The organism is Gelidibacter pelagius (genome assembly GCF_017581925.1).
In the GTDB taxonomy this organism is placed as follows: Bacteria; Bacteroidota; Bacteroidia; order Flavobacteriales; family Flavobacteriaceae; genus Gelidibacter; species Gelidibacter pelagius.
The window spans coordinates 173,015-288,357 of record NZ_JAGEVG010000002.1 but is presented as its reverse complement, the minus strand read 5'-3'; the positions used below and the strand labels follow the sequence as shown (position 1 = coordinate 288,357).

98 protein-coding genes and 2 tRNA genes (2 of these 100 running past the window's edge) are annotated in these 115,343 nt (G+C 37.9%); 37 read left to right on the top strand and 63 right to left on the bottom strand.

All coding sequences use genetic code 11. The features are described from left to right. Together J4051_RS02840 and J4051_RS02835 are read right to left on the bottom strand one after the other, a co-directional pair. On the bottom strand, positions 1 to 1,469 hold the 5' portion of the coding sequence (locus J4051_RS02840; RefSeq protein WP_208232235.1) for a TonB-dependent receptor. The gene continues 1,288 nt to the left of window position 1, outside the view; only the first 1,469 of its 2,757 coding nucleotides appear in the window; its start codon is at positions 1,467 to 1,469; the stop codon falls past the left edge of the window. A 43-nt stretch (positions 1,470 to 1,512) separates the two neighbouring features. After that, positions 1,513 to 2,388, bottom strand: a complete 876-nt coding sequence (locus tag J4051_RS02835) for a GLPGLI family protein (protein WP_208232234.1) — start codon at positions 2,386 to 2,388, stop codon at positions 1,513 to 1,515. A 221-nt stretch (positions 2,389 to 2,609) separates the two neighbouring features. Between J4051_RS02835 and J4051_RS02830 the strand changes: the two genes are divergently transcribed. The 3 genes from J4051_RS02830 to ppk1 all read left to right on the top strand — a co-directional run bounded on the left by J4051_RS02830 (position 2,610) and on the right by ppk1 (position 6,197). Next, positions 2,610 to 3,389: a hypothetical protein gene (locus tag J4051_RS02830; protein WP_208232233.1), complete on the top strand. Its 780-nt coding sequence runs from the start codon at positions 2,610 to 2,612 to the stop codon at positions 3,387 to 3,389. A gap of 2 nt (positions 3,390 to 3,391) precedes the next feature. Continuing rightward, entirely contained in the window at positions 3,392 to 4,006 is a 615-nt protein-coding gene (locus tag J4051_RS02825) for a deoxynucleoside kinase (protein ID WP_208232232.1), read from the top strand. A gap of 118 nt (positions 4,007 to 4,124) precedes the next feature. Further along, complete coding sequence (ppk1, locus tag J4051_RS02820) at positions 4,125 to 6,197, top strand: polyphosphate kinase 1 (protein ID WP_208232231.1); 2,073 nt, start codon at positions 4,125 to 4,127, stop codon at positions 6,195 to 6,197. 257 nt (positions 6,198 to 6,454) lie between these two features. Here ppk1 and J4051_RS02815 read toward each other — a convergent pair whose 3' ends face one another. From J4051_RS02815 to J4051_RS02800, 4 genes are all read right to left on the bottom strand, one after another. Then, complete coding sequence (locus J4051_RS02815; protein ID WP_208232230.1) at positions 6,455 to 7,492, bottom strand: App1 family protein; 1,038 nt, start codon at positions 7,490 to 7,492, stop codon at positions 6,455 to 6,457. A gap of 1 nt (position 7,493) precedes the next feature. Continuing rightward, the gene (locus J4051_RS02810; RefSeq protein ID WP_208232229.1) at positions 7,494 to 8,759 is read right to left on the bottom strand and encodes an MgtC/SapB family protein; all 1,266 of its coding nucleotides are present in this window, start codon (positions 8,757 to 8,759) and stop codon (positions 7,494 to 7,496) included. Between the two features lie 78 nt (positions 8,760 to 8,837). Next, entirely contained in the window at positions 8,838 to 11,234 is a 2,397-nt protein-coding gene (locus tag J4051_RS02805) for a sodium-translocating pyrophosphatase (RefSeq protein WP_208232228.1), read from the bottom strand. A gap of 117 nt (positions 11,235 to 11,351) precedes the next feature. Beyond that, complete coding sequence (locus J4051_RS02800) at positions 11,352 to 11,879, bottom strand: inorganic diphosphatase (protein ID WP_208232227.1); 528 nt, start codon at positions 11,877 to 11,879, stop codon at positions 11,352 to 11,354. 440 nt (positions 11,880 to 12,319) lie between these two features. On the opposite strand from J4051_RS02800, the gene J4051_RS02795 reads away from it, so the two are divergent. Then, complete coding sequence (locus J4051_RS02795) at positions 12,320 to 12,841, top strand: hypothetical protein (protein WP_208232226.1); 522 nt, start codon at positions 12,320 to 12,322, stop codon at positions 12,839 to 12,841. A gap of 26 nt (positions 12,842 to 12,867) precedes the next feature. Here the strand turns inward: J4051_RS02795 and J4051_RS02790 are convergent, their stop codons facing one another. Both J4051_RS02790 and J4051_RS02785 read right to left on the bottom strand, forming a co-directional pair. After that, a complete protein-coding gene (locus tag J4051_RS02790) occupies positions 12,868 to 15,366 on the bottom strand; it encodes a DUF5686 and carboxypeptidase-like regulatory domain-containing protein (protein WP_208232225.1) in 2,499 nt (832 codons plus the stop codon). 74 nt (positions 15,367 to 15,440) lie between these two features. Continuing rightward, positions 15,441 to 16,418 (bottom strand): pyruvate dehydrogenase complex E1 component subunit beta, encoded by a 978-nt coding sequence (locus J4051_RS02785; RefSeq protein ID WP_208232224.1) that lies wholly within the window; start codon positions 16,416 to 16,418, stop codon positions 15,441 to 15,443. A 618-nt stretch (positions 16,419 to 17,036) separates the two neighbouring features. Between J4051_RS02785 and J4051_RS02780 the strand changes: the two genes are divergently transcribed. From J4051_RS02780 to J4051_RS02760, 5 genes are all read left to right on the top strand, one after another. After that, positions 17,037 to 17,783 (top strand): electron transfer flavoprotein subunit beta/FixA family protein, encoded by a 747-nt coding sequence (locus J4051_RS02780; RefSeq protein WP_208232223.1) that lies wholly within the window; start codon positions 17,037 to 17,039, stop codon positions 17,781 to 17,783. Positions 17,784 to 17,898: 115 nt separating this feature from the next. Beyond that, positions 17,899 to 18,861: an electron transfer flavoprotein subunit alpha/FixB family protein gene (locus tag J4051_RS02775; protein ID WP_208232222.1), complete on the top strand. Its 963-nt coding sequence runs from the start codon at positions 17,899 to 17,901 to the stop codon at positions 18,859 to 18,861. Between the two features lie 197 nt (positions 18,862 to 19,058). Beyond that, complete coding sequence (locus J4051_RS02770) at positions 19,059 to 19,667, top strand: bifunctional nuclease family protein (RefSeq protein WP_208232221.1); 609 nt, start codon at positions 19,059 to 19,061, stop codon at positions 19,665 to 19,667. 12 nt (positions 19,668 to 19,679) lie between these two features. Next, positions 19,680 to 21,386: a nucleoside transporter C-terminal domain-containing protein gene (locus J4051_RS02765; protein WP_208232220.1), complete on the top strand. Its 1,707-nt coding sequence runs from the start codon at positions 19,680 to 19,682 to the stop codon at positions 21,384 to 21,386. 419 nt (positions 21,387 to 21,805) lie between these two features. Further along, entirely contained in the window at positions 21,806 to 22,630 is an 825-nt protein-coding gene (locus J4051_RS02760) for a thymidylate synthase (protein ID WP_208232219.1), read from the top strand. A 172-nt stretch (positions 22,631 to 22,802) separates the two neighbouring features. Here J4051_RS02760 and J4051_RS02755 read toward each other — a convergent pair whose 3' ends face one another. Further along, the gene (locus J4051_RS02755; RefSeq protein ID WP_208232218.1) at positions 22,803 to 23,099 is read right to left on the bottom strand and encodes an isoamylase early set domain-containing protein; all 297 of its coding nucleotides are present in this window, start codon (positions 23,097 to 23,099) and stop codon (positions 22,803 to 22,805) included. A gap of 295 nt (positions 23,100 to 23,394) precedes the next feature. Between J4051_RS02755 and J4051_RS02750 the strand changes: the two genes are divergently transcribed. The 5 genes from J4051_RS02750 to lspA all read left to right on the top strand — a co-directional run bounded on the left by J4051_RS02750 (position 23,395) and on the right by lspA (position 28,850). Further along, positions 23,395 to 24,309, top strand: a complete 915-nt coding sequence (locus J4051_RS02750; protein WP_208232217.1) for a dihydrofolate reductase — start codon at positions 23,395 to 23,397, stop codon at positions 24,307 to 24,309. Between the two features lie 10 nt (positions 24,310 to 24,319). Beyond that, complete coding sequence (locus tag J4051_RS02745; RefSeq protein ID WP_208232216.1) at positions 24,320 to 25,594, top strand: chloride channel protein; 1,275 nt, start codon at positions 24,320 to 24,322, stop codon at positions 25,592 to 25,594. 65 nt (positions 25,595 to 25,659) lie between these two features. Next, entirely contained in the window at positions 25,660 to 27,219 is a 1,560-nt protein-coding gene (locus tag J4051_RS02740) for an NAD(P)/FAD-dependent oxidoreductase (RefSeq protein WP_208232215.1), read from the top strand. A gap of 233 nt (positions 27,220 to 27,452) precedes the next feature. Next, a complete protein-coding gene (gene fabD, locus J4051_RS02735; protein ID WP_208232214.1) occupies positions 27,453 to 28,346 on the top strand; it encodes an ACP S-malonyltransferase in 894 nt (297 codons plus the stop codon). A gap of 3 nt (positions 28,347 to 28,349) precedes the next feature. Beyond that, positions 28,350 to 28,850 (top strand): signal peptidase II, encoded by a 501-nt coding sequence (lspA, locus tag J4051_RS02730; RefSeq protein WP_208232213.1) that lies wholly within the window; start codon positions 28,350 to 28,352, stop codon positions 28,848 to 28,850. A gap of 45 nt (positions 28,851 to 28,895) precedes the next feature. On the opposite strand, the gene J4051_RS02725 is transcribed toward lspA, so the two are convergent. From J4051_RS02725 to J4051_RS02710, 4 genes are all read right to left on the bottom strand, one after another. After that, a complete protein-coding gene (locus tag J4051_RS02725; protein ID WP_208232212.1) occupies positions 28,896 to 29,087 on the bottom strand; it encodes a hypothetical protein in 192 nt (63 codons plus the stop codon). Positions 29,088 to 29,349: 262 nt separating this feature from the next. Beyond that, positions 29,350 to 30,627 (bottom strand): metal-dependent hydrolase family protein, encoded by a 1,278-nt coding sequence (locus J4051_RS02720; RefSeq protein ID WP_208232211.1) that lies wholly within the window; start codon positions 30,625 to 30,627, stop codon positions 29,350 to 29,352. A gap of 10 nt (positions 30,628 to 30,637) precedes the next feature. Then, complete coding sequence (gene galE / locus J4051_RS02715) at positions 30,638 to 31,660, bottom strand: UDP-glucose 4-epimerase GalE (protein WP_208232210.1); 1,023 nt, start codon at positions 31,658 to 31,660, stop codon at positions 30,638 to 30,640. Continuing rightward, on the bottom strand, positions 31,661 to 32,800 hold the full coding sequence (locus tag J4051_RS02710) for a DegT/DnrJ/EryC1/StrS family aminotransferase (protein WP_208232209.1): 1,140 nt from the start codon (positions 32,798 to 32,800) through the stop codon (positions 31,661 to 31,663). It lies immediately after the preceding gene. A 213-nt stretch (positions 32,801 to 33,013) separates the two neighbouring features. Here J4051_RS02710 and J4051_RS02705 point away from each other — a divergent pair, with 213 nt between their 5' ends. The 4 genes from J4051_RS02705 (at position 33,014) to J4051_RS02690 (ending at position 35,365) form a co-directional block, all read left to right on the top strand. Continuing rightward, positions 33,014 to 34,249: a 3-deoxy-D-manno-octulosonic acid transferase gene (locus J4051_RS02705; RefSeq protein ID WP_208232208.1), complete on the top strand. Its 1,236-nt coding sequence runs from the start codon at positions 33,014 to 33,016 to the stop codon at positions 34,247 to 34,249. A 102-nt stretch (positions 34,250 to 34,351) separates the two neighbouring features. Then, positions 34,352 to 34,591 (top strand): hypothetical protein, encoded by a 240-nt coding sequence (locus J4051_RS02700; RefSeq protein WP_208232207.1) that lies wholly within the window; start codon positions 34,352 to 34,354, stop codon positions 34,589 to 34,591. 137 nt (positions 34,592 to 34,728) lie between these two features. After that, complete coding sequence (locus tag J4051_RS02695; protein ID WP_208232206.1) at positions 34,729 to 34,911, top strand: type II toxin-antitoxin system HicA family toxin; 183 nt, start codon at positions 34,729 to 34,731, stop codon at positions 34,909 to 34,911. A gap of 49 nt (positions 34,912 to 34,960) precedes the next feature. Then, positions 34,961 to 35,365: a type II toxin-antitoxin system HicB family antitoxin gene (locus J4051_RS02690; RefSeq protein ID WP_208232205.1), complete on the top strand. Its 405-nt coding sequence runs from the start codon at positions 34,961 to 34,963 to the stop codon at positions 35,363 to 35,365. A gap of 159 nt (positions 35,366 to 35,524) precedes the next feature. Here J4051_RS02690 and J4051_RS02685 read toward each other — a convergent pair. The 3 genes from J4051_RS02685 to mutS all read right to left on the bottom strand — a co-directional run bounded on the left by J4051_RS02685 (position 35,525) and on the right by mutS (position 38,480). Continuing rightward, positions 35,525 to 35,608, bottom strand: a tRNA-Leu gene (locus J4051_RS02685). Positions 35,609 to 35,680: 72 nt separating this feature from the next. Beyond that, a tRNA-Gly gene (locus tag J4051_RS02680) sits at positions 35,681 to 35,756 on the bottom strand. A gap of 111 nt (positions 35,757 to 35,867) precedes the next feature. Then, a complete protein-coding gene (gene mutS, locus J4051_RS02675; protein ID WP_208232204.1) occupies positions 35,868 to 38,480 on the bottom strand; it encodes a DNA mismatch repair protein MutS in 2,613 nt (870 codons plus the stop codon). A gap of 349 nt (positions 38,481 to 38,829) precedes the next feature. On the opposite strand from mutS, the gene J4051_RS02670 reads away from it, so the two are divergent. Beyond that, entirely contained in the window at positions 38,830 to 39,369 is a 540-nt protein-coding gene (locus tag J4051_RS02670; RefSeq protein ID WP_208232203.1) for an RNA methyltransferase, read from the top strand. A gap of 121 nt (positions 39,370 to 39,490) precedes the next feature. Here the strand turns inward: J4051_RS02670 and folK are convergent, their stop codons facing one another. Then, positions 39,491 to 40,642 carry a 2-amino-4-hydroxy-6-hydroxymethyldihydropteridine diphosphokinase gene (gene folK, locus J4051_RS02665; RefSeq protein ID WP_208232202.1) on the bottom strand — a complete coding sequence of 384 codons (1,152 nt, stop codon included), beginning with the start codon at positions 40,640 to 40,642 and terminating at the stop codon, positions 39,491 to 39,493. 291 nt (positions 40,643 to 40,933) lie between these two features. Here folK and J4051_RS02660 point away from each other — a divergent pair, with 291 nt between their 5' ends. The 3 genes from J4051_RS02660 to rpsU all read left to right on the top strand — a co-directional run bounded on the left by J4051_RS02660 (position 40,934) and on the right by rpsU (position 44,880). Next, on the top strand, positions 40,934 to 43,609 hold the full coding sequence (locus J4051_RS02660; RefSeq protein WP_208232201.1) for an AsmA-like C-terminal region-containing protein: 2,676 nt from the start codon (positions 40,934 to 40,936) through the stop codon (positions 43,607 to 43,609). Between the two features lie 179 nt (positions 43,610 to 43,788). Further along, positions 43,789 to 44,652: a sigma-70 family RNA polymerase sigma factor gene (locus J4051_RS02655; protein WP_208232200.1), complete on the top strand. Its 864-nt coding sequence runs from the start codon at positions 43,789 to 43,791 to the stop codon at positions 44,650 to 44,652. 33 nt (positions 44,653 to 44,685) lie between these two features. Then, positions 44,686 to 44,880: a 30S ribosomal protein S21 gene (rpsU, locus tag J4051_RS02650; protein WP_129015972.1), complete on the top strand. Its 195-nt coding sequence runs from the start codon at positions 44,686 to 44,688 to the stop codon at positions 44,878 to 44,880. 53 nt (positions 44,881 to 44,933) lie between these two features. Here rpsU and J4051_RS02645 read toward each other — a convergent pair whose 3' ends face one another. After that, positions 44,934 to 45,167: a DUF2101 family protein gene (locus J4051_RS02645; protein WP_208232199.1), complete on the bottom strand. Its 234-nt coding sequence runs from the start codon at positions 45,165 to 45,167 to the stop codon at positions 44,934 to 44,936. A gap of 207 nt (positions 45,168 to 45,374) precedes the next feature. Continuing rightward, positions 45,375 to 46,169 carry a DUF2797 domain-containing protein gene (locus J4051_RS02640; RefSeq protein ID WP_208232198.1) on the bottom strand — a complete coding sequence of 265 codons (795 nt, stop codon included), beginning with the start codon at positions 46,167 to 46,169 and terminating at the stop codon, positions 45,375 to 45,377. 73 nt (positions 46,170 to 46,242) lie between these two features. Here J4051_RS02640 and J4051_RS02635 point away from each other — a divergent pair, with 73 nt between their 5' ends. Beyond that, on the top strand, positions 46,243 to 47,757 hold the full coding sequence (locus J4051_RS02635; protein WP_208232197.1) for a GH3 auxin-responsive promoter family protein: 1,515 nt from the start codon (positions 46,243 to 46,245) through the stop codon (positions 47,755 to 47,757). 296 nt (positions 47,758 to 48,053) lie between these two features. Here J4051_RS02635 and clpX read toward each other — a convergent pair whose 3' ends face one another. The 7 genes from clpX to J4051_RS02600 form a co-directional block, all read right to left on the bottom strand. Beyond that, the gene (gene clpX / locus J4051_RS02630; protein WP_208232196.1) at positions 48,054 to 49,286 is read right to left on the bottom strand and encodes an ATP-dependent Clp protease ATP-binding subunit ClpX; all 1,233 of its coding nucleotides are present in this window, start codon (positions 49,284 to 49,286) and stop codon (positions 48,054 to 48,056) included. A gap of 59 nt (positions 49,287 to 49,345) precedes the next feature. Then, positions 49,346 to 50,029, bottom strand: a complete 684-nt coding sequence (gene clpP, locus J4051_RS02625; protein ID WP_208232195.1) for an ATP-dependent Clp endopeptidase proteolytic subunit ClpP — start codon at positions 50,027 to 50,029, stop codon at positions 49,346 to 49,348. Positions 50,030 to 50,160: 131 nt separating this feature from the next. Further along, complete coding sequence (gene tig, locus J4051_RS02620) at positions 50,161 to 51,483, bottom strand: trigger factor (RefSeq protein ID WP_208232194.1); 1,323 nt, start codon at positions 51,481 to 51,483, stop codon at positions 50,161 to 50,163. Between the two features lie 211 nt (positions 51,484 to 51,694). Continuing rightward, positions 51,695 to 52,042 (bottom strand): phage holin family protein, encoded by a 348-nt coding sequence (locus J4051_RS02615; RefSeq protein ID WP_208232193.1) that lies wholly within the window; start codon positions 52,040 to 52,042, stop codon positions 51,695 to 51,697. A gap of 23 nt (positions 52,043 to 52,065) precedes the next feature. Beyond that, complete coding sequence (locus J4051_RS02610; RefSeq protein WP_208232192.1) at positions 52,066 to 53,169, bottom strand: energy transducer TonB; 1,104 nt, start codon at positions 53,167 to 53,169, stop codon at positions 52,066 to 52,068. Between the two features lie 139 nt (positions 53,170 to 53,308). After that, on the bottom strand, positions 53,309 to 54,073 hold the full coding sequence (locus J4051_RS02605; protein ID WP_208232191.1) for an alpha/beta fold hydrolase: 765 nt from the start codon (positions 54,071 to 54,073) through the stop codon (positions 53,309 to 53,311). Positions 54,074 to 54,218: 145 nt separating this feature from the next. Further along, positions 54,219 to 54,932, bottom strand: a complete 714-nt coding sequence (locus tag J4051_RS02600; protein ID WP_208232190.1) for a pyridoxine 5'-phosphate synthase — start codon at positions 54,930 to 54,932, stop codon at positions 54,219 to 54,221. 87 nt (positions 54,933 to 55,019) lie between these two features. On the opposite strand from J4051_RS02600, the gene J4051_RS02595 reads away from it, so the two are divergent. From J4051_RS02595 to murI, 8 genes are all read left to right on the top strand, one after another. Beyond that, complete coding sequence (locus J4051_RS02595) at positions 55,020 to 55,676, top strand: CBS domain-containing protein (protein ID WP_208232189.1); 657 nt, start codon at positions 55,020 to 55,022, stop codon at positions 55,674 to 55,676. Positions 55,677 to 55,680: 4 nt separating this feature from the next. Further along, positions 55,681 to 56,562, top strand: coding sequence for an NAD kinase (locus J4051_RS02590; protein ID WP_208232188.1), 882 nt, complete (start codon positions 55,681 to 55,683; stop codon positions 56,560 to 56,562). Between the two features lie 99 nt (positions 56,563 to 56,661). Next, positions 56,662 to 57,354 carry a type IX secretion system protein PorG gene (gene porG, locus J4051_RS02585; protein ID WP_208232187.1) on the top strand — a complete coding sequence of 231 codons (693 nt, stop codon included), beginning with the start codon at positions 56,662 to 56,664 and terminating at the stop codon, positions 57,352 to 57,354. Next, positions 57,355 to 58,095, top strand: coding sequence for an isoprenyl transferase (locus tag J4051_RS02580; RefSeq protein ID WP_208232186.1), 741 nt, complete (start codon positions 57,355 to 57,357; stop codon positions 58,093 to 58,095). A gap of 10 nt (positions 58,096 to 58,105) precedes the next feature. After that, a complete protein-coding gene (locus J4051_RS02575) occupies positions 58,106 to 60,649 on the top strand; it encodes a BamA/OMP85 family outer membrane protein (protein WP_236027167.1) in 2,544 nt (847 codons plus the stop codon). Between the two features lie 171 nt (positions 60,650 to 60,820). Then, on the top strand, positions 60,821 to 61,852 hold the full coding sequence (locus J4051_RS02570) for an OmpH family outer membrane protein (RefSeq protein WP_208232184.1): 1,032 nt from the start codon (positions 60,821 to 60,823) through the stop codon (positions 61,850 to 61,852). A gap of 29 nt (positions 61,853 to 61,881) precedes the next feature. Further along, the gene (locus tag J4051_RS02565) at positions 61,882 to 62,391 is read left to right on the top strand and encodes an OmpH family outer membrane protein (RefSeq protein WP_208232183.1); all 510 of its coding nucleotides are present in this window, start codon (positions 61,882 to 61,884) and stop codon (positions 62,389 to 62,391) included. A gap of 72 nt (positions 62,392 to 62,463) precedes the next feature. Beyond that, positions 62,464 to 63,243 (top strand): glutamate racemase, encoded by a 780-nt coding sequence (murI, locus tag J4051_RS02560; RefSeq protein WP_208232182.1) that lies wholly within the window; start codon positions 62,464 to 62,466, stop codon positions 63,241 to 63,243. A gap of 79 nt (positions 63,244 to 63,322) precedes the next feature. Here the strand turns inward: murI and J4051_RS02555 are convergent, their stop codons facing one another. From J4051_RS02555 to J4051_RS02545, 3 genes are all read right to left on the bottom strand, one after another. Continuing rightward, positions 63,323 to 63,841: a gamma carbonic anhydrase family protein gene (locus tag J4051_RS02555; RefSeq protein WP_208232181.1), complete on the bottom strand. Its 519-nt coding sequence runs from the start codon at positions 63,839 to 63,841 to the stop codon at positions 63,323 to 63,325. Positions 63,842 to 63,994: 153 nt separating this feature from the next. Next, positions 63,995 to 64,729 (bottom strand): LytR/AlgR family response regulator transcription factor, encoded by a 735-nt coding sequence (locus tag J4051_RS02550; RefSeq protein ID WP_208232180.1) that lies wholly within the window; start codon positions 64,727 to 64,729, stop codon positions 63,995 to 63,997. A 115-nt stretch (positions 64,730 to 64,844) separates the two neighbouring features. After that, positions 64,845 to 67,004, bottom strand: a complete 2,160-nt coding sequence (locus J4051_RS02545) for a histidine kinase (RefSeq protein WP_208232179.1) — start codon at positions 67,002 to 67,004, stop codon at positions 64,845 to 64,847. Between the two features lie 204 nt (positions 67,005 to 67,208). On the opposite strand from J4051_RS02545, the gene J4051_RS02540 reads away from it, so the two are divergent. Further along, a complete protein-coding gene (locus tag J4051_RS02540) occupies positions 67,209 to 68,375 on the top strand; it encodes a vWA domain-containing protein (RefSeq protein WP_317192690.1) in 1,167 nt (388 codons plus the stop codon). Positions 68,376 to 68,798: 423 nt separating this feature from the next. Here J4051_RS02540 and J4051_RS02535 read toward each other — a convergent pair whose 3' ends face one another. Further along, complete coding sequence (locus J4051_RS02535) at positions 68,799 to 69,809, bottom strand: PorP/SprF family type IX secretion system membrane protein (RefSeq protein WP_208232368.1); 1,011 nt, start codon at positions 69,807 to 69,809, stop codon at positions 68,799 to 68,801. A 385-nt stretch (positions 69,810 to 70,194) separates the two neighbouring features. Between J4051_RS02535 and J4051_RS02530 the strand changes: the two genes are divergently transcribed. The 4 genes from J4051_RS02530 to J4051_RS02515 all read left to right on the top strand — a co-directional run bounded on the left by J4051_RS02530 (position 70,195) and on the right by J4051_RS02515 (position 72,663). After that, positions 70,195 to 71,097, top strand: coding sequence for a NifU family protein (locus J4051_RS02530; protein WP_208232178.1), 903 nt, complete (start codon positions 70,195 to 70,197; stop codon positions 71,095 to 71,097). A gap of 62 nt (positions 71,098 to 71,159) precedes the next feature. Further along, positions 71,160 to 71,360 carry a dodecin family protein gene (locus J4051_RS02525; RefSeq protein WP_208232177.1) on the top strand — a complete coding sequence of 67 codons (201 nt, stop codon included), beginning with the start codon at positions 71,160 to 71,162 and terminating at the stop codon, positions 71,358 to 71,360. Positions 71,361 to 71,470: 110 nt separating this feature from the next. Next, a complete protein-coding gene (locus tag J4051_RS02520; protein ID WP_317192689.1) occupies positions 71,471 to 71,758 on the top strand; it encodes a DUF1304 domain-containing protein in 288 nt (95 codons plus the stop codon). Positions 71,759 to 71,841: 83 nt separating this feature from the next. Further along, complete coding sequence (locus tag J4051_RS02515; RefSeq protein WP_208232176.1) at positions 71,842 to 72,663, top strand: mechanosensitive ion channel family protein; 822 nt, start codon at positions 71,842 to 71,844, stop codon at positions 72,661 to 72,663. Here J4051_RS02515 and tsaB read toward each other — a convergent pair. The 23 genes from tsaB to J4051_RS02400 all read right to left on the bottom strand — a co-directional run bounded on the left by tsaB (position 72,660) and on the right by J4051_RS02400 (position 101,614). Beyond that, a complete protein-coding gene (gene tsaB, locus J4051_RS02510; RefSeq protein ID WP_208232175.1) occupies positions 72,660 to 73,325 on the bottom strand; it encodes a tRNA (adenosine(37)-N6)-threonylcarbamoyltransferase complex dimerization subunit type 1 TsaB in 666 nt (221 codons plus the stop codon). The genes J4051_RS02515 and tsaB overlap by 4 nt on opposite strands. An 18-nt stretch (positions 73,326 to 73,343) precedes the next feature. Next, a complete protein-coding gene (locus J4051_RS02505; RefSeq protein ID WP_208232174.1) occupies positions 73,344 to 74,639 on the bottom strand; it encodes an efflux RND transporter periplasmic adaptor subunit in 1,296 nt (431 codons plus the stop codon). A 49-nt stretch (positions 74,640 to 74,688) separates the two neighbouring features. Then, positions 74,689 to 76,131, bottom strand: coding sequence for a TolC family protein (locus J4051_RS02500; RefSeq protein WP_208232173.1), 1,443 nt, complete (start codon positions 76,129 to 76,131; stop codon positions 74,689 to 74,691). Positions 76,132 to 76,181: 50 nt separating this feature from the next. Then, positions 76,182 to 77,345: an efflux RND transporter periplasmic adaptor subunit gene (locus J4051_RS02495; protein WP_208232172.1), complete on the bottom strand. Its 1,164-nt coding sequence runs from the start codon at positions 77,343 to 77,345 to the stop codon at positions 76,182 to 76,184. 196 nt (positions 77,346 to 77,541) lie between these two features. After that, positions 77,542 to 78,801, bottom strand: a complete 1,260-nt coding sequence (locus tag J4051_RS02490; protein WP_208232171.1) for an ABC transporter permease — start codon at positions 78,799 to 78,801, stop codon at positions 77,542 to 77,544. Position 78,802: 1 nt separating this feature from the next. After that, positions 78,803 to 80,047: an ABC transporter permease gene (locus tag J4051_RS02485; RefSeq protein WP_208232170.1), complete on the bottom strand. Its 1,245-nt coding sequence runs from the start codon at positions 80,045 to 80,047 to the stop codon at positions 78,803 to 78,805. Continuing rightward, the gene (locus J4051_RS02480; RefSeq protein WP_208232169.1) at positions 80,040 to 80,741 is read right to left on the bottom strand and encodes an ABC transporter ATP-binding protein; all 702 of its coding nucleotides are present in this window, start codon (positions 80,739 to 80,741) and stop codon (positions 80,040 to 80,042) included. Before J4051_RS02480 ends, J4051_RS02485 begins: the two co-directional genes overlap by 8 nt. 131 nt (positions 80,742 to 80,872) lie before the next feature. After that, positions 80,873 to 81,094, bottom strand: coding sequence for a hypothetical protein (locus J4051_RS02475; RefSeq protein ID WP_208232168.1), 222 nt, complete (start codon positions 81,092 to 81,094; stop codon positions 80,873 to 80,875). A gap of 1 nt (position 81,095) precedes the next feature. Continuing rightward, positions 81,096 to 81,641 (bottom strand): DUF420 domain-containing protein, encoded by a 546-nt coding sequence (locus J4051_RS02470; protein ID WP_208232167.1) that lies wholly within the window; start codon positions 81,639 to 81,641, stop codon positions 81,096 to 81,098. Beyond that, on the bottom strand, positions 81,641 to 82,399 hold the full coding sequence (locus J4051_RS02465) for an SCO family protein (RefSeq protein WP_208232166.1): 759 nt from the start codon (positions 82,397 to 82,399) through the stop codon (positions 81,641 to 81,643). The genes J4051_RS02470 and J4051_RS02465 overlap by 1 nt, the downstream gene beginning before the upstream one ends. Then, positions 82,383 to 83,096, bottom strand: coding sequence for a hypothetical protein (locus J4051_RS02460; protein ID WP_208232165.1), 714 nt, complete (start codon positions 83,094 to 83,096; stop codon positions 82,383 to 82,385). The genes J4051_RS02465 and J4051_RS02460 overlap by 17 nt, the downstream gene beginning before the upstream one ends. 161 nt (positions 83,097 to 83,257) lie before the next feature. Beyond that, positions 83,258 to 83,650 carry a cytochrome C oxidase subunit IV family protein gene (locus J4051_RS02455; protein ID WP_208232164.1) on the bottom strand — a complete coding sequence of 131 codons (393 nt, stop codon included), beginning with the start codon at positions 83,648 to 83,650 and terminating at the stop codon, positions 83,258 to 83,260. A 22-nt stretch (positions 83,651 to 83,672) separates the two neighbouring features. Beyond that, a complete protein-coding gene (locus tag J4051_RS02450; RefSeq protein ID WP_208232163.1) occupies positions 83,673 to 84,650 on the bottom strand; it encodes a cytochrome c oxidase subunit 3 in 978 nt (325 codons plus the stop codon). A 145-nt stretch (positions 84,651 to 84,795) separates the two neighbouring features. Then, positions 84,796 to 85,377 carry a cytochrome c oxidase subunit 3 gene (locus J4051_RS02445; RefSeq protein ID WP_208232162.1) on the bottom strand — a complete coding sequence of 194 codons (582 nt, stop codon included), beginning with the start codon at positions 85,375 to 85,377 and terminating at the stop codon, positions 84,796 to 84,798. Between the two features lies 1 nt (position 85,378). Next, positions 85,379 to 86,272 (bottom strand): heme o synthase, encoded by an 894-nt coding sequence (gene cyoE / locus J4051_RS02440; RefSeq protein WP_208232161.1) that lies wholly within the window; start codon positions 86,270 to 86,272, stop codon positions 85,379 to 85,381. A 380-nt stretch (positions 86,273 to 86,652) separates the two neighbouring features. Beyond that, complete coding sequence (locus tag J4051_RS02435) at positions 86,653 to 88,764, bottom strand: energy transducer TonB (RefSeq protein ID WP_208232160.1); 2,112 nt, start codon at positions 88,762 to 88,764, stop codon at positions 86,653 to 86,655. Between the two features lie 112 nt (positions 88,765 to 88,876). Next, entirely contained in the window at positions 88,877 to 89,674 is a 798-nt protein-coding gene (locus J4051_RS02430; protein ID WP_208232159.1) for an energy transducer TonB, read from the bottom strand. 207 nt (positions 89,675 to 89,881) lie between these two features. Further along, a complete protein-coding gene (locus tag J4051_RS02425; protein ID WP_208232158.1) occupies positions 89,882 to 90,610 on the bottom strand; it encodes an energy transducer TonB in 729 nt (242 codons plus the stop codon). Between the two features lie 65 nt (positions 90,611 to 90,675). Next, entirely contained in the window at positions 90,676 to 91,038 is a 363-nt protein-coding gene (locus tag J4051_RS18950; RefSeq protein ID WP_208232157.1) for a VanZ family protein, read from the bottom strand. After that, the gene (gene gcvH, locus J4051_RS02415; protein ID WP_208232156.1) at positions 91,031 to 91,411 is read right to left on the bottom strand and encodes a glycine cleavage system protein GcvH; all 381 of its coding nucleotides are present in this window, start codon (positions 91,409 to 91,411) and stop codon (positions 91,031 to 91,033) included. The genes J4051_RS18950 and gcvH overlap by 8 nt, the downstream gene beginning before the upstream one ends. Positions 91,412 to 91,468: 57 nt before the next feature. Continuing rightward, on the bottom strand, positions 91,469 to 98,665 hold the full coding sequence (gene sov / locus J4051_RS02410) for a T9SS outer membrane translocon Sov/SprA (protein ID WP_236027166.1): 7,197 nt from the start codon (positions 98,663 to 98,665) through the stop codon (positions 91,469 to 91,471). A 6-nt stretch (positions 98,666 to 98,671) separates the two neighbouring features. Then, entirely contained in the window at positions 98,672 to 99,253 is a 582-nt protein-coding gene (ruvA, locus tag J4051_RS02405; RefSeq protein WP_208232155.1) for a Holliday junction branch migration protein RuvA, read from the bottom strand. Between the two features lie 45 nt (positions 99,254 to 99,298). Further along, the gene (locus tag J4051_RS02400; RefSeq protein WP_208232154.1) at positions 99,299 to 101,614 is read right to left on the bottom strand and encodes an NADP-dependent malic enzyme; all 2,316 of its coding nucleotides are present in this window, start codon (positions 101,612 to 101,614) and stop codon (positions 99,299 to 99,301) included. 449 nt (positions 101,615 to 102,063) lie between these two features. Here J4051_RS02400 and J4051_RS02395 point away from each other — a divergent pair, with 449 nt between their 5' ends. Next, complete coding sequence (locus J4051_RS02395; RefSeq protein ID WP_208232153.1) at positions 102,064 to 103,842, top strand: hypothetical protein; 1,779 nt, start codon at positions 102,064 to 102,066, stop codon at positions 103,840 to 103,842. A 139-nt stretch (positions 103,843 to 103,981) separates the two neighbouring features. Here the strand turns inward: J4051_RS02395 and queG are convergent, their stop codons facing one another. From queG to nrfD, 10 genes are all read right to left on the bottom strand, one after another. Continuing rightward, the gene (gene queG, locus J4051_RS02390) at positions 103,982 to 104,914 is read right to left on the bottom strand and encodes a tRNA epoxyqueuosine(34) reductase QueG (protein ID WP_208232364.1); all 933 of its coding nucleotides are present in this window, start codon (positions 104,912 to 104,914) and stop codon (positions 103,982 to 103,984) included. Further along, on the bottom strand, positions 104,914 to 106,251 hold the full coding sequence (locus J4051_RS02385; protein WP_208232152.1) for a cytochrome P450: 1,338 nt from the start codon (positions 106,249 to 106,251) through the stop codon (positions 104,914 to 104,916). Before J4051_RS02385 ends, queG begins: the two co-directional genes overlap by 1 nt. A gap of 98 nt (positions 106,252 to 106,349) precedes the next feature. Continuing rightward, a complete protein-coding gene (gene ruvB / locus J4051_RS02380) occupies positions 106,350 to 107,375 on the bottom strand; it encodes a Holliday junction branch migration DNA helicase RuvB (protein WP_208232151.1) in 1,026 nt (341 codons plus the stop codon). A 207-nt stretch (positions 107,376 to 107,582) separates the two neighbouring features. Further along, complete coding sequence (locus tag J4051_RS02375; protein WP_208232150.1) at positions 107,583 to 108,101, bottom strand: hypothetical protein; 519 nt, start codon at positions 108,099 to 108,101, stop codon at positions 107,583 to 107,585. A gap of 472 nt (positions 108,102 to 108,573) precedes the next feature. After that, the gene (locus J4051_RS02370) at positions 108,574 to 110,370 is read right to left on the bottom strand and encodes a cytochrome c oxidase subunit I (protein WP_208232149.1); all 1,797 of its coding nucleotides are present in this window, start codon (positions 110,368 to 110,370) and stop codon (positions 108,574 to 108,576) included. 34 nt (positions 110,371 to 110,404) lie between these two features. Then, entirely contained in the window at positions 110,405 to 111,475 is a 1,071-nt protein-coding gene (locus tag J4051_RS02365; protein ID WP_208232148.1) for a cytochrome c oxidase subunit II, read from the bottom strand. Positions 111,476 to 111,500: 25 nt separating this feature from the next. Next, positions 111,501 to 112,841, bottom strand: coding sequence for a quinol:cytochrome C oxidoreductase (locus J4051_RS02360; protein ID WP_208232147.1), 1,341 nt, complete (start codon positions 112,839 to 112,841; stop codon positions 111,501 to 111,503). Positions 112,842 to 112,843: 2 nt separating this feature from the next. Beyond that, positions 112,844 to 113,425 (bottom strand): c-type cytochrome, encoded by a 582-nt coding sequence (locus tag J4051_RS02355; protein WP_208232146.1) that lies wholly within the window; start codon positions 113,423 to 113,425, stop codon positions 112,844 to 112,846. Positions 113,426 to 113,430: 5 nt separating this feature from the next. Then, the gene (locus tag J4051_RS02350) at positions 113,431 to 113,964 is read right to left on the bottom strand and encodes a DUF3341 domain-containing protein (protein WP_208232145.1); all 534 of its coding nucleotides are present in this window, start codon (positions 113,962 to 113,964) and stop codon (positions 113,431 to 113,433) included. 1 nt (position 113,965) lies between these two features. Next, positions 113,966 to 115,343, bottom strand: the 3' portion of a protein-coding gene (gene nrfD, locus J4051_RS02345) for an NrfD/PsrC family molybdoenzyme membrane anchor subunit (RefSeq protein ID WP_208232144.1). It continues 374 nt past the right edge of the window; only the last 1,378 of its 1,752 coding nucleotides appear in the window; the start codon falls outside the window, past its right edge; its stop codon occupies positions 113,966 to 113,968.

Genomic DNA, 115,343 nt, shown 5'->3' with positions numbered 1-115,343 from the left:
GTGTTGTCAAAAGCATCTCTTTCATTTGGAGGAGCATCGTTGTTCGTGGGATCATTTACCAAAAGCGCATTGTAAAAGGGGTCTTCGTCCTTGAGTAGATGCTGTGCTTCAAAGGCAAAAATATTTTTTTCATTCAACGTGTAGTAGTAATTCACATTTTGATGGATACTAAAAGGTTTAGCTTTATCAAATTGATCGGTATTTCCAACCACTGATGAAAATACATTATTGACTTCAGAGTCGCTCGAAATTCGACCTAAGATATCATAATCCAACTGGTTATTGACGTTGGGCTTGTACCGCGCACTGAATTTAGCCAAACCTTGATTTGTTGCTTCACGACCAGTCTCTACTTTTTCTTCGTCCGGAATCCCCAAATCTGAATCTGTATAGCGGACAAAACTTTCTTGGCGCGTTTTCAATCGATTACTATTGTATATTGCAAATCCACTAATATCCAAGGCTTTGTTGGGTGCATAACTGAAGTTGAGAGCCCCTAATTTCGATTCTATTGCTTGCGCATTTCCAAGATTGGTCAACCCCCCTAAACTGTTATCACCTAGGTTAATACGCGTTCCGCTACCGCTACTTGGACTTCTAAAACCGCCTCCAAAATTTCGAATATCACGTCCTGTAAGTGCAACTTCGCCTATATTATTGATGTCGCCAATAATGTTAATACTGTATTTAGGACTGTAATAGAACAGCTTGGGCTGCACCAAATACAGCTCATCATTTGGCGAAGGCGCAACACCTCCTCCTGCAGTTATATTACCAAACCAAAAATTCTCCTTACCTTCTTTCAATTTAATATTGATTGCGACATTGTCTTGATTGTTTTGCACACCACTTAATTGCCCAACTTCAGAATAATTTCGCAATACCTGTATTTTATCTACAGCACTTGATGGAATGTTTTTAGTAGCCAATTTTGAATCGCCATCAAAGAAATCCTTTCCGTTTACCATTAATTTATTAACAACTTTACCTTCAACTTCAATTTGTCCATCGGCATTAATTTCAACCCCTGGCAAGTTTTTCAGGACATCCTCAAGTTTTCTTTCTGTACCTTTATTAAAAGAATCGGCATTATAAGTCAAAGTGTCCCCTTTTATGGTCACGGGCATTTCATAGGTAAGTTGAATCTCGTCCAGAGTATTATCTTCTTGCATAGTGAAGTTCCTGGTAAGATCAGACTCCTTTACGGCCAAAACATCATCAACGGTTTTCATGCCAATATAACTCACCTGAACCAAGTAGGTTGTGTTTTTTGCAAGTGCCAACTTATATTCCCCCTGATCGTTGGTAATTCCGTAAGACTCCAAAGCTTTGGTCTCTTGATTAATGGCGATAACATTGGCGAGTTCCAGCGGATTACCAATACTATCTTTAACGACGCCTTCTACTTTGATTTGAGCAAATGAATGCCCTACTACTAAAAGCAGTAAAAGCGTGATGAACTTTCTCATTATAATGTATTTGATTGATTAGTTTAGGTTAGCTAATTGTATCTTAACGACGGGAGCCGCGACCTCTGCCACCGTACATTTCTTGCATTTCCTCCATTTTCTCCTTCACGATGTCGTCGTATTCCTTTTTGGTAACTACTTTACCTTTAGAAGGTGCTTTAATCTCCGTCTTGACTGTTGGATTGATTTCAATTTTTGAACACAGAATAGTGGTTCGGCCTGAATTGACTTCTAAAATCAAGCCTGGAAGGCCCCAATATTCGCCTGGACCTTGATTAACGGGAATTTGTGGTGTGTACCAAGCGGTAACAAGAATTTCTTTTGGCACTTCAATTTCATCCATGAGATTGGTTGATTTTGCTGTGTCCTTGGATTTTTCACCCTCTTTTTTCTCGTCATCTCTATTGCGTCGTCTCATATTGGCAAAGTCCAAATCGTCACCTTTTTTCACAGCGGTAGCTTTAAAACATAGGTATTGTCCAATTTGCTTCGACTCACTTTCCATTTTCCATTCCAGTTTCGGAATTGAATCCTTGATCAAAAACTGCTTCCCGAAGAATTCCTGATCCTGGATCAACTGTTGGTCTTTCACATTTTTATATTGGGCACCAGCGGCGAAACTGCCCATCATACCGCCCCATCTACCACCACCCGCGCCTGGTGCTGCCAATTTTTCTTCTTCTTTATAAATCGATTCCGTTCTATTGAAGCTTAGAATAAAAGTTTTTTCCAGCATACTTTTCATACGTTCGGCCATCATTTTCTTCTGCTGTTCGCTCATTTGCTGACCACCAAAATTACTCATATCCATAGTGGTTTTGGATTGGTAATAGGCTTTGCCTTGAAAGTCCTGGGCCATTATTGCCCCAGAAATCAAAAAGATAAAGCTGGAAAGAATTCTAATAGAGAGTGATTTCATCTTATACGTTTTATTAATAGGATGTCGTTTAAGACAACATCATTACAGTTGGACTACATAAACTCCAAATAGTAAAACCAACAAATGTTAAATTTTTCACAAAAATAACTGTAAGCAATATTAACTCCGTTCGCAACTCCTAACGCTTTTGAAGTTTAGAGGCTTTGGTTATAAGTTAATTTGCTAATTTGTGGTTTGATTTTTGTAAATTTCAATCCACAATGAAAAGCCTACTATACATTTCGTTCTTATTTTCGATAGCACTCTTTTCCCAAGAAAGAATCACTACCGAAATCGTAGGCACAATTCCCTTAAAAGCTGATCAAATCATCCATATCGATAACTTCGGAGCACTTTTTCATATCGTTGGCAACACACTCTATAAAAAAGACCCCAACCAGAACTATAGTTACAGCAATGTGCAATTGGGGACAATCACCTCAGCAAACCCCTTCAATACTTTAAAAATCAATTTGTTTTATAAAAATTTCAATACAGTTTTGATTTTGGACAATCGACTCTCTGAAATTTACAAAATCGATTTCAACGCGATCCAACCCTATAAAAACATTACCCACATTGCTACAGGATCGGATAATACCATTTGGATTTTCAATCAGGATACGCAACATTTAGAGCTTTTTGATTATAAAACCAACAAAACAAGAGCCACTACAATGCCTGTTGGGTCAAAAGTGCTGGCGCTTACAAGCAATTACAATTACAGTTGGCTGCTCACCGAAAAATTCTTGTACACCTATAATTATTTTGGAAGTACCATTGCTAAAATAAAAAATGATGGGTATAGTCAAATCGTAGAGGACAACGGCAATTTAATTATCCAACGAGATCAGAAACTTTATTTTTTGGCCAAAGACACCCCCCAACTCATCCCCATCCATCTCCCTGAATTGTTAATAAAACAGTTTTTAGTAACCAATGAAAGCTTGTATATTTACACCGATGAAACGCTTCATCAGTTCCAACTAAAAATCAGATAAATATGCATGTCGCAATCGCCGGAAATATAGGCGCTGGGAAAACCACGCTCACAAAATTATTAGCCAAACATTACAGATGGGAACCTCAATTGGAGGATGTAGTTGACAATCCGTATTTAGATGACTTTTACAATCAAATGGAACGCTGGAGTTTTAACTTGCAAGTGTATTTCTTGAATAGCCGCTTCCGCCAAGTTTTGCAGATCCGCGAAAGTGGAAAGGACATCATTCAGGACAGGACCATCTACGAAGACTCACATATTTTCGCTCCCAATCTACATGCGATGGGACTAATGACCAACAGGGATTTTGAGAATTATCGAGCCCTTTTTGAGTTGATGGAATCTTTTGTTCAAGGACCAGACTTATTAATCTACCTACGCAGCTCTATTCCTAACTTAGTCAAGCAAATCCATAGTCGCGGGAGAGAATACGAAAACTCCATCAGCATTGATTATTTAAGTCGATTGAACGAGCGTTATGAAGCCTGGATCCATGGGTATAACAAAGGAAAACTTTTAATTATTGACGTTGACAATTTAGATTTTGTTTCAAATCCTGAGGATTTAGGGAGTATTATCACTACGATTGATGCGGAAATTCATGGATTATTTTAAGACCTTATCATTTTTCTAACATTTTTTTGCGTTTAAAAGTGTAATTTTCCACCCCTGAAATATTTTAAAACAACTTTCAGGAGCTCCAGAGCGGGAGATAGACTATTGATATTAATTTATGGCCTTACCACTATATAATTCTAAATATTATCATCGTGACCTTTCGTGGTTACGCTTTAACCATCGTGTTTTGCAAGAGGTTGCAGACAAGAGGAATCCACTTTATGAACGCATCAAGTTCATGGCCATCTTTTCATCTAATTTGGATGAATTCTTCAGGGTCAGGGTTTCAGATATCAGACAAGTCAAGGATCTGGACAAGGCCCTTCGTAAAAAACTGGTCATCAAACCCAATCGCGTTCTTGCCGAAATCAAGGTACAAGTGGATTTACTTCAAGAAGAATTTGGACAGATTTTTCAGGACGAAATCATTCCTGACCTAAAGAACGAAGGCATCCATTTGATAAAATATAAAGACTTTTCAGAAGCGCAAAAGAAGGTCGCTGAAGACTATTTCGAATCCACCTTAAAATCTAAAATTGATTTTGGAAGTTCGATTTTTTCGACTAAAGAATCCGTATTTGTAGAGAATGAAAGCTCTTATATCACGGCATCCATCTCTAAAAATAAGTTTCAAGTCGTTCAAATACCAAAAGATGAGCCTCGTTTTTTTGTATTTCCCAATCATTCAGAAAGCAAAACATCACAGTCATCTTCAGAAAAAGGGGACCATTATATCACATTTATTGATGATATCATCAAATACAACCTTTACAGAGCACAACCAGAGCTCGATTTATCCTATTATGCCATAAAAATCTCGAGGGATGCTGAACTCTATATTGAAGACGAGTTTTCGGGCAACCTCATGGAAAAAATCAAGGAATCTCTTCCCATGCGCGAAACAGGTCAGGCCACTCGAGTTTTGATCGATAGACGCATGCCAGAAGATTTTCAAAAGGTTCTAAAAAAAGCATTGGACATCACCAATGTCGATGTGGTTTTAGGAGGCAGCTATCATAATTTTAGAGATTTTTTCAGCTTTCCAAACCCGACAGGTAAGAACCTCTACTTTGAAGAGTTTCCACCACTTGATCATCCAGTGACTTCAAAGTATATGTCCATGTTTGAAGCTATTGACACCAAAGATCAGCTGGTGCATTATCCGTATCAGTCTTTTGAACCTGTTATTAAGCTTTTGGAAGAGGCTGCTGAAGATCCAAAAGTGACGACCATAAAAATGACGCTTTATCGTGTTGCTGAAGAATCACGTTTAAATGATGCCATTGCCAGAGCTGCTAAAAATGGAAAAAGAGTTATAATTTTCATTGAAGTCAAGGCGCGATTTGACGAGCAGAACAATTTGAAATGGGGCGAGATTTTCAAAGAAAACGGTGCTGAAGTGATTTACAGTTACCCAGGAATTAAAGTCCATTCCAAAATAATATATATTGAACGTCAAGTTGGTGACGACGTTAAACATTACTGTTATGTCGGCACGGGGAATTTCAATGAGAATACCGCGACTTTATATACCGACTTTGGCTTGATGACCAACAATAAAAAAATTACCGAGGATCTCAATAAGTTATTCTTGGTTCTGGAAGGTGTTTTTATTGTTCCTAAGGCAAAAAAATTATTGATCTCGCCATTTAACATGCGTAACAAATTTGTGAGCCTTGTTGAAAAGGAAATCCACTTGGCGCAAGCGGGCAAAGAAGCCTATATGATCTTAAAGATGAACAGTCTTGAGGATAAAAAAATGATCAAGTTGCTTTATGAAGCCAGTAATAAGGGTGTTAAAATTAAATTATTGGTTAGAGGCATGTGCAGCTTGGTACCAGGCATAAAAGGTCAAAGCAAAAACATAAAAGTTACCAGTATTTTAGATCGGTTTTTAGAACATGGTCGCATCTATATATTTGGAAATGGCGGTGAGGAAAAAATGTATATCGGTTCTGCTGATTGGATGACACGAAATTTAACCCATCGTATCGAGGTAGTCACACCTGTTTTGGATCCTGATAACTTTAAGATTATTAGGGATGTTATTGATATTGAAATGGCGGATAATGTGAAAGCCCGAATTATTGATGCGGATCAGAAAAATGAATATGCCAAGGTGGGCAAGAAACCGGAAATTCGATCGCAATATGAGATTTATGAATATTTCAAGAGGTTGAAATCTTAGATTTTATGGAACGCTGATCTTAGGGGATTTAAGCGGTTTATTATTTCTCTTCTAATAAGATTTGAAACATGAGATTATCAGTTTAAGCTTCATCGAAATGTAGCCCATATTGAATTCAGAGAGAGTCATAAATAATCAGTGTCACCCGCCCGTGTTTAGCTGGTGACGTTGCAACTTATTCAAACCTTCAATATCAAGATCCCGCTAAGTAGCGAGATTAGTTCAACAAACTATTTTGTCTGCGCACTTCGTGGTTGTCAAAATAGGGTTTCACTAATAAACCCATTCTCCCGAGCATGTTCCATCGCTTGCTTACTACTATCTACCAGAAGCACAGGTGTGGCCTTATAATTCTCATATAAGCCTTTTACCCGAAGCATTTTCTTTTTGTGCTTGACACTTCTTAAATAAATGGCCAGAATCCGATCGGGGTGAAGTTCTGCAATTTCCAAATAGATATCCGCATCATGTTCGCCACTATCGCCAATTAAAATGAGTTTTAATTCTGGATAGGTTTTCAAAATGTTCAAGATTTCGTGTTGCTTCTGAGGCTTTTCTTTGTTTTTCTTCCGATTGAGAAATTTACCAAAATCACGAAGTAGAATTGGACCTTTTGGAAAATCGTTCTTCTTAAGAAAGAATTCAAGGTAGCGATACATATTCCAGGGACTATGGCTGACATAAAATATCGGATTTGCTTCCTCACCCGTTTTTCCTCGGTGCAAAAGATGATAAAATTCCGCAGCACCTTCCAACGGGGATCGTTTTGAAGCACGTTTCAAAAACGTATTGTAGATCACCCGCCATTTCAGTGTTGATACCAATCCTGTATGTAAAATGGTATCATCAATATCGCTCGCCACTCCAAATGAAACGTCTTTTGAATCCTGTCCCTGACTCAAACCTGGAATCAACATTTCTCCAGGAAACCGATTTTCCAATTGAATAATACGCTTGGACGTAAAGTCCTTATAAGCCACTTCAAAAGACAACCACCCTTCTTCATTGGCTAAAGCATCAAGACCTTCCACTTTTTCATCCAAAAGAAAATAGCCTTCATCATCGGTCACCGTTTCGAAAATTTGTCCGTCAGGTAATTTCAACAATAAAGCGGCGTGTCTAACCTCATCAGTTTCAAACCGTTTGTAGGCATTAATCAAAAGTTTTATGGGATGCTTACCTTCCAAATCGATAGATTCGTCTTCAAGGGCCCGACCTCTTACATACAAATGTGATGCGGTGCCATAACTTTGAAAAACGATGACCTGCAGAGGGTCTTTTTTGAATAATCCCATATTAAAAATGCCAAGTTTCAGGCCAGAGCCATAGTATTAATAAACCTCCAAGAATGGCCGCTCCAAAAAAGAGTGCCACCCATTTTGTCAATTGTTTCGTCCCCAAGATGGCGCAAAGTACAATTTTAAATAAAAAATTGGACAAGGAAGCCACTACAATCAAGCGCCAACCGAAGTTTGTATCCAGGCCGCTTCCAATGCTTTGTGAGAGGGACAAGGTTATGGCATCCTTATTTGCCAGGCCGCCTACAAAAGCTGCAATATATAAGCCTTTATCTCCTAATTCCTGTTCGGTAAATGCAACCGCCAAAAGAATAATGGCATAAATTGAACCAAACATCAAAGCACTTTTTATTTGTGCTGGATTTTCTGGTTTTGGCATTTCATCAGAAGCGCTCTGTTTATTGATGAGATAAAAAAGAACGACGGATAGGCCAATCATCAGCAAAAATAAAGCAACGATGGGTAAAACGACTTGAGATAATAGACTTGGAATGACGGCGCCTATTTCTATCATTACACGAATTAAGGACACCGTTGCCGCTGCAAAAATAACAAATGCAGAGGCCTTATGAATGTTTTTACTTTTTTTGGTGAATCTGGCGTAACTGACTGTAGTTGCAGTGCTACTTATAATTCCTCCCAAGATCCCATTGGATAAAATCCCGTATTTCTTGCCGATGAATTTATAGATAAAATATCCAATGACACTGATCCCAACAATCAGTGTCACCATAAGCCAAATATTCCGAAGATTTAACACGTCTAATGGCCCGAAGGTCCTATCTGGTAGAATGGGTAGAATAATTAAACTGATGCCTGCTAAAATCATAATGGCTGACACATCCTTATCTTCCAAATCGCCAATAAACTTGTGAAGATGATCCTTAACATATAATAAAATAGCAATGGCAGCGCCCATGATCACACCTACCACGCGATCTCCAACCACTAAGTACGCACCAATGGCAAACATTAAAAGAGCTGCCATTTCAGTGGTTTGGCCCAATGTCGGATTGTCCTGCTTTTTAAGCTTCATCATATTGGCTGTAATGAGCATCGCAGCCATCGCCAAGCCAATTAAAGGTAACACATAGGGATTGTCATATAACCGTGTCAAAAAACCAGCCACCACACCTAAAACAGATATAAGCGTAAAGGTTCTAACACCAGCAATCTGATCCTTATTATGCTTCTCACGTTGCATCCCGACCAAGAGGCCAAGACCAAAAGCAATTCCTAATGTAGTGAGGTCCTCATAATTCATAAAGACTAAGTTAGTAAAAAAACAAAAGGCTACATCATGGAGATATAGCCTTTTCTTCAGAATTTTATTACAAAAAAATTATTTTTTATTCTCAGCTTGTAATTTTGCTACAGCCGCTTTTACCTCTTCCAAAGTACCTTCCAATACACTCTCTTCTGCCATTACGTTACCATTATCTGTAAATGTCTTTGTGACGATAGCTTTAGCATTTTCAGCATCTAAAGAAATCATATCTACTTCTAAAGCGTCTGTGACGCCGTTGGTCGTTTCAACAAATTGTGTACTTGTCACCGTACTTGTAATAGCATGTCCACCTAAAATAGGGGCAATTACCAATCCGATCAAACAGGTCAACTTAATCAAAATGTTCATAGACGGTCCTGATGTATCTTTAAATGGATCTCCAACTGTATCTCCTGTAACTGCTGCCATATGCGCCTCCGAGCCCTTGTAGGTCATTTCTCCGTTGATCAACACCCCAGCCTCAAATGATTTTTTAGCATTGTCCCAGGCACCACCAGCATTATTTTGGAAAATAGCCCAAAGTACTCCACTCACGGTAACACCGGCCATATACCCACCTAACATTTCCGCAATCGCTAAGTTATTCATTCCAAAAATCATCGGTACAAAAGCAATAAGCAATGGAAAGCCAATAGTCAATAATCCTGGGAGCATCATTTCTCTTAAGGAAGCCTCTGTTGAAATAGCAACACATTTATCATATTCTGGTTTTGCTGTCCCCTCCATAATTCCAGGAATTTCTCTAAACTGACGACGAACCTCTTCTACCATCTGCATGGCTGCTTTACCAACAGCGTTCATTGCAAGAGCAGAAAACACTACGGGCACCATTCCACCAACAAATAGCATTGCTAAAACAGGTGCTTTAAATATATTGATGCCGTCAATCCCTGTAAAGGTTACATAGGCTGCAAATAACGCCAAAGACGTTAAGGCCGCAGAAGCGATAGCAAAGCCTTTTCCAGTTGCTGCTGTTGTATTTCCAACCGCATCCAAGATATCAGTACGCTCTCTTACAATAGGATCCTGTTCACTCATTTCGGCAATACCACCTGCATTATCCGCAATAGGTCCGAAGGCATCAATAGCCAACTGCATCCCTGTAGTTGCCATCATTGCCGAAGCTGCCAAAGCCACTCCATAAAATCCAGCGAAGGCATAAGATGCCCAAATGGCACCCGCAAATAATAATATTGAAGGAAAAGTAGAAATCATCCCTGTTGCCAAACCTGCAATAATGTTGGTTCCTGCACCAGTACTTGATTGTTGTACAATTTTTAAGATTGGTTTTTTACCCAATCCTGTATAAAATTCGGTAATTGATGAAATCATGGCGCCTACAAACAGTCCAACCAAAGTAGCGTAGAAGACACGCATAGAAGAAATATCTTGAAGACCTTCTCCAAAGAAATCCATTTTCATCGTTTCCGGCAACATCCAAATGACCAATACATAACAGGAGATAGCAACCAACGCAATAGACACCCAGTTTCCAAGGTTTAGTGCACCCATAACTTGAGGCTCTTTGGCATCATTGCTCTTAATTTTCACCAACATAGTTCCGATGACAGAGATGATAATACCAACACCTGCAATGGACATTGGCAATAAGATTGGTCCAATCCCACCAAAAGCATCCGTAATAGCGCCGCCCATATCTTTAATCACATAGTTTCCTAAAACCATAGCCGCCAAAACGGTTGCCACGTAGGATCCAAATAAATCGGCACCCATTCCCGCAACATCACCTACGTTATCACCTACGTTGTCCGCAATGGTTGCAGGGTTACGCGGATCATCTTCAGGGATACCAGCTTCAACTTTACCAACCAAATCGGCACCCACATCGGCTGCCTTGGTATAAATCCCACCACCAACACGTGCAAACAATGCGATACATTCTGCTCCAAGAGAGAAACCAGCAAGCGTTTCTAAAACGATGGTCATATCCATGGTGTTGGTCCAAGTGCTATCCATAAAGAACCAAAAGAAGAAAATGAAAAATGATGTCAAGCCTAGGACGGCTAAACCAGCCACTCCAAGTCCCATCACAGTACCTCCACCAAAAGACACTTTCAATGCATCTGGCAAACTTGTTTTCGCGGCTTGTGTAGTTCTAACGTTAGTTTTAGTAGCAATTTTCATCCCAATATTTCCGGCAAAAGCTGAAAATACAGCTCCAAAAATAAAAGCAATGACAATTAACCAATGGGTTGTTGGTACCACAAAAGAAACAATGGCGAGCAAAATACTCACCACGACAACAAAAATAGATAATAAGCGATATTCTGCATTTAAAAATGCGAGTGAACCTTCGTAGATATAATCTGAAATTTCTTTCATTCTACCATCTCCAGCATTCTGTTTCAAGACCCACGATTGCTTAATAAGCATGTAAATTAACCCTAAGGCTGCCATCGCAATTGGCATATAAATCATCATTGATTCCATATTATAGTATTAGATTGATTGGTTTTAAACGGGTGCTAAAGTAATAAAATCAAAGAGAAATAAAAAACCCCTTATGCTTTATAAGAGGTTCTTAAATATTATATGAAGTGAAATGTCCTAAATAGTGAAGTTTCCATTGGTTTTATGCTCACTTGTTTCATAACGGTCAACACATTTATTGACGATGTCATAAGCCACTTCAGCAGTGCCCCAACCTCCAACATCAACTTTTTTCTTTTCCAAATCTTTATAAACTTGAAAGAAATGCTCAATTTCTTTTACTTGATGCTTATTTACATCAGACAAATCGTTAAGCGTATTCCAAATAGGATCAGAAACCGGCACACAGATAATCTTTTCATCATTTCCCATTTCATCCGCCATGTGGAAAACACCAATAGGTTTTACTTCCATAACGCACATTGGAAATGTTGGTTCCGTCCCCAATACCAAAACGTCCAACGGGTCACCGTCCAAGGCTAAGGTTTCTGGAATGAAGCCATAATCGGCAGGATACATCATTGAAGAAAACAACAAACGGTCGAAGCGAATTTTCTTCAATTCAAAATCGTACTCGAATTTGTTACGGCTTCCTTTTGGTATTTCAATCAATACGTCAAATGTTTTTTTTCCTTTAGCACTCATGGTGTTTATTTATTTTAATAGCCTTCTTATTAGTGGCTTATGTTAATTGTTCTTCGATTTTTCAGGCGTGCAAAGATACGGAACGGTTTGTTATTCACAATTGAATATGGCGCTAATTTTCATTCCGAAGGTTAGAAAGCTTAAAATCTGCACATTGAACATTCAGCAAACAAACCTTTTTTAGTAAAAAAGAAGATAAATTCATTTTTTTAAAATACTATAATGAAACCCATACTTTGGCCGACCTATCACATAAACGGCATAGTTTCAGATAGGCTATATACCAATTATTGGAAAATTGAGACCGTATTTTTGTCACTGAAAATAAGGCCAAAAAAAAAAATTCTGTCCTATCGAAAATTTTAAAAACCTTTCACTTTATTTCCTACATTTAACTCAGAAATAACCTAACTCATGTTATGAGGAAAAACCCCAATCTTATGAATAAAAAAGTTTTATTTACACTGTTTTTGATGGTCTCAATGTTCATATCAAGCTGTAGTTCAAAGGATGATGACTGTACAAAAACCTTAGAAATGCCACATTATGCTCTCGAGAACCACAGACTTAACCTTTATTATGTTGCGGAAGAAGTTCCATGTGACTTCGTTGCACATGAAGATAAGGGACCACTTGAATTGAAGAACTTCACTTATAAGGTATTATATTTCACCTTTACTACGGATACCAGCAATAATACTTCTCGTCTGAAATTTGAGATCAAACTTAATAACCCTAATAATTATGCTGTAGAAGGCTTGGCTATATTAACCATACGGCCAGTTGGGGATGGTTTTGAATACACCGGCAATTATTCTAGTTTGGCTTCAGTGCCATGCCATAACATTGCGGCCAATTCCAGTTGTACTTTAACCTTTGACCAAGAATATCCTTTTAATCCAGATTTGGGAGCCCCACAATCTTTGGAATTGGTTTCAGTGAAGTACTATGTAGCGACTTAACTAAGACAGATAGTTACGGTGATGAATTAAAAATTAAATCCAAAACTTCCCGTTACCCCAAAATCACGCGCCTCAGGAGTATCAAGATAGTTGCCTCTAAAGTTAAAGTCGATTCGGAAGACTTTAAAGATATTACCTACTCCGACGCTGTATTCATAATAAATTTTGTCTGTAGGCGCCAGATAGGTTAATCCTGAAGCATTCAAATCTCTGTTGGCTTGCGACACTTCACCCCATACGCCTCTTATTCCCACGATTTCTCGGAGATTCAACTTGCGTAAAAACGGAATTCGCGAGAAAAACCGACCATTGAAGTTGTGCTCCAAATGTAAAGACGTGTAGGTATCGGTTACAAATTCGTAATAATCCAATTGCGAAAAGGTATTGTAAATAGAAAAATAAGATTGGTTACCAGGCACGACATTTAAAAGCCCCAAAGGCACTTCGCCGAAAGTCTTACCAGCTTCAATTGTACTCGTCAATCTTCCGTAAGCACCAATATGCCACGGTTGAATGTAAGAAAACTGAACCTTTGTATAATCAAAATCGCTGTTCAAAATAGACTTATCGCCTCGAGTCACCTGTGCAAACAAACTTGGAAAACCATCATTGGAGATACGGCGTTCCACACCAAACCCAGTCATCTTTCGTCCTGGAAAATAAGAGACAGAAAGGGAATTCTCATACTGATGAATCTCTGATGCAGTAGTAGTTTGTGTTTCGTCTGTGTAAAAGTCCAAGCTAAACGTATCTGAAGCGGAAACTAAAGTCTTATAGGTGCCGCTCAATCTGAACTCAAGATTTCTTACAGGCTCGAGTTCCATGGCCACCGTTGTCAGATTCACGTTGGTCAATTTATCATTGGTACTTGTCCCGAACAACGAAGATGAGGCCAAACTACGTCCTAAAATATCTGTGGATGAGGTTAGGTTAACACCTATTTGCTCCACATCACGTCGATGTCCAGCTGAAATAATAAATCTGTTTCTTTTATCAATCAGCCACTTTCCAGAAATACCATATTTGAATTTATCGTCTTTAAACCCGTAAGCCAAAAACCCTTCCAAACGCCATAAGTCGTTAGGACCAAAATAAGTTCTTCCGCCCGTTCTCACCCGTATGCCCTCAACTTCATTGAAGCCAAAGGTGGAGAAAATAGGACCATAATCAAAGTTGATATCCGTAAATTCCACATAACCTGAGGCCAGAATACTTCCTAAGTTATACAGACGCTTAAACTTTTTTACAGTTTTAAGTGTGTCCAACATTTTATACACGCCTTTTTCATCCTGACTTAAGGATTCCATTCGGTTTTCGTTCCAGAAGTCATCATCCCTATTATAGACATCCTCGTTATAGCTATATACCTCTTTGCTATAAAACTTGTCCTCCTTTGGGATATCAAACATGTAATTATCGTAAAGTGTGGTGCGCTTTCCATAGATACCTCGCGACTTTTCCTTTTTATTAAAGGAAAAATCCGACATGAAATAGTCGCGTTTAATCAAGAATACAGAATCATTAACGACTTCAAATTCCTGTTCGATGTAAATCTCCTTCACCCAGTTGATATTCGCACTTTTTGAAGCTTGCAAATTAATCTCCTTGATGGCGAAAGTGGTGTCATTAACCCAAAAATCGCCTTTAAACGTCAGTTCATTTTTTCGTCGTGGATAATAGATGATGTTATAACACCATTTTCCTTCAATGAAGGTACTATCACGAAGCACATAATTATAGGTATTGATACCTGTTCTCGATAATGGGCTTACGAAGCTCTTATCAAAAAATTTGAGGTAGTTGTCATAAATATCAAAATCAGAATAAAGATCGTCCACAAAGTCGATAATAATCTGATTATTGCTAAACCCTGAGTTTTTATTCCCTTTAAGATCTTCCTTTTCCTTGTTTTTCAAATTATCACCAAACACTTTGCTTCGTGCTTCATTGATAAAGATCGGCAGATAAGTCTTTCCTGTCACTTTACTAGTATCCACTTGGTCAAAGACAAACTCCATCCCTCTAAACAACTTGCTTTTGATTAAGGCGCTGTCAATGGTATTGATATCAAACTCCACTTTCTCGTACTTATCGTACTCATACTGCTTAAATTGACGCAGTCCATTCTGGCGTTTGCGTTCCCAGATTTTCTTTAAGATGGCAATTGCAGGATTTTCACTTTCTTTTTTTGACTGTTTTCCCGTGACAATATAAACTTCGTCCAATTGGCCAGCATCTTCCTTTAAGATGAATCTCAAATCGTAGTTGACTTTCTTGGTCAGTGGAATCTCCAAAGTTTCATAACCAATAAAGGAGATGATGAGTGTATCGTAGGTGTTGCCGGATTCCAAATAGAAACGGCCGTCCTCATTAGTGATGGTGCCTTCTGTCGAACCCTTAAAAAGGACGTTGGCATAGGCAACAGAAACGTTGTTTTCATCAAACACATAACCACTGACTTTGGTTTGAGCAAATGTGGAACACATTCCGAAGAAAAAAAGTAGGACTCTTAGATTTAGGTTCATAAGGCAAAAAACTTCATCAACACTAATGTCAATGAAGTTATGATAACGCATTCCCGATAGCTATCGGGAGCGATTTATTTATACATTACTTTTTTAACCGCTTTAACGACCTCATCGCTATTAGGCAACCACTCTTTAAAAAGCTCTGGTGAGTAAGGTGCAGGTGTATCCGCAGTATTGATTTTTACAACCGGAGCATCCAAATAATCAAAAGCCTCTGATTGCACTATATAGGTTATTTCTGTAGAGATATTTCCAAAAGGCCAAGCCTCTTCCAAAACAACCAATCTATTGGTTTTCTTTACCGATGCTAAGATGGTTTCCTTATCCAAAGGACGCACCGTTCTCAAATCAATGATTTCACATGAAATGCCTTCCTTCTCCAACTCTTCAGCCGCCTTGAAGGCCTCTTTTATAATTTTACCAAAAGAAACGATAGTCACATCTGTACCTTCACGCTTCACTTCCGCAACGCCCAATGGAATGGTATATTCACCTTCTGGCACTTCTCCTTTGTCACCGTACATTTGCTCACTTTCCATAAAAATAACAGGATCGTTATCACGAATGGCAGATTTCAAAAGTCCTTTCGCATCATAAGGTGTTGACGGCACAACTACTTTCAATCCTGGGGTGTTCGCAAACCAATTTTCAAAAGCCTGAGAATGCGTTGCTCCCAACTGTCCTGCAGAAGCCGTTGGACCTCTAAATACAATCGGACATGGGAATTGCCCACCAGACATTTGTCTGATTTTGGCAGCGTTATTTATAATTTGATCAATCCCAACCAAACAGAAGTTAAAGGTCATATATTCCACAATTGGGCGACAACCGGTCATGGTAGAACCAATAGCAATCCCAGCAAAACCAAGTTCTGCAATTGGAGTATCAATAACACGTTTGGCACCAAATTCGTCCAACATTCCTTTTGATGCTTTATAAGCACCATTATATTCTGCAACTTCCTCACCCATCAAATAAATGGTCTCATCACGACGCATTTCTTCGCTCATGGCTTCGCAGATCGCTTCTCTAAATTGAATTGTCTTCATTCACATCTTCGCTTCACTCCAGCTCGCACAGTGCAATTTGCCCAGTCGCCCCAAAGGGAAGAACTTTTTTAGTTAATGTTATAAATCGAGTAGCAAAAGTAACAATTATTGATAATAAAATAACAACATTTTTAAGCGAATAAAACTAAGGCCCCTAAAGTTCTTTATAACCGTGCAAATCAAACATTTAAGTAGGAGTGAAAAATACGTGATTTTCACTTTATTCCCACCATTGGGTCAGAACAACCTAAAGCTTGCCTACCCGTACCAGTTGGATAGACTCGAGGTTCTTGATTGGTATTAGCATTTTCAATCCAGACAAACACAGCGCTTATTGAAAATACATTACATTAAGAAAATCTGCAACTGAGATTTTATTCTCAATTAATTATGGTGTTTTAACTTTTCAAGTGCTCATCCTTAAACTATCAGCATAAATTCATTAAAACTTCATCCCATTGAGAACGAAATCAACAAAAATGATGTTTCTATCAAAATTTATTATGCATGCATAGTAAAAATGTCGTCTAAAATATTTAACTTCGTCTCCAGTATAAATAGACAACAGTTTTAAGTGGCAGTTTCCCACAAAACTATTAATATATAAAATTATAAAACATGAAAATACTTGTATGTATTAGTCACGTACCTGATACGACTTCGAAGATTAATTTCACGGATGGAGACACCAAACTTGACACTAACGGTGTACAATTTGTCATCAATCCGAATGATGAATTTGGCTTGACCCGCGCTATGTGGTTTAAGGAAAAACAAGGCGCTAGTGTGGATGTTATTAACGTTGGTGGTCCAGAGACTGAACCTACTTTACGTAAAGCATTAGCCATTGGAGCTGATAGTGCCATTCGCGTCAATACACCTGCAACAGATGGTTTTGCAGTTGCTAAGCAGTTGGCGAATGTGGTCAAAGATGGTGGTTATGATTTGGTGATTGCTGGCCGTGAATCTATTGATTATAATGGTGCCATGGTCCCAGGTATGTTGGCAGAATTAATTGGTGCCAACTTTGTGACCAACTGTATCAGTCTTGAGGTAGATGGTACAAACGCCAAAGCCGTAAGAGAGATTGATGGTGGAAAAGAAACCGTATCTACATCTTTGCCACTTGTTATTGGTGGTCAAAAAGGATTGGTTGAAGAGAGTGATCTGCGAATCCCAAATATGAGAGGAATTATGCAGGCACGTCAAAAACCTTTGAATGTGGTAGAGCCAGTTGAAGCAACAAAAGAAACAACAACGGTTAAGTTTGAAAAACCAGAGCCAAAAGGTGCTGTAAAAATGGTGTCTCCTGATAACCTCGATGAACTGGTAAGCTTACTTCACAATGAGGCGAAGGTCATATAAAAATCCAAAATTGAATTCCAAAGCAAAACAACAGAACTTGGAGTTTGACCATTGAAAATTTAGAAATTAATCATGAGATTCCCACTTTCGTGGGAATGATAAAAAATAAAAGATTATGTCAGTTTTAGTATATACAGAATCAGAAGAAGGAAAATTTAAGAAAGTTGCTTTTGAAGTGGCTTCCTACGCAAAAGCTGTTGCGGACCAAATGGGAACAACGGTAACTGCCATCACTATCAACGCCGATGATGTTTCAGAATTGGGCACTTACGGGGTTGACAAAGTATTAAAGGTAAAAGATTCAAAATTGGATGCTTTTAATGCTAAAATCTACGCCGATATTATCAAACAATCTGCTGAAAAAGAAGGCACAAAAGTGGTTGTGGTCAGTTCAAGTGCAGACAGTAAATACCTTGCACCATTGTTGGCTGTCGGTTTAGACGCTGGCTATGCCTCTAACGTGGTTGAAGCGCCAACAAGTGCCTCGCCATTTACAGTTAAACGTACCGCTTTCACCAATAAAGCATTTATCTTTTCGACGATCGACACCGATATAAAGATTGTTGGGGTTTCAAAAAATGCCTTCGGATTAAAAGAAAATTCTGCCAGTGCAGCTACAGAAGATTTCTCACCATCCATACCAGAAAATGGTGTTCACGTGGACTCGGTTGACAAGGCTACCAATACAGTAACCATTGCAGATGCTGAAATTGTAGTTTCTGCCGGACGCGGATTGAAAGGCCCTGAAAACTGGGGAATGATTGAAGATTTGGCCGAAGTTTTAGGAGCAGCAACAGCATGTTCTAAACCAGTGTCTGACCTCGGCTGGAGACCTCATGGAGAACACGTAGGCCAAACCGGAAAACCTGTAGCAGCAAACTTATATATTGCCATTGGTATTTCTGGAGCTATCCAACACTTAGCAGGAATCAATGCTTCCAAAGTAAAAGTCGTGATCAATACTGATCCAGAAGCTCCATTTTTCAAGGCCGCAGACTACGGTGTAGTTGGCGATGCTTTTGAAGTGGTTCCAAAACTAACGGAAAAATTAAAGGAATTTAAGGCACAAAACGCTTAAATTTCTTAACTTGTAGCAGCAATGCGACTGGTACAGAAATTAGTTGCCATAAATGCATGACTAAAATCCAAAAAAGGATTCATGTATTTGTGGCAAAAATTTTCATAATCTTTTTTCTCTGGGGATCTTCCCAAAAAAATATGGTGATCACAGTTGGTAAAGTCCTAATTTAAGCAGTTATTTGTTTTTTATTTTATATGAGTTTAGTCCGATTGAACATAAAGGGAATATCCTACAGCCAAACGCAGAATGGTGCGTATGCCTTGATTTTGAATGAAGTAGACGGCGATCGTAAACTCCCAATTGTGATTGGAGCTTTTGAGGCTCAATCAATTGCCATTGCTCTCGAAAAGGAAATTCGCCCACCACGCCCATTAACCCATGATCTTTTTAAAAATTTCGCCGATCGTTTTGATATTATTGTCAAACAGGTCATCATTCATAAATTGGTAGATGGTGTATTTTACTCTAGTTTAATCTGCGAACGCGATAAAATTGAGGAAATCATAGACGCACGAACCAGTGACGCCATTGCTTTAGCTCTACGTTTTCAAGCACCAATTTTCACTTATAAGAACATTTTGGACAAAGCGGGGATCTACCTCAAGGTCAATCCTCAAAAAGATGAGGAACAACAGGATAGTATTCTTCTGGATGATCTGGTCGCGGAAGAAATAGAATCCACCATTCAAGATGATTTGAAAAACAAAACCATTGCTGAACTTCATTCCTTATTGGAGCAAGCAGTCTTAAGCGAAGACTATGAGCTGGCCGCAAAACTTAGGGATGAAATCTCCAAACGCTAAACGATCTATCAGATGAAACATTTCTTTTTAGCTTTTACAGCTATTTTTTTTGGAGTAACAACAACATTAGCACAAAGCATAGAAAAGAAATGGCAATTTGAAGCCGTCCAAGACAATCAAGGTGTCAATCTTTATAACATTGATTCGGAAACTGACGTTTTAAACTTAACTGATGGCGACTTTGTTTTCTATTTAAAGTCAAAAGACAGTAGTGTTTCCAAAGGCAATTACATTACGCAAAATAAATTGCTGGTTTTATATTACGATAATGCATCTGAAGATATTGAGCGATTTAAAATTAAAAACGTAACGGATTCAACATTAGTTCTTCATAAAGAAGATGTCAATTATGTTTTCTCAACGCCACAAGACACATTAATTGTCACTGAAGCGGCTACAAGTAGTATTATACCTAGTCAGGGCTTTACAATGTCCAGTTTGCTCCGTGGTGCTTTAGGCATGTTTGTTTTGCTATTGTTATCGTTTATTTTGAGCCAAAACAGAAAAGCTATCAACTGGAAAACAATTGGTTTCGGATTGGCAGCACAATTACTATTGGCTATTGGTGTTTTAAAAGTTCCATTCGTACAAAAGGGATTCGAGATTGTCGGAAAGATGTTCGTGAAAGTTTTGGAGTTTACTCAGGCAGGAAGTGAGTTTCTACTCGGGGGTATGATGGACATCAGCAGTTTTGGGTTCATCTTTTTATTTCAGGTTCTACCTACCATCATCTTCTTTTCGGCTTTAACTTCCGTGTTATTTTATTTAGGAATCATTCAAAAAGTAGTGGCAGGCATGGCTTGGATATTGACCAAGCTCTTAAAGATCTCTGGTGCAGAAAGCTTAAGTGTCGCCGGGAATATATTCTTAGGTCAAACAGAAGCGCCACTAATGATCAAGGCCTATCTGGAAAAAATGACCAAATCTGAAATTCTTTTGGTCATGATTGGAGGTATGGCCACGGTTGCTGGCGGTGTATTGGCAGCATATATCGGGTTTTTAGGAGGCGAAGATGAAGCTCTTAAATTGTTTTATGCAAAACATTTATTGACAGCCTCCGTTATGGCAGCCCCTGGTGCAATTGTGATTTCAAAAATGCTATATCCACAACAAAAACCGATCAATACGGAGATTGAGGTTTCACAAGAAAATATTGGCTCCAATATTTTAGATGCCATTGCCAATGGGACCACTGAAGGCTTGAAATTAGCCGCCAACGTTGGTGCTATGCTTCTAGTTTTTATCGCTTTCATTGCGATGATCAACTACGGGTTTGGCAAACTCGGAAACGTGACGGGCCTAAATACATTAATAGCCAATAATACGCCCTACGTTGCCCTCTCATTAGAATTTATATTAGGTTATATTTTTTCTCCTTTAATGTGGCTCATTGGTGTTGCAAAGGAAGACATGGCACTTATGGGACAATTGCTGGGCATCAAATTAGTGGCGAGCGAATTTGTTGGCTATATCCAATTGGCAGAACTTAAAAATGTCGCAAGCGTGACCCACTTGAAGTTTGAAAAATCAATTATAATGGCCACCTATATGTTATGCGGATTTGCAAATTTTGCATCCATCGGGATTCAAATTGGTGGCATTGGCTCTTTGGCTCCAGGACAACGAAAGACCTTATCCGAATTTGGAATGAAAGCGCTTATCGGTGGAACTATCGCATCATTACTGTCTGCTACTATTGCAGGAATGATTATTGGGTAACCAATTCCTGCGAAGGCAGAAATCTTAAAGTTTTAAGTTCGTAACATCATTGCATCGTCAAACTTAATATCACACTATAGTACTGACACGTTAATTTATAAAATTTCATTTTTAATCTAATAGGTTTTTGAAATGACATTTCAACTGCTTGATATATAGATAATTAAACATTCCCGAATTAGCTTTAGATCTATATATGACTTATAAATCTCAAAACCTTCTACCCCTTTTTTAACCATTACAGCGAATAGATCAGAACATTCCTTAATGCATTAGTAGTAATCCTACAACTGAAGCCTCGTAACTTATAACTTTAACACACATATCACTTCGAGAAGTTCTTAACTTTCTTTAATTTTGGCTTCTAAGTAAAAAGAAAGTTTAATTTAATGAGATTTCCACTTTCGTGGGAAATAAATATGAAACAATATCACGACCTCGTAAAGCATGTATTAGAAAGCGGCACCCAAAAAGGAGACCGTACCGGAACTGGAACCAAAAGTGTATTTGGATATCAAATGCGTTTTGATCTAAGCCAAGGTTTTCCGATGGTGACAACTAAAAAACTCCACTTAAAATCCATTATTTATGAGTTGCTCTGGTTTTTAAAAGGGGATAGCAATATTAATTACCTAAACGACAATGGCGTTAGAATCTGGAACGAGTGGGCGGACTCCGATGGCGACTTAGGCCCTGTGTACGGACACCAATGGCGCAATTGGAACAATGATGAGATCGATCAGATAAAAGACGTTGTAGACACGCTTAAAAACAATCCCAATAGTCGCCGAATGTTGGTTTCTGCTTGGAATCCTTCGGTATTACCTGACACATCGAAATCATTTTCAGAAAATGTTGCCAATGGTAAAGCAGCACTCCCTCCTTGTCATGCTTTTTTTCAATTTTACGTTGCCGATGGGAAACTATCCTGCCAACTCTATCAGCGAAGTGCGGATATCTTTTTAGGGGTTCCTTTTAATATTGGTTCCTATGCACTTTTCACGATGATGATGGCACAAGTATGTGGTTACGAAGCAGGCGATTTTATCCACACGTTTGGCGACGCTCATATTTACAACAATCATATAGAACAGTTGGAACTGCAATTGTCCCGCGAAATCAGACCACTTCCAAAAATGATTCTAAATCCTGAAGTCAAGGATATTTTCGACTTTAAATTTGAAGATTTCACTTTAGAAGATTACAATCCACATCCACATATTAAAGGGGTTGTGGCGGTTTAAAGCAACCATTAATATAAAGGATTCCGAACAGATGGACCATCGCATTGAAAGCCCAAAAATCATAGATAGTATATAACACCAAAACCTAAGGGCACTAAAACCCGTTGGTGGGAATAAAAAAGAGCGTTCTTCAATTGAAAAACGCTCTTTTTTATTTTACTTAAAGAATCTGTTAGAGATTTAAAACTGCATTTTCTCCTCCAAATTCATTTGTTTTGTAAGCATCAGCTTCCTCCTCGTTGATAAAAGTACCATCTACAAGATATTTGAACTCATAAGAGTTGTCCTTTTCTAAATCTATAGTGCCTTTAAATGTTCCGTTCTTTAATTTCTTAAGCTGTAGAGCTTTTTTCTCATTCCATTCATTAAAAGTCCCTAAAACACTTACTTTTTTAGCGTCTTCAGCAGGTACTGTAAAAGTAACTTTGCAAACCGGTTTACTTTTTAAGTATTGTTTTGTAATTGCCATAATTCAAATTAATTGATTTTGCGGCAAATATAAACATAATTCAATAATTTAAAACATTTAACCATCGCAATACCAAAGATTTATCAATTTGATAAGAATGTGTTTCAAAATATTTCAACTTAGTAATAAAACTTACATTATGTTATTGTATTGTTAGTAATTTGAATTTTCTTCTACACTGATTATCAATGCTTTTGCTTTAAATTCGAAATATTTCATGACTTATTTCAAAGATCGAGAGTTTGAATTAATCATTTCATCAAAAAAAACTAACTTTACATAAAATTTTAACATCATGTTCGGCAAGAAAAGACCTGTAGAAAAAATAGATAAAGAGCAACTGGAGCTCATTGAAACGTCACAACGCAGAATCAAGCAGAAAAAGCGCTTGTACTACCATTTTGTGATCTTTTTAATTGGTGCACTTTTCCTCATCTTTTTAAACACCGTTATAGGCTTAGGAGAGCAAACCAAAATATGGGGATTGGATTGGTTCGTATTTGCCATTTTAGCTTGGTTATTTCTTTTTGTTTTCCATCTTTTCAACGTGTTTATCACCCATAAATTTATGGGCAAGGCATGGGAAGATGCGCAATTGACTAAGTTGGTTGCCAAACAAAAAGAACGAATTTCGAAACTTCAGGCGGAGGTTGATAAAAAATATCCTTTAGAGACTAATGCGCCAACAACTCCAGTGATTGAAAAAAAAACGAAAGTCCATAAAAATTTAACCCTAATCGCAGCCGCTGCCGAAAATGATACCATTGGTAAAGACAACCAATTGATTTGGCATTTGAGTGACGATTTAAAACGTTTTAAAAATCTGACCTCAAATCACTGCATCATCATGGGTCGGAAAACTTTTGAGAGTTTCGGTAAGCCGCTTCCCAATAGAACACACATTGTTATTACACGTCAACAGAATTATCAAGTTCCTACTGGTGTCATTGTAGTCCATAACATGGAAGATGCTTTGGATGCCGCTAAAAATGATCTGCAACCGTTTATTATTGGTGGTGGCGAAATTTACCAACAAGCTATGCCTTATGCCGATAAAATAGAATTGACCAGAGTTCATGAACGTTTTGATGGGGATGCTTTTTTTCCAAAAATAGACCCTTCAGTTTGGACAGAAACCGAAAACATCTCACATCAAAAAGATGAGCACCACAAGTATTCTTTTTCATTCATTACTTACCAGAGAAGATAAAAACTAAAAAGTGAAGCTTAAAAGAAGAAGGCAGTTAGTCACCTACCTTAATATTCTCGATCAGCCCATTCGGTTCAACCCGTTTTTATTCAGTCGAAAATTTATATTATGGGCGTTCTTAGGTCTTTTTGGCGGGGTCATTGCTGGAATATATTGGTTAGTTCTTGAGTTTTTCACACATCAGTTAGCCTATTTTGATGGCTGGCTCGTCATTCCGACGATGGCCATCTGTGGCTTGTTGGCGGGTTTGATCATTCATTTTATTGGAGACCCTGGCGAAATCCATCTTATTGTCAACAATATCCGATTTAACAAAGGAAAGCTTGACCCCAAGAACAATCCTTCCATGATTTTATCATCTTTACTTTGTATTGCGTCGGGTGGTAGTCTTGGCCCGGAAGCACCGTTAGTTCAAGTGGTCGGCTCTACCGGCACCTGGCTTGGAAAGTTATTCCGCCTAAAAGGTGAAGACCTGAGATCCATGAGTATTGCCGGGATGGCATCTGGTTTTACCGCCATGTTTGGCGCTCCTTTAGGTGGTAGTTTGTTCGCTCTTGAAATTCTGCACCATAAACATGCGGTCGAATATTACAAGGCCATCATGCCAGCTTTTGTAGCAAGTTGCTTTAGTTATTTAGTATTCGCATTGATTACGCAATTGAGTGTGGGAGCACTCTGGAATTTACCAACTTACGAAATGTTGAGCAAATTCGATTTTTTATACGCCGTACTCTTCGCGATTATCGCTACTTGTTTTGGTTGGTTTTTTATTTTTTGCACTAAAATGTTTAAACAGCTGTTTTCAAAATTAGTGGTCCCAATTTATATCAAGACACTCATCGGCGGTATCTCGTTGGGTATTATAGCATACTATCTGCCATTAACGCGATACTTTAGCCATTACGAACTGAACACACTTTTGATCAGCGATTTTTCGTTAAAAATGCTTATCGCCATTCTAATATTCAAAATTATAGCTATTGCAATAACGGTGACTTCAGGATGGCGAGGCGGTTTTATCATTCCCCTGTTCTTTTGCGGCGCCACATTAGGTTTGATCATTCATCAATTTATCCCTTCCATTAGTTTGTCGCTAACTATTGTGAGTTGTATGGCGGCCATAAATGCATGTGTTACGCGAACACCTATGAGTACTACGATTTTATTAGCCACACTAACAGGATTCACCTATTTTATTCCCATCTTGTTTGCGAGTCTGACCGGGTACTTTTTAGCGCCGAGAATTCCTTTTATTTCTTCTCAAATGGAGAATAAGGAAGCATGAATACGGATCAAAGAATATAATTCTCTTCACACTTATCCTAATTGCTTTTTAATTAATTTTGCGTCATGATAAAAGACATTCAGCTTCGTGTAACCCTCTTGGAGGAAAAGCACCCTAATATCTTAACTCGAAAAAGTGCTAAAGTTCTTGGTATTCCAGAAGCTAAGATTTCGGGGGTTAAAGTACTCCGCAAATCCATCGATGCCAGAAAGAAGCAGATTATTTTCAATTATAAAGTGGCTGTCTACATCAACGAACCTGTTCCTGAAACTTCTGATTATCACTTTGATTATCGCGATGTATCCAAAGCAAAACCCGTTCACATCATCGGTTTTGGACCTGCGGGAATGTATGCGGCACTGCGGTGTGTAGAATTGGGTTTTAAACCGATTGTTCTGGAACGCGGCAAAAATGTTCAGGACCGACGGCGCGATTTGAAAGCCATCAATCAGGATCATTATGTGAATGAAGATTCCAATTATTGTTTTGGAGAAGGTGGCGCTGGTACTTATAGCGATGGTAAATTATACACCAGAAGCTTAAAAAGAGGCGATGTCCGTCGCATATTTGAAAATCTCGTCTTTCATGGTGCTACCGATCAGATTCTAATAGATGCCCATCCTCATATTGGAACTAACAAACTACCGAAAGTGGTTCAAAATGTTCGTGAAACCATCACAAATCATGGCGGCGAAGTCCACTTTAACACCAAGGTCACCGACTTTATTATAAAAGACAATAATATTAAGACGCTTGTACTTCAAAATGGCGAAGCCATGGACGTCAATAAGGTCATTTTAGCCACAGGACATTCTGCAAGAGATATTTATTATCTGCTCAACGATAAAAATATTGCGTTAGAAGCCAAGTCCTTTGCCATGGGGGTTCGTGTGGAACATCCACAGCACATCATTGATTCCATTCAATATAGTTGCAGTGGCGATCGTGATGCCTTATTACCAGCCGCCTCTTACAGTATTGTGGAACAAGTGAACGGTAGAGGGGTTTATTCTTTTTGTATGTGTCCTGGCGGATTTATTGTGCCTTCTGCCACAGCAAATGGTGAGGTAGTCGTTAATGGCATGTCACCGTCCAAACGAAACAACCAATTTGCCAATTCAGGTATCGTGGTTGAAATTAACGCCCATAAAGATTTATATAAATACGAACATTTTGGAGTTTTTAAAGCTTTGGAATATCAAAAGGATTTAGAGCAGTTGGCTTATACCGCCGGTGGAAGAAGTCAAACTGCGCCAGCGCAACGTTTAACAGATTTTGTGGAAGGTAAACTTTCTGCAGACCTCAACCCGAGTTCCTATCAACCTGGACTGAAATCGGCACCCTTACATTCCTTATTACCCAAACTTATTGGCGGTAGCCTACGGAACGGATTCAAAATTTTTGGTGAAAAAATGAAAGGTTATTACACAGAAGAAGCCAACATTATAGGGGTAGAATCACGGACCTCGTCTCCCGTGAGTATTCCCAGAAATGATCGATTTGAGCATCCTCAAATTTCAAATCTCTTCCCTTGCGGCGAAGGTGGCGGTTATGCAGGTGGTATCGTTTCAGCGGCGATGGATGGTGAACGTTGCGCGGAAGCTGCTTGTGGGATTATTGATTGACGATTTTCGATTGACGATTGACAAATTCACGAAAAATAGTTATTACACAAAGGAGACACGAAGGTTCAACAAAGAAAGAAATTAAAAGGTTCGGTGATTAGTAATTAGAGATTCTTGAAACTTTGAACATTGAACTCGAAACATAAACTTTTGAACTTTGAATTCTCTCCTAATGAAGTATGACCGCCTCTAAAAAAATATTCCTATTTTTGCACATCTAAAAACTGACAATAATGAACGCATACATATTTCCAGGTCAAGGTGCCCAATTCACAGGAATGGGATTGGACCTTTACGAAAAATCAGCTTTAGCTCAAGAACTTTTCGAAAAAGCCAATGATATCTTAGGGTTTCATATTACTGACATCATGTTTGAAGGCTCTGCCGAAGATCTTAAAGAAACCAAAGTAACCCAACCTGCTATTTTTTTACACTCGGTAATTTTAGCAAAAACCTTAGGTGATAAATTCAAACCTGATATGGTTGCGGGACATTCCTTGGGCGAATTTTCAGCTTTGGTTGCCAATGGCGCTTTATCTTTTGAAGACGGATTGAAATTGGTCTCGCAACGTGCTTTGGCCATGCAAAGAGCCTGCGAACTCACACCAAGTACTATGGCAGCAGTTTTAGGCTTAGAAGATGCTATTGTGGAAGATATATGTGCTAAAACAGAAGGTATCGTTGTGGCTGCAAACTACAATTGCCCTGGTCAATTGGTTATTTCTGGTGAGGTAGATGCGATCAACCGTGCCTGTGAAGCCCTGAAAGAAGCCGGCGCAAGACGTGCCTTGGTATTGCCAGTTGGAGGTGCATTTCATTCTCCTTTGATGGAACCTGCAAGAGAAGAGTTGGCAGCGGCCATTGAAAACACACCGTTCAGCAAACCTAATTGCCCAATCTATCAAAACGTTACCGCAAGTGCCGTCATCAATGAAAATGACATCAAAGCTAACTTAATCTCTCAATTGACTGCACCGGTACGCTGGACACAATCTGTACAGCAAATGATTACAGATGGCGCTGTTTTATTCACTGAAGTGGGTCCAGGAAATGTTTTGCAAGGTTTGGTCAAAAAAATAAACCGAGAGGCACAAACGGCTGCAGCTACGTTCACTCCTAATTCATAATCCATGAAGTTATCAAGAACCTTAAGCATCATCGTATTGATTGTTGCCAATATTGCTATAGATCAAATTTCAAAAGTCATTGTTAGGGGAAAAATTGCAACCAATGAAGTTATTGAAGTCATCGGCGACACCTTTATCATGACCAAAGTCGAAAACTCTGGCGCATTTTTAGGCATGGGTAGTGAGTTGAGCCCAACTTTAAAATGGATCCTATTATTGATTTTGCCGGTCATTGTATTAGGTGGCGTGTTGTATTATATCATCACCAACAAAACCTTGGATAGATTAAGCCTGATTGCATTTTGTTGCATTGTAGGTGGTGGGATTGCCAACGTTTTTGATCGATTTATGTACGGATCAGTCACCGATTTTTTTCATATCGATTTAGGTGGCGTATTCAGAACCGGCATTTTTAACGTTGCCGATATGTCCGTAAGCTTTGGAATGATCTTGTTGGTTATTGCAAGCTTTAAACAGAAGAAACAAGAAAAAGTAAACACATAAAAAAAGCCTCATTTTCATGAGGCTTCTTCTTTTTTTAATCTTTATCTAATTTGCAAGGTTGCAATCTTCACAATCCTTGACTTCTCCATAATAGGTTTCTCTATACTTATGAAGTGTTTTGTATGGAATACTTAAAAATTGCTTTTTAATGTAAGTAACTCTCGTTACTAATGCACCCATCTTTGGTGTAAATCGTCCTTCAGCTTTTGTTTCTCTCTTAATACTAAACAGTTTCATTTGTTTTTTTCTTTTGTTTTTAACGGTCAAATCCATTCGCCATTTCAATGCTATTTGATAGAATTTTTCAGGCTCATTTCATCATTTATCCAGTGAACATTAACTACAAAGAAACGAATTGATAGGGAAACATCCAAATCAATCCTGTTAAAACCATGTTTATCAACATGTTAATTATGACACCAATAATTATCAAGCACTATTATTGCCATATTAACAATTGAAACCATACATGGTTAGGAGATATTTAATGCTAAAACAGCTATTTTTTGTATATTTTACCTTCTTTCATCACAAATACAACATTGGTCATGGTATCAATATGCTCGGTTGGATCCTCATTTGTGGCGACAATATCCGCTATGAACCCATCTTTTAATTGTCCAATTTCATTTTCCATTTTCAACAACATGGCATTGGTAACTGTGGCACTTTGGAGTGCTTTCATTGGAGGCATTCCTGCTTCTACCATATATCCAAATTCTTTGGCATTTTCACCATGAGCAAAAACACCAGCGTCTGTTCCAAACCCAATTCCGACGCCTTTTTTATAAGCTCTTGCAAACATGGCTTGCATTCTTGGACCAATATCCAAAGCTTTACCAACGATCACCTCAGGATAATAATTAGGAATTTTAGCTTTTTCAGTAACTGATTTTCCAGCAATAATTGTCGGCACCAAATACACATCGTGTTTTTTCATGAGTTCCATAGTTTCATCACTCATAAATGTACCGTGTTCAATGGTTTTGACCCCTCCAAGGATAGCGCGCTGCATGCCTTCATCGCCATGCGCATGGGCAGCGACGTTCATATCGTAGTCCTTTGCCGCATCACAAATAGCTTTTATTTCTTCTACGGTAAATTGTGGATTCTGTCCACTTTTTGCAACACTCAAGACACCACCAGTAGCTGTAATTTTTATCCAATCTGCACCATTTTTATAACGCTGACGTACTGCTTTTTTGGCGTCTTCAACACTATTGACCACGCCTTCTTTGGGTCCGGGATCGCCCATTAATTCCTTTTTGGAACCGTTTGTAGGATCAGCATGACCTCCTGTGGTCGCCAAGGATTTTTCGGCAGTAAAAATTCTTGGGCCGTCAACCTTTCCTGTATTGATAGCATTCCGCAAAGCCACATTAACGCCTGAGCCACCCAAATCCCTCACGGTTGTAAATCCCGACATCAAGGTCACATTGGCAAGCTTTTGTGCATTAAAGGCAACATCCGCCTCATTGAGTGTGTACTTCTGTAGATATGATGCAGGATTGCTTTCACCCTCAATATGAACGTGCATATCAATCAGTCCAGGCATAACCGTTTTTGATTTCAAATCAATGACAGTATCGTCAGCAGATTTAGGTGTCGAAAAGCCGTTTTCAATAGCGATGATCTTCTTTCCTGAAACAACAATCGTTTTATTGGTCAAAACTTTGCCTTCCTTGGTATCAATCAATTTTCCGCAATGTAAATACGTGTTTTGGCCAATTAATAGCGTACTGACTAAAAGGCCGCAAAAAAGAAGTGCTTTTTTCATGGTTGTGGTTTTATATATTTCTGAGATGTTTTTCCCATTTCCAAGCGGATAGCAAGGCTTCGTCCAAATTGCTTTCTGCTTTCCAGCCCAATTCGGTGTTCGCTTTCGTCGTATCGGCATAGGCCTGAATGACATCACCTTCTCGCCGTGGAGCAATCTTGTAATTTAGTTTCTGACTTGAGGCTTTTTCAAAAGACTGTATGACTTCCAAAACAGAGCTCCCCTTCCCTGTTCCCAAATTAAAAATCTCATAATTTGAGGTGTTATTCTTTCCAACTAATCTTTCCAGAGCCACCACATGGGCCTTTGCCAAATCGACTACGTGAATATAATCCCTGATACAAGTACCATCTGGCGTTGGATAATCATCCCCAAAAACGGAAAGTTCCTTGCGCAATCCTGCAGCAGTTTGGGTGATAAATGGTACCAAATTTTGTGGTACGCCAATTGGCAATTCCCCTATTTTGATACTGCTATGAGCACCGATTGGATTAAAATAACGAAGTGCAATGGCATTTAAAGTATCATTAACCTTGCACGTGTCCTTGATAATTTCCTCTCCAATTTGCTTGGTGTTGCCATAAGGCGACTCTGCTACTTTTATCGGAGCAGATTCGGTAATTGGCATTTGGTCTGCTTGTCCATAAACGGTACAGGAAGAACTGAAGATAAAGTTTTGAGTTGGCAAATGCAGTAAAGATTTAAGGACATACACCAAGGTGTTGATGTTGTTTTCATAATAAAGCAATGGTTTTTCAACACTCTCGCCTACGGCCTTACTCGCTGCAAAATGAATGACACCTACAATATCCTGATGTTTCTCAAAAAAGGATTCTACTTTGGATTTTTCTTTTAAATCCAATTTTTCAAACACTGGAGCTTTACCAGTAATCGCAGTTATTCCCGCCAAAACATCAATTGATGAGTTGGAAAGATCATCGATAATAACCACCTCAAAACCCTTTTGCTGCAATTCCACCACGGTATGCGAACCGATAAAACCTAAACCTCCTGTAACTAAAACCTTTTTCATTTATGAATTTGAATTTACAAAATTAATAACTGTTGACGTTATGAATTCAATTTGATCGGCGTCCAATTCAGTATGCATAGGCAACGAAATGACTTCTTTTACCAGCTGATTGGTGACGACAAAATCTTCTTCTTTATATCTTGAATCCTTATACGCTTTTTGGAGATGCAATGGGATGGGATAATACACACCACAAGGAATCCCGTTGTCATTTAAATGTTTTACCAAGGCATCCCGATTGGTATCCTTTACTTTTAAGGTGTATTGATGGAATACATGGTTGTCTTCAGTACCCTCTCTAAAAGGTGTGACAATATTCTTATGGCCTTCAAAAGCTTTATCGTAAGCATTGGCAGCTTTCAATCGTGCCGCGTTATAAGTATCCAAATGTTCCAGCTTTGTATTCAAAACAGAAGCTTGAATAGAATCCAATCGCGAATTAACACCCACCACATCATGATGGTACCGCTCATACATCCCGTGATTCACAATTCCTCTTAGCTTATGTGCCAAATCATCGTCATTGGTGAAAATAGCACCACCATCACCATAACAGCCCAAGTTTTTCGAAGGAAAAAACGACGTAGATGCCACGTGCCCAATAGTACCAATTTTGGCCTTTCTACCATCACTATAGGTATAAGTTGCTCCGATGGCTTGCGCGTTATCTTCTATTACAAATAGATTATGTTCTTTGGCAATTTCCATGATGGCTTCCATATTGGCACACTGGCCAAACAAATGCACAGGAACGATTGCTTTAGTATTTGGTGTGATTGCTTTCTTTATGGCGTCAATATCGATGTTAAAAGTCTCTGGATCAACATCCACCAAAACTGGGGTTAATTGCAATAATGCAATGACTTCAACAGTAGCGGCAAATGTAAAATCGGCCGTAATCACCTCGTCTCCCGGTTTCAAATCCAGGCCCATCATGGCAATCTGTAAGGCATCTGTACCATTGGCACAAGGGATGACGTGTTTGACATCAAGATAGTCTTCCAAATTTTTCTGAAACTTATGTACTTGCGGCCCATTAATGTAAGCCGTAGTATCAAGAACCTCAGCAATAGACGCATCAACAACGTCTTTAATTTTCTGATATTGACCTTTGAGATCAACCATTTGTATTTTTTTCATCGCGTTATATGTAGAATGGATAGTATAAAATTCCAAGGTTTTATTAGGTAGCGAAATTACGAAATTACGCTGCTTATACCAATCATTCCTAAAGGTTTAATTTCATTTCTGATACATCAATCGGTTCGATTTATCTCCCACACGAGTAAAATTCCGTAGTGATTTTAAAGCAACCTAATAGAAAGAAATGTATTTTAGCGCAAATCAATCTTCTTGAATTCACTTTACAACATAGCACTGTATATCGCCGGATTTATTCTTGAGATTCTCGCCTTTTTTAATAAAAAAATCAAATTAGGCGTCGAGGGTCGTTCAAAAACCTTCAAAATTTTAGAAGAACACCTATCCAATCATGACCAAACTTTTTGGTTCCATTGTGCGTCTCTTGGCGAATATGAACAAGGACTTCCAATTTTCAAACAACTAAGGACGGAAAATCCCCATCATAAAATCGTGTTGACATTCTTCTCGCCTTCAGGTTATGAAATAAGAAAAAACACTGAGATTGCAGATGTGGTGGTTTATCTTCCCATGGATACAAAGAGCAATACAAAGCGCTTTGTAAAGCTTGTCAACCCTGAACTGACGATCTTTGTGAAATATGAGATTTGGCCAAATTACCTCAACGAATTAAAAAAACAAGACTTAAGAGCCATTCTGATTTCTGCCGTTTTCCGAAAGGAACAATCCTATTTCAAATTTTATGGTGGAATGATGCAAAACGCATTAAGAACGTTTGAACATATTTTTGTCCAAGATGAAAGCTCAAAGAATTTACTGAATTCGAATCATTTTGATAATGTTACCGTAGCAGGAGACACACGCTATGACCGAGTTTCCGATCAACTCCTACAGGACAATAAGCTCTCATTTATAGAAGACTTTGTAGATGGCAAGCTATGTGTTGTCCTTGGAAGCTCGTGGCCAGAAGATGAAGCATTGTTTATAGCCTATATTAATTCGATTACATCTGATGATGTCAAATTTATCATAGCGCCCCACAATATCAAAAGCAATCAGATTGCTCATTTTGTCAGTCAGCTTAACAAGAAAACCGTTCTTTTTTCAGAAAAAAACATTAAGACCCTTTCGGAGTTTGAAGTATTCATTGTCGATACCATAGGCATTTTAAGCAAGATCTACAGTTATGCCAATATAGCCTATGTGGGTGGTGCCATGGGTAAAACCGGACTTCACAATATATTGGAGCCCGCTGTATTTGGCGTTCCTATAATCATTGGAAAAAATTATAAGAAATTCCCCGAAGCCTTTCAAATGATAGCAAATGGCGGTGTCATGTCAATAAAAAACAAGGAGGAACTTCAGGCTTCGCTCAATCGATTGCTTAAAAATTCTGAAGAAAGAATAGCACTCGGTGATTTGAACAGCACCTTCATTAATAAAAACAAAGGGGCAGTGATCCAAATAATGAGCTATATCCGTAAATAAGCTATCGATACCGTTCAATATCTAAAAAATAATCACAATTTTATTGAGATCATCCTCAAGTTCCTTAAATTCGAGTCGTTAATTAACACTAAAATAATTATAATGAAAAAATTACTATTAAGTTCTGCCTTAGTACTTGCCTTAGGCTTCTCATTGACATCATGTAGAGATACAGACAAAAAATCCGATGATTCAGTGATCATTATAGAAAAGGAAACTGACAAAACCGAGGGTGCATTAGAGAAAGCTGGAAAAGCTATTGACAATGCTGCCAAGGAAGTTAAAGAAGCCGGTAAAGCTGTTGATAGTGCAGCAAAAGAAGTTGTTGGTGACGATAACTAAATCTAAGTTGTTACAACTGCCAAGTTCACTACTTCGCAACTGACATATTTGATCTTAGAATTACAAATTCTAATTAGAAATCTAAAAAATGCTATATAACAAAATTGTTATATAGCATTTTTTTATATATTCATATTATGAAGTCAAGCTCTTTGATAAAGTTGATTAAGGAGGATGGGTGGAAATTAGTCCGAACGAAAGACAGCCATCATCATTTCAAGCATCCTAATAAAAAAGGTATCGTCACCATTCCTCATCCTAAAAAAGATGTACCGATAGGAACAGCAAATTCAATTTTAAAACAAGCTGGCCTAAAATAATAAAGTTATAAAAGAAGGTAATCGCGCCCACAATCTAAAATTACGAATTATGAAAACTATTAACGTATATGTTGAAAAGGCAAAAGAAGGCATCTATTGGGGAACTTCTACCAACACACCTGGTGTTGTCAGTGCTTTTGGGGAATCATTGTCAGAATTGAAAAAAAATTTTGAACAAGCCTATTCTGATTATATTGAGACAGCAAAAGAATTGAGCGAAGATTGGGTCAAGGAATTTGAAAATCCGAATTTGGTATATGAACTGGATTTACAAGAATTCTTCAAATTAGTTCCAGAGATAAGCATGACAGGAATAGCCCAAAAAGCAAATATCAATAAATCCTTGTTGCGTCAATACGCATCTGGCAAAGCAAACGCCTCAGAAAAACGACTAAAGGAAATTGAGGATGCCGTCCATGAATTAGGCCAAGAATTATTGTCCGTTTCATTTTAATAATGAATTAAGGGCTTCCTTTAATACACCACTAATCTATGATTTACTTTTAATTCGAAAAATAATATCTCGAGAAGTAGAAACTGAACTCATATCATTCAAACACGAATATTGTAAAAACAAAAAAACCCTGACAATCTTTTGATTATCAGGGCTTAGTACTCAAGGCGGGACTTGAACCCGCACGTCCTAATGGACACAGGATTTTAAGTCCGGCGTGTCTACCGATTCCACCACTTGAGCAAATGCACAAAGTATTCATTGCTTTAAAACAACGTCCCGCGGCTGCGGAATTCACACTCTTGCTTTTTTGAATGGAGCGAAAAACGGGATTCGAACCCGCGACCTCCACCTTGGCAAGGTGGCGCTCTACCAACTGAGCTATTTTCGCGTTATTGCAATTAAATAAAAGAACATCATCCGACGTCTATCGGATTGCGAGGGCAAATTTAATACATTTCTTAGAATTGCAAAGCCTTTTAAGCAAAAAAAGACGTTTTTTTTATGCACGTTTCTTTTTCAACAACATACGCTTAATTTCATTCAATTTCATAAGCGCTTCAACGGGGGTCAAAACGTCAATATCAATATTGACGATTTCCTCCTTGATCTGCTCCAACAAAGGATCATCCAAATTGAAAAAGCTCAATTGCATGTCATTTTCAAGGGTTCTAACCTTATCGGTCAACTCTTCACTGCTGTGCGATTTTTCCAATTGCTTTAAAATCTTATTCGCACGATGAATGACTTGCTGTGGCATTCCCGCCATTTTAGCCACATGGATTCCAAAACTATGATGACTACCACCTGCAACCAGCTTTCTCAAAAAAAGCACATTGTTTTTCAATTCCTTAACGGATACGTTAAAATTTTTGATGCGCGCAAAGGTTTCGGTCATCTCATTCAACTCGTGGTAATGGGTAGCAAATAAAGTTTTGGCCTTACTTGGATGCTCGTGTAAATACTCACTAATGGCCCATGCGATGGAAATACCATCATAAGTGCTTGTACCACGTCCTATTTCATCCAATAGAACCAAACTTCGCTCAGAGATATTGTTCAGAATGGAAGCCGTTTCATTCATCTCTACCATAAAAGTGGATTCGCCCATCGAAATATTATCACTCGCTCCTACCCGTGTAAAGATTTTATCGGTCAACCCGATCTTAGCATGCTCAGCAGGCACGAAGCTTCCCATTTGCGCCAACAATACAATTAATGCTGTTTGACGCAATATGGCCGATTTACCAGACATATTAGGCCCCGTAATCATGATGATTTGTTGTTTATCTCGATCTAAATAAACATCGTTGGCAATATAAGGCTCGCCGTGTGGCAATTGCTTTTCAATAACAGGATGCCGTCCGTTTTTGATATCCAAAGCAAAAGAATCGTTGATTTCTGGACGGGTGTATTTATTTTCAAAAGCCAATTGGGCAAATCCGCATAAACAATCCAATTGCGCAATCAAGGCCGAGTTTTTCTGTACAGGCTTTATAAACTGCCCGATCCACAACACTAATTCGGAAAATAGTTGCTGCTCAATGGCCAGAATCCGCTCTTCAGCCCCAAGGATTTTCGTTTCGTATTCCTTTAATTCTTCTGTGATATACCGTTCTGCATTCACCAAGGTCTGCTTTCTGATCCAATGCTCAGGCACTTTATCACGATGGCTGTGGCGCACTTCTATATAATACCCATATACATTATTGGACGCTATTTTGAGTGAAGTAATTCCCGTGTTTTCACTTTCACGTTGCAACATCGCGTCTAAATAGTCTTTCCCAGAAGTAGATAAAGATCTCAGTTCTTTCAATTCCGCTGAGAAATCAGACGAAATGGTATTGCCTTTTAATATATTTACCGGTGCCTCTTCATTTAATGTGGCTTTGATACGTTGGCGCAGTTCTTCACATAGCTCCAAACTATCACCAATATGTTGCAGGGCTTTATTGTCAGTTTTCTGCGTGAGCGCTTTTATGGGCACAATGGCCTCCAAAGCATTTTTTAACTGCACGACTTCTCTCGGAGAAATTTTAACCGTCGCCACTTTTGAAATCAAGCGCTCAATATCGTTGATAGATTTAATCTGATTCTGTATTTTTTTCAGAATCACAGCATCATCCAAAAGATACTGAACCACCTCATGACGTTGGTTGATTTTATCCATGTCAATAAGCGGCAACGCTAGCCAACGTTTCAGTAAACGGCCTCCCATAGGTGAAATGGTACGATCAATCACATCAATCAAGGTCACTGCGTTTTGATTGTAGGATTGATAAAGCTCCAGGTTTCTTATGGTGAACCGATCCATCCAAACATGATCATTTTTGGTAATCCGCTGAATGGCAGTGATATGCTGAAGTCTATGATGTTGGGTTTCGCTCAAATAGTGCAATACAGCTCCTGAAGCAACGATACCTTCATATAATTCTTCAATCCCAAAACCCTTTAAGGATTTTGTTTGAAAATGCTTGAGCAAGGTTTCAGTGGCGTAATCATCCTGAAACACCCAATCTTCCATATAAAACGTATGAAACTCTGGGCCAAAGGTATCTTTAAACACATTGCGCTTTGGCTTAGAAACTAAAACTTCACTAGGTCTGAAGTTTTGAAGTAATTTATCTACATATTCAGCATTTCCTTGGGATATCAGAAACTCACCTGTGGACACATCCAAAAAAGAAACTCCAATCAAGTTTTTGCCAAAGCAGACGGCAGCCAAGAAGTTATTGGATTTGGAATGTAAAATATCATCGTTCAAGGCTACTCCCGGAGTTACCAATTCTGTTACGCCACGCTTTACAATTGTTTTTGTTTGCTTAGGATCTTCCAATTGATCACAAATGGCAACACGGCAACCCGCTTTGACCAATTTTGGCAAATAGGTATTGATAGAATGATGTGGAAATCCAGCAAGTTCGGTTTCACTGTCGCTTCCGGCACCTCGTTTGGTCAAAATAATATCCAATATTTTGGAAGCCTTCACCGCATCCTGTCCAAAGGTTTCATAAAAGTCGCCCACCCTAAAAAGCAATAAGGCATCAGGATACTTTGCTTTTATTGCATTGTATTGTTTCATTAACGGCGTTTCCTTTTTTACTTTTTTTGCCAATGGATTTGTATTTTTTAGTGGTATTTTTGACCTGAATATCAGGACTGCTAAGGTACTTATTATTTGAGGGTTTGGAAAACGGAGTGGGCAGAAGTTATTTACAATTAATGAACGGGTGAGGCGGCCATGAATTCTTGAATGGTTATACCACAGAGATACGCGGAGTTTTCACGGAGTTGCACGGAGGGTTTATTGAATTTATATGAAATCAGTGAATTTGTGCGAAATTTGAGAGATTTGCATTTTCAGCTGAATTGGCGCGTTATTGAAACCTCTCAGGTTTTGAAAACCTGAGAGGTTTATAAAACTATAAGATTCCCGCCTTCGCGGGAATATAAACATATTTTCAATGAGAAAATTAAAAAACAGCGAGCTCGACCGATTGAGCGTTGACGAATTTAAAAAGACAGAAAAAACACCGATTATTATTGTTCTGGACAATATCAGAAGCCTAAATAACATAGGTTCAGTATTCAGAACTTCGGACGCTTTTTTGGTCGAAAAAATTTACCTGTGTGGTATTACGGCAACACCGCCACACAAAGACATCCATAAAACAGCTTTGGGAAGTACTGAAACTGTGGCCTGGGAATATGTTGAAAACACAATCGATCTAATCCAGAAACTCAAATCTGATAATGTTATTGTCGCTTCTATCGAACAAGCAGAACAGTCGGTCATGTTAAACGACTTTAAACCTAAACCACAAACTACTTACGCGTTGGTATTTGGCAATGAGGTGAAAGGCGTGACCCAAAATGTGGTAAATGCAAGTGATTTGATTTTGGAGATTCCGCAATTTGGGACAAAACATTCGTTGAACATCTCAGTGAGTTGTGGCGTGGTGGTATGGGATGTGTTTAGTAAGATGGACTCTGGAAAGAATTAATATCCCGCGGGAGGCACGGAGGGTAGACTTATAAACACATGGGAGCTGATCTGGACGACTTTATATTCTACTTGATTCTCCTTACTTCGCGCTTCAAGCTCATCACTTCGCTATTCCCACTTCACCCCTCCTCCTTTCTACAAATCTCATCTAAAATCCATAAATAATCCGCTCTATTCTCCACAAAATCGCGATCTGAAATATCAATGATCTTGACATTTAGCTCAGTCTGATTTTTCAAAAACTCCAAATAGCCAGTATTGATCTTTTCGAGATAATCGTTTTGAATGTTCTGTTCATACTCACGACCTCGCTTTTTGATGTTCTCCTGCAAACGTGTCGTATTTTGGTACAAATAGACATATAAATCAGGTTTGGCAATGTCTCTATACATTAAATAAAAGAGCTTTCTATAAAGCCTAAATTCATCTTCCGGCAAGGTTATTTTCGAAAAAATCAATGATTTATAAATATCATAATCGCTCACCATAAAATCCTTGAACAGATCCAACTGCGATAAATCATCGCTGATTTGCTGATAGCGATCGGCCAGAAAAGACATTTCCAAAGTGAAAGCATAGCGAAGAGGCTCTTCATAAAACTTTGGCAAAAAAGGATTGTCCGCAAAACGCTCCAATATCAACTTCCCATTAAAGTCATTGGCAATCTCATTCGCCAAGCTTGTTTTGCCCGCGCCAATATTCCCTTCAATAGCAATATAATTAAAGTCTCCAAAACCATATTGCTTCATCGGATTTTTCAACCAGATATTAATAGGTTCAATAGCACTGTCATCTTCACACGATTCCAAAAGCTCACCAACCGATGCTCCGAGTTTAGGATGTGTCATTTTTGGTGCAATGTCATATAAAGGTTGCAAAACAAATCGACGTTTGTGCATCTGAGGATGTGGCGCCGTAATCAGTTCAGAAACTAATATGTCTTCATCGTAAAAGATCACATCCAAATCGATGGTTCTCGATTCGTAAACGTCAGTGTTATGCCGAGTCCGTCCGAGTTCGGTTTCTATCGCCAAAAGTTTAGCCATAACCTCATCAGCAGAAAAATGGGTGTCAATATAAATACAGGCATTATAAAAATATTCAACTGGTGCGCCCTCTTCAAAACCCAAAGCTGGTGTATTGTAGACTCTTGAAATAATATTTATTTTTCCAATGCGCTTAAAAATAAGGTCGACAGCATCTTGCAGATGTTTCAATCTGTCGCCTTTATTGCTGCCAAGTGCGATGTAAACTTTATGCGGTTGATTCATATCTGATGCCAAAATAAAGAAAACAAAATCATTTTGTATGCTATTTTTGTTGAAAAAATTAATTTAAAAAGAGACCTTTGTCATTATTGATACGGTGTTTTAACCTGTAGGTATTTCCCTAAGGATAGAATATATTGCAACCTAAAATCAAATAAGAAATTGACCGTCTCTAAAAACTGCTAAAGTTTTATTAAACTTTAACATTTGCGCGACTTTTGCAACAAACTTTGCGTATATATACATACTAAACTATTGTCTTTCACTTTGTGAAAGTAAAAACTAAATTTTTCAATGAAGAAATTTCTAAAAATCACCGGTATTACCTTATTAGTCATTATTATCCTGTTGATTGCATTACCTTTTGTTTTTCAATCGCAAATTAAAGACATGGTCAAAAAATCCATCAATCAAAACCTCAACGCCAATGTGGAATTTAACGATGTGAACTTAAGTTTGTTCAGAAGTTTTCCACAGGCCCACGTGGAGGTAAATGATTTGGTCATCACCAATTTTGAACCTTTTAAGGATGAGACTTTTGTGACCGCAAAAAACATAAATTTCACGATGTCAATAAAAGAGCTTTTTAAATCTGCCGATGAAGCCATTATTGTGAACTCCATTAATGTTAATGAAGCTCTCTTGACCTTAAAAACGGATGCCTTTGGTAACGTTAATTATGATATTGTAAAAGAAAGCGAGACGCCGCAAGACACAACTTCATCTAGCTTTTCTTTTGACATCAAAGACTACAGCATTAAAAACAGCGCACTTACTTATATTGACATCCCTGGCGACATGCAGTTTTATGTCACCGAATTGAACCATACGGGTAAAGGCACCTTCTCTGGCGACATCTCTGAATTGGACACAAAATCTGAAGCTAAAGTGAGTTTAACTATGGATAGCATCAATTATTTGAACAATAACCATGTCAAACTGGATGCACTAATCGATATGGATTTGAATGCTCAGAAATATACTTTTAAAGAAAACAAAGCACTTATCAATCAATTGCCGATTGAATTCAACGGATTTGTTCAACTCATCGAGGAAGGCCAAAACATCGATCTGTCGTTCACAAATACTGGCTCATCTTTTAAAGATTTTTTAGCCGTGATTCCTGAAGCCTATTCTAAGAATTTAGATAATGTTGAAACGACTGGGAATTTCAAGATCAATGGTATCATTAAGGGCAAGGTAACAGAAACTACCATCCCTACCTTGGATATCAGCATCAAATCTGACAATGCTTCATTCAAATATCCTGACTTACCTAAGCGTGTTGAAAATATTATAATCGATACCGAAATCAAAAATGACACTGGAAACGCGGATGACACTTATGTTGCCATCAACACTCTAAATTTTAAAATTGATAGTGATGTGTTCAGATCTTCAGCGTTGATTAAAAATCTTACTGGCAATATGCAGGTCACCGCCGATGTGGATGGTACTTTAAATTTGGCAAACCTTACCAAGGCCTACCCTATTGAGCTTGAAAACGAATTGAGCGGAATTCTTAAAGCCAAATTGAATACGGCTTTTGACATGAATGCTATTGAAACCAGTGCCTATGATAGAATTAAAGCTTCTGGAAATGCGTCTATCAGCGACCTGGTGTTTAGTTCGGATGCCATGAACCAGCCGTTACATATTTCAAAAGCAGAGATGACCTTTAATCCTTCTACAGTAACTTTAAATAGTTTTAATGCGAAAACTGGACGAAGTGATTTTTCGGCAACCGGAACCATAAATAATTTAATCGGGTTTATGCTGAGCAAGAAAGTCAATTTAAAAGGAAATTTCAACTTGAGCTCAAACACCTTGGCACTGAACGATTTTATGAGCGAAGAAACCGAGACCACTACGGCCGCAACTTCTAAAAAAGAAGCAACGACTACGGAAGGTTTAAAAATTCCGAAATTCTTGGAGTGTACGGTTACAGCAAACGCCAACACCGTAATATATGATAACCTCAACTTAAAAAATGTAAAAGGGGTTTTGACCATAAAAGATCAACAAGCCACCATTAATAATTTGAGTTCAAGTATTTTTGATGGTATCCTATCGCTTTCCGGAAATGTCAGCACCAAAGCAGATACGCCATCATTTAATTTGAATTTGGACGCTAGTAGTTTTGACATTGCGAAATCTTTTAACGATTTAGAGTTGCTACAAAGCTTAGCTCCAATCGCCAAAGTGCTTCAAGGTAAGCTGAACAGTAGTATTAAAATATCTGGAACCTTGGACAATGAATTTTCGCCTAATTTAAACACCATTTCCGGAAGTGCAATTTCAGAATTGTTAACCACGGATATTGATGAGAATGCGAGTCCGCTGTTATCAAAATTGGAAGGCGCCCTTAGTTTTATAGATTTCAGCAAGCTGGATATGAATGACTTAAAGGTCAATTTAGAATTCGCCAACGGTAAAGTGAACATCAAGCCGTTCGATTTAGCATATCAAGATATTGGCATTACCATTTCTGGAGCCCATGGTTTTGACAAAACAATGACTTATGACGCGGTATTTAATGTGCCCGCAAAATATTTAGGAAGTGACGTGAACCGACTTATTGGAAAAATCAATGATAACGAGGTCAACAAAATTACTATTCCGGTAACTGCCAACATTTCTGGGTCGTTTACCAATCCGAAAGTATCCACAGACCTAACGAGTGGTGTGGCCAATTTAACCAAACAATTGATTGAGATTGAAAAACAAAAATTAATTGGCAAAGGGACAGATAAGATAAAAGACTTATTAGGAGGTGTTTTGGGAGGCAACACAAATCAGACTCCAGGAAATACAACAACAAAAGATTCTACGGTTACTCAGACCCCTCCAACCAGTACTCAAACCCCTTCAACAAAAAAGGATAGTACCAAAAACAATAGTGAAACTATAAAAAATACACTTAAGGATCTTTTCAAATCCCAAAACAAGAAAAAAGATACGATCAATTAATGCAATTGGAATCTCGCTTATATAGTCAGAGAATGAATATTTTAGATGATTTAAGGCGAAAATAACGTCTAATTTAAAAAAAATTATCGAATTATGTTAAAGTATTGTGAGTTTGTTTGCTTTTGTCGTTTAAATAGTTATAATGTAGGGTTAACGTTCATTAAAACAAAAGAGACTACATGAGGCAATTAAAAATTACAAAGCAGGTTACAAACAGAGAATCCAAATCCCTTGATAAATATCTTCAGGATATTAGTAAACTGCCCTTGATTACAGCAGATGAAGAAGTGGAATTGGCGCAACGTATTAGAGAGGGAGATCAGGAAGCTTTGGATAAGCTGACTACAGCTAACCTTCGTTTTGTTGTATCTGTGGCCAAACAATACCAAAATCAAGGTTTAACTTTACCCGATTTGATCAATGAAGGTAACGCTGGATTGGTGAAAGCTGCAAAACGTTTTGACGAAACCAGAGGTTTTAAATTTATTTCTTACGCAGTTTGGTGGATTCGTCAAGCAATTCTTCAAGCTTTAGCAGAACAATCTCGAATAGTTAGATTACCTTTGAACAAAATTGGTTCGATCAATAAGATCAATAAGGCCTATTCGTTTTTGGAGCAAGCGCACGAACGCCCTCCAAGTGCTGAAGAAATTGCCAAGGAATTGGATTTGACTATTAAGGATGTAAAGCAGTCCATGAGAATTTCAGGACGTCATGTTTCAATGGATGCTCCTCTAAGAGAAGGAGAAACCTCAAGTTTATATGATGTTGTTTCTTCCAGTGATTCTCCAAGACCGGATCGTCTTTTAATGACAGAGTCTTTAAGCTTGGAAATTGACAGAGCGCTTAATACACTATCGCAGAGAGAAAGCGATGTGATCCGTTTGAATTTTGGATTAAGCAATCAGCCACCGATGACTTTGGACGAAATTGGCAAGACTTTTGATTTAACCAGAGAACGTGTTCGTCAAATACGTGAAAAAGGTATCAAACGACTGAAGCACACATCAAAGAGTAGAATTTTAAAAACGTATTTAGGATAGTCTTAAATACTCCATATACTATAAAAACTATTTATGTTAAGAATCGAAATTAAAGAAGGTGAAAACATCGAACGCGCCATTAAGCGTTATAAGCGTAAACACAGAAATGTGAAGGTCATGCAAACCCTGAGAGAAAATCAGTATTTCACCAAACCGTCTGTCAGAAAAAGAAGACAAATGCAAAAGGCAGCTTATATTCAAAATTTAAGAGATCAAGAAAACATGTAGTTTTTTTAGAATGATATTAAATTAGAATGACAATAAAAAATCACGTTATATTATTATGACGTGATTTTTTGTTTTCCAATAGGGTGATCTTCATAAAAATCTTCAAAAGTCTTATCAGTGACATACCTGTCTCGCAACACCTTATAAGCCATCACGACCACAAGAACCTGACCCAAACAGGTGAGATAGAATACCCAATTTAAGGGCATGTCCATAGCTACCATGATGGTCAAGGTCACTAATAACAGCGTGGTAATTGCCACATAGAACATTACTGGAATTTTCATGATTTCTATATTTAGAAGGTTATATACAGAAAGCCATAACCAAGAGGCATAAATACTAATGTGCCAAAAAGTGTGCAGTAAAGCTTAATAATGATAAAAGTAAGGAGACAAAAAGCCTTATAATGCAACAGCTCTCATAACCTTAAATTACAAAATTTTGAAGAGTTGGGAAAATTTCGAATTGTAAATTATTGTTAATGATAGAAATCAAGCTATTGAAAGTGCAACTACATAACCTTCGCTGCTTCGGATATTAAACACCGTTTGATCTTCAAAGATGAGGTATTGTCCTTTGATACCTTTTAAAACACCTTGATAGTTTGGGGTTTTATCTAAATTCAGGCTTTTAGGTTTTTCAGGATATTGCAGCACCGGAAACTCTATATTCGTTTCTTTATTACTGGCAATATAATACTCTAAAGCTTCCGCAGGAATATATTGTTTTAATCGATCACGCCATTCCACCAGGTCTTCATCAACGATCTCGTTCTTTAACATGGTGCGCCAATTTGTTTTATCAGCTACATAATCTTTTAGGGCAACTTCTGTAATACCCGCTAAATATCTATTGGGGACTTCAACAATTTCAATCGCTTCATGTGCGCCTTGGTCAATCCATCGTGTTGGCACTTGAGATTTTCTCGTCACCCCTACTTTGACATTACTGGAATTTGCCAAATACACGATATGCGGTTTCAATTGCACTTTTTTCTCATAATCCAAGTCTCGATCTTCTACATCTAAATGTGCTGTACTCAGCTCTGGCTTCATGATCCAATCTGCAGCTTGCGGGATATCGAAAAAACAGCTTTTACAAAAACCTTGCCTGTAAATCGGCTTGTTAAGTGCACAGTTGAGACATTGGTATCCAACTAATTGAATCGTGATTGTTTTATCCAATAACTGATTCATATTGATGAAGTCATTTTCAAAAACAAGATAGTATTGAATTGGATGCGAAAACTCAGTTTCCATTTTGGTCAAGACCCCTTGGTACGTCATTTATTTAATATTTTTATTTAGAAGAATTAATTTAAAAAAAGTGTTATTTTTAGTCTTTAAAGATACTATAAATATGCCAATCCCATTAGTTAATTCAATTGCTTCATGGTTTTTGAAAAAGCGATTCCATCAAATTGAATTGTTTTTAAAGTATCCTAATGAAGTACAGAATGAATTACTGCAGGACTTGCTCATTACAGCAAAAGACACTGAAATTGGCAGGCTCTACGATTTTACGGGCATTACAAATTACCAAACTTTTGCGGAAAGGGTCCCGATCACAACTTATGAAGAAAATCAAGCCAATATTGAAAGGGCCCGAATGGGAGAAAACAATATTTTTTGGCCGTCACCCATAAAATGGTTTGCCAAATCGAGTGGAACCACAAACGCAAAAAGTAAATTTATCCCTGTAAGCATTGAATCCCTTGAGGAGTGTCATTATGCAGCCAGCAAGGATTTATTGTGTATGTACCTCAATAATAATGAAAATTCACAATTATTTACTGGGAAGAGTTTAAGACTTGGCGGCAGTAAAGAACTTTACAAAGAAAACGGAACTGTTTTTGGTGATTTGTCAGCGATTTTAATTGACAATATGCCGTTTTGGGCAGAATTTAGCAGTACACCCAGCAGTAAAGTATCATTAATGAATGATTGGGAACATAAAATGCAGGCCATCGTTAATGAAACCATTAACGAGAATGTGACGAGCCTTGCTGGAGTCCCATCTTGGATGTTGGTACTTTTGAACAATGTTCTTGAAACGACAAACAAGCAGAGCATCTTTGAAATCTGGCCAAACTTGGAAGTTTATTTTCATGGTGGCGTGAGTTTTCTACCTTACGTGGACCAATACAAAGCCATTTTACCAAGAAAAGATTTTCGGTATTACGAAATCTATAATGCTTCGGAAGGATTTTTCGCCATCCAGGATCAGAACAGTTCAAGCGAACTGTTGCTCATGTTGGACTACGGCATTTTTTATGAATTTATTCCGATGGATGCCTATGGCACACCTGAGCAACGCATCATCCCATTAGCTGAAGTTGAAACCAATAAAAACTACGCTGTGGTGATCACAACCAATGCCGGACTTTGGCGCTATAAGATTGGAGATACCATCAGATTTACATCATTGCAACCCTATCGCATTAAAGTAAGCGGACGCACAAAACATCATATTAATGTGTTTGGCGAAGAGTTGATCATTGAGAATGCTGAAGATGCATTAAAGCAGGTGTGCCAGAAAACTAAATCGCAAATTGTTGATTATACTGCAGCGCCTATTTTTATGAGCGGCAAGGATAAAGGCGCCCATGAATGGCTCATTGAATTCAAAACGCCACCACAGGACATCAACTACTTTAATGAGCTTCTAGACAACGCATTGAAGTCATTAAATTCCGATTATGAAGCGAAGCGTTACAATAACATTACGCTCAATAGTCCTAAAATAAATATCGCACGACAACAATTGTTTTATGATTGGCTGAAACAACAAGATAAGCTAGGTGGTCAACATAAAGTACCAAGGCTTTCAAACACGCGTCACTATATGGATGCTCTACTGACACTGAACGTGTAATTGTTGTTTAGCGGAAAAAAGAACACTTCTGATTTTTACAACGAGAATAAAGCAAGGTTTATCTAAAAACCACTACTGTAATTTTTATCTTACAATTATGCTACTATATTTACACTACAGCAAACAATAAAACACAGTGAAAAGTGGGTTTACGCTGAACTAAATAAGGCATAAACAATAGATTTCTATTGATCATATATTCAAAAGCATTGTTCCTGCAATATTAATTTTTAAATCCAAAAAAAAACAAAACCACCCTGAAAAGAGTGGTTTTGTTTTTTAATATATTGTCAATTTTATGAGACTGCTTTCAACCGTTTTAAAGTGGATTTATCCAATTTTTCTTCGGCGTACTCTTTGGTCACATGCAGCTTTTTATCTTTGCTACTTGGCAACTCATACATGGCATCAGTTAATACCTCTTCACAAAGAGACCTTAAACCTCGCGCTCCCAATTTGTACTCAATAGCCTTCGTAACGATGAAATCCAAGGCACCATCTGTAATGCTAAACTTAATGTCGTCCATTTCAAACAGCTTCTTGTATTGTTTGATAATAGCGTTTTTAGGTTGCGTCAAAATGGCTCTCAAAGTTTCAGCATCCAATGGGTCCATATAGCTTAAGACCGGTAAACGACCGATGATTTCTGGAATAAGTCCAAAATCCTTCAAATCCTTTGGGATGATATATTGCAGTAAATTGTCGGTGTCTATGACATCATCCTGAGATGCGGCCTTATAGCCAATAGCTGCCATATTAAGACGTTTTGAAATCATGCGCTCAATACCGTCAAAAGCACCCCCAGCAATAAACAAAATGTGCTCTGTGTTGACTTCAATGAATTTTTGATCAGGATGCTTACGCCCTCCTTTTGGTGGTACGTTTACAGTAGTTCCTTCCAATAATTTTAACAAGGCTTGCTGTACACCTTCTCCAGAAACATCTCTGGTAATTGACGGGTTATCACTCTTACGGGCAATCTTATCGATTTCGTCGATAAACACGATCCCTTTTTCTGCCTTCTCAAGGTTGTAATCAGCTACTTGTAATAAACGTGTCAAAATACTCTCAACATCTTCACCAACATAACCAGCTTCAGTCAATACCGTCGCATCCACAATAGCCAACGGCACATTGAGCATTTTTGCGATAGTTTTTGCCATTAAGGTTTTTCCGGTTCCTGTCTGTCCAACCATAATGATATTGCTCTTCTGAATTTCAATATCATCCTTGCTTGCCGGCTGTAACAACCGCTTGTAATGGTTATAAACCGCCACAGACATCACTTTCTTGGTATATTCTTGACCGATAATGTATTCGTCAAGAAATTCTTTGATTTGCTTAGGTTTTTTAAGCATCAATTCTGACGACAATTCCGCATTGCCACTCTGTTTTGACTCTTCCAAGACAATCCCATGGGCCTGCTCAATACATTTATCACATATATGCGCATCCAACCCTGCGATCAATAAATTGGTTTCTGGCTTTTTCCTACCACAAAACGAACATTCTAAATCTTCCTTTGCCATAACTCTTTAATTCTTCATTATTTCAAATTACACTTTAATCGAAATTGATGAACATGTAATTATATTTTCTTCGAACTTGATAAAACCTCATCAATCATGCCATATTCCTTGGCTTTTTCGGCTTTCATCCAGTAATCTCTATCACTATCTTCATACACTTTGTCATAATCCTGACCGGTATGCTTACTAATGATTTTATAAAGCTCTTCTTTTAAGGTAACAATTTCTCTGGCGGTGATTTCAATATCACTAGCCTGACCTTGAGCCCCTCCCAACGGTTGGTGGATCATGACACGAGAATGCGTCAATCCACTGCGCTTACCTTTTTCTCCAGCACACAATAAAACGGCACCCATTGACGCTGCCATTCCAGTACATATTGTCGCCACATCTGGTTTGATGAGTTGCATGGTATCATAGATGCCTAGTCCAGCATATACACTTCCGCCCGGAGAATTGATATATATTTGAATGTCCTTGGCAGCATCTGTGCTTTCCAAAAACAATAATTGTGCTTGAATAATATTCGCCACTTGGTCATTAATGGCTGTTCCCATAAAAATGATACGATCCATCATCAATCTTGAGAACACGTCCATAGCAACCGCATTCATCTGACGTTCTTCAATGATGTTAGGCGTCAAACCAACAGGATACATACTGTTCATAATTTGATTGTAATAGGTACTGCTGATACCTTGATCTTTTATTGCGAATTTCTCAAATTCTTTTCCGTAATCCATAAATATTATTTAGTTCTTAAATTCGTAAAACCCCAGCATCACTGGGAAAATTGTATGACTATGACAGTGTCAAAAAAAAGCGTAAAACCAGATAGTTTTACGCTCTAAAGATAACGATTTAATTATAATTACTAGCTGTAAAACTCTTTTACAAAGTCATCATAAGTGATTTCCTTAACCTTCAGGTTTGCTTCTTTTTTGTAAAGTTCCAATAATTTTTGGCTCATCAATTGCTCTGATAAACGTTTTACCTCCTCTTTATTCGACAAGATACGTGCTGCAATATCCTCTAACTCTTTATCTTGAGGATCCATTTGGCCAAACTGTGCCATTTGCACTTTGATCATCTCTTTAGCAAAATCCTTTAAGTTATCAAAAGTAACTTGCAAGTTATACTTTTCAATTAATTTACCTTCAATTAATTGGTAACGCATACTTTTTTCAGAATTTTCATATTCTTCTTTCGCCTGATCTGCATCTAATGGATCTTCACCAGCCGTCTGCATCCATTTTTGCAAGAAGGTTGCCGGAAGGTCAAATTTTGTATTCTCCACCAAATATTCAGTAACGTCATTCAAGAATTTCTGATCGCCTTGTTGTCCAAATTGCTTTTCAGAATCCTCCTTGATCTTAGCTTTCAATTCAGTAACAGACGATACAACCCCTTCACCAAATAACTTATCAAATAACTCCTGATCTAAATCAGCCAATTCTCTGGTGTTAACTTCTTCAATCGTAAAAGTAACGTCAACATCCAATTCATGGGCATCATCATGAGCTACTTTCAAAAAGCTCATCAAATCGTGATCGTCATTGAATAAGCCTTTAGTCTTTAAAGTAATCACATCACCAACTTTAGCACCAATTAATAACTTTTCGGCAGCTTTGCTTTTTACCTTATCCAAAGTAAACGTCGCTTTATTGTTGATTTCCTTTTCTTCATTAACAAAAACACCAACAATCTCTGAGTCTTTGGTAACAGCATCCTGGGCAATCAATTTTCCATATTGTTTACGGATATGATCCACTTGACCATCAATCATTTTATCGTCAGCGATAATGGTATAATGCGTAATTGGCTTCTTGCCCTTTAGCTCTACTTCAAATTCCGGTGCGAGACCCAATTCAAACTCGAATGTAAAAGAATCAGCATCCCAGTCTAAATCATCCTGGGCTTTAGGCAATGGATTACCCAAAACATCTAATTTCTCTTCAGTCAAATACTTGTTAAGAGCATCCTGTAAAAGCTTGTTGACCTCATCAACCAAAACTGCTTTACCATACTGCTTTTTCACCATGGTCATTGGCACATGTCCTTTTCTAAATCCAGGAATATTGGCCGACTTACGGTAATCCGCAAGAATTTTATCCACCTTATCACTATAGTCTTCTTTAGCGATATCTACTTTTAAAACAGCATTTAATGCGTCAATGTTTTCTCTTGTAATATTCATATTATAATTAATAAAGCCAATTGGCATATTATTTTTTAGTGATTTTCAAATCTGCCAAAAACTCTACTTTAAAGTAGAATTAGTTCAATTTACGCCTAAGTTTTTTCTTCAAAACAGACCGCATAATCCTTGATGGACTATCAGAAAATCGGGATGCAAAAGTACAAATTATTTAAATCTGAACAAAGTTTTTAAACACTTGATTTTTAGACTACTTTTTGTCTTTGTCTAACAGTGAATAAAGTACGGATTGTAAGAATGATAAAAGCACGCTAAATAAGAGTGCAATCCAAAATCCATTAACTTCAAAACCACCCATAAACTCGTCAGCCAACAGGATGATGCAAGCATTAATCACCAACAGGAACAAGCCCAATGTCAGTATGGTAATTGGCAAGGTCAAAATAACTAAGATAGGCTTTAAAATAGCGTTGAGAAATCCAAGTAAGACCGCTAAAATTATAGCCGATGTAAATCCGGCTACCTCCACACCTGGAAGAAATTTTGCCAATACCACTACGGCAATGGCTGTGAGCAATACTCTTATAATTAAGTTCATATAATTTGAATTAAGTTAAAACATCATTTTTTAGGTTTGTTTTCCCGAACATTGAACACGATAGGTAATGAGTATGGAACGACTACAGGCTCACCTCGTTGAATACCTGGTTGCATTTTAGGCAAAAACTCAATCACCCAAACGGCTTCTTTCTCCAAAACAGGATGAGGTCCTCTGGCTTGAATATTAACTGCTTCTCCTTCCTTGTTTATTTCGAATTTCACGAAAATGCGTTGACTTTGACTTAAACCCAATCCAAGGGCCACATTCGGATTAAACCTCGTGCGTACAAATTGAGATATCCCATCACTCATACATTTTCTCCGATCTCTATTTGAATATTTATCTTCACACCCAGGATAAACCGGAACCTTTTCAAGCGCACCCTCTGGAACTATCGTTGGCGTCAATATCGTATTCGAATCAGAACTCAAGGCTCTTCCATTGTCGAACTTCTGTACTTCCAAAACTTTTCCAGAAGCATCGTATTGCACCCAGTTTTTGTGGAATTTATCTGCTTTATAATCCCCAGACCATACTAATTGCCCGTTTTCCGAATATCTTTTTTCTGCACCATTCTTTTTCTCTTTCCGCAATCTGCCTTCCAAATTCAATTGACCATTTTTATAATAGCTCCGATATTCGCCATCTCTATAGCCATTTTTATAATAAACAGTCCATTGCAATTCTCCAGTATCATAGAATTGCTTCCAAACTCCTGAAAGCTCTCCATCAACATAATTTGATTCTATCTTTAACCCACCACTTTCCAAATATTCTTTGTAGAATCCATCAGGAATAATTCTTTCATAAAATAAAGGTCCACCCTCATAATACCCTTTTGTAATGTATTCATTGTCGACTTTCTTGGTTTCACGACTCACTTTCCCGTCTACAAAAAAGGATGTGTATTCTCTATTTCGTTTACCATCAGTATATGTATAGACTTGTGCCAGCTGTCCGTTAGGGTGATATGATCTCCATTCACCATCCTTCTTTTTATTTTTGTATTGCCCTTGAGTCTTTAATTGTCCATCTTCAAAAAACGCCTCAAAATTACCGTCTACTTGCGCAAAAGAAAATTGAAAACATATTATAAAAATCAGAAAAATTAAGTTCTTCACCATAGATATCGTTTTTTATTCCCCCAAAGGGTTTAATATTCCGAGGCTTGCCTCGATCGAAAAGACAATTGTTTATTCATACCTCGTGGACATGCCCGACCGTGCTGGTCGGACGAGCCCCGAGGTTTTTGGTTTAAAGTATTTAATTTAAAAACTTATTTACTGCTTCATAAAAATCCGTCGGATTTTCGGCATGCAACCAATGTCCCGCATTTGAAATCGTAACAATTTCAGCTTTTGGGAAGTGCAAATGAATCAAACTCTCGTCTTGCGACGAAATGTATTCTGAGCGATCACCACGCAAAAACAAGGCTTCTTTTTCAAACTTGACATGCATTGGCAAAGGCTCTCCTACCTCATTGACCTGTTCTTTCAAAACCTCTAAATTTATTCGTAACGCAAGCTTCCCTTTTTCTTTCCAATACAAATTTTTGAGCAAAAACTGTCGTGTACCAGAGTCCGAAACATAAGCTTTCAATTGCTTATCTGCCTCTCCTCTACTTTTAAGAGTCTTGAAATCCAAAGCTGACAATCCGTTTAGGATATCGTCATGATGGGTTGGATAATAGCGTGGTGAAATATCAGCGATGATCAATTTAGAAACCACTTCAGGATATTCTACCGAAAACAACATGGCCGTTTTACCTCCCATCGAATGTCCTAAAAGCACGATGTCATTTAATTGGCGTTCATCACAATAACGCTTCAAATCGTCAACCATCACCTCATAGTTGAATTCATCACTATGAAAACTGCGTCCATGATTTCGTTGGTCAATAAGATGCACTTCATAACCATCTTCACTGAATTTTGTGCCGAGTGTTTTCCAGTTGTCACTCATGCCCAAAAATCCATGGAGAAAAATAAAAGTTTGGCCTTCGCCTAAAATTGTTGAATGGAGATTCATGATGATTGGTGATTTGTGATTGTTGATTGTGGATTTGTGATTTATGATTGTTGATTTATGACCGACGACTGATGACCGCTGACCGATGAATGAAAACTGCCTACTGATAACTGCCTACTGATAACTGCCTACTGAAGACTGCCAACTACTTCAACTGCCTCAAATACATATTGATTACATTTTCGATTCCCAAATACAAACTCTCTGAGATTAAGGCATGCCCAATAGAAACTTCTAATAAATCGGGAATGTTCTGTTTGAAATATTTGATATTATCCAAAGACAAGTCATGTCCAGCATTAAGCCCCAAGCCCAATGCATTAGCCAAAACGGCACATTCTATATAAGGTTTGATTCCCATTTTGTTTCCTAAACTGTAGGCATCTGCATAAGCTTCGGTATACAGCTCAATTCTATCCGTTCCTGTCGCTTTTGCTCCTTCTATCTGCTTCAATACCGGATCTACAAAAATAGAAGTTCGAATCCCATTCTGTTTAAACTCTTTGATAACGTCAACCAAAAATTCTTTGTGCTTAATTGTATTCCATCCCGCATTTGACGTAATCGCGTCCTCGGCATCAGGCACTAAAGTGACTTGTGTAGGTTTCACTTCCAACACCATATCCACAAATTGACGAATCGGATTGCCTTCAATATTATATTCGGTATAAACTTCTGGCTTCAAATCATAAACATCCTGATAGCGAATATGTCTTTCATCAGGTCTTGGATGAATAGTGACACCTTGGGCGCCAAACTTTTGAACATCTCTTGCAAATTGAACCACATTTGGAACATCCCCACCTCTCGAATTTCTAAGGGTGGCAATCTTGTTGATATTAACGCTCAACTTTGTCATAGCTTTTGTTTTAATGGACAAAAATACAAAGTAGATCATGCTTTTTGTTGTTATTTTTAATTATTTTGCAGGAACAAAATATAGAACATGCCATTAAGAGAATATATTATCAATGATATTAAGCCACTAAACATAAATGACAAGGTAAGTGACCTTAAAATGATGTTTAATGGGCTGACTTATTCTCACATTCCTATTGAAAACAACCAGGTTTATTTAGGTTGTATTTCTGAGACAGACGCCCACTGCTTTGATGGCAAAGACACAATTATGGAATGCAACCATTCTTTAGAAGGTTTTTTTGTAAGATTAGACACACCTTGGTTGGATGTCTTGGAAACCTTCGCCCATAACTCCTGCAATATTATGCCCGTATTAGATACCAAAAACAACTATTTAGGCTATTATGAGCTCAATGACATTATTGGTCGCTTCAATGAAACCCCGTTCTTCTCAGAACATGGAGGCACTTTGATTATTGAAAAAGGCATTCAAGATTATTCTTTTAGTGAAATCAGCCAAATTGTTGAATCCAATGACGCCAAAATTTTAGGCGCATTCATTTCTAAAATGGATGGTGACCTGGTTCAAATTACGCTTAAGATTGGCAGTTCAGGTCTTAATGACGTGATACAAACTTTTAGAAGGTATAGCTATAATATCATTTCTGGCCACGAAGAAGACACTTATATTGAGAATTTAAAGGAGCGTTCAGACTATTTGAACAAATACCTTAATATGTAGATCTATGAAAATTGCCATATACAGTCAGAATTACAAGAATAAAGAATCAACTATAAGGACACTTTTAAATTATTTGCTGCACAAGGAAGCACATGTTTTTATTGAGAATCAATTTTATCGGCTTATCGACAAACATTTCGACCTTAAAAATAAATACAAGGAATTCGAAACCTTTCAAAGCCTTGACAATTCCTTTGACCTACTCATTAGCATGGGAGGTGATGGTACTATTTTAAGAGCCATAACCTATGTAAGCAATCTTTCCATCCCTATTATCGGAATTAACACGGGGCGTTTAGGTTTTTTGGCCACGATTCAAACCAATCAAATTGAAAGTGCCCTTGATAGTATTTTTGAAGGCGATTATAAAATATCCGAACGTAGCCTGTTAAGTATAGAAACCAATCCTGAGAACAAAGATCTTGTCCAACTTAATTTTGCACTCAACGAAATAGCCGTAAGCCGAAAAAACACAACTTCAATGATTACGGTAAACACGCATTTGAATGGAGAGTATTTAACCTCCTACTGGTCCGATGGTTTAATCGTTTCGAGCCCCACAGGTTCCACAGGATACTCATTGAGCTGTGGAGGCCCCGTAATTTCGCCGGCGGCAAAGAGCTTTGTCATAACCCCTATTGCGCCGCACAACTTAAGTGCAAGACCATTGGTAATTCCCGACGACACAGAAATCCAGTTAAAGGTTGATGGAAGGGAAGATTTTTATTTGATCTCATTAGACTCAAGAATTGCGACTTTACACAATAGTACCATTGTAACTATTAAAAAAGCAGCCTTCAAAATAAAGATGATTGAACTTCATAGTGAAAGCTTTATTGACACCTTACGCAAAAAACTGCTTTGGGGAGAGGATAAACGCAATTAAACAATAAAATCTTTTAAATACTGTTTATCTGTAATACAATTTAGCTCATATTGCTATAGGCTAATCTTATTTATTATATTTGCAAACTTTTAAAATTTTATGAGATATATCATTTTAATAATTTTTAGTATCTGTTTCGTCCTGAATGTGCAAGCTCAACTTTATGAAGGTGGTCTGTTTTTAGGAGGAAGTAATTTTATTGGTGATGTCGGCTCCACAACATATATTGCTCCCAACAAGCCCGCAGTTGGATTACTCGTAAAATGGAACAGAAGCCCAAGACATTCGTTCAGAGCTTCCGTTATGATTACGGAATTGGAGGGTAATGACCATCGCTCTAATGACCCGAGACGAATGGCTCGGAATTACAATTTTAAAAACTCTCTTTTAGAGTTTTCTGCAGGTATGGAGTTTACATTTTTAGACTTTGACCTTCACAGTACTGATCATCAAATGACACCATATCTATATACTGGAATTTCAGCCGCAAGGCATAAAAACTATTATTTTCGAGGCGGTGTACAAACCGCTGAGAATCTGCAAAGCTGGGCCTATGGAATCCCCATGGTATTAGGGTTTAAAACAACAACAATGATTGATGGAGTCATATTAGGTGCAGAAATTGGAGTGAGATATACGTTTTCTGATGAAATTGACGGGAGTGTACCCGATGCCCCTTCAAGAAAGGCACGCTATAGTTTTGGTAATTTAAACAGTAATGACTGGTACGTGTTTTCGGGGATTACCTTAACTTACACCTTTGGTCAAAAACCTTGTTATTCTGATTATTAAGTGGATTTAAAAGAACAGATACATACCGATAAGCTTCCTAACCATCTCGCCATAATTATGGATGGCAATGGGCGCTGGGCCAAACAACAGGGGTTCCTCCGGGTAATCGGTCATGAAAAGGGTACAAAATCAGTAAGAGAAGTAGTGGAGGCCAGTGCAGAAATAGGCATCAAGCATCTCACTCTTTACGCATTTTCTACTGAAAACTGGAACCGCCCAAAAATTGAAGTGCAAACACTGATGAAGCTTTTGGTCAAATCCCTGAAAAAAGAAATCAAAACACTACAGGATAATGACATCAAACTCAACGCCATAGGCTGTCTGAACGATTTGCCGAAAAAGGCAAAAGAAGAGTTGGAAGAGGTCATTGAAAAGACCAAAAACAATAGCAGAATGATTCTGACCCTTGCATTGAGTTATGGCTCGAGAGAGGAACTCATAAATATGGTTAAAAAAATATCTGATAAAGTTAAAAATAATATAATTTCAAGCGATTCTATTGACGAATCCATTATTAATAAGCATCTTTACACGCAAAATTTGCCAGATGTAGACTTGCTTATCAGGACCAGTGGAGAACAAAGAATCAGTAATTTCTTGTTATGGCAAATTGCTTATGCTGAATTATATTTCACCAGTATTTTATGGCCCGATTTTAAAAAGCATGATTTATATACCGCTTTGATAGACTATCAAAATAGAGAACGACGATTTGGAAAAACAAGTGAACAACTTAGCTAATAACACGCTTTTGAAAACAATTTTTAATACCTTTCTCAGTGCCTTTTTTCTTTTATCTTCCTTTGCTTTAACTGCACAGGAAAGCCCATTAAATTTAGGACAAAAATACACCATAGCAGAAATCATCGTTACTGGCGACACCAATTTTAGCGAAGCTACAATCGTTACATTTTCTGGTTTGAGAAAAGGCGAAGTCATCGCTATTCCTGGAGAGCGTATTAGTGAAGCACTTAAAAAACTATGGGGTTCCAATCTCTTTAGTAATATAGATATCTATCTGACCAAGACGGAAGGCGATCAGGCCTATTTGGAGATTAGCCTTCAAGATTTACCAGAACTAAATGATGTGGAAATTAGAGGTGTCAAAAAAGGTAAAAAAGAAGCCTTAATAAAAGATAACAAGCTTAATAAAGGTGTCAAAGTCACCGAAAACCTGATTACTACCACAAAAAATTACCTTACCAATAAATACAGGAAAGACGGCTTTTACAATACCAAGGTCACAGTTACCACAACGCCTGTAATTGATTCCATAGAGAAAAGCCGGGTCAATATGTTGGTGAACATTGAAAAGAATGATAAGGTTAAAATTAAAAATATCGATTTTATTGGCAATGAGAAACTGAGCGATAAAAAGCTTAGAAAGGCCATGAAACACACGAAGCAAAAAAACTTTCTGCGATTTTTAAAACGTTCAAAATACGTAAAGGACAATTATAAAGAAGATCTGGTCAGCGTTATTGATAAGTATAAGGAAAACGGCTATAGGGATGCACGCGTCATTGCTGATTCTATTTCTAATAACGATGATGGCACGTTGTCAATAGCTGTCAATATAGAAGAAGGCGAAAAATATACTTTTGGTAAAATTGCTTTTGTTGGAAACACGATATTTACTGACCAACAATTAAGTAGCATGTTAGGTATTGAACAAGGTGATACTTATAATGGTGTAGAGCTCAAAAAGAGAATTGCAGACGATTCAAGACCTGATGCGCAGGACATCACGAATCTTTACCAAGATTCTGGTTATTTGTTTTCAACGATTAATCCAGTTGAAGTAAGTGCAGATGGCAATGTTATTGACATGGAAATCCGCATTTCTGAAGGAAAGCCAGCATATTTCAATAATGTGACAGTTGTTGGAAACGATAAAACAAACGACCGTGTCATCTATAGAGAATTAAGAACACGTCCAGGACAGCTATACAGTAAAACTGCTGTAGTAAGAACAGTTAGAGAGCTTGGTCAATTAGGTTTCTTTGATGCACAGCAATTGAGCCCTAATTTCAAAAATGCCAACCCAAATGAAGGGACTTTGGATATGGAATATTCAGTAGTAGAAAAAGGTTCCAGCCAAATTGAATTGCAAGGTGGTTATGGTGGTGGTGGCTTTATTGGAACGCTGGGTCTGTCTTTCAATAACTTTGCAATAAAAGATATTTTTAAAGGTGAAGCATACAAACCAGTACCAACTGGTGATGGTCAGAGTTTAGCATTACGTTTACAAGCGAGTCGTTTTTATCAAACTTACAGCTTCTCGTTTACTGAACCATGGATGGGCGGAAAACGTCCAATCCAATTCTCAACCTCATTGTCACATACCATGCAGTTCTTATATAACCCAAGAACAAGAGATGCTGACAAAAGCAAGAGCTTTAATATTACCGGAATTACTGTTGGCCTTGCAAAGCGTTTGACGCAGCCTGATGATTATTTTACTTTATCACAGGCGATTAGTTTCCAACATTATGACTTACAGAATTATAATACAGGTCTTTTCACCTTTGGTAATGGCTACTCCAATAACTTAGCATATACCATCGGCTTAAGCAGAAACAATACGCATACAGATCCAATTTACCCAACAGGAGGTTCAAGCTTTTCTGTCACTGCAAAAGTATCCCCTCCGTTTTCACTTTTGAACAATGTGGATTATACTGCCCTAAAAGATGAGAGAGCAGGATTAAACCCAACTGACCCTGATGACTACGCTCGTATGGGAGAAATAGATCAAGAACGTTACAAATGGTTGGAGTTTTATAAAGTTAAATTTAAAGGCGATTGGTACACTAAGGTTGTTGACAAATTAGTCATCAAATCAGGAATCGAATTTGGTTTCCTTGGAGCCTATAATAACGACAGAGGTGTCATTCCTTTTGAGCGCTTCTTTGTTGGAGGTGATGGTTTAGGAAACTATTCATTGGATGGTAGAGAATCCATAGCCATGAGAGGTTATCCAAACCAATCCTTATCTTCTCAGGATGGAGGAACGATTTATAACAAATTCTCATTGGAGCTTCGTTACCCAATTACATTAGGTGCACAGGCAAAAATATTTGCACTAGGCTTTATGGAAGGTGGAAGTTCTTATGATAATTTTAAAGACTATAATCCATTTAACCTCAAGCGTTCGGCAGGTGTTGGTTTAAGAATTTTCATGCCGGCGTTCGGATTATTAGGTATTGACTTTGGGCATGGTTTTGATGCACTACCAGGTCAATCAGAGAAAAATGGGTGGGAAACCCACTTTATTATTGGGCAGCAATTTTAAGTTTGGCACGGTATTTTCTATTGATACTTTGACGATTTAGTTGAAGTGTTAAAATTTTTTAGAATATATTTCGTTAATTTGAAAAATATTACGCTGATCAGACAGAATCGTTAAGTTAATCTGTCGTTTTAGAATTTATAGCGTGACCAATAAATGATAAAATATAAACAGATGAAACACAAAGTTCTTTTTTTAGTGACCGTCTTAAGTCTTTTGAGCTTTACTTCAAATGCACAACGTGGTGTGAGAATTGGATATATAGACACTGAATATATTTTACAAAATGTTCCAGAATATCAAGATGCTACAGCACAGTTGGATGCTAAAGTGCTTCAATGGAAATCTGATGTAGAACAACGTTTAGCCGCCTTAGATCAAAAAAAATCACAGCTTAACAATGAGCGTGTGCTTTTAACCAAGGAATTGTATGAAGAACGTTTTGAAGATATCAGCTTCGAAGAAAAAGAGATTTTAGACTACCAACAAAAGCGTTTCGGACCCAATGGTGATTTGATGATTCAAAAGACACAGCTGATCCAGCCCATCCAAGATCAAATTCTTGCAGCGGTACAAGAGATTGCAGGAAGCAGAGAATATGATTTTATTTTTGACAAATCAGCTGACGTCGTTATGTTATATTCTGCTGAACGTTTTGACCTTAGTGAATTAGTACTGAGAAGTATCACCAGGTCTTCAAAACGTACACAAGCACAAACCAAATCAGAACGAAGAGCAGCAGCAGAGGAAGAAGTTGTGCCAGTAATCAATAAAGAGTTGGATGCAAGGGAACAAGCTCAGGAGGATAAAAGAGACGAACGTGTAAAAGCGATTGAAGCAAGACGAGCTGAACAGCAAGCAACAAGGGACTCTATAAAAGCAGATGTCGATGCAAGACGCCAAAAAATATTGGAAGACAGAGCAAAAGCAAAAGCTGAAAGAGAAAGTAAAAACAATCCGCAAGACAGTACATCAGTAAAGACTGAAGAAAAGAACAAAACGGTTGGGGAAAGTACAAAGAAAACGCCAACACAAATAGCCGAGGAAAAGAGCCAACAACAAGCTGCTGATCGTGAAGCACGACAAAAAGAACTTGACGAACGCAGAAATAAGATATTAGAAGAACGCAGAAAAGCGAAAGAAGAACGTGAGGCCAAGAAAAAATCGAAGGATTCCGTTCCAGAAAACAATAATTCAAACAATTAATAATTATAACACGTAATACTATTTTAAAAATGAAACATTTTAAGACCCTTTTATTTGCAGGACTACTTTTTATTGGAGCAACGAGCTTCACTAATGCCCAAAGTAAAATTGCTCATATCAACACGCAAGAGCTTATTAAAGCAATGCCAGCAATGAAAAGTGCTCAAGCAGAATTAGAAAAACTACAAAAAACTTATGAGACTGAAATTCAGGCAATGGCCACTGAACTTCAAAATAAGATGAAGCAGTATCAGGCTGAAGTTGAAAGTAAGACTGACGAAGAAAATGCTAAGCGTTCTCAAGAAGTACAAGGCATGCAACAGAGCATTCGTGAGTTCCAAAATACAGCACAACAAGATCTTCAAAAGAAAGAATTTGACTTGTTAAAGCCTATTACTGACAAAGCTGAAGCATCCATCCAGAAAGTTGCAAAAGCTCAAGGTTTTCAATATGTATTGGATTCATCACCAGGTTCTGGTGTGATCTTAGCTGAAGGAAAAGACCTTACAGCAGACGTCAAGAAAGATTTAGGATTCTAAACCTATTTTAGATCAAAACAAAAATTTATATGGAAAGCCACTTTTAACAAGTGGCTTTCCTATTTTTGTACTATGAGCATACAACCAATTGGCATCTTTGACTCGGGTATTGGTGGGACTTCCATATTTAAGGAAATAAAGGCCCTACTCCCTCACGAGCATACCATTTACCTGGCCGATAGTTTTAACGCCCCTTATGGCAATAAGACTAAACAAGAGATTATTGATTTGAGTATCAAGAATACGGAGTTGCTGATTAAAAAAAATTGTAAGCTCATTGTTGTGGCCTGTAACACGGCTACGACCAACGCCATCACAACTTTAAGAGCATCCTATGATATTCCTTTTATAGGCATTGAGCCAGCCATTAAACCTGCCGCTTTAAGCACACAAACAAAGGCCATTGGTATTTTGGCTACCAAAGGAACGCTCAGCAGCGAATTATTTCACAAAACAACAGATCTTTACGGTCACGGCATCAAAGTGATTGAACAAGTTGGTGAAGGTATTGTGACACTTATAGAAGAAGGTAAAACAAACAGCGAAGAAATGAAAATCTTGTTGCAAACCTATCTCCAACCCATGCTCGAAGCAGATATTGACTATTTGGTTTTAGGTTGTACACATTACCCTTACCTAATCCCGTTATTATTGGATATGATGCCCAATCATGTAAAAATAATCGATTCAGGTCAAGCTGTTGCACGACAGACCAAAGCCGTATTGGAACAATATTATATTTTGAATACAACATCTACACACGGAGATAATCAATTTTATACCAACGGGACTATTGAGGTTTTAACGGATATTTTAGAGAGAAAATACAGAGTTCAACATTTGCAGTTTTAGAAATCCAATGATTGTTGATAAGATTGAACATTCTATATTAAGTCACCATCCTGACTCTTGATTCTTTGTTCTTTGTTCTTTATTCTTGCTTAAACCAACTCGAATACGTCACATAGTTTTCAGCAATCCGATGGATTTCACCTGCGATTAATTCCGCACTAATATCTTTAACTTTTTTTGCTGGAACACCGGCGTAAATACTACCAGATTCCACTCGGGTATTTTTCGTGACCACAGCTCCTGCGGCAATAATGCTATTGCTTTCTACAATGCAGTCATCCATAACAATGCTTCCCATACCAATCAAGACATTATCGTGAATGGTGCAACCGTGGACAATGGCATTATGGCCAATGGACACGTTGTTGCCAATAGTGGTGGGTGATTTCTGATAGGTGGCATGGATGATCGCACCATCTTGGATATTGACCTTGTTCCCGATCTTAATATAATGGACATCCCCCCTTATGACGGCATTGAACCAGACACTACATTGTGTTCCTATGGTAACTTCGCCTACGATCGTGGCATTTTCTGCGATATAACAGTCGGCTGCTATTTGAGGATGTTTCCCGTTCACTGATTTTATGATTGGCATATGAATTCCTTTGAAAAAAGGAATCTCAGAAATATAACTGAGATTTCCTTTAAGTTAATGTTATTCGTTGATAAATGTATTTTTCTGTAAAGATTTAAAAACAATCAAAAAGAAAACGTTTAAAAGGGAGATTCCTGCCTTCGCAGGAATTTTTCACTTAAAATAAGACAATAATTCCGATTTCCTGGAAGCGGACACCATAATCTGCTTGCCACTGCTCAGTTCAACACTCCCGCCCTTTCCTTTTATATATTTTACAATCTCGTTGACGTTCACCAAATAGGATTTGTGCACCCTTGCAAAACCAGATTCGGTTAAGGCATCTTCAAAATATTTCAAGGTTTTACTGACGAGCTTTTTCTTATTGGTATTCAAATAAATTTCAGTGTAATTGTCATCGGCTTTGCAATAGAGAATGTCCGCAGTATTCAAAACCTCAAATCCGTCTTGCGTTGGAATGGTAATTTTGCCATCAACATTATTAGTTTTTGTGACCAATACCTGATCTTGCAAGGCATCTTCTTTAGTTCTGATCTCCGTGACATAATCTACAGCCTTTATCAATTCATCAATGGAAATAGGTTTCATCAAATAATATGATGCATGAGCATTTAAGGCATCCATCGCATAATGGTTGTAAGCCGTTACAAAAACAGTTTCAAAATTGATGTCGCCTACCTTGTCCAACAGATCAAAAGCATTGCCATAGGGCATTTCAACGTCCAAAAAAACCAAATCCAAATCATGATTTCTTATAAGGACCAAAGCCTCATCAACATTGGCAGCCTCTCCTAAGACGGCAACATTGGGGCAATATTTTTTGAGGTAATTCTTTAGAATCTCTCTGCTGGTCTGTTCGTCTTCTACAATGATTGAGTTTAATTTCATAAAAATGAGTTGGAAGTTGGAAGCACGAAGTTAGAAGGAAAACATTTCTCAACTTGCGTTTCTATACTTTATTATTTAATTCATATTCACAATAGACTTCGAACTTCAGGCCTATTTAATCCTTTTTTAGGGTCACCACTACTTTCGTCCCTACATCTTCTGCATCTTGGAAATCATCCACAAAAACATCGACTTTATCTTTATACATTTCATTCAGAATGGCAACACGTTTTTTGATATTCCCCATGCCTTTTGAGTTTTGTTTCTTCTGGTTTTCAGTTTTTAATGCTTTTGATTGCTGTCTTCCAATCCCGTCATCAGTAATGGTAATCGTAATTTCAGTGTTGCTCTTTTTACAGATGTCAATATCCAAATGCCCCTTTTCTAATTTGTAGCGCAATCCATGCCATACCGCATTTTCAACATAAGGTTGCAACAGCATTGGCGGAATCTGGTATTCATCAATATTAATGGATTCATCTACGGTAATGGAATAATCAAACTTATCCTTAAAACGAAAATGTTCCAATTTTGTATAAAGTTCCAAGAGCTCTATCTCCTTATTTAATGGAATAAAATCTTCATCGCTATTCTCTAAAACGGCACGCATCAATTGCGAAAAATCAGATAAGTATTTATTGGCGGTGCGTTCATCATTAGAAGCAATAAAGCTATTGACCGAATTCAACGCATTAAAAATAAAATGCGGATTCATCTGGCTTCTTAATGATTTCAACGCCAGCAAATTATTCGCGAGACGTTGTTGTTTGATGTATTTGTACATAAAATATGCGGTGACCAATAAGAGCAAAACACCACCCACAAGTGAATATATAATCAATTCCTGGCGTTTATTGCGCTCTGTCGTGAGCTGAAAGAGGCTTTCGGACAGTTTGTTATCACTTTCTAAAGTAGTAATGCGATTTTGCTTTTCTGTAATATTTCGGTTAAAACGTGCAGCTTGAGATAGTTCCTGTTCTTTTTTGATGTAAAGCTCATCCACAACTTCTGTGTATGCTTTATAGGTAGCCAAAGCCATCTTATAATCACCTGCATCATAGTACACATCAGACAGTTTGCGAGTGGCATCCTTTTCTACGATTAAATCCTCCTTTTTATTGGCTTCCCTGATGCTTTTCTCCAAATAGGGAATGGCATTTTCATAGTCCTTTTTAGCAAAATAGGCGCTTCCAATCTTATAGTTCTGTTTTTGTGACGTCAGCGGACTTTCATTATCCATAACGGATTCCTTCTCAATTTCTTCTATATCCTTTAGGGCTTCCTTCCGCAATTCAATTTCATCGCTGTACAGTCTATTGGTGTTTTGAAAATCAGCAACCGTCACTTTTTCTTTAACGGATCGCGCTTTGTTCTCTTTAGAAGCTAAACTCAGCGAATTTTTAAAATAGTCTTGTGCTTGATTTGTCTTTCCTGAAATATTATAGGTCTGCGCAATTTTTGAGTTAAGATCCGTGATTTTTGGATTGATGAGATGTTCTTGCGCAACAATGAGTCCTTTTTTGTAGTTTACAATGGCCTTATCATATGCCTTTATAGCCACATAAGTATCACCAAGTCCCTCATAAAGTATGGTCAGTTGCCAATTGGATAAACTGGAAGTATTTATGCTTTTGTATAGGGCAATGCTTTCTTGATAACTCTTATTGTTTCTGTATGCTGCTGCCAACTTCAGATCAACTTCATTCGAATCCGAATTTTGGAGACTTATGCGGTAATTGGACACAGCTAAGTCATACTGTTTCCAATGCACATATACATCTCCTAAAACTTCATAGGCATCTGCATTTTCTTTTGAAGACGTACTTTGCAACAAAGCCTCTGTGATAAATTGAATGCTTTTTTCGGCATCTTTCTTCTGATAGACCAAAGCAGAGTCAATAAGTGCATTAAAATTCTGCAAGCTTCGTTTATATTTTGAATCTGATGTTGACTCCCGAAGTGTTGGTTTTACTTCAACAGAAATGCGTTCATTACTCGTAATGGTATAATAAACGGTTTCAAAATCTTTATGTCTAATGGCCAGTTCATCACCTTTTTTAACTTGAATTCTAAATTCGCCATCACTGCCCGTGACTGTGTATGCGCCGCCATTGACTTCAATATTGACTTTTGAAATAGGCTTATAGGTGTCACTTTCTCTAACTGAGCCTCTTACAATAAATTTAGCTTGTTTGTTTTCGCTTTCTTGCGCACCAATGTATTGAGTTGTAAAACACAAAATAATGATCAGCAAATATTTAAGGATCTTTCGCATATATTTTTTAACAGAATAAAAATAGGCGTTTTATCTGACTAATTAAAACGCATATTTTCAACTTTCGGTCCTTCTGACCCAATAAACACCAGTTCGCTAATTCGAGATATCGCTTCACTAATTGATATAGCCTCCTCGCTCATTCTATTTTTTTATACTGAAAACTTACAACTAGATTTACGGCATCGAATAAAAATAAATAATATGATGAAAACGATTCTAAAAATAACAGCCTTAAGCTTATGTCTATTCGGATTTATAGCTTGTAACGCCAACTCAAAAAAACCAACTACTTCTGACTTGGCTCTTGCAGAAACACAGACCAATATTCCAAACAAGCAATTTATAAAAGTAGCATTACTGTTAGATACAAGCAACAGTATGGACGGCTTGATCGATCAGGCCAAAGCGCAACTTTGGGAAATCGTCAATGAACTTTCCTATGCCCAATGTGATGATGCCAAACCAAATCTACAAATTGCAATTTATGAATATGGCAACGACAACCTTAATGGCGATGAGGGTTTTATCCGTCAGGTACTACCGTTCAGCAGGGACTTGGATGAGATTTCCAATCAACTGTTTTCATTAACCACCAACGGCGGCAATGAATACTGCGGACAAGTCATTCAAACCTCTTTAAAACAGTTAAATTGGGGAAACAACCAAGATGATCTCAAACTCATTTTTATTGCAGGAAACGAGCCTTTCACACAAGGTAAAGTCAGCTATCAAGATGCGGCTAAATTGGCCGTTGGTAAAGATGTCACGATCAATACTATTTTTTGTGGTGATTATAACCAAGGTATTTCCAGTTACTGGAAAAATGGTGCTGATTTAGCGAATGGCGATTATATGGCCATCAATCAAAATCACAACACGACTTATGTTGCTTCCCCTTACGATGATAAAATATTACAATTGAACCAAAAGCTAAATCAAACCTATGTGGCCTATGGCAGTGCAGGCCGTCAAAAAATGACCTTGCAATCAGAACAGGATGCCAATGCCGAAGCTTATAGTAGTGCCAATGCGGTAAGCAGAACGGTAAGTAAAAGTTCGCATTTATATAAAAATGACACTTGGGATTTGGTGGACGCTGAGAAGAACAAATCCTTTAAGTATGAAGATTTAAAAGACAAGGATTTGCCGACTGAACTTAAAGGAAAGTCTACAGCGCAAATTAAAACCTATGTGGCCAAAAAGAGTGAAGAGCGAGAAAAAATTCAACAAGAAGTTCAAAACTTAAATGAAAAACGTAGGGTTTACATCCTTCAACAACAAAAAGAAGATGACAACGGATTGGAAAACGCCATGATAAAAGCCATCAAAACACAGGCAAAAAAGAAAAATTATTCTTGGGATAAATAAACTTACAATCTGATGATGCTTGATGGGATTTACGATATACGATTTACGAAAATAAAAAAGCTATTCCACATGGGTTCACAAAGTAGCACGAAGTTTCACAAAGAAATCAATATGTTAAATAAAGACCGTCACCTGAAAACCGAGACTGAAGACTGAAAATTGAGGGATGAGGGATGAGGGATGAGGGATGAGGAAAATAGCTATTCCATAATGGCGCACAAAGAAGCACGAAGTTTTCACAAAAAAATTAGACTGTCAACTGAAAACCAAGACTGAGGATAACGGATAACGGAAAACGGTAAACGGAAATAAAAAGTTATTCCACAAAGAAGCACGAAGTTTCACAAAGAAATTAAAAAGTAAAAAGACCGACTACTGAAAACTGAGACTAGGACTGCATACTGAAGATTGCTGACTGCCGACTCAATTAACCGCTGGACATGCACAATCATACTTCTTCTTTCTACAATTAAAATTATAACCGAGCGTCAATTGATGAAATCCACCATTATTGAAAACCACAGAATTTGCTTGATAGGAGTACGTATAGGCAAAGACAAAGTTTTTATAATCAACACCCAAAAAAGGTGTGAAATATTGTAATTTCTGGCTGCTTACTCCAGTTCCATTTGCAAATTCAGCACCATCTAAACTTCTTCTATATGAAATACCTCCCCATAATTTCCCGAAGTCCATATCTTTATAGACCTTTCCATTAACATCTATAGAGGCTTCTTTTGTACCATCTCTATATAAAAACATTATGGATGGCTCATAACTCCAGTCGCTGCCAATTTTTGTAAAAACATTTCCGGCGCTGAACAACAAGGTTCTTAAATTATCGTATTTGAAGATGCCATTGGCGTTGGAATTGATCCCATCGTTATTCAATACGTTTTTAACCGTAGCATGAGCATAAAAATTTATGAAGTGATATGAGAATCCAAAATCGATATTGAAGTTCGTAGCACTTTGCTCGATCCCAGAAATCAAAGGGTCAAAACCCTCATCTAAAAATGTAGTTTCATCTAATTTATATTGAATAGCTCCAGCGCTCAAGCCGAAGGAGAGCATATTCAAATCAATTTCATTACGAGAAAACATCAGGTGGTGTGCGTAGGTAAGATAAGCTCCCGTTTGAGAATGGTAGCCATTTTTGTCATTGTATACAATGGCACCTACCGCAGATTGGGATTCTCCAATACGGCTGTGAATACTCATGGTCTGCAATGCAGGAGCATTATCCTGACCAAACCATTGCTTACGTGCTGTTAATCTTATCTTGGCGCAATTTGCAACACCTGCCATGGATGGGTGAATCAAGTAGTAATTATCGGTTAAATAATCTGAATATATAGGTAATCCTTCTTGTGCTTTACTGAACTGCGCTATTAATACTACAAAGATTAGTAAACAAAACTTTTTAAACTTCATATTCATTATTCCTTTCAAGACAAAATCGACTTTAAATCTGTGCTTGTCTCCGTAGATCGTCGACAAAAAACCAATACTACTGTTGGCAACAACACAGGTTAATCGTGTCGATTTACTCGAGCAGCTTACTATAAGCGTCAAATATATAAATTTTTGCACTTGATTTCCTATCTACTCCAAATTAAGTAGGATAACATATCCTAATTAAATAAATATTTCTGACAGTTCAGTACCCGATACACGTCATATATTTCTCACGAACTTATGGCTCCCATATTCAATTGCTCAGGACATTCAATTCATCATCACCACAAGGGCTAATATCATTCTCAAAAAGGCGGGTTTACCCTTTAGATTCCTTATTTTTGCATAAAGCAATGAACCTATGCAAACGACAACTATTTCCATACAAAAAACCAGCAATCCTACTATCGTAAAATTTGAGGCTGATAAGTTTTTGACCAATCATGAAAGCTTTGAATTTAGTAATATTGATGAAGCCACAAATTCTCCTTTAGCGCAACAGTTATTTTATCTTCCGTTTATAAAAAAAGTGTATATCTCTGGCAATTTTATTGCTTTAGAACGGTATGACATAGTGGAATGGGAAGATGTTCAAGAAGAAGTTGCACAACAGATCGAGCAATATATCAATGATGGCAATTCAGTAGTAACCGAGGAGACTGTCAAAAAGAAAAGCCCTGTATCAGTTTATGCAGAGAGCACTCCAAATCCAGCGGCACTGAAATTTGTTGCCAATAGACAATTAGTGGCAACGTCGTATGAATTTGTTTCTATTGAGGATGCCAAGTATTCTCCTTTAGCTACAGAATTATTCCATTTGCCTTTTGTAAAAAGTGTGTTTTTTGATGAGAATTTCATCTCTGTCACTAAATATGATACTGCAGATTGGAGTGAAATTACTTCGGAATTGAGAGAGTTTATCAGACAATATATAGAAAGCGGCAAGGAGATTATTTTAGCAGATGCCCCGAAAGCCCTTAAAAAAACCGAAAGTCAAGTTGGAGCCAAGTTTGAAGAATATGATGACATCTCAAAAGAAATTATAACAATTCTTGATGAATATGTGAAACCCGCTGTTGCCAGCGATGGTGGAAATATTGAGTTTAAATCTTATGATCCTGCAACAAAACAAGTAAACGTTATTTTACAAGGTGCATGTAGTGGTTGCCCTTCTTCCACCTATACTTTAAAAAATGGCATTGAGACGATGCTTAAAGAAATGCTCAAGGACAAGGACTTAACAGTAGAAGCGATAAATGGTTAATTTTAATTTATTATTCTTATCTTTAAGAATACAAGTAAATTATTAATCTAAAAACTATAAAAATGGCAGTATTAAAAGTTATTGAAATATTATCAAGCTCAGATAAAAGCTGGGAAGACGCTACAAAAAATGGAGTAACCCACGCTTCCAAAACAATCAAGAACATTAAATCTGTGTATGTTAAAGACCAGAGCGTCACCGTTAAAAATAATGAGTTGGCACAGTATCGGGTCAACTTAAAAATAACATTTGAAGTCAACTAAACTATTCAATAGCGCTTTTTTAAGCGCTATTTTTTTTATCTATGAGTCTCTTAACTATAGTTCTCATTAGCTTTGTTGCTGTTGAACATTTTTATTTCCTTATTCTATAAATGTTTTTATGGACAACAACTAAAGGCATCAAAAGTTTTGGGTTAAAATCTAAGGCCTTTGCTGAAGACACAAAGGTATTGGCTGCCAATCAAGGTCTATATAATGGTTTTCTGGCTGCAGGCTTGGTGCTTTCAGGGATCTTGAACACCTCTTCTTTCACACTCTTCTTTTTGGGATGCGTTATTATTGCCGGTATTTATGGCGCCTATTCTACTAAAAAAATTAAACTGTTCTATATTCAATCAGTACCTGCACTGATTGCATTAACTTCTTTAATGTTTTCATAAAAGACCTATTCCATTGTGTTTTCCCTTTGAGAATTTTTAACTTCGCAGCTTAACGATAAAAACATAAAATAATATAATATAATATGGAAGTGCAACATTGGATTGACAAAGGCTATGAGCTGATAATTAACTTTGGACCAAAAGTTTTAGGAGCCATTTTAATATGGATCATTGGATCATGGGTCATAAAGCTACTTTTGAAAGGCGTTGAAAAAGGCATGAAAAAAGGCAATTACGAAATAAGCCTTCAAAAATTTCTATTGAATCTTATAAGCTGGACTCTGAAAGTCGTTCTAATTGTCGTGGTTTTAGGCACAGTTGGGATAGAAACCACTTCTTTTGCAGCAATTTTAGCCGCGGCAGGGTTAGCTCTTGGTTTGGCTTTACAGGGTTCTCTGGCCAATTTTGCCGGTGGGGTGTTGATTTTGATCATGAAACCATTTAAGATTGGCGATTTTATAGGTGCACAAGGTGTAGAAGGCACTGTAAAGGAAATTTCAATATTCAATACACAATTGACCACCTTTGGAAATCAACTTGCGATATTACCAAATGGAAAATTATCTAACGATAATATCATCAATTACTCATCTGAAGGCATACGAAGAGATGCCATCACTTACGGTATCGGTTATGACAGCGATATAAAACTGACAAGAGACATCATTTTAAAGTTGGTGAATGAACAACCAGAAGTATTGCAGGATGAAGGCAAACAACCAATGATGGTAGTAACAGAATTGGCAGATAGCTCTGTTAATCTTTCCTTACGCTTCTGGGCTAAAAATGAAGATTTTTGGGGTTTACACTGGAAATTTCTTGAAGAAGGTAAAATACGCTTGGAAGCTGCTGGAATAGAGATACCTTATCCACAGCGTGACGTCCATTTAATCAAAGAATCTTAAGGTTTAGTTCCGATAAAATCCTTTAAATAAAAAGGCTCAAAATAGGCGACATTTTCAATGTCGCCTATTTTATATTTATCGTAAGCCAATTTTCCCATTTCATTTGCAGAAGGAAGCTTGTTTTGAATAAAGATTGCGTTGGGATGTGTGATGATTTCCTTGGTCTTTTCAACGCCATTTCCGATGAAGTAGACCTTGGCTTGATCTAAGTATGCTTTAAAGCTATCTTCGTCTAAAATCTGAGCCTGTATAGCTCTCAGCTGTTTGTACTGCGAATCATAGACCGCTGCATAAACTTCCATTCTACGGGCATCAAGCATGGGCACAATACTTCCTGAATCAATTTGTACCTGATGTGACAAAGCCTCTAAAGTATCTATAGAAATCAAAGGCTTATCCAAAGAAAAACACAAACCCTTCGCCGTTGAGACTCCAATACGCAAACCTGTATAAGAACCAGGACCTTTGCTCACCGCAATGGCATCCACATCCTGAGGCTTCAAATTGGCCTCCTTAAAGACTGCATCAATAAATAGATGCAAGGATTCTGCGTGAGAATAATTAGAATTATAATCCTCTTTTAAAGCCAAAACCTCTCCTTCTTTAGAAAGAGAGACGGAACAATTGGTTGTGGCGGTTTCAATGTTTAGTATATATGACACTTTTAATCCCTTTAAGAGCTATTTCTTTCCTTCTTTACCTTTTACTTCTATCTTATCCCCAGGATTTAGTGTTTTGGAGACGACATTATAAGGTCCAGTGATAATGACATCACCTTCCTTTAAACCAGTTAGAATCTCAATGTTAGAATCATCCTGAATTCCTGTGGTCACAACTCTTAATTTTGCTTCATCATTATTTTTGACAAAGACACATTCAAATTTTTCTTCACCTCCAACTCTTTGAGGACCGACTTCGCTATCATTCCCTGCCTTTGTATATGGCTTTTTAACGGAAGAAGTGTCTGTTTTAATAACAATGGCACTGATTGGAACACTTACCACACCTTTTCGCTGCTTGGTGATAATATCAACGGTTGCAGTCATTCCAGGTCGGAATGGAGAAAAGTGTTCCCCTTTACCTTCCATCAAGTCTTGATAAGACTCTTCAATTATTCTAACTTTTACCTTGAAATTTGTGACTTGATCTGCCGTAAGCGCGCCAGCAGCTGAATTGGCTATAGCAGTAACAACCCCTTTGAATTCCTTTTTTAGATAAGCATCTACTTCAACAATCGTAGAATCTCCTATTTGAACTTTAACAATATCATTTTCATTGACATCAATTTCAACTTCCATATTGTTCAAATTGGCCACCCTTAAAATTTCAGTTCCTGCCATTTGTTGAGTTCCCACTACGCGTTCTCCCAATTCAACATCCAATTTCGATATGGTACCGGTCATGGGTGCATAAATGGTGGTTCTGTTCAAATTATCTCGAGCCTCACTTACTGACGCACTCGCGCTCTGAACATTATAATATGCAGATTGTTGACTTGCCTGGGCAATTTCGTAGGCAGAAACAGCCTTGTCCCATTCTGATTTTGAGATAATACCTTTTTCGAAAAGCTGTTTGTTCCGATCATAGCTTAACTTAGCTTCTCTTAGGGAAGCTTCTGCTTGCTCTAAACCAGCCTTTATATTCTGATACGTTGCTTGACTTCTGTTTACCGCAGATTGAATAAGGTCAGGATTGACTCTTACTAACAAGTCGCCTTTATTGACTTGCTGACCTTCCTTAAAGGGAAGATCTATAATCTCTCCCGATACTTCACTGGATATTTTTACTTCAATCTCTGGTTGAATTTTACCCGTTGCAGAAACTTTCTCCACAATATTCATTAGAGTCACTTCTTGAGTTTCAACCTCTTTAAAATTGCCTGTGTTACCAAACCAACCGGCTTTTTTCCCTACAATCAATACCAAGATTAGAAGTACCACTGCGGATATTAAGATTATTGTTGTTTTTTTGCTCATAATGGTTAGTTTATTGGTTGTGTTCAATCTACTGATAGATCAACTGTAATTAAAATTTCAATTCCATCGCAGGAATTCCAAAATATAGCTCAAGTACCTTTAATTTGAAAATATAGTCATATTTAGCGCGATTGAGCTCAATTTGGGCATTATCAAATTTCACTTTTGATTGGCTAAACTCAAAAGCATTGGTAAAACCTACATCATAGCGTTCTTTTGCGTAATTATAAGCTAATTCTTGCGATTCTAAAGCAGACTCGGCAGCTTCATAAGATTTAAATGCTCCTTTAGCATCAACATAAGCTTGGTAGACGGTAGATTCCAAATCTAATTGAGCCTGTTCCAATTGGTTTTTACTGCGTTCTAAATTGATCTGATTTCTCTTGACATTGCTTTTAACAGAAAATCCATTAAGGATAGGGATGTTTAGAGATAGACCATAAGAAATACCATCATTTTGTGACAATTGATCAAAAAATGGATCAGCTCCAACCTCTTGGTTGATGGTGTTTGGGAATTCCCCAACAACAGATTGTCCTGTACCCTCAACAACACCTATTTCTCTAACAATTACAGGATTGTTAGGATCGACACTTTGAATAAAAGAGGAGGTACTAGAGTATCTGGTATCATATCCAAAAAAAGCTGACAGCGTTGGATAATAAGCGCTCTTAGCAATTTGTACATCCTTCTCAGCCAGGGCTACATTTTGTTCGGCTATTTTTATTTCGGCCCTATTTTCTTTTGCATTTTCAACAACTTCGTAAACGCTTTTCTTGGAGATACCTTCATCTACGATGTCATATCCTTCATCTTCGATATCAAAATTTTGATAATCTTTAATCAATAAAAGTTGCGCCAAACTGATCAACGACACCTGAACAGCATTTTCGGCATTCACAATAGCCTGTCTTTCACTGGCGTCATTGGCTCTGATTTCAAGTATGTCACCTTCCGGCAAAACACCTGCTTCAACCAATTCTTGTGTTCTTTTTAATTGGTCTTTAGTAATTGTATTTTGTGAGGTCAAAACCGAAAGATTGGCCTTATTGAGGATGACCTGCAAATAATTGTTGGCAACAAACAAAGAAATATCATCTTCCATTTTGGTCAATCGGAACTGCGCTGCCATTTTGGATATTTTGGCGCGCTGTAACTCTTTGAAATTCCTAAGTCCGTCAAACAATGTATAGCCAACGTTCACTCTTCCTGAGGCCGATAAAAACGTGGTGGTCTGGGCATTGTTGGTCAATGGATTAAAACCTAAACCAGTGTTTTCTGAAACGTTTGCACTCATACTGACTTGTGGCATAAAATTACCAATAGCCTGCAAATTTTCGATATCCGTCAGTTCTAAGTCCAAAAGACTTTGTTTTACTGAGATATTGTTTTCCAAAGCATGGGCAACACATTCCTTGAGTGTCCATTTTTTAACTTGTGCCTGAGAACTTACGCCAATTAGGACAAGAACTATAAGAATTGATTTTTTCATAATTAAAATATAAGTCTATGGATTAATTAAAGTGTTACACCAAAAAGAGATTATTTCTTTTTAGCATAATCTGGAATACCTTGAACTTGATTCCAAACCTTTATTTTATCTGATTTATTAATACCACTTTTAACTTGAACAAAGATGCCATCACTGATGCCCAATTCAAGATCTCTACGTTCAAATTTTTGATCGCCTACCATTACTTCAACAAAAGGCTTTTGTGTTTGTGGATCAAATTGTACCAAAGCTTCATTAATAGCCAAAACATTTTCCGCTCTTTCCAAAATTATGGATGCATTTGCACTTAGGCCAGCTCTAATAAATGTTGAATCAATAGATTTTAAGGTGCCTTTAATCTCAAATTGAATGGCTCCATTTTCAACAACCCCTTTTGGAGCGATATAATCCAAAACCGCATCAAACTTTTTGTCCTCAATGGCACCAACGGTGATTTCAAGTGGCAGACCTTCTTTAATTTTTCCAACTTCACTTTCATCAACTTTACCTTCAAAGATCATTTTTTTAACATCCGCCAAAGAAGCAATCGAGGTGCCTTCATTAAAATTATTGGCTTCAATAACCTGGTTCCCTTCTTTTACCGGTACATCCAATACCATCCCGGAAACAGTCGCTCTCACTTGGGTCTGTGCAATGTTACCTAGTCCACTGGTAGTGCCCGTTTTGACAATATCATAATTTTGACGTGAAGAATTCAGGTTGATTTCAGCCTGTTCCACACTTTGTTTTGTTTGTAAATACGTGTTTTTGATCCCTTCAAAATCGTTGGCTGAGATGACACCTTTGTCAAACAATGCTTTTTGACGATCATAATTTGTTTGTTGGGTCTGCAAATTGATTTTAGCCGTTTGCAATGCTGTTTGACTTGAAGAAATATTGTTCTTAGCACTCGTTAACGATGATACATTAGGAATCACTCGAATTTGAGCAATCAAATCACCCGCTTTCACATACTCACCAGCCTCAATAAACACTTCTTCGATCACCCCTGAAATATTCGATTTAATAAGCACTTCATCTTTAGGCACGATATTTCCCGTAGCTACCGTTTTCACAACAATAGTTTGTTCAACAGGAGTGTCAGTGGTATAGGTCACAGGATCTTCCTGATTTTTTCTCCACAGATAAACTAATGCAATTGCAAATACTGCAACGATAAGTCCTAAAATAATGACGGTTTTTGTTCTTTTCATTTGATCGTTTTTATTATTTTTTAGTGGTCAAATGGTGCACCTCAATGATAATTTGAAATTAGCATTCTAATCTTGCAAAGGTGGTTCATTTGATCGTTTTTATTATTTTTTAGTTGTCAAATGGTGCACCTCAAAATGATTTGGAATAAAGACTCTAATCCTACGGAGGTGGTTCATTTGATGATTACTTTTATATTTATTCTATTCTTAAGGCGTCAACTGGTTTCATTTTGGTGGCACTATTAGCAGGAATCAATCCTGCCAGTAATCCTGACACTACAAGTATAAAGAGTGCAATAAAAACCACCGACATACTCACACTCGGGTTCGCAAAATTCTCAACAGGGCCATTCATATCCAAGGCGTAATTGAGCCCCCAAATAACAGCGGCCGCAAAGGAAATTCCCACCATTCCTGATAAAATGGTAAGGATTAAACTTTCTTGTAAAATTTGTGATTTGATGGTCCAAGGAGAAGCTCCCAAAGCCCTTCTGACCCCAATTTCTTTGGTTCGTTCTTTTACTACAATGAGCATAATATTACTGATCCCTATTATCCCAGACATTAAGACGAGAGCACCTACAAAATAACCGACAAAGCTTAAAATGGAAAACAAGCCATTGACACGGCCAAAGGCTTCAGCAAGGTCAAAATTACCAATGGCGCGATCATCTTCAGGATGTACTTTACGTCGGCTTTTCAAACTTTCTATTATTTGTGGTTTGAGTGATGTGATATTTGTATTATCATGTGCGGTTACGGCCAACCATCCTACATTATCAGCAAAATTGAAGGCTTGTCCGAACGCGGTAAAAGGCACAAAAATGGTATTGGCATCTTCCTCTTTATCGCCTTGGCTATTGCTTACTTTAAAGGTTCCGATCACCATAAAATTGACGCCGTTGATCTTTATATACGTCCCCAAAGCTCTCTCTCCCTTATCGTACATACCCTTTACTACACCGGTTCCAATCACACAAACCTTTCTCTTGGCATTGATATCAGAATAGCTCACAAAACGACCTTGGATAATATCCATGGGCTGTTGTTTTATAAATTCGGGATAATCACCATTGACTTGAAAGGCTCCGGTTTTCGTACCTCTAATGACATTATTGGCACCACTATAACCTCCCAATTGATTTCGAGGTGATACATATTTAAGTTGTGGGAAATCGTTTTTCAAACTTGCTACATCGTCCAACTTAAAATTGAAACGCCGTCCCTTAGGCAAGCCTTTATAAGGTTTTGAAGTTTGCTGTGTCCATATAAACATGGAGTTGGTAGCAAAATTCCCAAAGTCTGCGGTCACCCCATTTTTGAGCCCGTTGGTCAATGCCAATAAGAGCACCAAAATGGTGATGCCCCAAAACACACCAAATGCAGTCAACAATGTTCTGAACTTATTCGCGTTTAAAGCCTCCAATATTTCGTCCCAACGGTCTCTGCTAAACATACTATTCGTCTCTTAGTGCTACAATAGGTTTAATTTTGGCGGCACGATAAGCCGGAATAAATCCGGCAATAGCACCTGCAAACACCAACACAAAAACTGTGGTCAATGCGGTATTAAAATCTACCTGCGGATATTTTATAAAGTCGCTTTCTATGAGTGGTCCAACAATTTCAAGAAGTCCAAGACCGGCAATCAACCCGAAGAGTCCAGAGAACATGGTTACAAAAATAGATTCCTGTAGAATCATTGCCACGATAGACATAGGCACAGCACCCAAAGCTTTACGGATACCAATTTCCTTGGTCCGTTCCTTAACAATAATAAGCATAATATTGCCCACACCAACTATCCCGGCAATGATGGTACCGATACCCACAAACCAAAACACGGCTTTTATAGTATCGACCAACGAATAGATCTTTCTTGCTTCCTCCAAGGTGTTGTTGACATTAATAGCGCTGATGTCATCGGGAGCAATAATATGTGTTTGCTTGAGGTCATTTTCTATTCCCAGTGACACTTGTTCCGAAAGCTTCACAGCGTCATCAAAATTCTTGGACATCTTTACGGTATAGGTCATATTTCGGATATCATTGCCTCCGTTGAATGCTTTTTGTGCCGTGGTGATGGGCATCATCACTTTACTTTCATCCCGTTCCCCTCCTGGATCATAAAAAACACCAATCACTTTAAAGTTAATTCCATAAAGGGAAATATCCTTATTAATTGGATCTTCACCTTTAAATAAATCTTGACTTACTTTATTTCCGATGACGGCCACCTTTTTTGCGCCCATAACATCAGAATGATTTAAAAATCGGCCTTGGCTGATGTCTGCATTTTCAATGAATTGGTTGTCTGGCAGCACCCCTTGGATTCTATAATTGCCAGATTCATTTTTATAATTGACCAAGCCGCCCCAAATGGTATAAAATGGCGATTTATATTCTAAGTGATCATCGTATTTTTCAACAATGTCATTGAAATCTTGATTTTTAAGCTGAATACGACGACCTGGATTCAATCCCTTGTACTCTTTGGTGGTAACGCCGGTCCACACCGAAATACTATTGGCAGCATCTCTTTCAAATTGGGAGGTGACTCCATTCTGAATTCCAGAACTGAAGCCTAAAAGAATAACTAAAATAAAGATACCAGATGCAACAGATAAACCAGTTAAGAACGTGCGGAGCTTATTTTTACTTAAACTTTCAAAAATTTCCTGCCAACGTTCAATATTAAACATACTGAGTAGCTCTTATTTGTTCCACGAAATTATCATCAATGATGACGCCATCTTTCAAATTGACAATACGTTTGGTCATTCGTGCGATGTCATGCTCATGTGTGACTATCAAAATGGTTTTTCCGTCGTCATTAATACCTTGAATAAGCTCCATGACCTCATGTGAAGTTTTAGTATCCAAAGCTCCTGTAGGCTCATCGGCGAGCAATACTTTTGGATCACTTGCCAAAGCTCTCGCAATGGCCACACGTTGCTTTTGTCCACCAGATAATTCGTTGGGTAAGTGATGAGACCAGGGTGCCAATCCTACTTTATCGAGATAGTACATTGCTTTTTCAACACGCTCTTTGCGGTTGACACCCTGGTAATACAATGGCAGCGCAACATTATCTAAAGCCGACTTATAATTGATGAGATTGAAGGATTGAAATATGAAACCTAAAAATTTATTTCTGTAGTTGGCGGCTATTTTCTCATTGAGATTTTTAATCGGAACATTATCAAGCGTATATGACCCTTCATCAGCTTCATCCAACATACCCAAAATATTCAAAAGCGTCGATTTACCTGAACCTGAAGATCCCATTATTGATACTAGTTCGCCCTCTTTGACGTCAAAATTAATCCCTTTTAGCACATGAAGTGAATTCGCACCCATGTGGTAGGATTTATGTAAATCTTTTATTTGTATCATATTAAGGCGGTTGCTTCTGCAATGTTACATAAAACAAGGCACGAATTATATTAACAAATTGTTAAGACTTATCTTGAATATGTAATAATAAGACTGAAGAGAGAATGAATTGTTACAGAAAAAAACACTTTTTACACTTTTTTCTTTTTATAGAACTTTGTGTACATCACTAATCCCATTCCAGCGACTAGTACATAAGGGATGACCATTAAGTAAACGATACCATCATTGACACCTTTTGCAGTAGATTGTCCATCTTCACTTTCTAAAACTGCGCGGCACATCGCACATTGCGCATTTGTGGTAAAAAAGGTGAACAGTGAAAACAGAATAATAAAGACTCGAACTTTCATTTTAGACATAATAAGGTGAAATCATAATATAAACAATCACTCCAGATAGGGCAACATATAACCATATTGGAAACGTAATACGCGCTATTTGCTTATGGCGCTCAATATTATTCGTGATGGCGCGAACATAGGTAATCAGCACAAAAGGAATAATTATGATTGATAATAATATATGAGAAATGAGAATGGTGAAGTAGACATATCTCATGAGTCCCTCACCTCCATAAGATGTAGAGTCACTGGTCATATGATACGCTATGTACATCAACAAAAACACGATTGAACAACCAATTGCAGTGGTCATCAAGGTTTTATGGAGCGTTATATTTTTGTTTTTAATAGCCAAAAAAGCAACAATTAAAAGTAATGCAGTCAGTCCGTTTATGGTTGCATAAATTGGAGGCAAAAACGTAAGCGGTTCTACATCAAAACCCAAATCCCGCAAGTTGACGCCAAAAAGCGCACCTACAATCAATGGGATTACAATGGATAGTAGGATAATCCATTTATTGTATTTTTTCTCTGCTGCTCTATTGATCGTTTCCATTATTCCTTTAACAACTTTGCAATATCCTGTTTTAACCAAGTGATCTGCTGCTCCATACCTTCTTCATCCACTTTTTCCTCTTCCGAAATGATACCGTTGTAATAAATGATCGGGCTGCCTTGAACATCAGACCTTGATCTGATAAAGCCATTTTTATCAATGAGTGCAAAATTTCCTGAATGTTCAAACCCACCATCTGCACTCTCATCTTTGGCTGTATAAAGATAGAAACCTTCATTGGCCAACTTGTAGATTTCATCAACATCGCCCGTCATCATATGCCAGTTTGGGCTTGTTACACCATTTTTTTCCGCATATGTCTTCAATACCTCTGGAGTATCAATATGTGGAGTTATTGTAAACGATGCAATCCCGAAATCCTTTTCATCTGGAAAAGCATTCTGGATGTCCACCATATTTGCGTTCATTTTCGGACATATACTTGGGCAGGTTGTGAAAAAGAATTCAATAATATACACTTTACCCTCATAATCCACATTGGATACGGTGTTTCCATTTTGATCTGTAAAACTGAACTCAGGGACCTTTTTTCTTACCCCATTGATCTCTATAAATTGTAAATCGGAAAGGGTTCCGGGCCTTTTCTTTGGGTTATGATTAATGTCCTCACTTCTACTTTCATCTCTTACAATATCTTCATTGCTGATCCGATCAATAATTTTTGGAACAAAGTAAATTCCAAACAGAAGTATGATAAACGACACTCCTACATAAGAATAACTAGTCTTCTTGCTCATTGTTAATACCTTTTAATTCGTTAGCACGTCGTGTTGAAGAGTCAAAATTACCCTTACGCTTTTCTCTATATTCAGTAAACAACACACGTATATCTTCACTCATTTTATTCTTAATTATAGCGACTTCCACACAATCGTATGATGTCAAATCATATATGACAGCATTTCTCTCTCGTTCCATATCCGTTCTATCATCCAAGCGACCGCGTTGATTAAGTTCTGCATCAATAATGAACACTCTTGAGGTTGAAAGTTTATTATCTAAAGGTAAGTCAGATTCTAAACTGGCATAAATCCGCTGAATTTCATTTTCCTCTAAAAAGACAAAGTGCCAATATTTCAAATCTTCATGAGATTCTATTTCTTTCTTAAGCGCTGGAAGGTCTGATTTTGCTTCTGGAGCCATAACGGCAACAATCTGGAACTTCTTAAACCCCTTGAACTTGTCATAGATCAATTGTTTTAAATTTGATGCTGCTGTGGCTCTCTCCAAAGGTGACTTTCCATAGAAAGCCAATACCGTGATGTGGTCTTGAAGTTCAAAGTCAGTGACGGTATTAATATCCTCAACATCCTCTTTTATAATATCTAGCGCAATATAATTATGTTTTGCTGGGTAGAGCATCAAAAGAAACGCCACGGGTAGAAAAAACAGTATGATAAGTACTGAATAGCGTTTAACAAGTTTTTTATTCATTTAAAATGATTTGCACGATTAAGACTCTTCCATCATGCATATTTAATCAATAAATGCACGCTGAGTTTCACAAATGCAAAAATAAAAAAGACGGTTCATATAACCGCCTTTTTATCTATGTTTAACACTTAAATCCTCCTGTTCTATCAGAAAGGCATACTTTAAAAATCAGTCTTTACAAAACCTTTTGAAAAGACATTCGCAACGTAGCCTCCTTCTTGTAAGAAAATAAAAACTAAATAGGAAATCAAAAAGACTGCCGTCCATACAACCATACGTCTCAAACTCGCAGTTTCATCTCTCATGTGCATGAAATCCCAAGTAATATAGTACGCTTTAACTATCGTCAAAATAATAAAGATCCAGTTAAGTGCCTTCATGCCCAAAACCTGGCCATTAAACATTGCTGGTTTATAAATTCCTAAAAGAACTTCTATGGCAGTAATTATGGCCAAAAAGATCAATACGCCCCATATTTTTTGTTTATTGGACTTAAACTTTAATAGGCCTCTAAATATTGCCAGTTTATGCGGTTCTTGTGCGTGTGCTTCCATGTTTGAAATAAATTATCTAATATTATACTAAGTAGAAGAATGTAAATACGAATACCCAAACCAAGTCAACAAAATGCCAGTATAAACCGACCTTCTCGACCATTTCGTAACTTCCTCTTCGCTCGTAAGTCCCTATAAGTACATTAAAGAAAATAATAATATTCAACATCACACCTATCGACACGTGAAATCCGTGGAAACCGGTGATGAAGAAAAAATAGTTGGCAAATAATGGTGGACCGTATTCGTTTTGGACCAAGTTGGCACCTTCTACAACATTCTTTCCTTTGGTTTTTAATTCTTTGAGTGATTCACTACGGGATAAAATTGTCTTATGACCATCTTCCGCAGTATATGTCGTTCTTACAAACACTTCAGGATTTGCTTCAAACCCAGCAAGAACTTCTTCAAAAGTGAAACTTGGAAGGGCTTTTTCGCCTGAAAACCAGAGTCCATCTTTTCGTGTATGTTGGGTTCGATCTGTAGATTGGGCAATAGCGAAGTCTTTTAGTGCAACGCGCTCGCCTTCTGCATCCACAAATTGGATGATATTACCACCGTGAGTTCCAACTGCTCCGTAACCACCTTTAATGAACGTTGTCCACTCGTAAGCCTGGGAACTTAAGAAGACAAAACCTCCCAAGACCGTCAAAAACATGTATAAACTTACTTTGGCCTTGTTCATATGATGCCCTGCATCCACTGCCAGTACCATCGTAACGGAAGACATGATCAAAATAAAGGTCATGAATGCCACGAAAATCATCGGATAGTTACCGTGAATGAAAGGAACGTGGGTAAACACGTCGTCTGCAATTGGCCAAGAATCGGCAAATTTAAATCTTGAGAAGCCATAGGCCGCTAAGAACCCAGTAAAGGTTAATGAGTCTGAAGTGAGGAAAAACCACATCATCATTTTACCGTAACTCGCTTTTAAAGGCTCAATACCTCCGCCCCAACGCTTGTTTTCGGCACTAGTGTTCACGACAGTCGATTCCATATGTAGTGATTAGTTTTTTAGTTTAAAAAGTTGCACAAAAATAATCATTTTATTCATCTAAAGAAACATCCTTATTGAATTTTGAAACACTATAAATAAGGTTTCCTATAGTTGATAAATAATTCGTATTAAAAAACACCTGAAATTATCCTACAAAATATAAAAATAAAAAGAGATAGACCCACAGAATATCAATAAAATGCCAAAATGTTGACGCAAGATCAAAACCGAGCCGGTCAGTGGCGTTATACTTCTGTTTAAAATGATTATAAATTACGACTAAAATGCAAACGAGTCCTACTATGACGTGAATAATATGCACCATCGCGATCAAATAAATATAGGACATAGTAACATTACTGGTAGGCCCAGTAAAATTATAGCCCATATCAATGATCTGTTGAAAACCCAAAAATTGATTGGTGATAAAGGCAATTCCCAACACTAAGGTTGCCAAAAGCCAAATTGTTGTCAATTGTCTCTGGTTGTTTTTGAGTGCTTTTTGTGCCAACACAAACGTCACACTGCTCAACACTACCATGACTGTACTAACGATAAATGCATTTGGCAATTGAAAATCGCTAAGCCAATCTTCTCTTGTACTACTTACAACAAAGGCACTGGTCCATCCAGCAAATGACATGATGAGGGAAACAATCCCAAACCAAAGCATCATCTTTTTCGCCCTATTATTTTTCTCTTCAAAGGTTCCTTCTGTAAAATCCATATTATCTTATAAATTTATCTGCAACGTAAACAATCTGTAATAGGGTAATATATATAACACTAGCCAAGATGAGATGTTTTGCTGCTTGTTCCGTTCTTTTAACAAACAATTGCAAAGCGTAATATATCAGCCCTAATCCTATTGCAAAAACTATTACAGCTGCAACAATAGATAATTTCAAATCTCCGGTGACCCCAAACACAGGAATGATCGATATTAAAACCGTCCAAATGGTGTACATTATGGTTTGTGTGGCTGTGCCTTTATCACGTTTTCCTGTTGGAAGCATGAAAAATCCACCTTTTTTATAATCGTCAAATAAAAACCATCCAATGGCCCAAAAATGAGGAAATTGCCAAAAAAACTGTATCGCGAACAATGTTCCCGGTTCAATTCCGAAAGCATTTCTTGCAGCTACCCAGCCCAACATAAAAGGAATGGCTCCCGGGATAGCACCTGCAAAAACAGATAACGGTGTTTTGGTCTTTAATGGTGTATATACGCTGGTATATAAAAATATGGATATGGCACCGTACATGGCAGTACGTGGATTGATCACATAAAGTGTGGCAATCCCAAGTATTGTAAAGATGATGGCCATGGTAAGTGCCGAATTGACTGATATGCGTCCCGCAGGAATCGGTCTGTTTTTGGTTCGGTCCATAAGCGCATCCAGATCGCGCTCAATAATTTGATTATAGATATTAGAAGCACCAACCATAAAATAGCCTCCAAATGCCAACAATATCAATGTGCTAACCTCTATAGTCGTTGCGCCCAACAAATACCCGGCTATAGCTGAAAACACGACACTCAATGATAATCTCATCTTCGTTACTTCCTTAAAATCAGAAATAACCGAGACCTTTGATAAAGAAGAATTTGTTGTCGCCAATCGGTGTTGTATTTGTCGCTTTTAAATGCGAGTGCAAAGATACTTTGAAAATTGGTTTTGAGCAATTCAATTAATGAAAAAATAAATTTCAATAGGCTTTTTGAATTTTTTGAAACGTGAAGCAAAATGCAGATTTAACATTTTTAAAATTAGATAGCCCGAAATGGCATTGCTATCGTTGGTTTTTTGCATCGACAAATTATGGATGAAGCGATGCAAATTGAACTAAATCACTGTCTCTTATTGCTCAAAATTGAAGTTTAATTAGAAGGTTTTGACTTTGTACGGGAGGTTTCTGTCTCAAAATATTTTTAAAGGACAGGTTCTATAATTAGAGAATTGAACGTCTGTATTGGAGATTCCTGCCTTCGCAGGAATTATTAATTGTCGAAATACCAGTTGAACAAATCGGTCTTAACCCCAAGATTAAACCACGCCGTACTATTTTTAAAGGTCGCTTCTGTATTTGCTTCTGGGTTAAAGTTTCTAAAACTGATGTTGGTAAATACTTTTAAATGACTAACGGGATTGATGATATAACCAGCTTGCAATTCGGCGTTGAAAGTTTTGGTCTTATTCCCCTGGCCAATCTTCACATGCTTGTCAAAAGGTCGTTCATTGTAATTTCTATAGATGTCGCCGCCATAACTGAAATTATCTGTACCATCATTAAAGTCCAAACCACGTGTTCCGAAAATAAACTTGGCATCGGCAAACCATCGCTCATAATTGTAATGTCCAATAATGATGAATTCCCTAAAATTGGCTCCCCATAAATGCGCCATGGGTTGATTGCTATGTCCATAATTATTCACAATGGTATTATGCGAATACGTATAAGGTCTTACTTGGTTATATTCCAATTGCAACATCAAGTTATCAACTTTGAACGCGTCGTAATATTTGGCTCCCAATTGGTACCCGAATTTATTTTTCCAACTTTTCTCCCCCGCTTTAACATGGCTCAAAGAAAATTCATCTAAGATAAACTGTCCATATAAATTGACTTTATTGTTCCATTTATACTTTGCCGATGCCCCTAAAACAGCATTCCCGGAACCTTGGCCAGCTTCAAATTCAATAGCTCTGAAAAAGACAATGGGATTGAGGTAATTGATATCGAAACCTCGTCCATTAGTATCGGTCCACATAACGGATTCAAAAAGACCAATATTGAGTCGTTTGGACACATTCCAACTTAAGTAATGATTGGCCATATATTTGGTCAAAAAAGCTTTATCTTCAACTACGGCATCCCGGACATCTCTCAGCCACATCCAAGTGTTGGTGTATTTAATTTTCCAGAATTTGGTGTTGAGTTTTAAAAACGTTTGTGGAGCCGCCACATCACTTTGAAATAAAGAACGGTACCCATCTCCTATAAAATTCTTACCATGTCCGAATTGAAAATTTATAAAATTTGCAGGCGCGTAGGACAAATACGCTTCAGCAACTGGGTAGTCATAGGCATCGTCTTTAAAACGTTTACCTATCCCCCTTCCGGGAACAATAGCCGGATCAGGACCAAAGGCCTTTAAGCTTTCGGCATATTGGTTGTAATATTGGGCAAATCTCCCTTGGCTTTCAAAGACAGATGTAGAAAAGCTGAACTTTTTGCCCAATCCTCCCTGGATGTAAATGCCTCGGGTATTGTTGAAAGTGGTATTAAAATCGGCATCCGTATCTTTACCCACTTGTAAATCAAATACAGGATCAATGGTAAACCAATAGTCTTCACCTTGAACCTGTACTAAATGCTCATCCCATAATTTTCTGCTCCACCATCCGTCCGAACCTTTAATAAGGGCTTCTTTTTCAGCTTCAAAGTCATAGTATTTCGCAACATCCTCATAAACAAATGGTTTCGCTGCCGTATGACTGTTCGTTCCCAAGCCATTCATATTGGCATCAAAACGCGAATAATAGTGATGGGTGAAGGGAATGTTTAACTGACTGCTATATTCAAGGCCTTGATATTTGACGATGTTCTTGGTTATGCTATCAAACTCATTAGATACAATCTCGTTGAGATCCACAAACTTTTTAAGGCTCGCTGTTTCTTCAGCAGCAGTATTCTTTATGTTTTCAGGATCAACCAAGGGAATTTTAATGGTCAAAGAATATTGATAAAATGTTGGTTTTCCATTATAAGTTCCAGGCCGGATTTTTGGCAAAGATTGAAATACGCGTTTGGTTTCATCCTTTAGAGCATCGTAAATGGCATCTACATAAACGACACTTATATGACCTTCTTTATCAACTTCAAAAAGCACTTTTACATCACCTTTATAGCCGTCCTGAACAGCTTCTTGCGACACTTGAAAGTTTTCATATATATATTGGTTGAGTTTATTGTTAAAACAAGTTTTTAAATTATCAATAGGCTGCTCTTCACAACCCACAAACACAGGAGGCTTTTCGTAAATTTCAATATTTTGGGATAAACTATTGAGCTGAAAACTGACAAAAAAAATTAAGAAGAGGTTCTTCATAGATGACTACAAGCTTTTTAACTCTCGAAAGATACTGTTTTTTTCAAAATGAGAACATAAAAAAACCGCTATCACATAGGATAACGGTTTAGTCAGATATTTTGACAGGCTACTATTCTACTTTGAAAATGATGGGCAACACATACTGAACAGTCACTGCGCGTTCTCTTTGTTTCCCAGGAACCATTATTGGGATTTGCTCTACTACCCTTTTGGCTTCCCTCTCCAATTCAGGACGTGGGGCACGTGTTTGAATTTCAGTAACGCTTCCAAACTTATCAATTTTAAAAACGACATCTATTTTTTGAACTCCAGATAATCCAAGTGTCGATGCCATATCTTTATCAAACTTCTTTTGCACTAGTTTTGATAATTTATCAGACATACATTTTAAACGTCCTTCATTGTTATTTTCAGACTCACAGCCCGGATAAATAGGCGCTTTTTCAACACCGATGGTACTGAAAATCTTTAAATCGATGTCATCACCGTCATCTCTCTTATAGACCACAATATCATCAACTTTAGCGGGATCCGTTGGTATGACCAGGTCTTCCGTCAAGAGCTCTGTTGGTAAAGCTTCAACAAAATCATCGTCTTCAATAATCGGGTCCTTGGTAAGAACTTCAATATTTTTAGTGATCTTTTTTTCTATGATGTCTTTTTCCAAAACAAAGTTGATCGGCATCACCTCAACATCCTTATCACTATAATCAACTTTAGCCAAATTATAATTCTTTGCTACAAACTTCATTTCAAAAAGTCCATAGGTAAACAGCAAACAAAGAATCAGACCTACCTGAAAGTAAAGCGTAGAGTTTTTTCGTAAATTTGCATCATGTTTGCGTGGTTTTGTAGGGCGCATGCTGCTCTGACCAGCGGCATTGCTTGAGTTTTTTAATTTCTTCATAATATGTGTATTTTAAAATGTTAATATTATGGTAAAATCACAACAAACGTACCAAAACGAAAATCCCGGCTAAGTATTTAGACGGGATTTTTTATTTCTCTCTTAGCTTTTTCTAAAAAGAAATTCTGACCACTCCAAAGAAGCGAAAAAAGAAACCCTGAGGCTTTCGCATCAGGGTTTTATATACTATTTATAAAAATTTAAGCTCTAATCTTGCACTTGGAAAAGAATAGGTAAAGAATACGGTACAGTTACCGCTTTACCACGTTGTTTACCAGGTAACATTTTAGGAAGCAAACCAATCACACGTTGTGCTTCTTTCTCTAAACCAGGATGTGGCGCTCTTGCTTGAATGCTGGTAATATTACCCGTCTTATCAATCTTAAAGATCACGTTGATACGTTGCCTACCGGAAAGACCTAACTCAGAAGCCAAATCCACGTTGAACTTTTTATTCACAAACTGTGCAATCTTATCGGACATACATTGCTTTTTCGCATTGTTACCAGCTTCTTTTTCACAACCTGGAAATACAGGTACGTTTTCAATAACGGCAAATGGTACCTCAAGATCTTCTTCAGGAGCTTCTACAACTACTACGTCTTCAACTTTAGCGATTTCTTCTTCCTGATTTGTTTCTGAAGATTCAATAACTGTTTCCACAACCTCTTCTTCATCCTCAACGATCTCAATCTCTTCGGGAGCTACTGGTGGCGGTGGTGGCGGTGGTGGCGGTGTCTGTAACTGCTCAGTAATTGGAATTTCTTCTTCCAATTCATCGTCCATATTAATCATACCGATATCAATATCCGATTTGTCGTAAGTTTTGTAATTGATGGCCAGATTGGTCAGCAATAACATTAAAGCAAGACCAACGGCGAAATAGATTGAACTATTTCTACCAACGTCTGCATCTACATTTTTTTTCGGTTCCATATGCTTAGAGTGTTTTAAGGAATGCTAAAATAACCAATAATTTGTTAAAAAAGCAAGGGATTAATTTATTTTAACTTTAACTTTCTTATGAAAATCATAAAGAGTACCGCAATAATTGCACCAAAAGCATTGGCAATCATGTCAAATACATCAAACATTCTTTCTTTCGTTAAATAATTCTGAAGGACTTCCATTAAAACCCCATAAGTAGAGGCAATAATTAAAGCATATAAAAGGCCTCTCTTTAGATTTAATGTATTGAAATAATTAGCAATCAATATGGTCAAAACGAAATAGGCTCCAAAGTGATGAATCTTATCGTCATAAGGCGAGCCAAGGGTTTCAAGTCCTCCAATACTTACCAAGCTTAACACCAAAAGCACTATGGCGTAAACCACCAGTAAAGCTAATGCCCCATATTTATGCACTTATCACCTCTTTGTAGGCATCAGCTGAAAGCAGATTGTCAACTTGGGAAGGATCAGAAATTTTAATCTTTATCATCCAACCTTCGCCATAAGGATCTGAATTTACTTTTTCAGGCTCATCTTCAAGAACAGAATTGAACTCTATAATCTCTCCTGAAAGTGGTAAGAATAGATCAGAAACTGTTTTCACAGCTTCAACGGTGCCAAAAATTTCATCAATTTCTAAAGTTTCATCTAGAGTTTCAACTTCTACATAGACAATATCACCTAATTCGCCTTGGGCAAAATCTGTAATTCCTACAGTTGCAACATCACCATCAATACTAATCCATTCATGGTCTTTTGTGTACTTTAATTGTGCTGGTATATTCATTTTGTAATCATTTTTATAGTGAAGCAAATGTACTTTTTTAAAATCCTTTAATCAAAATTAATTGCCGAAATTATATCGCAAGGTGATCCCCGATCTAATTGTTGTTTGTGGGAATGCGGTTGAGATGGCATATTCGGAAAAAGTATAGTCAAAATAGAAAATACCGGTCAGATTTTTACTGAAGGCATAATCCGCTTTATATTTTACGCCCCAAATTGTTTGTCCCGAGGTCACTTGATTATCTTCCAAATCAAGATACCTGATGATGGTTTTGTTATCCCGCACTGAAATATCGGCCATCATGTTCAAATCGGCCGTAATAATTTGTGTAGGACCTGCCATTTTTGATCGAATCCTCACGTTCTTAATCCGATACCCCAAGCCCAAAGTATATTCGTTCCCTTTTATTTCTGTCAACAAGTTATTGTCAAAACTCAAGGAAAGGATTCTGTCCTTTTTAATTTCTGCCATAATCTTCACCGAGCTTTGCATCTCAAAATCCAATTTCATCAACGGACTAAATTGTTCTTCTAAGTTGATATTGCTAAATAAGGTTTGGTTTTTAAAATTACCTCCTTGATCTAGTGCATCTGGATTGTTTTCATCATAATCCAAATTGGTACGGAACTGGTTGATGGTGTATCCAGAGCGATAGCCATGTGTTACTGAAAAACGCTTGAACTTGTCCTTAAACCACTTTAAGCGCATCAAGCCAGTGTATTTTAAAGTCCAGTTAGGAATTGGAATATCCCTAAATGCACTTAAGCTTACATTATCTGCATTGGATCCTTGGTAAGCCGACAAGAATGCTGGTAACAACACCGCCTGATTATTTTTTCCAAACCCTACAGGATAACCTTCAGCATCTACTGGATAGGTGTCATTGCCGTAAAAATTACGCGCCAACCGTCTAGCCACGACTAATCGATTGGCTCTAAAATCATCAAAAGCAGCAGACTGTGTCTCGTCACTTGGGCTGAAAGCCGTTTTAATAAGTGATGTGGAAATATTGAAATTACCAAAGGAATTTGTAATCAACGAATTGTAAACGTCACTCAGTCCATCGCCATTGGTATCTGTGGCATTGAAGTTTTCATTGGTGTTTTCAGAATACATTCTGCTACCGATCAAATCGATTTTTAAATCTTTTATGACTTCAATATTAGCGGACACATCCAAACTGCGGTTGGTCACCTCAGTATATTGTTGATTGAAATCAGGATAAACGGTCAACCATCCATTTCTTGCCACCATATCTCTAATATCGCTCTGACTTCCAAAAGTGTAACCGAAAGTTGGCTTAAGTGTCCCAATAAATCCTGGCGCTCTTAAATAGCCTGGTAAAAAGGTACCGTTATTTTCGCTATAATTGATCTGAAGGCGCTTGACCATAGTGGCAATATCAACAAACGTATTAAACGCTTTTGTGCCAACGCTTGTGTCATCTATAGGCTTCGCATCACTCTGTGCAGTGGCTGACTCACCTCTTCTCTGAATCCCTGAAGGAGCCGAACTCCGTCCCGTGGCGCTGCTCTTCTTTGCATCCTTTCTTACCAATCCAACATATTTATAAAGTGTTTCCATGTTGAACGTGGAGTTGATGTTATGTGTATTGGCGTTCTGTATTGAATTTCCGAGATTATAGGTACGTGTGGTCCCCGTGGTTTCATCAAGTAATGGCAGATTATTGTTCAAGTCAGATCCTTTTTGCCATTGAAAATCGCCCGTATATGAATAGGTTGCTTTTAAGAAACTAAAAGTAGGAATCTTGTACAAGGGAATTTCATAATTGAGCTGTAATTGTTGGTTTTGAATATTTGGATCGCCCAGATCAAAAAAGCCATCCCATATATCAAGTGAAGGATCTTGTTTGCCGTTAATGACGTCATCAACAAAATAGTTTCTGACGATGTTGGTATTATTGGCCGTAAAATTCAAATTCAATGATTTTGACAGCTTATAATTAATGGCGTACTGAAAATCGAATCTGTAATTTCTTCGGAACAATTCTTCCAATCCAATATTACTACCACCCAGTTCCACCTCTCTAAACTTCTGTTTGTTGAACTGACGTAAAATATCTGAATTGACCGTAAAGCTATTTGGCAATAGATTGAAGTTAAAATCTTTCAGAATTTTTGCGTATCTACTTTTAAAGATAGAGTCATTTTTTGCGAACGGCTCAATAGTGATTGGGTTGAAATTATAGGCATAGTTCACACCCGTTCTCAAGTTTTGATCCAGTGCATTTTCGATTTCAAAATCCCGATGATGTACTTTATTGTAAGAATAATTAAAAGTCAAGTTCTCGACATCATAAAAACGTGGTTTTTCGTCGGTAGTGCGTTGTTTTCTGACCCCTATAAAGTTAATGCTCCTACGTTTGGTGAAATCTTCAGATTGCTCCAAAATTTGTTCCTTTTCTGCAGAAGATCCTGCCGCATCAAGTCTCGAGTCCAGCGTTAAATCATTATAGAACTGATCATATTTAGGCGTGATCATTTCCTCACTTTGCGCATAATTGAATGGCAACTGTACGCCCCATTTTTTTGGTAATAATTGACCAAGATTTACATTGGTGACCACATCATATTGTCTTATATCTTCACGACTGCGCTCATTTGGCCGTTGTTCCAAACTTCCAAAACCTACGGTACTTTGCCTTCCTGTGGCACTAATGTCAGCGAAATCCGCAATATTGGAGTCCATACTTAAAATGGCTGCCCATCCGCCTTCATTGTCCAAATCAGAAAGTCGGAGCTCGTTAAACCAGACTTTTCCGCATACGTTAGTAGCTGTCGTGTTGTTTTTGACTCCAACCATAAGTACCCTTACATCTCCAAAATTAGGATTTCCCTTTATGGCCACACGGGTTTGACCCACCTCAAAGTTGTCTCCTGAAGATACAAGTTCAGGTCCTGATGGCGTGACGTTATAAACCGTTGGGTCTTGATTGGACAAAGAACCATCACTAATGCCCAAGGCTTTGATTTTCTGTAAAACGTCCAGGGTTATATCAATTTCGTTTTCAGAAGGCCATACTTGATCCCGTGCTGTACCAGAAACAACGTTCAAAGGCACTTGGATCTCATAGAAATTTTGGGTGAAATCATTCCCCATTCTGACAAAACCGACCATTTCGCCAGGATTTAATGTCCTTCCTTCCAAAGCTTCAGCATGCATGAACATTTTCAGTTTTTTATACTGGCGCATGTCAATGCTTATATTTTTATAAACCCCACGTGAGTCATCGCCTTCCAGTTCACATACCTCAACCACCAAGGACTGCTCGTTTTGCCTGATAATATTATTATTATTGTTAAGTTGTTCCAGCTCGACTCCTGGAGGCAATACATAATTACCTTCGTTTTCTTGTAAGCCTACTACCCCAACACTAAATGAAGCGTCCGAACTGTTATTGCTCGGGTTGTTGTCTAAATCTAATGTATAACGTCTCCAATCACTTCTTACCAAATCTAAAGTAGCAAAACGCATGACTGTTGTTTGGGAAAACCCTTTGAGATACATTCTTGCAAAACGTACGGATCTGATATCAGAAATTCCCCCAATGGCCCTTGTCGATGCATCAATTGGAATTCTAAATTGGTACCATCTGACATCGCGGTTATCGCCGTTCGGCAACGTGATATTTCTGGTCTTTACATCGTTGATCAAGGTATTATTTGGATTATCCAAACTTGCACGCGTGATGTCAATTTCATATTCAAAATAACTGTCAATAGTATTCATTGTGTTATCCCGGTTGATATCCTCAACATCAGGTTGCGTGGTGGAACCTCGGTTGGTGTCTGAGAATGCATCTGGCGAATTCCCTTCTGAACCATTATACTGTTTATACCGCTCAAAAATATCACCGTCGGCTTGAAGAAAATACGTGTAATTATCATTTGAAGGATCCGCACCAAATTGCGATCCGAATCTTGCAATTTCCTCAGAATCATCAAACCCGTCGTATCCAACGTCTTGATTTGCCCGATTTTCTCCAGTACTCGAAAACGCATAAATCAAGGATTGGTTGCGCGGAACTACGGTTCCAAAATCAGTGACTTGCAAACCGCTGATATCCCCATTTTCAGGAAGTCCATTTTCATATTGTTTTTTACCATCTTTAATAATGTCTTCTGAGATATTACCAAGATTTATGAGCAACTTCCCGCCAGGATTGGCCGTATTATCCAAAAATGGATCTTGAACCCAAAACTCAATATATTCTACGTTGGCTTGTTCAAAATCCGTACTGGTGATGGCGCGTGTGATCCCCGCCCAACTGTCCTGCGGTCGGGTTAAGGCATTTGGATAGTCAATGTTTTGGGTCTGGAAATTATAAGGACCTCTTTCGGCAGGATAATAGACCAAATCCAAAGTTCGATTTATGGTGCTTTGGCCCTGGACCAAATCTCTTTCCGGAAAAATTTCATCTATAAATACGCGCCTGGTATAGAGGTCTGACACATCATTATCCGTAATACCTGATGGACGTTGATTACTATAAAAAATAGGATCGACTGTATACCAGTTTAGGTGTGCTCTGTTAAACCCATTTTGTATTCCAATTTCGTCCTCGTTGGGAGCTAGTCCCAAACCTTTAGGACGACTCGATAAAAACCAAGATTGAGGCGACAACAAATCGATACTTCCTTGTGACCCTTCAAAATTATCAATATAAGCCGTAGCCTCTCCTTGAAAATCTGCACCTTTTGGTGCTCCAGGAAGAAGGTAAGCAAATTCTCCCCTTACGGAAAGGTTGGAAGGAACGTCAGTGTCAATATTTGGTAATTTATTAGCCAATCGCGTCAAGAATGGCACTTCCGTAGAATAATTACCGTTAAATCCAAAAATAGTATTGTTAATGGATTCGGAATTATAATTGGATTTTTGCGTAATTGGACGCTCATTAAGATTTAAAAAGGTAGCACCCAAAACAAAGTTTTCATTGAATTGATGTTCTACGTTCAGCCCAGTAAAACGCTTGGTCTGTTGTCCAAAAACAGCATTATTTTCAACCGATACATTGATTGGCGTATTGGATGCCTTTAATGCTTGATCTAAAATTTCTACACGCCCCAATTGATAGTTGACGGTATAATCCACCCCTTCTACCAAGACTCGACCACCAGCAGTGACTTTCACCGAGCCTCGTGGCACATTAAAGGCGCCAATGGCAATCCCTTCACCGCCTGAAGATTTGTAGCGCCCTTTCAATTGGAATTTATTTTTTTCTGATTCCTCTAAAGCAGCCGTTTTTGTGCCTTTGTAGAGGATGTCATAGACATATTTCTCCTGATTTGGGTTGGTATAGGTAGGATCGTCATAATCTGTAGGATATGCAGGATCGGCCAAGACATCAAACAAGTATTTCCCAAAAGGCTCCACTTTTGTAAAAATGATCTTTCCGTTTTGCGGCAAGACCGTAATCCCTGGAACGAAGTCAAAAAACCCATCACCATTTTGCTGCGGGTCGTTGTTATAGTTCAATCGGTCTAAATGAAAAAGTCGGATTAATGGGGTTTCTGTAATCTGTGTATCATCAGATGGATCTGAGGTGTTGTTGTCATAAGGGGGAAACGTAGTACCATCAACAGGCTTGATATAGTTTAATGCCGAAGATTCCGTATAAAAGATATTCAATTTAAAATCTTCCTGACTCAGTTGATAGGCGCCAGAGTCATAAATATTTTTCATCATCAAATCCCAAATAGGCTGATTCACATTAGTGATGGCACTTTTCAGCATCTTTAAAACAAGATTGTTATTGTTGACTATTGTATTTCCTGAAACCGGATCTGTTGACGATCCTGTAGCCTCCACACCATCATTGGCAAACTCTCCAACCTGGTAAACATTACTGCCAACAGTATATTGGAACGCTACGGCCAAAACTTCATCATTCTGCAAACGTTGGTTCAATGAGATATATCCTAACTGAGTTTGGAGTGTATAATCATAACCTTCTGTCAGTTTTTTGGCATTTTCCAATTTCCCAAAGTCAAAACCTTCATTGGCCGGAATATTTATCCCCTGTTCCACTCTGGTAATATCTCTTACTGCATTGGTTAAATTAGAACCTGCTCCACCAATATTAGTTGGGTCAAATCCATTATTTTTATTATCTGGAAGTGGTCCCGGTCTTAAAATATTGACTGTAGAACCTACACGTTGGGATTCTCCAAGATCCTGGAACGCGGCAACATTCCGAACGTTATCTGTTTGGTTGCTCCTGTTGGTCACCCAAACTTCAATACGTGTAATTTGGACATTACTATTGATATGTGGATACCGTTCTAAAGCGACATCATAGCGTTCCCTGAAATAATGGGCAAGGAAAAAATGTCGGTTTTCATCATAGTCACGGGCGTAAAAAGAAAACTCCTCAAGCGTACCACCACCTTGTGCCACGACAGAGCGCGACTGCGATTTCTGCTCGGAAAAAACGGCTGTGACCCTAGTCTTTCCAAACTGCAATTCGGTTTTGACCCCAAATAAGCTTTGAGCGCCGGTAATTAAAGAACTGTTTAGTGGCATGCTCACGTTACCCACTTCAATTTTCCTGACGATATCATCCTCCGTTGGCGTGTATTCCAACTTGATCAAATTTTGAAAATCGAAGGTCGATTCGGTGTCGTACTGTGCCGAAACTTGAAGCCGTGTACCTACTTTTCCCAATAAACTCAAGCTGATGCGTTGGTCAAAATCAAAGGTGAAATTGCTTCGGTTACGCGGTGAAAACGACGGATTGTCCTGTTTGGTAAACAAAACACCCAGATCCATTTCTACCGAACCTTGAGGGATAACCTCTATAGTGTTTCCTCCAAAAAGGGTTTCAAAAAACCCAGAATTAACGTAAAACTCAGGGAGCAGATTTTTTTGTTGATCCTCGGTACCTTCCTTTTTACCTTCGGCAGCATCAACTTTTTGTTTATAATAATTTTTTAGATTCTCTTCAAGCACCAACTTTTGATATTCTTTTGGAGTGAGAATAAGCGGATGATTGATATTGAAACTTCCTACCGTTTGAGTAAAGATATATCGGTCTGTATTGGGATCGTAAGTGTACTTTGAAACAATGCTGTTAGGATTTGGCATTTTGATCCTGCCCAATGCATGTCCCGTTTTAGTAGAATCTTGAGTTGCTGGTATTTCTTGTGAAAACCCAATATGACCTATAAATAAAGTCAAGCTTATGAGCCATAAACGTGTTAATGATAATGTTAAGCTGGGGTTGGTTGTGCTCAAAATCGGTTATAAATTTTTTAGTGCCTCTTTTATAATGACTTCTACGTTTGCATCGGGTTGGTTCTTAACAATTTTCTCGACAACGCGTTCTGCTTGTTTTCGTGCAAATCCGAGAACCTCTAAAGCAGATAACGCTTCATCTTTGTGCGTATTGTTTTTAATTGTAGAAACATCGTCAATATCATAAATTTTCAGCACTTTATCCTTCAAATCTAAAATCACACGAGCTGCCGTTTTCGCACCAATACCCTTGACAGATTGCATTAATGCCGCATCGCCATGTGCTATCCCTTCCCTGACTTGTTTTGGAGACAAAGAAGACAACATGGTACGGGCAGTACTTGAACCTACGCCACTTACAGAAATCAACAACTTAAAAATCTCACGTTCGGATTTTGAAGAAAAACCGAACAAGGAATGTGAATCTTCCTTGACCTGTAAATAAGTGTACAGTTTAAGAAAGTCGCCATCGGGAATTTGAGAATAGGTGTGCAATGATATATTGATAAGATAGCCTACACCATTGCAGTCAATTACAACATCAGTTAAATTCTTTTCAACAAGTTTCCCTTGAATATGTGTAATCATGTAGTGGCTTTAGTTAAAGACTCAAATGTAATAAAATTATTTTCATTACAAAGCTGATTCTTTTTCTAAAGCCGCTTTAACTTCTTGATCTCTTTTCTCTTTTTGTTGGGCATCAATAACGGCAATTGCAGTCATGTTGACAATTTCATCTACACTGGCATCCAATTGGAGAATGTGCACCGGTTTGCGCATACCCATCATGATTGGCCCGATGGATTCTGCTCCATTGAGCTCTTTCAAAAGTTTATAGGTGATGTTTGCTGAATCTAAACTTGGAAAAATAAGCGTATTGACTTTTCTACCAGCCAATCTTGAAAACGGAAAATTCTCTTGAAGCATTTCTTGATTGAGGGCAAAATCCGTTTGCAACTCACCATCTACCAACAAATCAGGATTGGACTCGTGCAAAATTTTGACGGCATCCCTGACTTTGGTTGCCTTCGGACTTGGGGATGACCCAAAATTGGCAAATGATATCATTGCCATTACAGGCTCCATCCCAAACATTCTAACCGTTTTTGCAGTCATTTGGGCAATGGTCGCCAAATCTTCCGCTGGTGGATCTATATTAATCGAGGTATCACTTAAAAACATTGGTCCACGACGGGTCATCATAAGGTTGGTTGTGGCAATACGGGTTGCGCCCTTTGCCAAACCAATGAGCTCTAACATAGGTTTTACCACTGATGGATAGCTTCTTGAAAACCCAGAAATCAAGGCATCTGCATCACCTTCATTAACCATCATTGCCGCAAAATAGTTGCGTTCTCTCATCAGTTTTTGAGCAGAGTATAGCGTGACACCTTTGCGTTTACGTTGCGACCAATACACTTCAGCATATCTATTGCGACGTGTTTCTTCATCATCAGTTTTAGGATCGATGATTTCAACATTAGAATCAAATTCAATCTCAGCCATCAAGCTCAATATAGATTCCCTTCTTCCCAGCAAAATCGGAATAGCAATGCCTTCATCATAAGCAATTTGTGCGGCCTTCAAGACATCCAAATGATCCGCTTCTGCATACACTACGCGCTTAGGATTCATTTTTGCTCTATTGGTCAACAATCTGACAATTTTATTATCAGAGCCCAAACGCTCTCTTAAATGATCCTGGTATTTACTCCAATCCGCTATCGGTTCTTTGGCCACGCCACTATCCATTGCTGCTCGCGCCACCGCTGGAGGTACTTCTATAATTAAACGTGGATCAAATGGTTTCGGGATAATATAATCTCTACCAAAGGTCAAACGGGTTTCGCCATAGGCAATATTGACTTGTTCGGGGACATTTTGTTTGGCCAAATTAGCGAGGGCTTTAACCGCAGCCATTTTCATAGCTTCATTGATTTTAGTAGCTCTAACATCTAAAGCACCCCTAAAAATATATGGGAATCCAAGAACGTTATTCACTTGGTTAGGATGGTCAGACCGTCCTGTTGCCATAATGATATCCTTTCGAGTATCTATGGCCAATTGGTATTCAATTTCAGGATCTGGATTGGCCATGGCAAAAACAATAGGATTATCTGCCATAGACAACAACATTTCAGGAGAAACGATATTGGAGGTAGACAGCCCAATAAAAACATCCGCATTTATCATCGCATCATCAAGTGTTTCTATCTCACGATGAGTTGCGAATTCTGCTTTTTCCGCAGTTAAATTCGTTCTGCTTTGTTTGATTACCCCTTTGCTATCGCACATCACAATATTTTCTCGCTTGGCACCAAAAGCTTGGTACAAGCGTGTACATGATATAGCTGCTGCACCAGCGCCACTAATTACTATTTGGGCTTCTTCTATTTTTTTATCGGCAAGTTCCAAGGCATTCAACAATGCTGCAGCCGAAATGATTGCCGTACCATGTTGGTCATCGTGCATGACTGGAATATCCAACTCTTCCTTTAGACGACGCTCAATTTCAAAAGCTTCAGGCGCCTTAATGTCTTCTAAATTAATACCCCCAAAGGTTGGTGAAATCATTTTAACCGTTTGGATGAATTCCTCTACATTTTCAGTTCCGATCTCAATATCAAAAACATCAATGTCAGCAAAAATCTTAAAAAGGAGACCTTTTCCTTCCATCACCGGTTTTGAAGCTTCAGGACCAATATTTCCAAGTCCTAAAACTGCCGTACCATTAGTAATTACGGCCACCAAATTGCCTTTGGCTGTATATTTATACACGTTATTGACATCTCTGGCAATTTCCAAACAGGGTTCTGCAACACCTGGAGAATAGGCCAAAGATAAATCGCGTTGTGTCGCGTATTTTTTAGTAGGAACTACCTCAATTTTTCCAGGAGTTGGTTTGGCATGATATACTAATGCTTCTCTACGTTTGCTCTGCTTGCTCATAAAAATTAAAATTTTTAGCTAAAGAACAAAGGTAACTGTTTTATGAGAAAAGAAAAGAGACATTAATTGGATTTGGTATAAATTTATTTACAGATCAAGGTTTATATTTTGAAACAAGTTTTTTAGGTATATAATTTCGAACATGGCTATGTCAACTAATTAACAAACAATCATTTATATTCACCAATAAATGATAGTACCCCAATTAATAAGTGGGGTTAATTCAACGATTGGTTCTGAATATTTTTCCGAATCCAAAAATATCAGAAATCAAATACAGAATTTCGCTACTCCATTTTAATTTTAACCTGTTGAATTGGATTATATTTGTAGGTGTTTTTTGAATCCCTTTTTTTCTGATGCCATTGAAAACCTACATCTCTATCCTTCTCCTTTTCTTCTGCCATGTAATCGTTGTGGCGCAGGTAACTCCAACCAAGAAGGACTCTATGTACCAAAAGATAGAAGACTATTCTGAGAAAAGGAAATTCACTAAAACGCTCCATAAACTCGTTTTCAGATCAACCACAAAAAGACCGGTAAAATCTCCAAAAAATCGCCCGAAGCAAGATTTTGCACCGTTTGAAGGAAAGATTATCCGGAATATCACCATTCAAAGTCATGATCCTTTTGGGTTTTCATTTACAGACAGCACTCAAACTGCGAACAGTTGGATAGAAAAAACTGGAAATTTCATTCATATCAAAACAAAAGCGTTCGCTATAAGAAACACCTTGCTCATTAAGGAAAACACGCCATTAGACACTCTTTTGCTGAGTGAATCCGAACGTTTGATCAGATCACAGAGTTATATAAGACGACTTGAAGTTACAGCTAAAAATGCTGGATCCTCAAAAGACTCTGTCGATCTTCATATTGAAGTTTTGGACTCTTGGAGTTTAATTCCATCCGCCAGCATTTCTACTTCAAAAACGAGGCTCAGGCTGAAGAACCGGAATTTTCTTGGGTTTGGGCATGAGTTCAACAACAGCGTCACCAAGAGCATGGAAAACAGCAACTATGGTTACGAAATGAGCTATACTGTACCCAATATTAAAAACACGTTTATCGAAACCACATTGGCTTACAAGATAGATTTGGATGGACAATACAGTAAAATCTTAGATATTGAACGTCCTTTCTATTCCCCATATTCTCGCTGGGCCGGAGGGATTTATCTTGATGAACAATACCGAATGGAAGAATTAAATGATGCCCAAGGTGAACCTAAGTTGCAGGATTTCAGATATCATACCCAAGATTTTTGGGGTGGACATGCTTTTAGAATATTTGATGGCACTTCAGAAAAGGAACGTACCACTAACCTTATCAGTAGTTTGAGGTTTTTGCATGTCGGCTATAGAGAACGACCTTCTGCAACTTATGACAGTATTGGCTACTTTGCCAACGAATCGTTTTATTTGGGCAGTTTAGGCATTGCCTCACGACAGTTCGTAAAAGATGATTATATTTTTAGGGATGGCACTATTGAAGACGTTCCAATTGGTACGGTATATGCTATCACCGGAGGTTACCAAAGAAAAAACCAGCATAATCGCATGTATCTAGGAGCCAGGGCGTCCCATGGTAATTATTTTAAATGGGGCTATTTGAGCACTAGTTTTGAAATTGGAAGCTTTGTAGATCATAGCCATCTGGAACAAACAACTATTTCCTTAGAGGCCAAATACTTTACAAACCTGATTTCTTTGGGCAATAATTGGAAAATGCGCCAGTTTGTAAAACCTCAAATACTTATTGGCACGAACAGGTTAGGATCCGAAGGCGATCGCATCACTATTGATCAAAAAAACAAATTCAGAGGGGTTTATGACAACAATTACGACTTAAAGCAAGGTGCAGGCATTCCCGGTTTTAAAAGCGACCTTATGGGAACGAAGAAATACGTATTATCCTTGCAGACCCAGTTTTACTCCCCCTGGGAAGTGTGGGGCTTTCGATTAAATCCGTATGTTAATTTGAGTGCCGCTGCTTTGGGCAATGAAGATGAGTCTGTTTTAAAGAGTAAATTATACTCTTCTTTTAGTATAGGTGTCATTATCAGAAATGACTATCTAGTGTTCAATTCTTTTCAATTATCATTTTCGTTTTATCCACAGATTCCAGGACAAGGAAACAATATTTTTAAAACGAATGCTTACGAAACAGACGATTTTGGGTTTCAAGATTTTGATTTGGGGAAGCCGACTCCGGTTTGGTATAATTAGGGATTAGGTCTGAGGCATTAGGTTTCAGGTGATGGGAATGAGGGACTAGCTCGAACGTACCATTTCAGTACGGGCGGGACATTTTTAACTCAAAGAGTTCAATGTTTTTGGTCCCAATCTTAAATTTCACGACAAAAATTTAATGTTTACGCTTTTGTAGAAATTCAATATTCCTTTTCAATCCCTCAAACTTGGTCCGTTTCACCGGTGATTTTTTAAATAGGTTCTTGAACACATCTTCAGTAATCTCTTCCCAATCTTTTTTGGTCATGGACAACAACTCTGGGTGTGGATTGAACAATGGCTCGCTATGTGCTTTTGAAAAACGGTTCCACGGACAAACATCCTGGCAAATATCGCAACCAAACATCCAATCGTCAAATTGGCCTTTAAAATCGGTGGGGATTTTATCTTTTAACTCTATGGTAAAATACGAGATACATTTGCTGCCGTCAACCACATAAGGTTCGGTAATGGCCTGTGTTGGACAGGCATCGATGCATTTAGTGCAAGTGCCACAATGATCGGTTGTTGGTGAATCATATTCCAACTCCAAATCAATGATCAATTCCCCCACGAAATAAAATGAGCCCACTTGTTGGGTCAATAACAAAGTATGCTTTCCGACCCATCCCAATCCTGATTTGGCCGCCCAAGCTTTATCCAAAACCGGTGCAGAATCCGTAAAGGCACGCCCACTGACTTCGCCGATTTCTTCAGTGATAAAATTTAAAAGTTCTTTTAGCTTGTCCTTGATCACAAAATGATAATCTGTGCCGTAAGCGTATTTCGACACCTTAAAGGTGTTTTCAGTTTGGGTTTCTCGTGGGTAATAATTAAAAATAAGAGATATGACACTTCTAGATCCTTCCACTAACTTAGTCGGGTCAAGACGCTTATCAAAATGGTTTTCCATGTACTGCATTTCGCCATTCATGTTATTTTTTAACCATTTTTCGAGTCGTGGTGCCTCTTCTTCCAAAAACTGGGCTTGGCTGATGCCACAGGAAAGGAACCCGAGACGTTTGGCTTCAGATTTTATGAGTTGGCTGTATTTGGCTTTGTTGTTTATCACTTAGTTCTACTTTCAAATCTTAAAAAAGCGTTCTTAGGTTTTAAAGTAATTAAAGGCGTGATCTCTATGGATTCAAATTCGGCCACTATTTTATAGTTTTTAACCAGTTCAGTGACTGCAATGATCATTTCAAACATAGCAAAATTATTCCCGATACATTTTCTTGGACCAGCACCAAATGGAAAATATTGAGATGAGAATTTTCGTCCGCCGTCTTTAAAACGTGATGGTAAAAACTCGTTTGATCTTTCCCACAATTCCGGGTGACGGTGAATCTCATAAATGGAAAACAAGAGGTTTGATCCTTTTTTAAAGATCATATTATTAAACTCATCGTCTTCAATATTTACCCGATCAATAAAATAGACTGGGGGATATAAACGCATCGCTTCTTCGATCACTTGCTGGCACACTTTCGACGAAGTCACCATAAACATCAAATCTTCAGATTCCTTGGTGATTTGGATATTCTCTTGGTGAATTTTCTCTTGCCATTCTGGATGTTTTGCCAAAAGTTGGAAAATAAAGGTTAGGGCGTTGGAAGTCGTTTCATGGCCTGCGATAAAAAGAATCAAAATTTCATCAATCAACTGTTCTTCTTCCATGAAACTGCCATCTTCATATTGCGCCTTCAATAACATGTCCAACAAATCGCCATGTTTTTCATCAGAATCGCGTCGTGTCTTGACAATGTTTTTAAGGATTTGTCGTGCTTCCCGAGTCAGTTCCAAATGTTTTTCGATGGTGCCACTTGCTTTGAACCACCAGCCCAAATAAGGTTGCCTAAGCTCTCTGACCAACATTTTCTGTGCAGCTTCCGTTATAAATTGTAATCGGCTGATATCTTCAGCGTCTGCAGCACTACTGAATAAGGACTTAACGACAGTTTGGAAGGCGAGATCATTAGAAATTGGAAACATATCAATAGTTTTATCAATTTCAATATGTTCATATTCCAACAGAATGGCCTCGCGGATTTTATCCAACAGATTAGCCAATTGTTTTTTGTGAAATGCAGGTTGAATAAGTTTGCGTTGCTTTTTCCATAATTCTCCTTCAGAAGTCAGCAGTCCTTTCCCCACATATTTGACCAAATCTTCCGTTTGGATTTTGGATTTGGTATAGTTTCTTTGATTCTTTTGAAGGACGTATTCAGCAAAGGCGGCATCACGCGAAAAAATGATTTCAGTAGAGAGACCGATTTTTAATTTGAAGGTATCGCCCTTTGCAGTGAAATTGGCATGGTGAAAATTCAATGGATTTTTCAGGATCTCCAAAGAATGCTTTATAAAACTAATTAAAGGAACAGAAGGAATTTCTTTATTTGTAGCCATTGCTTTGGGTTTGTTTCAGACAGCTGTCAACCTATCGGGATCACGAATATCCACAAAATATTATAGATTTATTAGAGGTGATTTTTCTCTTGAAAAATTTAAGGGAACAATCCCCCTTGAATACTGTCCTTTATCTTTCCAAGATGTTTGTATGCCAATTCGGTCACTTCCCTTCCACGCGGGGTGCGCATGATAAACCCTTCTTGTATTAAAAACGGTTCATAAACTTCTTCAATGGTTTCAGCACTCTCACTAACGGCAGTAGCCAAGGTACTAATGCCTACAGGTCCGCCTTTGAACTTCTCAATAATGGTCATCAAAATCTTGTTGTCCATTTCATCCAATCCGTGCGCATCCACATTCAAGGCTTTAAGTGCGAATTTGGCAATGGTAATATCAATACTGCCATTCCCTTTTATTTGTGCAAAATCACGCACACGACGTAACAAGGCGTTCGAAATTCTTGGTGTACCCCTACTTCTACCCGCAATTTCCACGGCAGCTTCCATAGAAATAGGAACGTTTAGTATAGACGCACTACGCTGAGTGATGGTTGTCAATAATTCGGTGTTATAATATTGCAATCTGCTTTGGATGCCGAACCGGGCGCGCATTGGCGAAGTCAATAACCCGGAACGGGTTGTGGCGCCTATTAATGTAAACGGATTCAAGTTGATTTGAACTGTTCTGGCATTTGGCCCCGACTCAATCATGATATCGATTTTGTAGTCTTCCATAGCGGAATACAAATACTCCTCGACTATTGGACTTAGACGATGTATTTCATCAATGAATAATACATCACGTTCATCGAGGTTGGTCAGAAGCCCTGCAAGATCGCCTGGTTTGTCCAAAACAGGTCCTGAGGTTACTTTAATGCCAACGCCCAATTCGCTCGCTAAAATGTGTGCTAAAGTGGTTTTCCCGAGACCTGGAGGCCCATGAAACAAGGTATGATCCAAAGCTTCCTCCCTCTGGTTGGCAGCTTCTACGAATATCTTTAAATTATCCAACACCTGCTCCTGACCTGTAAAATCATCAAAGGATAAGGGTCTTAATTTCTTTTCAACATCAAATTCTTCTGGTGAAAAGTTGTCGTTGGATGGGTTTAGGTTATCGTTCATACTCATTCCTGCGAAGGCAGGAATCTCATTTTAAGTTAATATTATTATCGCTCGGCTCGTATCCAATTGATAGAAAACAAAGATAACGAATAAGGAAGATTATTAAAGAAGGATTTTGAATGTATTACATGGTTAAATAAAAAATCCTCTCGTTTGGAAAGGATTTTATTCAAATAATTTACTTAGACAAAATTATGCATCAGGATATCAAGGTTCTGAAATCGTGGTTCTTTTACAATCGCCAGGAACATCATTTCTTACACAAGGCGTACAATAATCTCCATTTGGAATACATCCACCTCCATCAGCACAACGTTTAGTTTCGCATACAGTTCGTCCTGTTATATATTGATCATTATCATTTTTTATTAAAGCTATTGTAGAAACGATATCATCTTCTGAATAAAAACGCAAATAATGAAAATCATCAATAGTAATAATCTCAAAAGATTTTGGTTTTAATTCTTCATTATGTAGCATGGAAAACATAATAAATGTTTCCATTACTTTTTGTTTTGAAACTCCTAATTCTACAACGCCATTATTATCATAACCAATAGCAGTATTAGTTAATTCATCAAAATTATACGCTGATCGTGCATTAACAGTAAAATTTTCTTCAGCTTTTTCCGTTGCTATAACGTTGGGATCTTCAGATTTTAAAGTTTCATTTCCACAAGAAAAAAACAATAAAAACGATAAGAATAAAGTCAAATGTTTTTTCATATTTCTCTAATTTTCAGGTTATTACGTTAAATTCAAACATACAAAATAAAACATTGAAAACCAAAAACAAGTTAGGATAATACTTATGATGAATTTTTAAAATGATGCAATCATCAATAAAAAGCCCTTCATATTCAGAAAGGCTTTTGATATAATCTATTCCCGCGCGTGCTGTCTGCCGATAGGTAAACGGGAATCTCTTATTCAAAAACAATAATATAAAGCGAAAAAAACCGAAAAAGACCTTCAGAATGATAGGATCATTCCGACAAATTCCCGCGAAAGCGGGAATCTCATGTACAAAAAGACCAAATTAATAGATAGAATAACACGAACGAAAAAGACCTCCAGAAAGATAGTGCAATCCGGAGGTCTGTGAATATTTATGATGAGATTCCTGCCTACGCAGGAATGGATTCTGAGATTAGCTACGCTGAACCTAAAGGTTTCCTGCCTTCGCAGGAATTGGTGATTAATGCTGCAACTCCTCTTCACCTTCCTTTAAAGGAACGTTCTGCGGTACAAAGTCATCATCATGTCCTGGTTTGCTATAGTCATAAGACCAACGGTATACATGAGGAATTTCTCCTGGCCAGTTGCCGTGTATATGTTTTACAGGCGTAGTCCATTCCAATGTCGTCGATCTCCAAGGATTCATGGTTGCTTTTTTACCATAGAAAATACTAACGAAGAAGTTATATAAATAAACGAGCTGAATTGCTCCACCAATTAATGCAAATACGGTAATTACAATATTCACATCCGTCATATCATCAAATAATGGGAATGCTGAGTTGGTGTAATAACGTCTTGGCAATCCGGCCATACCGATAAAATGCATTGGAAAGAATACTCCGTATGCGGAGATAGCCGTAATCCAGAAGTGAATATAACCTAAGTTTTTATTCATCATTCTACCAAACATTTTAGGATACCAGTGGTATATTCCTGCAAACATTCCGTAGATAGCTGAAATACCCATAACCAGGTGGAAGTGCGCAATAACGAAATAAGTATCGTGCACGTTAATGTCTAAGGCACTGTCTCCAACAATAATACCAGTCAAACCACCAGTGATAAACGTTGATACAAACCCAATGGCAAATAACATGGCAGGGTTCATCTGAATATTCCCCCTCCAAATGGTGGTGATCCAGTTAAAAGCCTTTACCGCAGAAGGTATGGCAATCAGTAAAGTTGTAAAAGTAAACACAGACCCCAAGAATGGATTCATTCCTGAAACGAACATGTGGTGACCCCAAACAATAGTGGATAAAAATGCGATCGCCAAAATGGACGCCACCATCGCACGATAACCAAAAATGGGTTTTCGGGAGTTGGTCGCCATAATCTCTGATACTAATCCCATGGCGGGTAAAATCACAATATAAACTTCAGGGTGCCCCAAGAACCAAAATAAATGCTCAAAAAGAACAGGCGAACCACCTTGATAATGTAAAACTTCACCTTGTATGAAAATATCGGATAAGAAGAAGGACGTTCCAAAACTTCTATCCATAATCAATAATAAGGCAGCTGACAATAATACAGGGAAAGATACCACGCCGATGATTGCAGTTACAAAAAATGCCCAAACAGTCAATGGCAATCTTGTCATTGACATGCCTTTAGTACGCATGTTAATAACAGTCACAATATAGTTCAATGAACCCAATAAAGATTGCGCAATAAATAGGGCCATGGATATCAACCAAAGAGTCATCCCCCATCCTGAACCTGGCTGAGCCATTGGCAATGCACTTAAAGGAGGATAAATTGTCCATCCTGCAGCAGCGGGACCTGCTTCAAGAAACAACGACCCCATCATAATGATACAAGACACGAAGAATATCCAATAGGACAACATATTTATAAATCCGGACGCCATATCTCGGGCTCCAATTTGATAAGGAATCAATAGGTTACTAAAAGTTCCACTCAAACCAGCCGTTAACACGAAGAACACCATGATTGTACCATGGATAGTTACCAATGCCAAATATATATCAGCATCCATAACACCACCCGGTGCCCATTTGCCCAATAAAGCTTCAAAAAGAATATTTGGTTCTTCTGGCCATGCAATCTGAATACGGAACATCAGAGACATCATTACGCCAACGATTCCCATGAGGGTTCCCGTAATCAAGTATTGCTTTGCGATCATTTTATGATCTTGACTAAAGATATATTTGGTTACAAAGGTTTCTTTGTGATGATGTCCGTGACCGTCGTCATGTGCGTGAATATCTACTGCGTGTGTTGACATAATCTATATATACTTGTTAAAAACGATTTTATTATTATTTCAATGATTCTTTGAAGGTCTTTTGCTCAGCTATCCAAGCATCATACTCCTCTTGGGTTTCTACAATAATATTCATTTGCATATTATAGTGAGACTTTCCACAAATCTTGTTACAGAGTAAAAGAAAATGGAATTCATAAGGATCGAGTTCTTCTTCTCCTTTAGCCATTAGCTCTTTGCTCTTATCTGCTCTAATATTATTGATATTTTGCACTTTGGAAATCATTTCTGGAGTTTCGCGCATTTCCTTAGTGGTAATGGTTGGTGTAAATCCAAATTTCGTGATCATTCCAGGGACACAGTTCATTTGTGCTCTAAAATGTGGCATGTATGCCGAGTGCAATACATCTTGCGAACGTATTTCAAAAAGCACCGGTTTGCCTACTGGTAAATGCAATTCTTTGACAATAATATCATCTTCAGCATTAGGATCAGCTTCATCAATACCCAATACATTTGCTCTGTCAATATCAATTAATCTCACGTTGGCCATACCTAAAACATTATCCTGACCAGCATATCGCGCGGTCCAACCAAATTGCTGGGCGTAAAGCTCCACAACCATCGGATCAGCATCTTCATCGATATTCATGATAGAGTTCCAAGTAAAGAGACCATAGATGATCAACCCGGCTAAAACAATAACAGGAATAATCGTCCAAACTGCTTCTAAGGTATTATGATCTGCAAAATATAAAGCTTTCTTTCCTTTCTCTCCACGGTATTTATAAGCGAAATAGTGGAGCAAAAACTGGGTGATAATTTGAACCGTAAAAATAACGATCATGGAAATCATCATCAAATTATCAACTTCAGCGCCATGCTCTGAAGCGGCGTTTGACATGAGTGGCAAGTGGCCCCAATACACGAATGAAATAATTGTTATGATGTAAATAAAGGCTAAAAATGCCAACATCAAATAACCATTGATCTTGTTATCGTAATCAGTTGCTATTCCATTATTTGAGGTGTCCGTACTTACTTGGGCCAAATCAAATATTTTGACCATTTGCCAAATGGCAACCGCTGCAAAAAGTACTATAATAATTATGAATAAAGCAGTCATTGTCGTTTCTCTTCTTTATAGGTTATTAATAATGGAAATTTTCACTTTCTTTAATAAATGGATTGCCTTTTGGTGCCAATGGAGCCTTTGTCAAGGACGTCAACACCACAAGCAGGAATAAACCTCCAAATAACAGAACAGATCCAATTTCAGGTATTCCAATATACCATCTATCTCCAACGGTAGCTGGCATAATCATAACAAACAGATCAATATAATGACCCACTAAAATCACAACGCCACCCATCATCACGAACCAAGGAACACGTTTATTATCACTGTTCATCAAAATCAGGAATGGGAATACGAAGTTTAGCACCAACATACCAAAGAAAAGTAATTTGTAATCTTCTATTCGCGATACAAAGTATACGACCTCTTCAGGAATATTTGCATACCAGATGAGCATGAATTGAGAGAACCATAAATAAGCCCAGAAAATACTAAATCCGAACATATACTTTGCCAAGTCATGTATATGACTATTATTTACCATTGGAAGAAGCCCTTTCCCTTTCAAATAGATGGCTACCATGGCAATAACGGTGATCCCACCGACAATCATACCTGAAAAAACATACCATCCAAATAGGGTACTGAACCAATGTGGATCTACACTCATGATCCAATCCCATGACATAATAGATTCTGTGTACATGAAAAACACTAAGAAACCTGCCGCAATTCTAAAGGACTTTTTAAAGTTTCTGTTATCACCAGGTTCGGCGTTGTCTTGAGCGATGGAAAATTTACGCGCAAAATATCTGTACGTACTCCATCCTGCAATAAAAATAATAGCTCTAATAAGAAAAGCCGTGATGTTCAAATATCCTGATTTGTTTTGAATCAATTTATCATCGGCAACCACTTCTGGATTCATCCATATAAATATTTCGTTGTGATGCCCGATATAATGAGAACCCACCGCAAGAAGAATCACAATAATAGCTCCTGGTAACAAGTAAGCAGAAATAGCTTCCATTACTCTGTACAATACGGGTGCCCAACCTGCTTGTGAAGCAATTTGAATAGCGTAAAAGGCAAGCACTCCAAGCGCGATCGTCATAAAAAATAATGCGGACACATACATCGCAGACCAAGGTCTTTTCGCTAATTGTTCTTGAACGTGTATGGCATGACCATCATCGTGAGCAACATCCGCATGGTTTGAAACAGTATTTTCAGCACCTTCGACATGTTCTGAAACAGATGTCTCATTTCCTTCATGTGCATGCTCCTCAACAAGCATTGTCTTAACCTCTTCTAAAGATTTATGAGATGTCATAAAACCATAAGCCACCCCTAATACGCCCAAAACAATTAGGATGATGGAAAATGTCTTTAATCTATTTGAAATTGTATACATATCTATATTGAATCTTTAACAGTCTGACTTCCTCCTAATTCTGATTTTAATTGCATCACGTAATCTACAACTTGCCAACGCTCTTCTTCATTTAATTGGTTAGCATAAGAACCCATGACGTTTTTACCGTAATAAATGGTGTGGTAAACGCTTCCTTGAGTTAAAGCTCTTCCTTGGTCATCAAAGGCAGGTACTCCCAAAATCTTTTCACGTTGCACCAATATTCCTTGGCCATCGCCTTTTTTACCATGGCAAACCGCACAGTAAATATCATATAGTTGACCGCCTCTTGGACCATCAATTTGAGTGGAATCCAAAGGGGACACTAAACTTGCTTTTGCCAAGTTATATCCTTCAATACTGCCATCTATATCAAAAGGTATGTGACCTCTTGCTACAGAGCCTTCGGCTGGCAATTTAGAAGCCATTCCATCAGGTAAAAACTCAACTTCTCCGTAAGCCTCATAACCTATAGGCTCATACATATCTGGAAAAAATTGATAATTAGGTTTCGATTTATTTTGACATGATGCAAAAGAGACCAAAACAACCATCAATATTATTAATTTAAATAAGCTTTTCATGTGTATTAGTGTGCTTTATCAATTAAGGTAACTTCTACTGCTCCTGTATTTCTTAATATATCAAACTGCTCGTCAACATTGTCTCCAGCTGTAATTTCCATTAAGAAATGATCGTCCGTTGTTCTTGTATCTGGGTTTTCCGCTTTTTTAAATGGCCATAATCTACTGCGTAAGTAAAATGTAATCACTAATAAATGCGCCGCAAAAAACACAGTTAATTCAAACATAATTGGTACAAATGCAGGCATGTTCTCGAGATAGCTAAAACTTGGCTTTCCACCAATGTTTTGAGGCCAGTCTTCAATCATCATATAGTCTATCATGACGATAGAAACTACTAAACCTACTAAACCGTATAGAAAAGATGTGATCGCCAATCTTGTTGGTGCCAATCCCATAGCTTTATCCAATCCGTGTACCGGAAAAGGCGTGTATATTTCTTCAATGTGATATCTCTCTGCCCTTACTTTCTTAACGGCGGCCATCAAGACATCATCATCTGTATACATAGCGTGAATAACTTTTGAAGTTCCTTCCATACTATTCTTTGTTATTAATTAATATTTTAGCTTGTCCAGCCCAATCATCGCGTTCTGCTCTTCCTGGGAAGGAAGCGGTAATTTCATCTAACAAGTCATATTCTCGTTTGGTCATATTGCTTACTTGCACGAAAGAATAGATTCCAATACTGTTAAGTACTTCTTCCATCTTCGGACCAATTCCGTTAATTTGCTGTAAATCGTCTTTGGTTTGAGTCGTAGGATCAAAAGCACCTACATTCTCCATCAATTTGCTAATAGCTTCTGGATCGTGGGCTTTTACTATTGGTCTTTCTTCAACAATAGGCATTCCTGCATGAGGATTCACATTATGTGTCCGTGGATCAGTACCCGTACCAACCAGACTTTCTCCAGATTCTCTAATACGTTTGTAACGCTGACCAGATGATTTCAAAATCGCTTTAACCTCTGCCTGTGAAACCACAGGGAACGTACGTGCATATAATAAGAACAACACAAAGAAGAATCCAATGGTGCCTATGAAAATTCCAATATCCACAAATGTTGGTTGGAACATCGTCCATGCTGAAGGCATGTAATCTCTATGCAAAGACGTCACAATAATCACAAAACGCTCAAACCACATCCCTACGTTTACTACTATAGAAATAAAGAAGGAGAACATAATACTTGTACGCAGTTTTTTGAACCACATAAACTGTGGTGAAAACACGTTACAAGTCATCATTAGAAGGTATGCCCACCAGTAAGGTCCTGTAGCTCTGTTTAAAAATGCATACTGTTCATATTCCACTCCAGAATACCAAGCGATGAATAACTCAGTAATATAAGCGACACCAACAATAGAACCCGTGATCATGATCACGATGTTCATCAATTCAATATGTTGTATGGTAATATAATCTTCGAGGCTCACTACCTTTCTCATAATGATCAAAAGCGTGTTTACCATGGCGAAACCAGAGAAAACTGCTCCTGCTACGAAATATGGAGGAAAAATAGTAGTATGCCATCCTGGTACGATCGAGGTAGCAAAGTCAAAAGATACAATAGTATGTACCGAAAGTACAAGTGGTGTTGCCAAACCAGCAAGAACCAAAGACACTTCTTCAAAACGTTGCCAATCTTTGGCTCTCCCAGACCATCCAAAAGCCAATAATGAATAGATTTTCTTTTGGAAAGGCTTTACTGCTCTATCACGGATCATCGCGAAATCAGGCAATAAGCCAGTCCACCAAAACACCAAGGATACCGATAGATAGGTAGAAATCGCAAAAACGTCCCAAAGTAATGGTGAATTAAAGTTGACCCATAACGAACCGAATTGGTTTGGAATTGGCAATACCCAATACCCTAACCATGGACGCCCCATGTGGATCAATGGGAACAATCCTGCT

What these genes read in the sequence shown, in the direction of transcription:
- J4051_RS02800 (WP_208232227.1), bottom strand. Translation starts at nt 11,879, where the DNA reads ATGAGTGCTAAAGGAAAAAAAACATTTGACGTATTGATTGAAATACCA.
- J4051_RS02505 (WP_208232174.1), bottom strand. Translation starts at nt 74,639, where the DNA reads ATGAGCAAAAAAACAACAATAATCTTAATATCCGCAGTGGTACTTCTA.
- J4051_RS02550 (WP_208232180.1), bottom strand. Translation starts at nt 64,729, where the DNA reads ATGAAATTAAACTCAATCATTGTAGAAGACGAACAGACCAGCAGAGAG.
- lspA (WP_208232213.1), top strand. Translation starts at nt 28,350, where the DNA reads ATGAAGTTATCAAGAACCTTAAGCATCATCGTATTGATTGTTGCCAAT.
- J4051_RS02355 (WP_208232146.1), bottom strand. Translation starts at nt 113,425, where the DNA reads ATGAAAAGCTTATTTAAATTAATAATATTGATGGTTGTTTTGGTCTCT.
- J4051_RS02540 (WP_317192690.1), top strand. Translation starts at nt 67,209, where the DNA reads ATGATGAAAACGATTCTAAAAATAACAGCCTTAAGCTTATGTCTATTC.
- J4051_RS02485 (WP_208232170.1), bottom strand. Translation starts at nt 80,047, where the DNA reads ATGTTTAATATTGAACGTTGGCAGGAAATTTTTGAAAGTTTAAGTAAA.
- J4051_RS02795 (WP_208232226.1), top strand. Translation starts at nt 12,320, where the DNA reads ATGAATAAAAAAGTTTTATTTACACTGTTTTTGATGGTCTCAATGTTC.
- J4051_RS02515 (WP_208232176.1), top strand. Translation starts at nt 71,842, where the DNA reads ATGGAAGTGCAACATTGGATTGACAAAGGCTATGAGCTGATAATTAAC.
- J4051_RS02565 (WP_208232183.1), top strand. Translation starts at nt 61,882, where the DNA reads ATGAAACATTTTAAGACCCTTTTATTTGCAGGACTACTTTTTATTGGA.
- J4051_RS02765 (WP_208232220.1), top strand. Translation starts at nt 19,680, where the DNA reads ATGAAACATTTCTTTTTAGCTTTTACAGCTATTTTTTTTGGAGTAACA.
- J4051_RS02350 (WP_208232145.1), bottom strand. Translation starts at nt 113,964, where the DNA reads ATGGAAGGAACTTCAAAAGTTATTCACGCTATGTATACAGATGATGAT.
- ppk1 (WP_208232231.1), top strand. Translation starts at nt 4,125, where the DNA reads ATGGCCTTACCACTATATAATTCTAAATATTATCATCGTGACCTTTCG.
- J4051_RS02385 (WP_208232152.1), bottom strand. Translation starts at nt 106,251, where the DNA reads ATGGCTACAAATAAAGAAATTCCTTCTGTTCCTTTAATTAGTTTTATA.
- J4051_RS02605 (WP_208232191.1), bottom strand. Translation starts at nt 54,073, where the DNA reads ATGAATCTCCATTCAACAATTTTAGGCGAAGGCCAAACTTTTATTTTT.
- J4051_RS02790 (WP_208232225.1), bottom strand. Translation starts at nt 15,366, where the DNA reads ATGAACCTAAATCTAAGAGTCCTACTTTTTTTCTTCGGAATGTGTTCC.
- J4051_RS02445 (WP_208232162.1), bottom strand. Translation starts at nt 85,377, where the DNA reads ATGGATTTTACAGAAGGAACCTTTGAAGAGAAAAATAATAGGGCGAAA.
- J4051_RS02775 (WP_208232222.1), top strand. Translation starts at nt 17,899, where the DNA reads ATGTCAGTTTTAGTATATACAGAATCAGAAGAAGGAAAATTTAAGAAA.
- J4051_RS02780 (WP_208232223.1), top strand. Translation starts at nt 17,037, where the DNA reads ATGAAAATACTTGTATGTATTAGTCACGTACCTGATACGACTTCGAAG.
- J4051_RS02545 (WP_208232179.1), bottom strand. Translation starts at nt 67,004, where the DNA reads ATGCGAAAGATCCTTAAATATTTGCTGATCATTATTTTGTGTTTTACA.
- J4051_RS02760 (WP_208232219.1), top strand. Translation starts at nt 21,806, where the DNA reads ATGAAACAATATCACGACCTCGTAAAGCATGTATTAGAAAGCGGCACC.
- J4051_RS02520 (WP_317192689.1), top strand. Translation starts at nt 71,471, where the DNA reads ATGTTTTTATGGACAACAACTAAAGGCATCAAAAGTTTTGGGTTAAAA.
- J4051_RS02725 (WP_208232212.1), bottom strand. Translation starts at nt 29,087, where the DNA reads ATGAAACTGTTTAGTATTAAGAGAGAAACAAAAGCTGAAGGACGATTT.
- J4051_RS02810 (WP_208232229.1), bottom strand. Translation starts at nt 8,759, where the DNA reads ATGAATTATGAGGACCTCACTACATTAGGAATTGCTTTTGGTCTTGGC.
- J4051_RS02435 (WP_208232160.1), bottom strand. Translation starts at nt 88,764, where the DNA reads ATGAAGAACCTCTTCTTAATTTTTTTTGTCAGTTTTCAGCTCAATAGT.
- J4051_RS02640 (WP_208232198.1), bottom strand. Translation starts at nt 46,169, where the DNA reads ATGACGTACCAAGGGGTCTTGACCAAAATGGAAACTGAGTTTTCGCAT.
- murI (WP_208232182.1), top strand. Translation starts at nt 62,464, where the DNA reads ATGAGCATACAACCAATTGGCATCTTTGACTCGGGTATTGGTGGGACT.
- J4051_RS02720 (WP_208232211.1), bottom strand. Translation starts at nt 30,627, where the DNA reads ATGAAAAAAGCACTTCTTTTTTGCGGCCTTTTAGTCAGTACGCTATTA.
- J4051_RS02660 (WP_208232201.1), top strand. Translation starts at nt 40,934, where the DNA reads ATGAAGAAATTTCTAAAAATCACCGGTATTACCTTATTAGTCATTATT.
- J4051_RS02370 (WP_208232149.1), bottom strand. Translation starts at nt 110,370, where the DNA reads ATGTCAACACACGCAGTAGATATTCACGCACATGACGACGGTCACGGA.
- J4051_RS02555 (WP_208232181.1), bottom strand. Translation starts at nt 63,841, where the DNA reads ATGCCAATCATAAAATCAGTGAACGGGAAACATCCTCAAATAGCAGCC.
- J4051_RS02430 (WP_208232159.1), bottom strand. Translation starts at nt 89,674, where the DNA reads ATGAAGAAATTAAAAAACTCAAGCAATGCCGCTGGTCAGAGCAGCATG.
- galE (WP_208232210.1), bottom strand. Translation starts at nt 31,660, where the DNA reads ATGAAAAAGGTTTTAGTTACAGGAGGTTTAGGTTTTATCGGTTCGCAT.
- porG (WP_208232187.1), top strand. Translation starts at nt 56,662, where the DNA reads ATGAGATATATCATTTTAATAATTTTTAGTATCTGTTTCGTCCTGAAT.
- J4051_RS02460 (WP_208232165.1), bottom strand. Translation starts at nt 83,096, where the DNA reads ATGAATAAAAAACTTGTTAAACGCTATTCAGTACTTATCATACTGTTT.
- J4051_RS02615 (WP_208232193.1), bottom strand. Translation starts at nt 52,042, where the DNA reads ATGAACTTAATTATAAGAGTATTGCTCACAGCCATTGCCGTAGTGGTA.
- rpsU (WP_129015972.1), top strand. Translation starts at nt 44,686, where the DNA reads ATGTTAAGAATCGAAATTAAAGAAGGTGAAAACATCGAACGCGCCATT.
- J4051_RS02635 (WP_208232197.1), top strand. Translation starts at nt 46,243, where the DNA reads ATGCCAATCCCATTAGTTAATTCAATTGCTTCATGGTTTTTGAAAAAG.
- J4051_RS02400 (WP_208232154.1), bottom strand. Translation starts at nt 101,614, where the DNA reads ATGAGCAAGCAGAGCAAACGTAGAGAAGCATTAGTATATCATGCCAAA.
- J4051_RS02815 (WP_208232230.1), bottom strand. Translation starts at nt 7,492, where the DNA reads ATGGGATTATTCAAAAAAGACCCTCTGCAGGTCATCGTTTTTCAAAGT.
- J4051_RS02600 (WP_208232190.1), bottom strand. Translation starts at nt 54,932, where the DNA reads ATGACAAAGTTGAGCGTTAATATCAACAAGATTGCCACCCTTAGAAAT.
- J4051_RS02525 (WP_208232177.1), top strand. Translation starts at nt 71,160, where the DNA reads ATGGCAGTATTAAAAGTTATTGAAATATTATCAAGCTCAGATAAAAGC.
- J4051_RS02825 (WP_208232232.1), top strand. Translation starts at nt 3,392, where the DNA reads ATGCATGTCGCAATCGCCGGAAATATAGGCGCTGGGAAAACCACGCTC.
- ruvA (WP_208232155.1), bottom strand. Translation starts at nt 99,253, where the DNA reads ATGATTACACATATTCAAGGGAAACTTGTTGAAAAGAATTTAACTGAT.
- J4051_RS02475 (WP_208232168.1), bottom strand. Translation starts at nt 81,094, where the DNA reads ATGAAAGTTCGAGTCTTTATTATTCTGTTTTCACTGTTCACCTTTTTT.
- J4051_RS02645 (WP_208232199.1), bottom strand. Translation starts at nt 45,167, where the DNA reads ATGAAAATTCCAGTAATGTTCTATGTGGCAATTACCACGCTGTTATTA.
- J4051_RS02755 (WP_208232218.1), bottom strand. Translation starts at nt 23,099, where the DNA reads ATGGCAATTACAAAACAATACTTAAAAAGTAAACCGGTTTGCAAAGTT.
- J4051_RS02785 (WP_208232224.1), bottom strand. Translation starts at nt 16,418, where the DNA reads ATGAAGACAATTCAATTTAGAGAAGCGATCTGCGAAGCCATGAGCGAA.
- J4051_RS02750 (WP_208232217.1), top strand. Translation starts at nt 23,395, where the DNA reads ATGTTCGGCAAGAAAAGACCTGTAGAAAAAATAGATAAAGAGCAACTG.
- J4051_RS02490 (WP_208232171.1), bottom strand. Translation starts at nt 78,801, where the DNA reads ATGTTTAGCAGAGACCGTTGGGACGAAATATTGGAGGCTTTAAACGCG.
- J4051_RS02395 (WP_208232153.1), top strand. Translation starts at nt 102,064, where the DNA reads ATGTACCAAAAGATAGAAGACTATTCTGAGAAAAGGAAATTCACTAAA.
- J4051_RS02655 (WP_208232200.1), top strand. Translation starts at nt 43,789, where the DNA reads ATGAGGCAATTAAAAATTACAAAGCAGGTTACAAACAGAGAATCCAAA.
- gcvH (WP_208232156.1), bottom strand. Translation starts at nt 91,411, where the DNA reads ATGAATATACCAGCACAATTAAAGTACACAAAAGACCATGAATGGATT.
- J4051_RS02425 (WP_208232158.1), bottom strand. Translation starts at nt 90,610, where the DNA reads ATGGAACCGAAAAAAAATGTAGATGCAGACGTTGGTAGAAATAGTTCA.
- J4051_RS02670 (WP_208232203.1), top strand. Translation starts at nt 38,830, where the DNA reads ATGAGAAAATTAAAAAACAGCGAGCTCGACCGATTGAGCGTTGACGAA.
- J4051_RS02360 (WP_208232147.1), bottom strand. Translation starts at nt 112,841, where the DNA reads ATGTATACAATTTCAAATAGATTAAAGACATTTTCCATCATCCTAATT.
- J4051_RS02595 (WP_208232189.1), top strand. Translation starts at nt 55,020, where the DNA reads ATGCCATTAAGAGAATATATTATCAATGATATTAAGCCACTAAACATA.
- J4051_RS02480 (WP_208232169.1), bottom strand. Translation starts at nt 80,741, where the DNA reads ATGATACAAATAAAAGATTTACATAAATCCTACCACATGGGTGCGAAT.
- clpP (WP_208232195.1), bottom strand. Translation starts at nt 50,029, where the DNA reads ATGGATTACGGAAAAGAATTTGAGAAATTCGCAATAAAAGATCAAGGT.
- J4051_RS02695 (WP_208232206.1), top strand. Translation starts at nt 34,729, where the DNA reads ATGAAGTCAAGCTCTTTGATAAAGTTGATTAAGGAGGATGGGTGGAAA.
- J4051_RS02590 (WP_208232188.1), top strand. Translation starts at nt 55,681, where the DNA reads ATGAAAATTGCCATATACAGTCAGAATTACAAGAATAAAGAATCAACT.
- J4051_RS02535 (WP_208232368.1), bottom strand. Translation starts at nt 69,809, where the DNA reads ATGAAGTTTAAAAAGTTTTGTTTACTAATCTTTGTAGTATTAATAGCG.
- J4051_RS02830 (WP_208232233.1), top strand. Translation starts at nt 2,610, where the DNA reads ATGAAAAGCCTACTATACATTTCGTTCTTATTTTCGATAGCACTCTTT.
- J4051_RS02690 (WP_208232205.1), top strand. Translation starts at nt 34,961, where the DNA reads ATGAAAACTATTAACGTATATGTTGAAAAGGCAAAAGAAGGCATCTAT.
- J4051_RS02500 (WP_208232173.1), bottom strand. Translation starts at nt 76,131, where the DNA reads ATGAAAAAATCAATTCTTATAGTTCTTGTCCTAATTGGCGTAAGTTCT.
- J4051_RS02570 (WP_208232184.1), top strand. Translation starts at nt 60,821, where the DNA reads ATGAAACACAAAGTTCTTTTTTTAGTGACCGTCTTAAGTCTTTTGAGC.
- J4051_RS02530 (WP_208232178.1), top strand. Translation starts at nt 70,195, where the DNA reads ATGCAAACGACAACTATTTCCATACAAAAAACCAGCAATCCTACTATC.
- J4051_RS02835 (WP_208232234.1), bottom strand. Translation starts at nt 2,388, where the DNA reads ATGAAATCACTCTCTATTAGAATTCTTTCCAGCTTTATCTTTTTGATT.
- J4051_RS02610 (WP_208232192.1), bottom strand. Translation starts at nt 53,169, where the DNA reads ATGGTGAAGAACTTAATTTTTCTGATTTTTATAATATGTTTTCAATTT.
- J4051_RS02470 (WP_208232167.1), bottom strand. Translation starts at nt 81,641, where the DNA reads ATGGAAACGATCAATAGAGCAGCAGAGAAAAAATACAATAAATGGATT.
- J4051_RS02740 (WP_208232215.1), top strand. Translation starts at nt 25,660, where the DNA reads ATGATAAAAGACATTCAGCTTCGTGTAACCCTCTTGGAGGAAAAGCAC.
- fabD (WP_208232214.1), top strand. Translation starts at nt 27,453, where the DNA reads ATGAACGCATACATATTTCCAGGTCAAGGTGCCCAATTCACAGGAATG.
- J4051_RS02455 (WP_208232164.1), bottom strand. Translation starts at nt 83,650, where the DNA reads ATGGAAGCACACGCACAAGAACCGCATAAACTGGCAATATTTAGAGGC.
- ruvB (WP_208232151.1), bottom strand. Translation starts at nt 107,375, where the DNA reads ATGAACGATAACCTAAACCCATCCAACGACAACTTTTCACCAGAAGAA.
- J4051_RS02495 (WP_208232172.1), bottom strand. Translation starts at nt 77,345, where the DNA reads ATGAAAAGAACAAAAACCGTCATTATTTTAGGACTTATCGTTGCAGTA.
- J4051_RS02450 (WP_208232163.1), bottom strand. Translation starts at nt 84,650, where the DNA reads ATGGAATCGACTGTCGTGAACACTAGTGCCGAAAACAAGCGTTGGGGC.
- J4051_RS02700 (WP_208232207.1), top strand. Translation starts at nt 34,352, where the DNA reads ATGAAAAAATTACTATTAAGTTCTGCCTTAGTACTTGCCTTAGGCTTC.
- J4051_RS02365 (WP_208232148.1), bottom strand. Translation starts at nt 111,475, where the DNA reads ATGACTGCTTTATTCATAATTATTATAGTACTTTTTGCAGCGGTTGCC.
- tig (WP_208232194.1), bottom strand. Translation starts at nt 51,483, where the DNA reads ATGAATATTACAAGAGAAAACATTGACGCATTAAATGCTGTTTTAAAA.
- J4051_RS02375 (WP_208232150.1), bottom strand. Translation starts at nt 108,101, where the DNA reads ATGAAAAAACATTTGACTTTATTCTTATCGTTTTTATTGTTTTTTTCT.
- clpX (WP_208232196.1), bottom strand. Translation starts at nt 49,286, where the DNA reads ATGGCAAAGGAAGATTTAGAATGTTCGTTTTGTGGTAGGAAAAAGCCA.
- J4051_RS02465 (WP_208232166.1), bottom strand. Translation starts at nt 82,399, where the DNA reads ATGAGCAAGAAGACTAGTTATTCTTATGTAGGAGTGTCGTTTATCATA.
- J4051_RS02805 (WP_208232228.1), bottom strand. Translation starts at nt 11,234, where the DNA reads ATGGAATCAATGATGATTTATATGCCAATTGCGATGGCAGCCTTAGGG.
- folK (WP_208232202.1), bottom strand. Translation starts at nt 40,642, where the DNA reads ATGAATCAACCGCATAAAGTTTACATCGCACTTGGCAGCAATAAAGGC.
- J4051_RS02710 (WP_208232209.1), bottom strand. Translation starts at nt 32,800, where the DNA reads ATGAAAAAAATACAAATGGTTGATCTCAAAGGTCAATATCAGAAAATT.
- J4051_RS02770 (WP_208232221.1), top strand. Translation starts at nt 19,059, where the DNA reads ATGAGTTTAGTCCGATTGAACATAAAGGGAATATCCTACAGCCAAACG.